Annotated in this window: 108 protein-coding genes and 2 tRNA genes (2 of these 110 running past the window's edge); 42 read left to right on the forward strand and 68 right to left on the reverse strand. The window is 70.5% G+C overall.

The window, feature by feature from the left end; translation table 11 throughout:
* The 3 genes in view from ACIQMR_RS04445 to ACIQMR_RS04455 are tightly spaced (at most 29 nt apart) and all read right to left on the reverse strand, a layout consistent with a single transcriptional unit that may run on beyond the window.
* Positions 1–27, reverse strand: partial view of an ABC transporter substrate-binding protein gene (locus ACIQMR_RS04445; protein WP_401382788.1) — the 5' end (the start) only. Its footprint begins 960 nt before the window's first position; 27 of the gene's 987 nt are visible here — the first part of the coding sequence; the start codon lies at positions 25–27; the stop codon falls past the left edge of the window.
* Positions 28–56: 29 nt separating this feature from the next.
* The gene (locus ACIQMR_RS04450) at positions 57–725 is read right to left on the reverse strand and encodes an ABC transporter permease (RefSeq protein ID WP_401382791.1); all 669 of its coding nucleotides are present in this window, start codon (positions 723–725) and stop codon (positions 57–59) included.
* Positions 725–1417: an ABC transporter permease subunit gene (locus ACIQMR_RS04455; protein WP_340369999.1), complete on the reverse strand. Its 693-nt coding sequence runs from the start codon at positions 1415–1417 to the stop codon at positions 725–727. The genes ACIQMR_RS04450 and ACIQMR_RS04455 overlap by 1 nt, the downstream gene beginning before the upstream one ends.
* A 153-nt stretch (positions 1418–1570) precedes the next feature.
* On the opposite strand from ACIQMR_RS04455, the gene ACIQMR_RS04460 reads away from it, so the two are divergent.
* Positions 1571–2716 carry a betaine/proline/choline family ABC transporter ATP-binding protein gene (locus ACIQMR_RS04460; RefSeq protein WP_358663531.1) on the forward strand — a complete coding sequence of 382 codons (1146 nt, stop codon included), beginning with the start codon at positions 1571–1573 and terminating at the stop codon, positions 2714–2716.
* A 9-nt stretch (positions 2717–2725) separates the two neighbouring features.
* On the opposite strand, the gene ACIQMR_RS04465 is transcribed toward ACIQMR_RS04460, so the two are convergent.
* Complete coding sequence (locus ACIQMR_RS04465; protein WP_401382795.1) at positions 2726–3838, reverse strand: alpha/beta hydrolase; 1113 nt, start codon at positions 3836–3838, stop codon at positions 2726–2728.
* A gap of 146 nt (positions 3839–3984) precedes the next feature.
* Between ACIQMR_RS04465 and ACIQMR_RS04470 the strand changes: the two genes are divergently transcribed.
* The 6 genes from ACIQMR_RS04470 (at position 3985) to ACIQMR_RS04495 (ending at position 8861) form a co-directional block, all read left to right on the forward strand.
* On the forward strand, positions 3985–5820 hold the full coding sequence (locus ACIQMR_RS04470; protein WP_401382798.1) for a phosphatidylglycerol lysyltransferase domain-containing protein: 1836 nt from the start codon (positions 3985–3987) through the stop codon (positions 5818–5820).
* 112 nt (positions 5821–5932) lie between these two features.
* Positions 5933–6739, forward strand: coding sequence for a dihydropteroate synthase (gene folP, locus ACIQMR_RS04475; protein ID WP_401384049.1), 807 nt, complete (start codon positions 5933–5935; stop codon positions 6737–6739).
* The gene (locus ACIQMR_RS04480; RefSeq protein WP_266381169.1) at positions 6736–7197 is read left to right on the forward strand and encodes a nuclear transport factor 2 family protein; all 462 of its coding nucleotides are present in this window, start codon (positions 6736–6738) and stop codon (positions 7195–7197) included. The genes folP and ACIQMR_RS04480 overlap by 4 nt, the downstream gene beginning before the upstream one ends.
* Before the next feature lie 194 nt (positions 7198–7391).
* Positions 7392–7751, forward strand: a complete 360-nt coding sequence (gene folB / locus ACIQMR_RS04485) for a dihydroneopterin aldolase (protein WP_266381168.1) — start codon at positions 7392–7394, stop codon at positions 7749–7751.
* Complete coding sequence (folK, locus tag ACIQMR_RS04490; protein ID WP_401382801.1) at positions 7748–8335, forward strand: 2-amino-4-hydroxy-6-hydroxymethyldihydropteridine diphosphokinase; 588 nt, start codon at positions 7748–7750, stop codon at positions 8333–8335. Before folB ends, folK begins: the two co-directional genes overlap by 4 nt.
* Positions 8336–8375: 40 nt before the next feature.
* Positions 8376–8861 carry a DUF3180 domain-containing protein gene (locus ACIQMR_RS04495; RefSeq protein ID WP_401384051.1) on the forward strand — a complete coding sequence of 162 codons (486 nt, stop codon included), beginning with the start codon at positions 8376–8378 and terminating at the stop codon, positions 8859–8861.
* A gap of 136 nt (positions 8862–8997) precedes the next feature.
* On the opposite strand, the gene folE is transcribed toward ACIQMR_RS04495, so the two are convergent.
* The 6 genes from folE to dacB form a co-directional block, all read right to left on the reverse strand.
* The gene (gene folE / locus ACIQMR_RS04500; protein ID WP_401382803.1) at positions 8998–9603 is read right to left on the reverse strand and encodes a GTP cyclohydrolase I FolE; all 606 of its coding nucleotides are present in this window, start codon (positions 9601–9603) and stop codon (positions 8998–9000) included.
* 117 nt (positions 9604–9720) lie between these two features.
* Positions 9721–11757, reverse strand: coding sequence for an ATP-dependent zinc metalloprotease FtsH (gene ftsH / locus ACIQMR_RS04505; RefSeq protein ID WP_401382805.1), 2037 nt, complete (start codon positions 11755–11757; stop codon positions 9721–9723).
* A 184-nt stretch (positions 11758–11941) separates the two neighbouring features.
* Positions 11942–12481: a hypoxanthine phosphoribosyltransferase gene (gene hpt, locus ACIQMR_RS04510; RefSeq protein ID WP_093660903.1), complete on the reverse strand. Its 540-nt coding sequence runs from the start codon at positions 12479–12481 to the stop codon at positions 11942–11944.
* Positions 12482–12544: 63 nt separating this feature from the next.
* Positions 12545–13669 (reverse strand): tRNA lysidine(34) synthetase TilS, encoded by a 1125-nt coding sequence (gene tilS, locus ACIQMR_RS04515; protein WP_401382807.1) that lies wholly within the window; start codon positions 13667–13669, stop codon positions 12545–12547.
* 186 nt (positions 13670–13855) lie between these two features.
* On the reverse strand, positions 13856–14983 hold the full coding sequence (locus ACIQMR_RS04520) for a zinc-dependent metalloprotease (RefSeq protein WP_401382810.1): 1128 nt from the start codon (positions 14981–14983) through the stop codon (positions 13856–13858).
* A gap of 152 nt (positions 14984–15135) precedes the next feature.
* On the reverse strand, positions 15136–16569 hold the full coding sequence (gene dacB / locus ACIQMR_RS04525; RefSeq protein WP_401382812.1) for a D-alanyl-D-alanine carboxypeptidase/D-alanyl-D-alanine-endopeptidase: 1434 nt from the start codon (positions 16567–16569) through the stop codon (positions 15136–15138).
* A gap of 112 nt (positions 16570–16681) precedes the next feature.
* Here dacB and ACIQMR_RS04530 point away from each other — a divergent pair, with 112 nt between their 5' ends.
* Both ACIQMR_RS04530 and ACIQMR_RS04535 read left to right on the forward strand, forming a co-directional pair.
* On the forward strand, positions 16682–17176 hold the full coding sequence (locus ACIQMR_RS04530; protein WP_108151010.1) for an inorganic diphosphatase: 495 nt from the start codon (positions 16682–16684) through the stop codon (positions 17174–17176).
* Positions 17177–17282: 106 nt separating this feature from the next.
* Positions 17283–18932 (forward strand): threonine/serine exporter family protein, encoded by a 1650-nt coding sequence (locus tag ACIQMR_RS04535; protein ID WP_401382816.1) that lies wholly within the window; start codon positions 17283–17285, stop codon positions 18930–18932.
* 49 nt (positions 18933–18981) lie between these two features.
* Here the strand turns inward: ACIQMR_RS04535 and ACIQMR_RS04540 are convergent, their stop codons facing one another.
* Positions 18982–19674, reverse strand: coding sequence for a DedA family protein (locus tag ACIQMR_RS04540; protein WP_401382818.1), 693 nt, complete (start codon positions 19672–19674; stop codon positions 18982–18984).
* A 131-nt stretch (positions 19675–19805) separates the two neighbouring features.
* Here ACIQMR_RS04540 and ACIQMR_RS04545 point away from each other — a divergent pair, with 131 nt between their 5' ends.
* Genes ACIQMR_RS04545 through ACIQMR_RS04555 form a run of 3 tightly spaced genes read left to right on the forward strand, consistent with a single transcriptional unit; the run spans position 19806 to position 22985 of the window.
* Entirely contained in the window at positions 19806–20171 is a 366-nt protein-coding gene (locus tag ACIQMR_RS04545) for a YbjQ family protein (RefSeq protein ID WP_401382820.1), read from the forward strand.
* Between the two features lie 52 nt (positions 20172–20223).
* Positions 20224–21522: an ion channel protein gene (locus ACIQMR_RS04550; protein WP_401382823.1), complete on the forward strand. Its 1299-nt coding sequence runs from the start codon at positions 20224–20226 to the stop codon at positions 21520–21522.
* A 23-nt stretch (positions 21523–21545) separates the two neighbouring features.
* A complete protein-coding gene (locus tag ACIQMR_RS04555; protein ID WP_401382826.1) occupies positions 21546–22985 on the forward strand; it encodes a glutamate decarboxylase in 1440 nt (479 codons plus the stop codon).
* Between the two features lie 52 nt (positions 22986–23037).
* Here the strand turns inward: ACIQMR_RS04555 and ACIQMR_RS04560 are convergent, their stop codons facing one another.
* The 7 genes from ACIQMR_RS04560 to ACIQMR_RS04590 all read right to left on the reverse strand — a co-directional run bounded on the left by ACIQMR_RS04560 (position 23038) and on the right by ACIQMR_RS04590 (position 28821).
* Positions 23038–23781, reverse strand: coding sequence for an ABC transporter permease (locus tag ACIQMR_RS04560; RefSeq protein WP_401384053.1), 744 nt, complete (start codon positions 23779–23781; stop codon positions 23038–23040).
* Positions 23782–23810: 29 nt separating this feature from the next.
* Entirely contained in the window at positions 23811–24740 is a 930-nt protein-coding gene (locus ACIQMR_RS04565; protein WP_401382827.1) for an ATP-binding cassette domain-containing protein, read from the reverse strand.
* A 104-nt stretch (positions 24741–24844) separates the two neighbouring features.
* Complete coding sequence (locus ACIQMR_RS04570; RefSeq protein WP_401382831.1) at positions 24845–25486, reverse strand: PadR family transcriptional regulator; 642 nt, start codon at positions 25484–25486, stop codon at positions 24845–24847.
* A gap of 67 nt (positions 25487–25553) precedes the next feature.
* Positions 25554–25775, reverse strand: a complete 222-nt coding sequence (locus tag ACIQMR_RS04575; protein ID WP_401382833.1) for a hypothetical protein — start codon at positions 25773–25775, stop codon at positions 25554–25556.
* 3 nt (positions 25776–25778) lie between these two features.
* Positions 25779–26318, reverse strand: coding sequence for a DinB family protein (locus tag ACIQMR_RS04580; RefSeq protein WP_401382835.1), 540 nt, complete (start codon positions 26316–26318; stop codon positions 25779–25781).
* 129 nt (positions 26319–26447) lie between these two features.
* Entirely contained in the window at positions 26448–27908 is a 1461-nt protein-coding gene (locus ACIQMR_RS04585; RefSeq protein WP_401382838.1) for an aldehyde dehydrogenase family protein, read from the reverse strand.
* 79 nt (positions 27909–27987) lie between these two features.
* On the reverse strand, positions 27988–28821 hold the full coding sequence (locus ACIQMR_RS04590; protein WP_401384055.1) for a helix-turn-helix domain-containing protein: 834 nt from the start codon (positions 28819–28821) through the stop codon (positions 27988–27990).
* 373 nt (positions 28822–29194) lie between these two features.
* Here ACIQMR_RS04590 and ACIQMR_RS04595 point away from each other — a divergent pair, with 373 nt between their 5' ends.
* Positions 29195–29680 carry an ATP-binding protein gene (locus ACIQMR_RS04595; RefSeq protein WP_266381150.1) on the forward strand — a complete coding sequence of 162 codons (486 nt, stop codon included), beginning with the start codon at positions 29195–29197 and terminating at the stop codon, positions 29678–29680.
* 94 nt (positions 29681–29774) lie between these two features.
* On the opposite strand, the gene ACIQMR_RS04600 is transcribed toward ACIQMR_RS04595, so the two are convergent.
* The 8 genes from ACIQMR_RS04600 to rpmG all read right to left on the reverse strand — a co-directional run bounded on the left by ACIQMR_RS04600 (position 29775) and on the right by rpmG (position 33239).
* Positions 29775–30008 carry a DUF397 domain-containing protein gene (locus ACIQMR_RS04600; protein WP_266381149.1) on the reverse strand — a complete coding sequence of 78 codons (234 nt, stop codon included), beginning with the start codon at positions 30006–30008 and terminating at the stop codon, positions 29775–29777.
* A gap of 109 nt (positions 30009–30117) precedes the next feature.
* Positions 30118–30612 (reverse strand): SRPBCC domain-containing protein, encoded by a 495-nt coding sequence (locus ACIQMR_RS04605; protein WP_401382841.1) that lies wholly within the window; start codon positions 30610–30612, stop codon positions 30118–30120.
* Entirely contained in the window at positions 30609–30959 is a 351-nt protein-coding gene (locus tag ACIQMR_RS04610; RefSeq protein ID WP_401382844.1) for an ArsR/SmtB family transcription factor, read from the reverse strand. Before ACIQMR_RS04610 ends, ACIQMR_RS04605 begins: the two co-directional genes overlap by 4 nt.
* 4 nt (positions 30960–30963) lie before the next feature.
* Positions 30964–31347, reverse strand: coding sequence for a VOC family protein (locus ACIQMR_RS04615; protein ID WP_401382846.1), 384 nt, complete (start codon positions 31345–31347; stop codon positions 30964–30966).
* Between the two features lie 76 nt (positions 31348–31423).
* Complete coding sequence (gene rpsR / locus ACIQMR_RS04620; RefSeq protein WP_401382848.1) at positions 31424–31666, reverse strand: 30S ribosomal protein S18; 243 nt, start codon at positions 31664–31666, stop codon at positions 31424–31426.
* A gap of 1 nt (position 31667) precedes the next feature.
* Complete coding sequence (locus ACIQMR_RS04625; RefSeq protein WP_401382850.1) at positions 31668–32807, reverse strand: CobW family GTP-binding protein; 1140 nt, start codon at positions 32805–32807, stop codon at positions 31668–31670.
* Positions 32807–33061, reverse strand: a complete 255-nt coding sequence (locus tag ACIQMR_RS04630; RefSeq protein ID WP_401382852.1) for a type B 50S ribosomal protein L31 — start codon at positions 33059–33061, stop codon at positions 32807–32809. Before ACIQMR_RS04630 ends, ACIQMR_RS04625 begins: the two co-directional genes overlap by 1 nt.
* Before the next feature lie 13 nt (positions 33062–33074).
* Positions 33075–33239, reverse strand: a complete 165-nt coding sequence (gene rpmG / locus ACIQMR_RS04635) for a 50S ribosomal protein L33 (protein WP_401382855.1) — start codon at positions 33237–33239, stop codon at positions 33075–33077.
* A 53-nt stretch (positions 33240–33292) separates the two neighbouring features.
* Here rpmG and rpmB point away from each other — a divergent pair, with 53 nt between their 5' ends.
* Both rpmB and rpsN read left to right on the forward strand, forming a co-directional pair.
* On the forward strand, positions 33293–33529 hold the full coding sequence (gene rpmB, locus ACIQMR_RS04640) for a 50S ribosomal protein L28 (RefSeq protein WP_401384057.1): 237 nt from the start codon (positions 33293–33295) through the stop codon (positions 33527–33529).
* A complete protein-coding gene (rpsN, locus tag ACIQMR_RS04645; RefSeq protein WP_401382857.1) occupies positions 33529–33834 on the forward strand; it encodes a 30S ribosomal protein S14 in 306 nt (101 codons plus the stop codon). The genes rpmB and rpsN overlap by 1 nt, the downstream gene beginning before the upstream one ends.
* Before the next feature lie 80 nt (positions 33835–33914).
* On the opposite strand, the gene ACIQMR_RS04650 is transcribed toward rpsN, so the two are convergent.
* Positions 33915–35060, reverse strand: a complete 1146-nt coding sequence (locus ACIQMR_RS04650) for a DUF2786 domain-containing protein (protein WP_401382859.1) — start codon at positions 35058–35060, stop codon at positions 33915–33917.
* Positions 35061–35281: 221 nt separating this feature from the next.
* On the opposite strand from ACIQMR_RS04650, the gene ACIQMR_RS04655 reads away from it, so the two are divergent.
* Both ACIQMR_RS04655 and ACIQMR_RS04660 read left to right on the forward strand, forming a co-directional pair.
* The gene (locus ACIQMR_RS04655) at positions 35282–35839 is read left to right on the forward strand and encodes a sugar O-acetyltransferase (protein ID WP_401382861.1); all 558 of its coding nucleotides are present in this window, start codon (positions 35282–35284) and stop codon (positions 35837–35839) included.
* Positions 35840–36014: 175 nt separating this feature from the next.
* Positions 36015–37709: a bifunctional 3'-5' exonuclease/DNA polymerase gene (locus ACIQMR_RS04660; RefSeq protein WP_401382863.1), complete on the forward strand. Its 1695-nt coding sequence runs from the start codon at positions 36015–36017 to the stop codon at positions 37707–37709.
* Positions 37710–37717: 8 nt separating this feature from the next.
* Here ACIQMR_RS04660 and ACIQMR_RS04665 read toward each other — a convergent pair whose 3' ends face one another.
* The 6 genes from ACIQMR_RS04665 to ACIQMR_RS04690 form a co-directional block, all read right to left on the reverse strand.
* Entirely contained in the window at positions 37718–38977 is a 1260-nt protein-coding gene (locus tag ACIQMR_RS04665) for a hypothetical protein (protein ID WP_401382866.1), read from the reverse strand.
* 60 nt (positions 38978–39037) lie between these two features.
* Positions 39038–39565: a SigE family RNA polymerase sigma factor gene (locus ACIQMR_RS04670; RefSeq protein WP_401382867.1), complete on the reverse strand. Its 528-nt coding sequence runs from the start codon at positions 39563–39565 to the stop codon at positions 39038–39040.
* Positions 39566–39620: 55 nt separating this feature from the next.
* Entirely contained in the window at positions 39621–42710 is a 3090-nt protein-coding gene (locus tag ACIQMR_RS04675; RefSeq protein WP_401382870.1) for a BTAD domain-containing putative transcriptional regulator, read from the reverse strand.
* 415 nt (positions 42711–43125) lie between these two features.
* Entirely contained in the window at positions 43126–43503 is a 378-nt protein-coding gene (locus tag ACIQMR_RS04680; protein WP_401382873.1) for a nuclear transport factor 2 family protein, read from the reverse strand.
* 89 nt (positions 43504–43592) lie between these two features.
* The gene (locus ACIQMR_RS04685) at positions 43593–43802 is read right to left on the reverse strand and encodes a hypothetical protein (protein WP_401382876.1); all 210 of its coding nucleotides are present in this window, start codon (positions 43800–43802) and stop codon (positions 43593–43595) included.
* A 114-nt stretch (positions 43803–43916) separates the two neighbouring features.
* Positions 43917–44930: a hypothetical protein gene (locus tag ACIQMR_RS04690; protein ID WP_401382877.1), complete on the reverse strand. Its 1014-nt coding sequence runs from the start codon at positions 44928–44930 to the stop codon at positions 43917–43919.
* Positions 44931–45342: 412 nt separating this feature from the next.
* On the opposite strand from ACIQMR_RS04690, the gene ACIQMR_RS04695 reads away from it, so the two are divergent.
* Together ACIQMR_RS04695 and ACIQMR_RS04700 are read left to right on the forward strand one after the other, a co-directional pair.
* Entirely contained in the window at positions 45343–45597 is a 255-nt protein-coding gene (locus ACIQMR_RS04695; protein WP_401382879.1) for a type II toxin-antitoxin system VapB family antitoxin, read from the forward strand.
* A complete protein-coding gene (locus ACIQMR_RS04700; protein ID WP_401382882.1) occupies positions 45597–46016 on the forward strand; it encodes a PIN domain nuclease in 420 nt (139 codons plus the stop codon). The genes ACIQMR_RS04695 and ACIQMR_RS04700 overlap by 1 nt, the downstream gene beginning before the upstream one ends.
* A 474-nt stretch (positions 46017–46490) precedes the next feature.
* Here ACIQMR_RS04700 and ACIQMR_RS04705 read toward each other — a convergent pair whose 3' ends face one another.
* Both ACIQMR_RS04705 and ACIQMR_RS04710 read right to left on the reverse strand, forming a co-directional pair.
* On the reverse strand, positions 46491–46802 hold the full coding sequence (locus tag ACIQMR_RS04705; RefSeq protein ID WP_401382884.1) for a GreA/GreB family elongation factor: 312 nt from the start codon (positions 46800–46802) through the stop codon (positions 46491–46493).
* A gap of 352 nt (positions 46803–47154) precedes the next feature.
* Complete coding sequence (locus tag ACIQMR_RS04710) at positions 47155–47490, reverse strand: LuxR C-terminal-related transcriptional regulator (RefSeq protein ID WP_401382886.1); 336 nt, start codon at positions 47488–47490, stop codon at positions 47155–47157.
* 431 nt (positions 47491–47921) lie between these two features.
* Between ACIQMR_RS04710 and ACIQMR_RS04715 the strand changes: the two genes are divergently transcribed.
* The gene (locus ACIQMR_RS04715) at positions 47922–48449 is read left to right on the forward strand and encodes a hypothetical protein (protein ID WP_401382888.1); all 528 of its coding nucleotides are present in this window, start codon (positions 47922–47924) and stop codon (positions 48447–48449) included.
* A 277-nt stretch (positions 48450–48726) separates the two neighbouring features.
* Here ACIQMR_RS04715 and ACIQMR_RS04720 read toward each other — a convergent pair.
* The 11 genes from ACIQMR_RS04720 to ACIQMR_RS04770 form a co-directional block, all read right to left on the reverse strand.
* A tRNA-Thr gene (locus ACIQMR_RS04720) sits at positions 48727–48800 on the reverse strand.
* 154 nt (positions 48801–48954) lie between these two features.
* A complete protein-coding gene (locus ACIQMR_RS04725; protein WP_401382890.1) occupies positions 48955–50523 on the reverse strand; it encodes an alpha/beta hydrolase in 1569 nt (522 codons plus the stop codon).
* Positions 50524–50597: 74 nt separating this feature from the next.
* Entirely contained in the window at positions 50598–51803 is a 1206-nt protein-coding gene (locus ACIQMR_RS04730) for a DNA polymerase III subunit delta' (RefSeq protein ID WP_401382893.1), read from the reverse strand.
* A 147-nt stretch (positions 51804–51950) separates the two neighbouring features.
* Positions 51951–55082 carry a dTMP kinase gene (gene tmk / locus ACIQMR_RS04735; protein ID WP_401382896.1) on the reverse strand — a complete coding sequence of 1044 codons (3132 nt, stop codon included), beginning with the start codon at positions 55080–55082 and terminating at the stop codon, positions 51951–51953.
* Positions 55083–55205: 123 nt separating this feature from the next.
* Positions 55206–58067: a type I DNA topoisomerase gene (gene topA, locus ACIQMR_RS04740; protein WP_401382899.1), complete on the reverse strand. Its 2862-nt coding sequence runs from the start codon at positions 58065–58067 to the stop codon at positions 55206–55208.
* Positions 58068–58303: 236 nt separating this feature from the next.
* On the reverse strand, positions 58304–58501 hold the full coding sequence (locus tag ACIQMR_RS04745) for a hypothetical protein (RefSeq protein WP_401382901.1): 198 nt from the start codon (positions 58499–58501) through the stop codon (positions 58304–58306).
* 169 nt (positions 58502–58670) lie between these two features.
* Positions 58671–60191, reverse strand: coding sequence for a methyltransferase (locus ACIQMR_RS04750; RefSeq protein ID WP_401382903.1), 1521 nt, complete (start codon positions 60189–60191; stop codon positions 58671–58673).
* 99 nt (positions 60192–60290) lie between these two features.
* Entirely contained in the window at positions 60291–60959 is a 669-nt protein-coding gene (locus ACIQMR_RS04755) for a small secreted protein (RefSeq protein WP_401382905.1), read from the reverse strand.
* 220 nt (positions 60960–61179) lie between these two features.
* The gene (locus tag ACIQMR_RS04760) at positions 61180–63576 is read right to left on the reverse strand and encodes a sodium-translocating pyrophosphatase (protein WP_401382907.1); all 2397 of its coding nucleotides are present in this window, start codon (positions 63574–63576) and stop codon (positions 61180–61182) included.
* 272 nt (positions 63577–63848) lie between these two features.
* Positions 63849–64307 carry an ATP-binding protein gene (locus ACIQMR_RS04765; protein WP_401382910.1) on the reverse strand — a complete coding sequence of 153 codons (459 nt, stop codon included), beginning with the start codon at positions 64305–64307 and terminating at the stop codon, positions 63849–63851.
* Between the two features lie 136 nt (positions 64308–64443).
* The gene (locus ACIQMR_RS04770; RefSeq protein WP_003967428.1) at positions 64444–64797 is read right to left on the reverse strand and encodes an STAS domain-containing protein; all 354 of its coding nucleotides are present in this window, start codon (positions 64795–64797) and stop codon (positions 64444–64446) included.
* Between the two features lie 78 nt (positions 64798–64875).
* On the opposite strand from ACIQMR_RS04770, the gene ACIQMR_RS04775 reads away from it, so the two are divergent.
* Positions 64876–67383, forward strand: a complete 2508-nt coding sequence (locus ACIQMR_RS04775) for a DEAD/DEAH box helicase (RefSeq protein WP_401382912.1) — start codon at positions 64876–64878, stop codon at positions 67381–67383.
* On the opposite strand, the gene ACIQMR_RS04780 is transcribed toward ACIQMR_RS04775, so the two are convergent.
* From ACIQMR_RS04780 to ssd, 7 genes are all read right to left on the reverse strand, one after another.
* Positions 67295–67762 (reverse strand): Rv3654c family TadE-like protein, encoded by a 468-nt coding sequence (locus tag ACIQMR_RS04780; RefSeq protein WP_401382914.1) that lies wholly within the window; start codon positions 67760–67762, stop codon positions 67295–67297. The two genes, ACIQMR_RS04775 and ACIQMR_RS04780, sit on opposite strands and share 89 nt — an antisense overlap.
* A complete protein-coding gene (locus ACIQMR_RS04785; protein ID WP_401382916.1) occupies positions 67759–68091 on the reverse strand; it encodes a TadE family type IV pilus minor pilin in 333 nt (110 codons plus the stop codon). The genes ACIQMR_RS04780 and ACIQMR_RS04785 overlap by 4 nt, the downstream gene beginning before the upstream one ends.
* A gap of 28 nt (positions 68092–68119) precedes the next feature.
* Positions 68120–68323, reverse strand: a complete 204-nt coding sequence (locus ACIQMR_RS04790; RefSeq protein ID WP_401384060.1) for a DUF4244 domain-containing protein — start codon at positions 68321–68323, stop codon at positions 68120–68122.
* Positions 68324–68448: 125 nt separating this feature from the next.
* Positions 68449–69240, reverse strand: coding sequence for a type II secretion system F family protein (locus ACIQMR_RS04795; protein ID WP_401382918.1), 792 nt, complete (start codon positions 69238–69240; stop codon positions 68449–68451).
* Positions 69237–70076 carry a type II secretion system F family protein gene (locus ACIQMR_RS04800; RefSeq protein ID WP_401382919.1) on the reverse strand — a complete coding sequence of 280 codons (840 nt, stop codon included), beginning with the start codon at positions 70074–70076 and terminating at the stop codon, positions 69237–69239. The genes ACIQMR_RS04795 and ACIQMR_RS04800 overlap by 4 nt, the downstream gene beginning before the upstream one ends.
* Positions 70077–70081: 5 nt before the next feature.
* Positions 70082–71230 (reverse strand): TadA family conjugal transfer-associated ATPase, encoded by a 1149-nt coding sequence (locus tag ACIQMR_RS04805; protein WP_401382921.1) that lies wholly within the window; start codon positions 71228–71230, stop codon positions 70082–70084.
* Positions 71227–72324, reverse strand: coding sequence for a septum site-determining protein Ssd (gene ssd, locus ACIQMR_RS04810; protein WP_401382924.1), 1098 nt, complete (start codon positions 72322–72324; stop codon positions 71227–71229). Before ssd ends, ACIQMR_RS04805 begins: the two co-directional genes overlap by 4 nt.
* 599 nt (positions 72325–72923) lie before the next feature.
* Here ssd and ACIQMR_RS04815 point away from each other — a divergent pair.
* A complete protein-coding gene (locus tag ACIQMR_RS04815; protein ID WP_401382926.1) occupies positions 72924–73766 on the forward strand; it encodes an HAD family hydrolase in 843 nt (280 codons plus the stop codon).
* A gap of 332 nt (positions 73767–74098) precedes the next feature.
* Here ACIQMR_RS04815 and ACIQMR_RS04820 read toward each other — a convergent pair whose 3' ends face one another.
* Complete coding sequence (locus ACIQMR_RS04820; protein ID WP_401382928.1) at positions 74099–74923, reverse strand: oxidoreductase; 825 nt, start codon at positions 74921–74923, stop codon at positions 74099–74101.
* A gap of 108 nt (positions 74924–75031) precedes the next feature.
* Here ACIQMR_RS04820 and ACIQMR_RS04825 point away from each other — a divergent pair, with 108 nt between their 5' ends.
* Positions 75032–76027, forward strand: coding sequence for an ATP-binding protein (locus ACIQMR_RS04825; RefSeq protein ID WP_401382929.1), 996 nt, complete (start codon positions 75032–75034; stop codon positions 76025–76027).
* Here ACIQMR_RS04825 and ACIQMR_RS04830 read toward each other — a convergent pair.
* The gene (locus ACIQMR_RS04830) at positions 76005–77480 is read right to left on the reverse strand and encodes a hypothetical protein (protein WP_401382932.1); all 1476 of its coding nucleotides are present in this window, start codon (positions 77478–77480) and stop codon (positions 76005–76007) included. The two genes, ACIQMR_RS04825 and ACIQMR_RS04830, sit on opposite strands and share 23 nt — an antisense overlap.
* A gap of 325 nt (positions 77481–77805) precedes the next feature.
* Between ACIQMR_RS04830 and ACIQMR_RS04835 the strand changes: the two genes are divergently transcribed.
* The 7 genes from ACIQMR_RS04835 to ACIQMR_RS04865 all read left to right on the forward strand — a co-directional run bounded on the left by ACIQMR_RS04835 (position 77806) and on the right by ACIQMR_RS04865 (position 87191).
* Positions 77806–80163: a bifunctional SulP family inorganic anion transporter/carbonic anhydrase gene (locus ACIQMR_RS04835; protein WP_401384062.1), complete on the forward strand. Its 2358-nt coding sequence runs from the start codon at positions 77806–77808 to the stop codon at positions 80161–80163.
* Positions 80164–80482: 319 nt separating this feature from the next.
* Positions 80483–82438 (forward strand): acetate--CoA ligase, encoded by a 1956-nt coding sequence (gene acs, locus ACIQMR_RS04840; protein ID WP_401382933.1) that lies wholly within the window; start codon positions 80483–80485, stop codon positions 82436–82438.
* Positions 82439–82727: 289 nt separating this feature from the next.
* Complete coding sequence (gene nhaA, locus ACIQMR_RS04845; RefSeq protein WP_401382936.1) at positions 82728–84143, forward strand: Na+/H+ antiporter NhaA; 1416 nt, start codon at positions 82728–82730, stop codon at positions 84141–84143.
* Positions 84144–84206: 63 nt separating this feature from the next.
* Positions 84207–85280 (forward strand): aldo/keto reductase, encoded by a 1074-nt coding sequence (locus tag ACIQMR_RS04850; protein WP_401382939.1) that lies wholly within the window; start codon positions 84207–84209, stop codon positions 85278–85280.
* Between the two features lie 130 nt (positions 85281–85410).
* Positions 85411–85914 carry a phage holin family protein gene (locus tag ACIQMR_RS04855; RefSeq protein ID WP_401382940.1) on the forward strand — a complete coding sequence of 168 codons (504 nt, stop codon included), beginning with the start codon at positions 85411–85413 and terminating at the stop codon, positions 85912–85914.
* Entirely contained in the window at positions 85911–86870 is a 960-nt protein-coding gene (locus tag ACIQMR_RS04860; protein ID WP_401382943.1) for an alpha/beta fold hydrolase, read from the forward strand. The genes ACIQMR_RS04855 and ACIQMR_RS04860 overlap by 4 nt, the downstream gene beginning before the upstream one ends.
* 141 nt (positions 86871–87011) lie before the next feature.
* Positions 87012–87191, forward strand: a complete 180-nt coding sequence (locus ACIQMR_RS04865) for a hypothetical protein (protein WP_401382946.1) — start codon at positions 87012–87014, stop codon at positions 87189–87191.
* A 54-nt stretch (positions 87192–87245) separates the two neighbouring features.
* On the opposite strand, the gene ACIQMR_RS04870 is transcribed toward ACIQMR_RS04865, so the two are convergent.
* The 3 genes from ACIQMR_RS04870 to nth all read right to left on the reverse strand — a co-directional run bounded on the left by ACIQMR_RS04870 (position 87246) and on the right by nth (position 90489).
* Complete coding sequence (locus ACIQMR_RS04870) at positions 87246–88445, reverse strand: MarP family serine protease (RefSeq protein ID WP_401382948.1); 1200 nt, start codon at positions 88443–88445, stop codon at positions 87246–87248.
* Positions 88446–88560: 115 nt separating this feature from the next.
* The gene (locus tag ACIQMR_RS04875) at positions 88561–89268 is read right to left on the reverse strand and encodes an NUDIX hydrolase (RefSeq protein WP_401382950.1); all 708 of its coding nucleotides are present in this window, start codon (positions 89266–89268) and stop codon (positions 88561–88563) included.
* 144 nt (positions 89269–89412) lie between these two features.
* On the reverse strand, positions 89413–90489 hold the full coding sequence (nth, locus tag ACIQMR_RS04880; protein WP_401382952.1) for an endonuclease III: 1077 nt from the start codon (positions 90487–90489) through the stop codon (positions 89413–89415).
* A gap of 193 nt (positions 90490–90682) precedes the next feature.
* On the opposite strand from nth, the gene ACIQMR_RS04885 reads away from it, so the two are divergent.
* Complete coding sequence (locus tag ACIQMR_RS04885; RefSeq protein WP_018845857.1) at positions 90683–91357, forward strand: Crp/Fnr family transcriptional regulator; 675 nt, start codon at positions 90683–90685, stop codon at positions 91355–91357.
* Between the two features lie 146 nt (positions 91358–91503).
* On the opposite strand, the gene ACIQMR_RS04890 is transcribed toward ACIQMR_RS04885, so the two are convergent.
* The 5 genes from ACIQMR_RS04890 to ACIQMR_RS04910 all read right to left on the reverse strand — a co-directional run bounded on the left by ACIQMR_RS04890 (position 91504) and on the right by ACIQMR_RS04910 (position 95224).
* Positions 91504–92388, reverse strand: a complete 885-nt coding sequence (locus tag ACIQMR_RS04890; RefSeq protein ID WP_401382955.1) for a prohibitin family protein — start codon at positions 92386–92388, stop codon at positions 91504–91506.
* A gap of 166 nt (positions 92389–92554) precedes the next feature.
* Positions 92555–93385, reverse strand: a complete 831-nt coding sequence (locus ACIQMR_RS04895; protein WP_401382957.1) for an MBL fold metallo-hydrolase — start codon at positions 93383–93385, stop codon at positions 92555–92557.
* On the reverse strand, positions 93382–94299 hold the full coding sequence (locus ACIQMR_RS04900) for an NUDIX hydrolase (protein ID WP_401382959.1): 918 nt from the start codon (positions 94297–94299) through the stop codon (positions 93382–93384). Before ACIQMR_RS04900 ends, ACIQMR_RS04895 begins: the two co-directional genes overlap by 4 nt.
* 299 nt (positions 94300–94598) lie before the next feature.
* Positions 94599–95069 (reverse strand): RidA family protein, encoded by a 471-nt coding sequence (locus ACIQMR_RS04905; RefSeq protein WP_401382961.1) that lies wholly within the window; start codon positions 95067–95069, stop codon positions 94599–94601.
* Complete coding sequence (locus ACIQMR_RS04910) at positions 95066–95224, reverse strand: DUF4177 domain-containing protein (protein WP_017947820.1); 159 nt, start codon at positions 95222–95224, stop codon at positions 95066–95068. Before ACIQMR_RS04910 ends, ACIQMR_RS04905 begins: the two co-directional genes overlap by 4 nt.
* A 212-nt stretch (positions 95225–95436) precedes the next feature.
* On the opposite strand from ACIQMR_RS04910, the gene ACIQMR_RS04915 reads away from it, so the two are divergent.
* On the forward strand, positions 95437–96402 hold the full coding sequence (locus ACIQMR_RS04915; protein WP_401382963.1) for an ArsA family ATPase: 966 nt from the start codon (positions 95437–95439) through the stop codon (positions 96400–96402).
* Entirely contained in the window at positions 96399–97682 is a 1284-nt protein-coding gene (locus ACIQMR_RS04920; RefSeq protein WP_401382966.1) for an ArsA family ATPase, read from the forward strand. The genes ACIQMR_RS04915 and ACIQMR_RS04920 overlap by 4 nt, the downstream gene beginning before the upstream one ends.
* A gap of 289 nt (positions 97683–97971) precedes the next feature.
* On the opposite strand, the gene ACIQMR_RS04925 is transcribed toward ACIQMR_RS04920, so the two are convergent.
* Positions 97972–98316: a WhiB family transcriptional regulator gene (locus tag ACIQMR_RS04925; protein ID WP_266381103.1), complete on the reverse strand. Its 345-nt coding sequence runs from the start codon at positions 98314–98316 to the stop codon at positions 97972–97974.
* 493 nt (positions 98317–98809) lie between these two features.
* On the opposite strand from ACIQMR_RS04925, the gene ACIQMR_RS04930 reads away from it, so the two are divergent.
* Complete coding sequence (locus ACIQMR_RS04930) at positions 98810–101062, forward strand: transglycosylase domain-containing protein (protein WP_401382968.1); 2253 nt, start codon at positions 98810–98812, stop codon at positions 101060–101062.
* Between the two features lie 382 nt (positions 101063–101444).
* On the opposite strand, the gene ACIQMR_RS04935 is transcribed toward ACIQMR_RS04930, so the two are convergent.
* Positions 101445–101909 carry a GatB/YqeY domain-containing protein gene (locus ACIQMR_RS04935; protein ID WP_401382971.1) on the reverse strand — a complete coding sequence of 155 codons (465 nt, stop codon included), beginning with the start codon at positions 101907–101909 and terminating at the stop codon, positions 101445–101447.
* A 181-nt stretch (positions 101910–102090) separates the two neighbouring features.
* Between ACIQMR_RS04935 and mptB the strand changes: the two genes are divergently transcribed.
* From mptB to ACIQMR_RS04955, 4 genes are all read left to right on the forward strand, one after another.
* Positions 102091–103581 (forward strand): polyprenol phosphomannose-dependent alpha 1,6 mannosyltransferase MptB, encoded by a 1491-nt coding sequence (gene mptB, locus ACIQMR_RS04940; protein ID WP_401384064.1) that lies wholly within the window; start codon positions 102091–102093, stop codon positions 103579–103581.
* Positions 103578–104927 (forward strand): glycosyltransferase 87 family protein, encoded by a 1350-nt coding sequence (locus tag ACIQMR_RS04945; RefSeq protein WP_401382973.1) that lies wholly within the window; start codon positions 103578–103580, stop codon positions 104925–104927. Before mptB ends, ACIQMR_RS04945 begins: the two co-directional genes overlap by 4 nt.
* Complete coding sequence (locus ACIQMR_RS04950) at positions 104810–105751, forward strand: metallophosphoesterase (protein WP_401382976.1); 942 nt, start codon at positions 104810–104812, stop codon at positions 105749–105751. Before ACIQMR_RS04945 ends, ACIQMR_RS04950 begins: the two co-directional genes overlap by 118 nt.
* Before the next feature lie 134 nt (positions 105752–105885).
* Positions 105886–105959: transfer RNA gene (locus ACIQMR_RS04955), tRNA-Pro, on the forward strand.
* Positions 105960–105974: 15 nt separating this feature from the next.
* Here the strand turns inward: ACIQMR_RS04955 and ACIQMR_RS04960 are convergent.
* Complete coding sequence (locus tag ACIQMR_RS04960) at positions 105975–106250, reverse strand: hypothetical protein (protein WP_401382978.1); 276 nt, start codon at positions 106248–106250, stop codon at positions 105975–105977.
* A gap of 196 nt (positions 106251–106446) precedes the next feature.
* A complete protein-coding gene (locus ACIQMR_RS04965; protein WP_401382980.1) occupies positions 106447–106857 on the reverse strand; it encodes a VOC family protein in 411 nt (136 codons plus the stop codon).
* Positions 106858–107255: 398 nt separating this feature from the next.
* Here ACIQMR_RS04965 and ACIQMR_RS04970 point away from each other — a divergent pair, with 398 nt between their 5' ends.
* The 4 genes from ACIQMR_RS04970 to ACIQMR_RS04985 all read left to right on the forward strand — a co-directional run bounded on the left by ACIQMR_RS04970 (position 107256) and on the right by ACIQMR_RS04985 (position 110997).
* A complete protein-coding gene (locus ACIQMR_RS04970; protein WP_266381091.1) occupies positions 107256–107639 on the forward strand; it encodes a hypothetical protein in 384 nt (127 codons plus the stop codon).
* A gap of 64 nt (positions 107640–107703) precedes the next feature.
* Positions 107704–108375, forward strand: a complete 672-nt coding sequence (locus ACIQMR_RS04975) for a class F sortase (protein WP_401382982.1) — start codon at positions 107704–107706, stop codon at positions 108373–108375.
* 68 nt (positions 108376–108443) lie between these two features.
* A complete protein-coding gene (locus tag ACIQMR_RS04980; protein ID WP_401382985.1) occupies positions 108444–109001 on the forward strand; it encodes a GNAT family N-acetyltransferase in 558 nt (185 codons plus the stop codon).
* A gap of 154 nt (positions 109002–109155) precedes the next feature.
* Positions 109156–110997, forward strand: coding sequence for a pectate lyase (locus ACIQMR_RS04985; protein ID WP_401382987.1), 1842 nt, complete (start codon positions 109156–109158; stop codon positions 110995–110997).
* Here the strand turns inward: ACIQMR_RS04985 and ACIQMR_RS04990 are convergent.
* On the reverse strand, positions 110979–111114 hold the 3' end of the coding sequence (locus ACIQMR_RS04990) for a class I SAM-dependent methyltransferase (protein WP_401382990.1). It continues 755 nt past the right edge of the window; only the last 136 of its 891 coding nucleotides appear in the window; its start codon lies beyond the right edge, outside the window — the gene reads right to left on this strand; its stop codon occupies positions 110979–110981. The two genes, ACIQMR_RS04985 and ACIQMR_RS04990, sit on opposite strands and share 19 nt — an antisense overlap.

Raw genomic sequence — 111114 nt, forward strand, 5'->3', positions numbered from 1 at the left:
ACCCGCGATGCGCGAGGTCTTGCTCATCTGGTTCACCATCCAAGGGGAGTGAGTCGTCACACGGTTTTCCGGAGGGGACTGAACAAGCGGTCCACCACCACCAGCACGGCCTCCACCAGGAGGGCGAGCACAGCCACGAGCAGGGCGCCCGCGACCACTTGAGGAGTGTTGTACGTGTTGAACCCGGCCGTGATGATGCGGCCGAGGCCGCCCTGCCCGACCATCGCCGCGATCGTCGCCGTGGCGACGACCTGGACCGCGGCCGACCGCAGCCCGGTCATGACCATCGGGTACGCGAGGGGCAGTTCGACCCGGACGAAGAGCTGCCGGCCCGACATGCCCATGCCCCGTGCGGCCTCGACGACCGCCCGGTCCACCTCCCGCATCCCCACGTAGGCGTTCGTCAGCAGCGGCGGCACGGCGAACAGCACCAACGCGATGATCGTCGGGACATATCCCGCGCTGCGCAGCGGCGTCACCATGAACAGAGCGAGAACGGCGAAGACGGGAATGGCCCGGCCCGCGTTCGAGATGTTCACCGCGAGAGCGCCGCCGCGTCCGACGTGTCCCAGGTACAGCGCCGTCGGCAGGGCGATCGCACAGGCCAGGACCAGGGCGACCCCGCTGACGTACAGGTGCTCCTGGAGGCGGTGCCAGGCTCCGCCGTCCCCGGACCAGTTGGCGTCCGTGGTCAGCCAGGTCCAGCTCTCGGCCAGTACGTCCATCAGTGGGCCCCCCGGGTCCCGGCGGCCCGTATTCGGGTCCAGGGCGTCAGCAGCCGCTGCAGCCCGAGCAGCAGCAGATCGGCGGCGACGGCCAGCAGCACACAGAGCACGGACGCGGTCAGCACCTGCGCCTTGAAGAAGCTGGGCAGCGCGTCCTCGATGAGATTGCCGAGCCCGCCGCGGCCGACGATCGAACCGACCGTGGTGAGCGCGACCGTCGAGACCGTCGCGATCCGCAGACCCGCCATCACGGCGGGAAGGGCCAGCGGAAGCTCGACCTCCCACAGCAGTCTTCCCGGCCCGTACCCCATGCCACGGGCCGCCTCGCGGGCTTCCTCGGGTACGGACGCCAGCCCCGCCACCACGTTCCGCACGAGGATCGTCAGTGAATAGAGCACCAGGCCCGTGATCACCAGGGCGGCGGAGAGGCCGAAGAACGGCAGCAACAGCGAGAACATCGCGAGCGAGGGGACCGTGTAGAGCACGGTCGTCAGCCCGAGGACCGGGCCCGTGAAACGCGGGTGGCTGCGCGCGAGCAGCGCCAGCGGGAAGGCCACGACCAGCCCGATCGCGACCGAAGCCGCCGTGATCCAGACATGCTGCACCGTGGCGTCGATCAACTCCTGACTGCGGGAACGGAGATATTCGCCGCAGATCCAGTCATTCGTCACCAGGCAGTTCCGGTCCACCACCGCCCCACCCCCGCCCCTGCGTTCGACCTGTTCGACACGATGCCGACCCGAAACCGACCCTAACCCCCATCACTGACAATCGCCGAGGAGCTTCGCGTTCCAGCAACACTGCCTTCACACAAGGCCCGCCATCACCCGTCACAATGGGGAACCATGATCCGATTCGAGCATGTGAGCAAGCGGTATCCGGACGGCACCACCGCCGTCGACGACCTCTCCTTCGAGGTCGCCGCGGGCGAACTGGTCACGCTCGTCGGACCGTCCGGCTGCGGCAAGACCACCACGATGAAGATGGTCAACCGGCTCATCGAACCGACCGAAGGCCGGATATTCCTGGGCGGAGACGACATATCCGCCATCGACCCCGTCCAGTTGCGCCGCCGCATCGGCTACGTCATCCAGCAGGTCGGCCTCTTCCCGCACAAGACGGTCCTGGAGAACACCGCGACGGTGCCGCATCTGCTCGGCTGGAACCGCGACAAGGGCCGCGCGAGGGCCGCCGAACTCCTCGATCTCGTCGGCCTCGACCCGAGCGTCTACGGCAACCGCTACCCCGAGCAGCTCTCCGGCGGCCAGCGTCAGCGCGTGGGCGTGGCCCGGGCGCTGGCGGCCGATCCGCCGGTCCTGCTGATGGACGAGCCGTTCGGTGCCGTCGACCCCGTCGTGCGCGATCACCTGCAGAGCGAGTTCCTCAAGCTCCAGGACGCCGTCCGCAAGACGGTCCTGTTCGTCACCCACGACATCGAGGAGGCCGTCCGGCTCGGTGACCGCATCGCCGTCTACGGGCAGGGCAGGATCGAGCAGTTCGACGCCCCGGCCGCGGTCCTGGGCGCCCCGGCCACCCCGTACGTGGCGGACTTCGTCGGCGCGGACCGCGGGCTCAAGCGGCTGTCCGTCACCCCCATCGAGGAGGGCGATCTCGAACAGCCGCCCGTCGTGCACCTCGACGACCCGCTGCCCCGCGAGCTCGCCTCGCGCTGGGCCGTCGTCCTGGACTCCGAGGACAGGCTGCACGGCTGGATCTCCGCCGAGCACGCCGGCCGCAGCGGCTCCGTACGCGAGCACGCCCGCCGCATGGAGGCCTGGCTGCCCGTCGGCGCCTCCCTGAAGCAGGCGTTCTCCACGATGCTGCAGCACGACGCGGGCTGGATCGCGGTCATCGACAAGGAGGAGCAGGGACGTTTCCTCGGTGTGCTGACCCCGGCACGGTTGCACGAGGCGCTGCGCCGCTCCATCGACGCGGACGCCCAGGCCGTCCCCCGTACCGCCGTGCGCATCGACAAGGTCCCGTCGCCGTGACCGCCGGCGTCAGGCCGCGCTGAGCCTGCCGCTGATCCACACCAGCGCCGGCGGGATCTCCCGGCGCCAGGTGTTGAAGTTGTGCCCGCCGCTGTCGAGCGTGATGGACGAGACGCGCGCGGGCGCCTTGACCTTCTTGATGAAGTCGCGGGTGCCCTTGAGGTTGCCCTCGCCCTGCTCGGACGTGGTGACCAGGAAGGACGAGGCGCCCTGCGGCCGGTGGTCCAGGCTCCACAGCAGGTTCGCCCGCTGCCGCTCGTGCTTGTTCCCCTGGAAGAGGTCGCCGGTCGTCGGATCCTCGGCGGCCTTGTAGTACGCGGACAGACCCGCCCCGGCCGCGAACCGCTCCGGGTGGTGCACGGCTATCTTCAGCGCGCAGTAGCCGCCGGTCGAGTTCCCCATGAAACCCCAGTTCCGCGGCTTGGTGCCGACGCGGTACGTCTCCGAGACCGCGGCCGGCAGATCCTTCGCGAAGAAGGTCTCGGTCTGCGGGCCGCCCGGGACGTCCACGCACTCGGTGTCCCGGGGCGGCGCGATCGTGGGCCGCAGCATCACCAGGATCATCGGCTGCATCTTCCCGTCCTTCGCCTGCTGGTGTGCCGTTCTCGGGTACTTGAGGCCCTTGAGCAGGTTCTCCGCGGTGCCCGGATAGCCGGTCAGGACGACCGTCGCGGGAAACGTCTTCTTCGCGTAGGCGGGCTGGAAGTACTCGGGCGGCAGATACACGTACGCCGGGCTGTCGATCTTCGCCTTCTCCCCGATGATCACGACCTTCTGGATCTGCCCGCCGACCGCCGGCCGGGCACCACCCGGCACGTCCAGGCGCTGCTTGCCCACCACCTTGACGGTCCTGCTGCTCGCCGAGTGGTCGACGACCACGCCCATCTCCTGCTGTTGGCCGAAGAGGTCGGCCCACGAGCCGTAGAACAGGAAGGAGTTGTTCGCGGCCAGGCCCACCGAGGCGAACAGCGCGAGCTGGGTGGCGAGCAGCAGGCCCACCCTGCCGAGCACGGCGCGCCAGCTGCGGCGGGACAGGCGCGGCCAGAGCCAGATCGTCGCGGCGAAGAGAGCCACGGCGGCCAGAACGGCCAGCGCCAGAACCTTGTTACTGGTGAGACCCATGAGGCGATCGAGCTTCTTCCGTGAGAATTTCCTGAGAGTGAGTGAACCCGCCGCCCGGAAGTGCCGTCCTAGAGAGCGCAAATTGTCCGTGCCGACTGTTCTGCGGCGAAGGACTCCACAATCTCTCTCGAGAGCCACGGGAAGCGATGTCTGTCACGATAGATGGGGATAAGTCGGGCTTGGTTCCGGATCGTCTGCGCCGGATCCTGAGCGGCCCGCGCGCCGAATCCGTTCCTGCTCTGGTCGGCACGGCCTGCACCTTCATCGGCCTGATCGACATCGCCGCAGGAGTCTTCCCGCGCTTCCGGCACAGCCGGATGCACGCCCTCGCCGAAGTGCTCCCGGGCGCCCTCGGCCCGTTCGCCGCCGCGCTCTCCCTCAGCGTCGGCGTCCTGCTGCTGCTCCTCGCACACGGTCTCAAGCGGCACAAGCGGCGCGCCTGGCGGGCCGCCGTCATCCTGCTGCCGGCCGGGGCGGCCGCCCAGTTCGCCTACCGCCACTCCGTCATCGGCGTCCTGCTGTCGCTGACGCTGCTCGCCCTGCTGCTGCGTCACCGCGGCCAGTTCGCGGCGCTGCCCGACCCCCGCAGCCGGTGGAAGGCACTGGCCAACTTCGTGCTGATGGGCGCCGGTTCGATCATTCTGGGCCTGGTCATCGTCAGCGCCCATCCGCGCAGGGTCATCGGCAGCCCCAGCCTCACCGACCGCCTCGAGCACGTCCTCTTCGGCCTCTTCGGCGTCGAGGGCCCGGTCGGCTACGAAGGCCGCGTCGACTGGACCGTCGGCTACTCGCTCGGCGCGCTCGGCCTGCTCACCGCCATCACCACCATCTACCTCGCCTTCCGCCCCGAGCACCCGGCGGCCACCCTCACCGAGGACGACGAGGCACAGCTCCGCGAACTGCTCGCCAGGCACGGCGGCCGCGACTCCCTCGGCCACTTCGCGCTCCGCCGTGACAAGGGCGTCGTCTTCTCCCCCAGCGGCAAGGCGGCCGTCACCTACCGCGTCGTCTCCGGCGTGATGCTCGCCAGCGGCGACCCGATCGGCGACGTGGAAGCCTGGCCCGGCGCCATCGAGCGCTTCATGGACGAGGCCAAGGCCCACTCCTGGACCCCCGCGGTCATGGGCTGCTCCGAGACCGGCGGCGAGGTGTGGACCCGCGAGACCGGCCTGGACGCCCTGGAACTCGGCGACGAGGCGGTGGTGGACGTCGCGGATTTCTCGCTCACCGGGCGCGCGATGCGCAATGTGCGCCAGATGGTGAAGCGCATCGAGCGCAACGGTTACGAGACCCGCGTCCGCCGCGTCCGTGATCTCTCCGACGGAGAGCTGGAGCGGATACGCCGGGCCGCGGAGGACTGGCGCGGCACCGAGACCGAGCGCGGCTTCTCCATGGCCCTCGGCAGGATCGGTGACCCCTCCGACGGCGACAGCGTGATCGCCACCGCCCACAAGGACGAGGGCGAGCCGGGCCCGTACGGCGACCTGAAGGCCGTCCTCCACTTCGTCCCGTGGGGTGCGGACGGCATGTCCCTGGACCTGATGCGCCGCGACCGCTCCGCCGACCCCGGCATGAACGAGCTGCTGATCGTCGCCGCCCTGCAGGCCTCCCCCAAGCTCGGCATCGAGCGGGTCTCGCTGAACTTCGCGATGTTCCGCTCGGCGCTCGCCCGCGGCGAGAAGCTGGGCGCCGGCCCGGTCCTGCGCTCCTGGCGGGGACTGCTGGTGTTCCTCTCCCGCTGGTTCCAGATCGAGTCGCTGTACAAGTTCAACGCCAAGTTCCGGCCACGCTGGGAGCCGCGCTTCGTGGTCTTCCGCAAGACCCGCGACCTGCCCCGCATCGGCTTCGCCGCGATGCAGGCCGAGGGCTTCGTGACCTTGGCACTGCCCCGCCCCTTCCGGCGCCGGCGCACCCGCGCGCCACGCCCCTGCGCCCACATCCACCCGGCGTCGGCCGGCGAGCGCGAGATGCGCGCGGCGTAGCGGAGCGGCAGCGGCGTAGCGGGGCGGCGTACGGGCCTAGGCTGGTCGTATGAGTACGTTGCGTGGACGGGGCACGGCCGAGGGCCTGCCGGAGTGGGACCGCTGTGCGGTGATGGGAGTCGTCAATGTGACGCCCGACTCCTTCTCCGACGGAGGCCGCTGGTTCGACACCACGGCAGCCGTCAAGCACGGCCTCGACCTCGTCGCCGAGGGCGCCGATCTCGTGGACGTCGGTGGCGAGTCCACCAGGCCCGGGGCCACGCGGGTCGACGAGGACGAGGAGCTGCGGCGCGTCGTCCCCGTCGTACGGGGCCTGGCGGCCGAAGGCGTCACCGTCTCCGTCGACACCATGCGCGCCTCGGTCGCCGCCCGGGCGGTAGCGGCCGGGGCGGTGCTGGTCAACGACGTCTCCGGCGGACTCGCCGACCCGGAGATGGTCCCGGCCGTCGCCGCCGCCGAGGTGCCGTTCGTCGTGATGCACTGGCGCGGCTTCAGCGAGGACATGAACAGCCGGGCGGTGTACGGGGACGTCGTCGCCGAGGTCGCAGCGGAGCTGCGCGAGCGGATGGACGCGGTGATCGCGGGCGGTGTCGCCGCCGAGCGGATCATCATCGACCCGGGCCTCGGCTTCGCCAAGCAGGCCGAGCACGACCTCGCGCTGGTCGCCCGTCTCGCCGAGCTGCGCGCGCTGGGCCGCCCGTTGCTGGTCGCCGCCTCCCGCAAACGGTTCCTCGGCCATGTGCTGGCGGACGGCGCCCCGACCCCGCCGCCCGCCCGTGAGCGGGACGCGGCCACCGCCGCCGTCTCCGCCATCGCCGCCCACGAGGGCGCCTGGGCCGTGCGGGTCCACGAGGTACGGGCCACGGCGGACGCCGTGCGGGTCGCGCGGGCGGTCGAGGGCGCGGGAAGGACACAGTGACTTCCCGTACCGACGTCGAAAGCGTCGAGGCAGCCAATACCGCCTTCTACGAAGCGATGGAGCGCGGCGACTTCGAGGGGATCGCGTCGCTGTGGCTGGACGGCGAAGGCGCCGACGACATCTCCTGCGTGCATCCGGGGTGGCCGGTGCTGTCGGGACGCGGCGAGGTGCTGCGCTCGTACGCGCTGATCATGGCCAACACGGAGTACATCCAGTTCTTCCTCACCGATGTACGCGTCAGCGTCGTCGGCGACACCGCGCTCGTCACCTGCACGGAGAACATCCTCAGTGGCGGCCCCGCGGAGGAGGCCGGGGAGCTCGGACCTCTCGTGGGACAACTGGTGGTCGCCACGAATGTGTTCCGGCGCACACCGGAGGGCTGGAGAATCTGGTCACACCACGGCTCACCGGTTCTGGCCGAATCGGACGACGAACAGGACGGCGAATCCCCCTCCTGAGTGGGTAAACGGGCATGTGGGAGGTTCGTATCCACGACTGCGGGGTAGGCGCGGCTACCAGTCGCCGACCGCTCTGTCCATAGCCCCCGTGGGCAGGTGGTGTCAGTGCTCGCAGGTAGATTCGAACCCGTGCACTGCTGCCGCCCGCACGCGGCTGTGTGCGCGCAGGACCTACGACAGCAGGAGTGATTCGCGTGGATCGTGTCGCGCTGCGCGGCCTCAAGGCCCGCGGGCACCATGGCGTCTTCCCCCGGGAGCGCGAGGAGGGGCAGACCTTCATCGTGGACCTGGTGCTCGGCCTGGACACCCGCCCTGCGGCGGCCGACGACGACCTGGCGAAGACCGTGCACTACGGAGTGGTGGCGGAGGAGGTCGTCGACGTCGTCCAGGGCGACCCGGTGGACCTGATCGAGACGCTCGCGGAGCGCATCGCCCAGCAGTGCCTCAAGCACGAGGGCGTCCAGGAGGTCGAGGTCGTCGTGCACAAGCCGGACGCCCCGATCACCGTCCCGTTCGACGATGTGACCATCACGATCACCCGGAGCCGAGCATGAGCGACCCCACAGTGCAGCCCGTGCCCACCGCCGTCGTCGAGCAGGTCGACGCGGCGGACATCACCCTGTCCAACCCGAAGCGGGCCGTGATCGCGCTCGGCGCCAATCTCGGCAACCGCCTGGAGACCATCCAGGGCGCCATCGACGCGCTGGAGGACACGCCCGGCGTGCGCGTCAAGGCGGTCTCTCCCGTGTACGAGACGGAGCCGTGGGGCGTCGAGCCGGGCTCCCAGCCGTCGTACTTCAACGCGGTGGTGCTCGTGAAGACGACCCTGCCGCCCAGCTCCCTGCTGGAGCGCGGTCAGGCCATCGAGGAGGCGTTCGACCGGGTGCGCGAGGAGCGCTGGGGTCCGCGCACGATCGACGTCGACATCGTGGCGTACGCGGAAGTGATCTCCGACGACCCGGTGCTCACGCTCCCGCACCCACGGGCGCATGAGCGGGCCTTCGTCCTCGCCCCGTGGCACGACGTGGAGCCCGAGGCCCAGCTTCCGGGCCGCGGGCCGGTCGCCGAGCTGCTCGACGGCGTCGGCCGGACCGGGGTCGCGCCGCGCGTGGACCTGGAACTCCGCCTGCCCGAATAGTCGTTACGCTTTCCAGGGTCGCCGACACGAAGGGCACATGGTGAAGCAACTACGGCTCGGGGTACTCGCCGGGCTCTTCGTGGTGGCCGGAATCCTGTCATGGGCCGGCACCCGCCTGTGGGACTCGGTCGGTACGCTGCCGAGCGTGCCGCTGGCCGCGCCGATCGTGCTCGCGGCGATCGCCGCGGTCCTCGCCGCGACCGCGCTCTCGCTCCGTGCCCGGCTGCGCGCCCAGCGCGAGCGCCGTCCCGGCGCGAAGGGGGTCGAGCCGCTGATGGCCGCCCGCGCGGTCGTCTTCGGCCAGGCGAGCGCCCTGGTCGCGGCCCTCGTCAGCGGTCTGTACGGCGGCACGGGCGTCTTCCTGCTCGGCTCCCTCGACATCCCGGCCCGCCGCGACCAGGCGATCTACGCCGGCTTCTCGGTGCTGGCCGGCATCGCGGTGATCGCCGCGGCGATCTTCCTGGAGCGCGTCTGCAAGCTCCCCGAGGACGAGGACAACGGCACGGGCCAGGTCCCGGCGAGGTAGCGGGGGCTGCGCCCCGGCCCCCGCGCCTCGGACGTGCGACGGCCGGGGGCCGCGCCCTGGGCCTCTGCCCTGCGCAGCATCCCGCCCCCGCCCCGGAGTTGAGGCGGGGGCACCGTCCAGTGCGTGGTGGTCAGGCTCAGCGCGCCATGATCAGGCTCATCGCCTCATTGCGGGTGGCGACGTCGCGAAGCTGCCCGCGCACCGCGGAGGTGATCGTCTTCGCGCCCGGCTTACGGATGCCGCGCATCGACATGCACATGTGCTCGCACTCGATCACCACGATCACTCCGCGCGGCTCCAGGATGTCCATCAGGGAGTCCGCGACCTGCGTGGTCAGCCGCTCCTGTACCTGAGGGCGGCGGGCGAAGACATCGACGAGGCGCGCCAGCTTGGACAGTCCGGTGATCTTGCCGGTGGTCGAGGGGATGTAGCCGACGTGGGCGACGCCCCGGAAAGGCACCAGGTGGTGCTCACAGGTCGAGAACACCTCGATGTCCTTCACCAGGACCATCTCGTCGTGTCCCAGGTCGAACGTCGTCGTCAGCACGTCCTCCGGCTGCTGCCACAGCCCGGAGAATATTTCCTTGTACGCCCGCGCCACCCGCCCGGGCGTCTCCCGCAGGCCCTCGCGGTCCGGGTCCTCGCCGACCGCGATGAGGAGTTCGCGCACGGCGTTCTCGGCGCGCTTCTCGTCGAACTCGCCGATCCTGCCCTCGCCGTCCAGCGTCACCGGGTCGGTCATGTGTGCCTCGTTCCTGTGCTCCGACATGGCGTGAAAACGCCGCATCTCCCAGGCTAGAACCCGGGAGATGCGGCGTTCATTCCGGACCAGTGGCCCTTGCGGCAGAGTAATGCCTGGTCAGGCCTCTGGGCGCTCTTCCTGAACCGCCTCGGTGGCTGACTTGGTGACATCGGTCACCGTGGGAGCCGCGCCCGCCGTCGCACCGTTGGCCGCGCCGTTCGTCAGGGCGAGCTCCTTCGGGGACAGCACCGGCGGACGGGTGGAGGGGGTACGGCGCGAGGAGCCGGTCCACGCCGGACGGGCCGGGCGCTTCACGATCGGGGCGAAGATCTCGGCGATCTCCTCCTTGCCGAGGGTCTCCTTCTCCAGCAGCGCGAGGACCAGGTTGTCGAGAACGTCGCGGTTCTCGACGAGGATCTCCCAGGCCTCGTTGTGCGCGGTCTCGATGAGCTTCTTGACCTCTTCGTCGACCAGCGCCGCGACCTCTTCCGAGTAGTCGCGCTGATGCGCCATCTCACGGCCCAGGAACGGCTCCGTGTTGTCGCCGCCGAACTTGATCGCGCCGAGCCGCTCGGTCATGCCGTACTGCGTGACCATGGCACGGGCCGTGGCCGTGGCCTTCTCGATGTCGTTCGCCGCGCCCGTGGTGGGGTCGTGGAAGACGAGCTCCTCGGCCGCGCGGCCGCCCAGCATGTAGGCCAGCTGGTCGAGCATCTCGTTGCGCGTGGTGGAGTACTTGTCCTCCTCCGGGAGCACCATCGTGTAGCCGAGGGCCCGGCCTCGGGACAGGATCGTGATCTTGTGGACCGGGTCGGAGTTCGGGGAAGCCGCCGCGACCAGGGCGTGTCCGCCCTCGTGGTACGCGGTGATCTTCTTCTCCTTGTCGGACATGATCCGGGTCCGCTTCTGCGGGCCCGCCACGACGCGGTCGATGGCCTCGTCCAGGAAGTGGTTGTCGATCAGCTTCTTGTCGCTGCGGGCCGTCAGCAGGGCGGCCTCGTTCAGCACGTTCGACAGATCGGCACCCGTGAAGCCGGGGGTGCGGCGGGCGACGGCCGAGAGGTCGACGTCCGGAGCGACCGGCTTGCCCTTCTGGTGGACCTTGAGGATCTCCAGACGGCCCTGCATGTCCGGGCGGTCGACGGCGATCTGCCGGTCGAACCGTCCGGGACGCAGCAGCGCGGGGTCGAGGATGTCCGGCCGGTTCGTGGCGGCGATCAGGATGACGCCGCCCTTCACGTCGAAGCCGTCCATCTCGACGAGGAGCTGGTTCAGCGTCTGCTCGCGCTCGTCGTGGCCACCGCCGAGACCGGCGCCGCGGTGTCGGCCCACCGCGTCGATCTCGTCGACGAAGACGATCGCCGGGGCGTTCGCCTTGGCCTGCTCGAAGAGGTCACGGACCCGGGAGGCACCGACACCGACGAACATCTCGACGAAGTCGGAACCCGAGATCGAGTAGAACGGGACGCCCGCCTCGCCCGCGACGGCACGCGCGAGCAGCGTCTTGCCCGTACCGGGCGGCCCGTACAGCAGCACACCCTTGGGGATCTTGGCGCCGACGGCCTGGAACTTCGCCGGCTCCTGCAGAAACTCCTTGATCTCGTGGAGTTCCTCGACGGCCTCGTCGGATCCGGCCACATCGGAGAAGGTCGTCTTCGGGGTGTCCTTGGTGATGAGCTTGGCCTTGGACTTCCCGAAGTTCATGACCCGGGAGCCGCCGCCCTGCATCTGATTCATCAGGAACAGGAAGACGACCACGATGAGCACGAAGGGCAGCAGCGAGAGGAGCACCGAGAGGAACGGGCTCTGCCGCTCGGGCGAGACCGTGTAGCCCTTCTCGATCTCACCCGCGTCGTACTTCTGCTGCAGGGTCGTGGCGAGCGCGACGCCCTGGTCACCGATGTAGCTCGCCTGGACCTTGTCGCTGCCGTCGACCTTCTGGCCGTCCTTCAGCTCGATCTTGATGATCTGCTCGTCGCCGGTGGTCAGCTTGGCCTGTTCGACCTGGTTCTTGTTGATCGCCTGGACAACCTCGCCGGTGTCCACCGTCTTGTAGCCGCCCGACGAGCCGACGACCTGCATCAGCACGACCACGGCGAGGACGGCCAGCACGATCCACATGACCGGCCCACGGAAGTATCGCTTCACGTCCATCCATACGGAGCGGTGTCGCTCCGTCCCTCCTGCCCGTAGGTAAATGCTGCTATGAGAGTGCTGCTGTGAGACTCAACGGAAAAGACTGTTCTTCGGACGGTACCCCAGCATTGTCACCCGGTACCGCCTTCGCATGCTCCAACGGCGGGAAGGCGGCCGGGGTTCCCGGGGCGCGGCCCGAGCCTCAGCCTCCGTAGACGTGGGGCGCGAGCGTACCCACGAACGGGAGGTTGCGGTACTTCTCGGCGTAGTCGAGGCCGTATCCGACGACGAACTCGTTCGGGATGTCGAATCCGATCCACTTCACGTCGATCGCGACCTTGGCGGCGTCCGGCTTCCGCAGCAGCGTGCAGACCTCCAGCGAGGCCGGCTCACGGGAGCCGAGGTTCGACAGCAGCCACGACAGGGTCAGCCCGGAGTCGATGATGTCCTCGACGATCAGGACGTGCTTGCCCTTGATGTCGGTGTCCAGGTCCTTGAGGATGCGGACCACTCCGGAGGACTGGGTGCCCGCGCCGTAGGACGACACAGCCATCCAGTCCATCGTGACGGGGGTGGACAGCGCACGCGCCAGGTCCGCCATCACCATCACGGCGCCCTTGAGGACTCCGACGATGAGCAGGTCCTTGCCCGCGTACTCTGCGTCGATCTTCGCGGCCAGCTCGGCCAGCTTCGCGTCGATCTCTTCCTTGGTGATGAGGACCGATTTGAGATCGGCGCCCATGTCCTTCTCGTTCACCCGCGTCGCTTTCTGTCTCGGCGTCCCGGCGCTCGGCCCGCTGCCGGCTCAGCCTTGCCGAATGACCAGTCTGCCACCCTGCCGGTGGGCTTCGACCCGGCCGGGCAGGTTCAGGGGCTTCTGGCCGCGCCAGCCGACGATGAGCCGCTCCACCTCCTCGACATGCCGGGCGAAGAGCGAACCCGCAGGTGAACCGGCCGCGACCAGGGCCCGTCGCAGCACCCGGCGGCGGACCGCGGGAGGCAGTGCGTAGAGCTTCGCGCATTCGAGCAGACCGGCGTCGTCCCGGACGGTCGCATCGGCCTGCGCGGCCCAGGCGTCCAGGGCGTCGGCGTCGTCACGGGAGAGCTGGGCGGTGCGGGCCAGGGCCTCGACGACCCCCTTGCCGAGCGCCTTCTCCAGCGCGGGCAGACCCTCGTGGCGCAGCCGCGAGCGGGTGTACGCGGGGTCGGCGTTCATCGGGTCGTCCCAGACGGGCAGATGCTGCACGAGGCAGGCCTTGCGCGCGGTCTGGCGGTCGAGCTGGAGGAAGGGGCGGCGGTAGCGGCCGGTGCCGGAGACGGCGGCCATGCCGGAGAGCGAGCGGATGCCGGAGCCGCGGGCGAGGCCGAGGAGTACGGTCTCGGCCTGGTCGTCGCGGGTGTGGCCGAGCAGGACGGCGACGGCGCCGTGGCGCTCGGCGGCCTCGTCCAGGGCGGCGTAGCGGGCGTCGCGGGCGGCTGCTTCGGGGCCGCCCGTACGGCCGACGGTCACGGCGACGGCCTCGACGGGGTCGAGGTGCAGGGCGGCGAGGCGGTGGGCGACCTCGGCGGCGCGGACGTCGGAGCCGGCCTGCAGACCGTGGTCGACGGTGACGGCACCGGCGCGGACGGACAGCTTCGGGGCCTCGAAGGCGAGAGCGGAGGCGAGGGCCATGGAGTCGGCCCCGCCGGAGCAGGCCACCAGCACGAGGGGCCGCCGGTCGGGAGTCTGCACGGCGCGACGCCCGGTGTTGTGCCCGGCGCGATGCCCGGCGCCGACTCCGGCGCAGTGTCCGGCGCTCTGTCGCACGGCCTCGGACCGCCGGTCGGCGGCGGACATGCCGCCCGGGAGTTCGTTCAGTTCGTTGAGTACGTCGTGGAGTACGCGGCGGACCGCCAGGCGTATCGCCGCGACCGCAGGATGCGGACCCATGTCCGGTGCCCTTCGTGGAGTTGGGGGGTGCCTCGGTGAGGAGTCGGGACGGAGTTCCGGTCACTCAGAGTGTGTCGATGGTGACAGAACCGGCCCGTTCCCCGAGCATTGCACGCCTACCCATTACCTACGGTCCCTCGGATGGGTGATTAGAGGGGCGCCCGTCTGCCGTCGGCCGCACCGCACTCACGGCTCCGCCCGGCGGTGCACCCTCGCGATCCAGTCCGCCGGTTTGGCGATCTCCGCCTTGGTGGGCAGGGTGTTAGGCGAAGTCCAGACCCGGTTGAAACCATCCATACCGACCTCCTCGACGACGGCACGTACGAACCGCTCGCCGTCCCGGTACTGGCGCAGCTTGGCGTCGAGGCCCAGCAGTTTGCGCAACGCCATGTCCAGACGGGAGGCGCCACGGGCGCGTCGTTGCTGGAACTTCTCGCGGATCTCGCCGACGGACGGCACGACCTGGGGGCCGACCCCGTCCATGACGTAGTCCGCGTGGCCTTCCAGTAGGGACATCACGGCGGTGAGCCGGCCGAGGATCTCGCGCTGCTCGGGCGTCTGCACGATCTCGACGAGGGAGCGGCCCTCGTCCTGCTCGCCCTCGGGGCGGCCGCCGGCGAGCGTCTGAGCGGCTTCGCGCAGCCGCTCCAGCACGGTCATGGGGTCGACCTCGGTCTCGGCGAGGAATGACTGGATCTCGCCCTCGAGATGCTCGCGCAGCCAGGGCACGGCGGTGAACTGGGTGCGGTGGGTCTCCTCGTGGAGGCAGACCCAGAGCCGGAAGTCGTGCGGGTCGACCTCCATCTCGCGTTCGACGTGAACGATGTTGGGGGCGACCAGCAGGAGCCTGCCGCCGCTGCCCGGCGCGCCGGGCAGCTCGCGGGTGGGCGGGGCGAAGGTCTCGTACTGACCGAGGACCCGGGAAGCCAGGAACGACAGCAGCATGCCCAGCTCGACGCCGGTCACCTTGCCGCCGACAGCACCCAGGACGGCGCCGCCCGGGCTGCCGGAACGGCGTTCCTGCATCTTGTCGAGCAGGGGCTTCAGCAGCTCGCGGAAGCCCGCGACGTTGGCCTTGACCCAGCCCGCCCGGTCGACGACGAGGACCGGAGTGTCCTCCGGCTCGTGCCCCTCGGGAATCATCCGGGTGAACTCCCGGACGTGCTGCTCGGACGCCTTGGCGTGCCGCCGCAGCTCGGCGACGACGGCCCGCGCCTCGTCCCGGCTGACGTCCGGCCCCGGCCGTACGAGGCGGATCGCGGTCGCGACCGCGAGATTCCAGTCGACCATCTCGGCACCACCGATGCTCGTCATGCGTCAACGGTACGTTGTCGCCCCGCCACACGGTGGGGTGTCGGACCCCAACAGCGCCCTCCGGCCGGGGCCGAGGGCCCCGGTGGCCACCCCGGCGCCGTCACGCACCTCACGCCGCCAGGTGATCCCCATGCCCTCGGCGCCGCCGGACGTCAGCCGACGAGGGCCGCCGCGAGGCGGTCCAGGGCCGGGCGGGCGACGGAGGCGGAGGAGGTGTCACCCGCGAGGAAGGCGAACGCGAGGAGGCGGCCGTCGCGTGAGACGACCGTTCCGGCGAGCGTGTCGATGTGGCTGAGGGTGCCGGTCTTGGCGCGGACGAGGCCGGCGGAGCCGGCCGAGGAGCGGCCGCTGAGGGTGCCGGTGAAGCCCGCGACGGGCAGTCCGGTGAGGACCGGGCGGAGCTCGGGGTGGGCGGGGTCGGCGGCTCGGCTCAGGACGGCGGTGAGGAACGCCGCGGAGACCTTGTCCGCGCGGTTGAGCCCGCTGCCGTCTGCGAACCGGGCGCCGGCGACGGGCAGTTTCAGCCGCTTGAGCCGTTCGGTGACGGCGTCTTGCGCCCCGGCGAAGCTCGCGGGCCGGCCCCCGGCGATCGCGGTCTGCCGGGCCAGTGCCTCGGCGATGTCGTTGTCGCTGTTGGTCAGCATGCGTTCGACGAGCGCGGAGACCGGCGCGGAGTGGGTCGTGGCGAGGGGGAAGGGCTTGGCGGGGGCCTTGGCCGGAGTGGGCCCCGCCTCGGTATTCACGCCGTGCTCGCTCAGCAGCCCGACGAACGCGCGGGCCGCGTCGCCCGCCGGATCGGTGCCGCGGTCGGCGCTGCCCTCCGTCGAGTCGTCGAGGCGCCCTTCGTTGAGCATCAGGGGCGTGACGGGGGCGATGTTGTCGTTGCCGGCGCCGATGGGATGCGCCACCGGACCCTTGTAGAGCGTCGTGTCGTAGGCGAGGCGGACGGTGGTGACGCCCCGGTCGCGCAGGGCGTGCGCGGTGCGCTCGGCCAGGGAGCGCAGCCGGGGCATGTCGAGCGTGGGGTCCCCGCCGCCGACCAGGGTGATCCCGCGGAAGTCGGGTGCGGCGACGACCGTGGTGGGGATGCGGTGGTCGGGGCCTGTCGCGGACAGCACGGCGGCCGCGGTGGCGATCTTGATCGTGGACGCTGGGGTCATGGGCGTGGCCGCGCCACGCCCGTACAGCTGCTTTCCGGTGCCGACGTCCACCACCGAGGCGGTACGGACCGGTCCGAGCGCCGGGTCGTCCAGCAGCGGGGCGAGGGCCTTGGCCACGGAGGCGGGCGACGTGGCGGGCGGGTCGGCGGGCCCGGTGTCGGACCGGGTGACGGGGGCGGGCGCGGCGGCGAGTACGCCGGGGGCGCTCGGCGCGGGCGCGGGCCCGGGCGCTTCCGCCGCGTCCACGCCCCGTCCCGGCGCCGGGTGATGTGTGCCACCTGTACGGGCGAGAGAGGCCGCGCGGTCACGCTCGGCCTTACGCTGACCGGAGTCCCAGGGGCCGGCCGCGGTCACCGCCGCGGCCGCGATGGCCAGGCCGATCACGGCCGAGCCTGCCGTGAACTGCCATGTTCCTCGGTCGGGCACCCTTGACCAGCCCCTTTCGCGATCACCCACCTGCGTAGGGGACACTTAATCACTGCGGATAGCGGATAGCCGCGTCACCTACATATGTGTTGATCATGGAGGAGTGCCACCCGTGGAGTTCGACGTCACCATCGAGATCCCGAAGGGGTCGCGGAACAAGTACGAGGTGGACCACGAGACCGGCCGGATCCGTCTGGACCGTCGCCTCTTCACCTCGACGAGTTACCCGGCCGACTACGGCTTCGTCGAGAACACCCTGGGCGAGGACGGCGACCCGCTGGACGCCCTGGTCATCCTGGACGAGCCCACGTTCCCCGGCTGCCTGATCAAGTGCCGCGCCATCGGCATGTTCCGGATGACGGACGAGGCCGGCGGCGACGACAAGCTGCTGTGCGTCCCGGCCTCCGACCCGCGTGTGGAGCACCTGCGGGACATCCACCACGTGTCGGAGTTCGACCGCCTGGAGATCCAGCACTTCTTCGAGGTCTACAAGGACCTGGAGCCGGGCAAGTCCGTCGAGGGCGCGAACTGGGTGGGCCGTACCGAGGCCGAGGCGGAGATCGAGGCCTCCTACAAGCGTCTTGAGGCGCAGGGCGGCGCGCACTGACGCGCCCTGGGCAGACGTAACGGGCGGTGCACCCCACACGGGGTGCACCGCCCGTCGCATACTGAGCGCACACACGCCGTACACGAACGCGAGGAGACGGTAGAGCGTGGTTGCGGAGCCGGAAGGTCCTGGGGAGGACCGGAAGCCGCAGTCCGACGAGGCGCACAGCGCCTTCACCCCGCCGGAGGGTGTCGACCAGCCCGGACCGCCCGAGGAGGACCATCCGTCCTCCGAGTTCGCCGTTCCCGACGGACTGTCCACCGAGGCGGCGGGCGAACCCGAGGGCTCGGCCTTCGCGCCGCCGTCCACGTACCGCGCGAAGGCGTCCCCGCCGGCGTACACGCCCGCGCACGGCATCCCGGTGATCCAACTGTCCAAGGACGCGCCCTGGCACGACCGGATGCGCACGATGCTGCGGATCCCGGTCAGCGAGCGGCCGGTGCCGGAGCCCGCCCAGCGGCACGACGAGTCGGGGCCCGCGGTGCCGCGCGTGCTCGACCTGACGCTGCGTATCGGCGAGCTGCTGCTCGCGGGCGGCCAGGGCGCCGAGGACGTCGAGGCGGCGATGCTCGCGATCACGAGCTCGTACGGGCTCGACGCCTGCGAGCCCACCGTCACGTTCACCCTGCTGTCGATCACCTACCAGCCGTCACTCGTCGACGATCCGGTGACGGCGAACCGGACGGTACGGCGCCGGGTCACCGACTACACCCGGCTGGCGGCCGTCTACCAGCTGGTCGCCGACATCAGCGCCGAGGACCACGACGTCAGGCTGGACGAGGCCTACCGGCGGCTCGCCGAGATCCGCAGGAACCGGCACCCGTACCCCGGCTGGGTCCTCACGCTCGCCGCGGGCGTCCTTGCCGGCTCGGCGTCCGTGCTGGTCGGCGGTGGCGCGCTGGTGTTCCTGGCGGCGGCGGTCGGCGCGATGCTGGGCGACCGGCTGGCGTGGCTGTGCGCGGGGCGCGGGCTGCCGGAGTTCTACCAGTTCGTGGTGGCGGCGATGCCGCCGGCCGCCATGGGAGTGGCGCTCAGCGCGCTCCACACGGACCTGCGGCCGTCCGCGGTCATCACCGGTGGGCTGTTCGCGCTGATCCCGGGACGGGCTCTGGTGGCGGCGGTGCAGGACGGGCTGACGGGCTTCTACATCACGGCGTCGGCCCGACTGCTGGAGGTCGCCTACTTCTTCGTGGCGATCGTCGTCGGGGTGCTCACGGTGCTGTACATCGGCGTGCAGTTCGAGGCGAACCTCAGTCCGGAGGGGTCGCTGAGCATCGTCGAGCGGCCGGTGGTGCAGATCCTGGCGTCGATGGCGCTGTGTCTGACCTTCGCCGTCCTGCTCCAGCAGGACCGTTCCACGGTGCTGATCGCGGCAGCCAACGGCGGAGTGGCATGGGTGATCTTCGCGTCGATCGCGGTGACGGCGCGTGGCTCGTCGGTGCTGGCGACGGCGGTGGCGGCGGGGCTGGTCGGCCTGTTCGGCCAGCTGCTGGCCCGTGTGCAGCACACCTCGTCACTGCCGTACGTGACGGCGGCCATCGGCCCGCTGCTGCCGGGTAGCGCCACGTACTTCGGCGTGCTGCACATCGCGCAGAACAACATGGACCAGGGCTTCGCCTCGCTGGCGAGGGCCGCGGCGCTGGCCCTGGCCATCGCGATCGGGGTGAACCTCGGTGGTGAGATCGCCCGGATGTTCCTGCGCAGCCCCGCGGCCGCGGGGCGCCGCCGCGCGGCCAAGCGCACACGCGGCTTCTGACCGGGCCCCCGGGGCCCGCGTGGACCCGGGGGCGCGAGAAACTACGGCCTCAGCGCTTGGCGTGGCGGCCGCGCTGGCCGGACGGCGGAACGTCCTCCGAGTCGGCGGCCGCGGCCGCCTTCTTGCCCTTGGAGCGGGCCCGCATGAACTCGATGACGATCGGGAGCACCGAGATGAGGACGATGGCGATGAGGATCGCCTCGATGTTCTTGTGGACGAACTCCACCTTGCCGAGCGCGGCGCCGAGCAGGGTCACACCCGCGCCCCAGAGCACACCGCCGATGATGTTGAACGTGATGAACGAGCGGTAGTTCATCCGGCTCACACCGGCGACGATCGGCGTGAACGTCCGCACGATCGGCACGAAGCGGGCGAGGACCAGGGACTTCGGGCCGTACTTCTCGAAGAAGTCGTGCGCCTTCTCCACGTTCTCCTGCTTGAAGAGCTTGGAGTCGGGGCGCTTGAAGAGGCTGGGGCCGACCTTCCGGCCGAAGAGGTAGCCCACCTGGTCGCCGATGATCGCGGCGAGCACGACGAGTACGCAGACCATCCACAGGGGCTGCTTGATCACACCGGTCGTGACCAGCAGACCTGTCGTGAACAGCAGCGAGTCGCCGGGCAGGAAGAACCCGATCAGCAGACCGGACTCGGCGAACACGATGATGAGTACACCGATCAGCCCGAATGTGGTGATCAGATAGTCCGGGTCCAGCCAGCTCGGTCCGAGCGCAAGGGTGTTCACGAGGTCCGGGCTCCTGTGGTGATAGTCGTCGGCGTGGCGGCTGCCCAAAACTATCAACGCATCGGCGGGGTGGCCGGTTCCACCTGCCCTCTCCGGATGCGGGGTGAACGGATGGCCACAAGGCTGTGGCCATGGGTATCGAGGATTACGGCGGTGGGCAGGGCCCGCACGCCGATGTGCTGGTCGTCACAACGAACGACGTCCCGGGGTTCCGGGTGGAGCAGGTGATCGGTGAGGTCTTCGGGCTGACGGTGCGTTCGCGGCATCTCGGCAGCCAGATCGGCGCCGGCCTGAAGTCGATGATCGGCGGTGAACTGAAGGGTCTGACGAAGACCCTTGTGGAGACCCGCAATCAGGCGATGGAGCGACTGGTCGAGCAGGCACGCTCGCGGGGCGCCAACGCGGTGCTGATGTTCCGCTTCGACGTGTCGGAGGCGGCGGACGTGGGCACGGAGGTGTGCGCGTACGGGACAGCGGTGGTGATCGCGCGAACCTGACGGCGGCCCCACGCCACGTGCCGTGCACACCCTTTGATTACGCGCCATATGCATGATTTGTGCCGTTATCGTGAGGCCCGTGACGACGACCGAGCACGCCCCGGCAACGACCCCGGCGCGCGCTCTGCTGCCGCTCATCGTCCCCGCGCTCGTGGTCGGCGTGGCGTCGAGCCTGCTCCTGCTGGGCGTCACCGCGCTCTCGGACCATCTCAAGAACGTCCTGTGGGAGGTCCTGCCCGACGCGGTCGGCATCGGCCGCTACTCGACCCTCTGGGTGATCGCCGTGCTCACGGTCACCGGCCTCGCGGTGGGGCTCGTGGTGTGGAAGGTGTACGGGCACGCCGGTCCCGATCCGGCCACGATGGGGCTCGTCGACCCGCCGCTGCCCGCGCGGGTGGTGCCGAGCCTGCTGCTGGCGGCCATGCTCGCGCTGGCGGGCGGGGTGAGCCTGGGCCCCGAGAACCCCATCACGGCCTCGAACATCGCGCTGGCGGCCTGGCTGGGCGGCAGGGCGATGCGCGGGACGGACTCGGACCTCTGGGCGGCTCTGGCGGCCGCGGGGACGGTCGGGGCGCTCTTCGGTACGCCGGTGGCGGCCGCACTGATCCTCACCGAGTCCCTCGCCGCGCGACCTGCTCCGGGCGCCCTGTGGAACAAGCTGTTCGCCCCGCTCATCGCGGGCGGCGCCGGCGCGCTCACGACGGTGCTGATCGCCCACCCGACGTTCGATCTGGCGCTGCCGGCGTTCAGCGGGTCACGCTGGGGCGATGTGCCCGCGGCGCTGGTGGTCTCGTCACTGGGCGCGCTGGTGGGGATGGCGGCCGTCTACGCGTTCCCGTACCTCCACGCCGCCTTCAAGCGGCTCGGGCACCCCGTACTGACGCTCACCGTCGGCGGACTCGTGCTGGGGCTGCTCGGGGCGCTCGGCGGGCAGCTGACGCTCTTCAAGGGGCTCTCCGAGGTGAAGACGCTGGCGGCGGACCCCTCGGGCTGGTCGTCCGGGCAGTTCGCGCTGATGACGGTCGTGAAGGTGGCCGCCCTCACGGTCGCGGCCGCGTGCGGATTCCGGGGCGGCCGGATCTTCCCGAGCATCTTCGTGGGGGTCGCCCTCGGCCTCGGAGTGAGTGCGCTCGTACCCGAGGTGCATCCGACGCTCGCGGTGGTGTGCTCGGTGCTCGGGGTGCTCCTGGCCGTGACCCGGCAGGGCTGGCTGAGCCTGTTCACGGCGGCGATCCTCGCCGCCGACCCGCATGTGTTCCCGCTGCTGTGCGTCGCCCTGCTCCCGGCCTGGCTGCTGGTGACCGGACGGCCCCAGATGCAACTCCACGACGACGGCACCCCATTGCGCTGAACGACGCTGAAAGGCAGTCACACATGGCTCTGCACAAGGGCGGCAAACGCCGCGAGGACAGCCAGGAGCTGCGCAGGCTCTCGATCAACCCTTTCTACGGGGCGGCCGACCCGCTCGGCGACATGATGGCGGCACCGCCCAGGCACCGGCTGCCGGAACGGCCGATGCCACCCGCGACGGCGTACCAGCTGGTCCATGACGAGCTGATGCTGGACGGCAACTCACGGCTGAACCTGGCCACGTTCGTCACGACGTGGATGGAACCGCAGGCCGCCGTGCTGATGTCGGAGTGCCGCGACAAGAACATGATCGACAAGGACGAGTACCCGCGGACGGCGGAGCTGGAGCGGCGGTGCGTGGCGATGCTCGCCGACCTCTGGCACGCGCCGGACCCGTCGTCCACGGTGGGCTGTTCGACGACCGGGTCGAGCGAGGCGTGCATGCTCGCCGGGATGGCGCTAAAGCGGCGGTGGTCGAAGCGGGCGGCGGCCCGGGCGGAGGGCTCCCGGTATCCCGGTCCCGGCGCCAGGCCGAATCTCGTCATGGGCATCAACGTGCAGGTCTGCTGGGACAAGTTCTGCAACTTCTGGGAGGTGGAACCGCGGCTGGTCCCGATGGAGGGGGACCGCTTCCACCTCGATCCGCAGGCCGCGGCCGAGCTGTGCGACGAGAACACGATCGGGGTGGTCGCCGTCCTTGGCTCCACCTTCGACGGCTCGTACGAGCCCGTCGCCGAGGTCTGCGCGGCACTGGACGCGCTCCAGGAGCGCACGGGCCTGGACATCCCGGTTCATGTGGACGGGGCCTCCGGGGCGATGGTGGCGCCGTTCGTGGACGAGGGCCTGGTCTGGGACTTCCGGCTGCCTCGGGTCTCCTCCATCAACACCTCGGGCCACAAGTACGGGCTGGTCTACCCGGGTGTGGGCTGGGCGCTGTGGCGCTCGCCCGAGGAACTGCCCGAGGAGCTGGTGTTCCGGGTCAACTATCTCGGCGGCGACATGCCGACGTTCGCACTGAACTTCTCCCGGCCCGGAGCCCAGGTCGTGGCGCAGTACTACTCGTTCCTGCGGCTCGGCCGCGAGGGCTACCGGGCGGTGCAGCAGACGACCCGGGAAGTGGCCCGGAGCCTGGCCGAACAGATCGACGCGCTCGGCGACTTCCAGTTGCTCACCAGGGGTGACCAGCTGCCGGTCTTCGCCGTCACGACGGCCCCCGACATCACGAACTTCGACGTCTTCGACGTCTCGCGGCGGCTGAGGGAGAACGGCTGGCTGGTCCCCGCGTACACCTTCCCGCCCAACCGCCAGGACCTGTCGGTCCTCCGCTTCGTCTGCCGCAACGGGTTCTCGGCGGACCTCGCGGAACTGCTCGTGGAGGACCTGGCGCGGATCATGCCCGACCTGCGGGAGCAGAGCGCCCCGCAGAGCAAGGACAAAGCGGCGGCGACCGGCTTCCACCACTGAGACGGCGCGGGCGGGGACGCGGCACATGCCGTGCCCCCGCCCGGACCGGAACCTAGTGGCTCAGCCGCACGAAGCGGCGCACCGCCAGCGGGAAGAACACCGCGACCAGCAGCAACGGCCAGACGAGGGCCAGAAGCTGGGCGTGCTCGGCCGCCCAGGAGCCGCTGCCGGCCGCGATGCCCGACAGCTCGCGTACCGAGGTCGCCGTCGCCGACAGGGGATTCCACTCGACCGCCGCGCCCAGCCAGCCCGGCATCGAGGCGGGCGTGGCGAACGCGTTGGAGAGGAAACCGGCCGGCCAGACCAGGATCTGCACGGCCTGCACCAGCTGCGGCCTGCCCGCCACCATCGCCAGGTGGATGCCGAGCCACAGCATCGCGAAGCGCAGCAGGAGCAGCAGGCCCAAGGCGCCGAGCAGCGCACCGGATCCGCCGTTCCAGCGCCAGCCGATCGCGTACGCGACACCGGTCATCACGATCAGGCTCAGCGCCGACTGGAGCAGATCCGCGACGCTGCGGCCGACCAGTACGGCCGAGTCCGCCATCGGCAGCGACCGGAACCGGTCGATCACTCCCTTGCCGAGGTCCTGGGTGACGGCCGTCATGGTCGCGTCGAGACCGAAGGCCATCGTCAGCGCCAGCATCCCGGGGACGAGAAAGGCGATGTACGCCCCCTCGACGTCGCGCCCGCCGCCGATGAGATGACCGAACATCAGCAACAGCATCACCGGGAAGGCGAGTCCGACGAGGACCTCCACGGGCTGCCGCGTCCAGTGGGCCAGTTCGCGCCGGGTCATCGTCCAGGAGTCGGTCAGGACATACGTGCTCACGCCGCGGCCTCCTTCGTCAGATGGAGGAAGACCTCGTCGAGGGTAGGCCGCCGCAGCGCGATGTCCTCCGCTTCGATCCCGGCCTCCTCCAGCGCGCGCACGGTCTCGGTCAGCGCCGCCATCCGGTCGTCGACCGGCGCGCTCAGCAGCCTCCGGTCCTGGTCGACGGCGGCCTCACCGGGCAGCAGGGCGGCGACGCGCGCCAGGTCGGCCGCGTCCCGCACGACCACGTCGATCCGGTCACCGCCCAGTTTCGCCTTGAGCTGGTCGGCCGTTCCGTCCGCGACGACCCGCCCCTGGTCGATCACGGAGATGCGGTCGGCCAGTTGGTCCGCCTCCTCCAGGTACTGCGTGGTGAGCAGAACGGTCGTCCCGCCGCCGACCAGTGAGCGCACCGACTCCCACACCTCGGCCCGTCCCCGCGGGTCGAGCCCCGTCGTCGGCTCGTCCAGGAACAGCACCCGGGGCTCGGTGACCAGTGAGGCGGCCAGGTCGAGCCGGCGTCGCATTCCGCCGCTGTACCGCTTGACCGCCTTGCGGCCGGTGTCCGCGAGGCCGAAGCGCTCCAGCAGCTCGTCCGCCCGCGTCCCCGCCCGCCGCGCGCCCAGATGGTGCAGCCGCCCGAACATCTCCAGGTTCTGCCGGCCGCCGAGCTCCTCGTCCACCGCAGCGTGCTGCCCGAGCAGGCCGATGCTCCGCCGTACCTCTGCTGCCCGTGTCCGTACGTCGTACCCCGCCACGCGCACCACGCCCGCGTCCTGACGCAGCAGCGTCGCCATGATCCGTACCGCCGTGGTCTTCCCCGCTCCGTTCGGCCCGAGCACCCCGTGCACCGTGCCGCTGCCGACCACCAGGTCGAGCCCGTCCAGGGCCCGTCTGCCGCCGAACCCCTTGTGCAGGCCCTCGACGACGATCGCGTCCGTCATCCGTCTCCTCCGCGCTCCGGTTCAGCCCGAAACCAAGTAATCAAACTTGACTACCCGAGGAAAGGTAAGCCCTTCGATCCCACTGGTCAAACTTGATCAGGTCATCAGGCCTGATCTCCCGCATGCGGGACACCCGTCGCGTACGGGTTCTCCTGCCCCTCCGCGAGCACCCCCACAAAGGGCTCGCCCTCCCCCGCGAAGGTGTACGCGCCGCCCTCGATCCGTTCGATCAGGCCACGGGTCCAGGCCGCACCGGCATCCGCCGAGTGGACCCACATGTTCATGATCTCGCCGATGTGGCCGAGCGACTCGGGCCCGTCCTCGGGGGTGTAGTACTCGGTGACCGACGCACGCCACTCCTCGATGCCGCGCACCCGCTCCTGGAGCAGCTCCACCGCCTCGTGCCGCTCCAGGTCCACGATGAAGCCGATCCCCGCCGAAAGCACGTCCACCTTCTGGTCGTGCGAGGTCAGCGCCTCGCGCAGGAGCGCGAAGTACTCCTTCGTGCCGCTCTCGGTGATCTCGTACTCCGTGCGCGGCGGACCGCCGGCCGTGGACGGCGCGATCTCATGGGCGTGCAGCAGCCCCTGCTTCGCCATCTGTTTGAGTGCGTGGTAGATCGATCCGGGCTTGGCGTTCGACCATTCGTGCGCGCCCCAGAACTCCAGGTCGTTGCGGACCTGGTAGCCGTGCGCGCGGCCGTGCTGGCGCACCGCGCCTAGGACCAGAAGCCGGATCGCTGACATGCGCGTACCCTCCTATTCAACTTTGACTAGGGTACGCGTCCGATCCTCGGGCGTTCCTGGGCCCCGCTCAGGGAACCCACTTGTACTTGCCCCCGCCGACCCAGCGCACGAACGCGGGATCGTCGAGGTCGAGATGATCCAGCCCCGCCGCGTGCGCGAGCCGGATCACGTCGAGCATGTCGTGCGCGGTCCCGACCGTCTCCCCGTTGATGTCCACCATCCGGAACGGCGGATCGCCCGGGACGACACCGTGGACGACGATCGGGGCCACTCCTGCTTCGTCACTCATGCATCAAGCGTCGCTCGACATGGCCACCAGGTCGAACGCACCCTTGCCGTCCAGCGACTCCCGGACGATGTCCGCGTGACCCGCGTGCCGGCCGGCCTCCTCGACCAGATGCAGCAGCAGCCAGCGCATGGAGACCCGGCCCTCCTTGGGGAACCACGGCGCCTCGGGCAGCGGGAAGGTGTCGTCGAGGCTCGGCACCGAACGGATGAACTCCTCGGTCTCCTTCGCGACCCCGTCCCAGAAGGCCAGGACCTCGGGGACCGTCTCACCGTCGACGAGCCGGAAACTGTCGGCCCAGGTCTCCTCGGTGCGCTGCCGCTCGTTCGGCTTCTGCTGCGCCATCCGCAACCAGTTGAGCTCGGTCTCCGCGACGTGCTTGAGCAGTCCGGAGAGCGACAGCTCGCTGGCGCTGGGGCGGCTCGCCGCCTGCTCCTCGGACAGGCCGAGCACCGAGCGGCGGATCGCTCCGCGCTGCGCTTCGACGAAGTTGAGCAGCGCGCCACGCTCGTCGCCGTGGGCCTCTGCGGGAACGTGAGTGACCATGGGGTCCGCCTTCGGGTAGGGACCGGCGCGGCCGCCGTTGCGGCCGCCCTGACACCACCGACACTACGGACCCTTGCGGTCAGCTTCTGTCCTCAAGCCCTCGGGAGCTCCTCGCTGCCCGGAGGGCGCTCAGAACGGGAAGATCGAGCGGCCGCGCTGGACCGAGATCCACTTCTGGGTGGTGAACACCTCGACCATCGCCTCGCCGTTCAGCCGCCCGAGGCCGGAGGCCTTCTCGCCGCCGAAGGGCACGATGGGCTCGTCGTGCACGGTCGAGTCGTTGATGTGGATCATTCCCGTGTGGATCCGCTGGGCCAGCGCCACACCACGCTCGATGTCCCCGGTGTGCACGGCGCCGCTGAGCCCGTAGGGGGTGTCGTTGGCGATCCGGACCGCCTCCTCCTCACCGTCGAACGGCACGAGGAGCACCACGGGACCGAAGATCTCCTGGGACAGGACGGGCGAGTCGGGCGCGAGACCGGTCAGCACGGACGGGGAGACCACATTGCCCTCGGTCCGGCCGCGGAGCAGGGCCGTCGCGCCTGCCTCGACGGACTGCTCTACCAGGCTCGACACGGCCTCGGCCTGCAGGGAGTTGATGAGGGGACCGATGTGGGTCCCGGGGTCCGCGGGGTCGCCGACCTTGAGGGTCCGGACCTTGGCGACCAGTTTCTCGGTGAACTCCTTCTCCACCTTGCGGTCGACCAGGATGCGGTTGGCCGCCATGCAGACCTGGCCCTGGTGCACGTAACGGCTGAAGACCGCGGCGTCCACGGCGTAGTCGATGTCGGCGTCGTCGAGCACGATGAAGGCGCTGTTGCCGCCCAGTTCGAGGACGGCGTGCTTGAAATTGGCCGCGCACACGGTCGCGACGTGCCGGCCCACCCGGTCGGAGCCGGTGAAGGAGATGACCTTCGGGACGGGGTGCTCTATCAGCGCGTCGCCGATCTCCGCGATGTCGGTGATCACGACGTTCAGCAGGCCGCCGGGCAGACCCGCGTCCTCGAAGACCTTGGCGACCAGGGAGCCACCGCAGATCGGCGTGTTCTGGTGCGGCTTGAGGACGACGGCGTTCCCGAGCGCCAGCGCGGGGGCGACCGACTTGATCGACAGGAGGAAGGGGAAGTTGAACGGGCTGATGACGCCGACGACACCGACGGGGAGCCGGTAGACCCGATTCTCCTTGCCGTCGACGGGCGACGGGAGGATACGGCCCTCGGGGCGCAGCGACAGCTGGACCGCCTCGCGCAGGAACTCCTTGGCGAGGTGCAGCTCGAAGCCCGCCTTCACACGGGTGCCGCCCAGCTCGGCGACGATCGCCTCCGAGATCTCCTCCTCGCGGTCCTCGATGATCCTCAGAGCCCGCTCGAAGACCGCCCGCCGCGCATACGGGTTGGTGGCGGCCCACTCCTTCTGCGCACGCTCAGCCGCCCGATAGGCCTGGTCGACCTCGTGGGCCGTGGCCACGGTGATCGAGGCGAGCTTCTCCTCGTTGTACGGGTTGAAGTCGATGATGTCCCAGGAACCGTTCCCCGGGCGCCACTCACCATCTATGTACTGGAGTGCCAGATCGCTGAAGAAGGAGGACATGAGATCCCTTTACCGGCCGCGGAAGCAGATGCATGTGCAGATACCAGTGAGCCTGATGTCACGTCATCGTACTTGCCGGTCAGGTGAGTTGGAGTAGACCACGGAGAAGGTCCCGGCTCTCGGCCGGCCCGGGGCTGTCCTCCCGGAGGCGCTCCATCACCCTTTCGTACTGCGCGACTTCCTCGCGCTTGTCGAGGTACAGCGCGCTGGTCAGCTGCTCCAGATAGACGATGTCGGAGAGGTCCGACTCCGGGAAGCGGAGCATCGTGAAGGCGCCGGACTCGCCCGCGTGGCCGCCGAAGCTGAACGGCATGACCTGGAGCGTGATGTTCGACTGCTCGGACACCTCGATCAGGTGCCGCAACTGGCCCTGCATGACGGCCCGGTCGCCGTAGGGACGGCGCAGCGCGGCCTCGTCCAGGACGGCGTGGAAGCGGGGGGCGCGCTCGGAGACCAGCGCCTTCTGGCGCTCCAGGCGCAGCGCGACCCGGCGGTCGATCTCGGCGCTCGGCGCCCCGGGCATGCCGCGCGCGACGACGGCGTGGGCGTACGCCTCGGTCTGCAGCAGGCCGTGAACGAACTGGACCTCGTAGATCCGGATGAGCGAGGCGGCGCCCTCCAGGCCGATGTACGTCTGGAACCAGCCGGGCAGCACATCGCCGTAGCTGTGCCACCAGCCCGCGACGTTGGCCTCCTTGGCCAGCCCGAGCAGCGAGCCGCGCTCGGCATCGTCCGTGACGCCGTAGAGGGTGAGGAGGTCCTCGACGTCCCTGGCCTTGAAGCTCACCCGTCCCAACTCCATACGACTGATCTTGGATTCGGAGGCGCGGATCGAGTAGCCCGCGGCCTCACGGGTGATGCCTCGCGACTCACGAAGCCGCCTCAGCTGTGAGCCCAGCAGGATGCGGCGCACCACTGAACCTCCGCCAGGGCCATCGGCCCGGGGGTAGCCCCACGACTCCGCTGCTGTCACGTCTCCAACCCTCCCCATCGCCATCGGTTCTCGGAGCACCCCCGAACCCCGAGCCCCGGATTCTGCCACCAAAACGCTTCAGCCCGTACTCAATCGATTACAGAAAGAGGACGCCTTTGGGAAGGGCGCGCAAGAAGCACGCGGAAGATATGAGTGTGAACCGGCACGGGTTCGGACAGGTCCGGCGCGTGCACGTGCATCTGCCCTTGCATCTGATGTACGCATTCGGAACCATGGACCCCGCGCACCTGCGTACTCGTTCGTGCTCGTTCGTGTTGTAGCGTCACAGCCGCGATTCCCGGGAGTGCCTCGCATGGGAACGAATGGATCGACCATGCTCGAGCCGTTACGGCAGGGCCTTCCGCCGATCGATCCCGCGGCCGTGTCCAGCTCCGCCTCCTGCGCCCTCCCCGCCCGTTACGAAGCCGTACGCGGTGCCCGGAAGTTCACCAGCAGAACGCTGACCCAGTGGGAGCTCGACGAACGCTTCGACGACGTCGCGCTCGTCGTGTCCGAACTCGTCACCAACGCGCTGCGGCACGCCCTGCCCGCGGACACCCCGCGCGGCCAGGAGCCCCCTGTGCGGCTGCACTTGATGCGCTGGACGGGCCGGCTCGTGTGCGCCGTGCGCGACCCCAGCGAGGAGAGCCCCGTCGCGGGCGAGGCGGAGGACTCCGCCGAGTGCGGCCGGGGGCTGTTCCTGGTCGACTCCTTCAGCGACAGCTGGGGCTGGCACCCGCTCGCGGGGCCGCTGACCGGGAAGGTCGTCTGGGCGCTGTTCCTCCTGCCCACGGAGTGAGCCGGGAACCGGGAGAGCCGGGTGCCGAGTGAGCCGAGCGTGCGGCCTGCCCCCTGAGGAGCCGGCCGCACCGTGCTGTCCCGTGGATCGGGCTCTAGACGAGGTGGTCGAACTCCCCGTCCTTCACCCCCAGCAGCAGTGCCTCTATCTCGGCCGGTGTATAGACGAGCGCCGGTCCTTCCGGGAAGCGCGAGTTGCGTACCGCGACGTTCCCGCCGGGTAGTTTCGCGAACTCCACGCACGATCCCTGTGAGTTGCTGTGCCTGCTCTTCTGCCAGACGACTCCGTGAAGCTCTGTGGCCGCCATGCCGTTGTACACGTCGTGCACAGGACGCTCCCCGAGTTACAAAGGTGCAGGTGTCAACTGTCTCGGATCATAGCTCTGTTCATATGAGGATGCATGAGCAGATGCACGTGCACGCGGGGTGGTCCCTCGATTACAGCCCGGGCCCGCTCGCGCCCAGGACCTCCTCCAGTGCCACCATCACGCGGCCACGCCAGCCGCCGCCCATGATCTTCCGTGCCCTCATCTGCGCCGGGTCGTCGGGATCGAAACCCTCGTGTACGAGGAAGAGACGCGTTCCACGCCCTTCCGGCTCCAAGGTCCAGGTGATTGTCCAGTCCGCGGCGTTCTGTCCGGCCGCACGCCCGTTCTCACCTGCGGACTGCCGGTCGACCCAGCGGATGCGGAGCATCCGCTCCCTTTCGAAGGCCAGGACCTCGGCCTCGACCGTGCCGGAGAAGTTCGTACCGGGCCTGGGCAGCGTCTGCATCGTGTAGCGGTGACCCACCTCGAGCCTGAAGGCACCGGGCATCAGCCACTGGGCGATGAGCTCGGGCTCGGTCAGCGCACGCCAGACCTTGGCGGGTGGATGGGCCAGGAACTGATCGACCCTGATGGTGGTGGGGTCGTCGTCACGATCGGAACTCATGCCTCATCGTCGGGCATCCGGTCCAGCAGTTCGCCGAGACCCTTGAGACGGTCGCGCCAGAACCGCTCGTACGGATGGAGCCAGTCGGATACACCGGCGAGCGGAGCGGCTTCGAGGCGGTAGATACGCTGCCTGCCGGAGCGCTCCTCGGACACGAGTCCGGCCTCCCGGAGCACCTTGAGGTGTTCCGAGAGGCTCGGGCGGCGCATGTCGAAGTGGTCGGCGAGGGCCTGGACCGGCTGGGGTCCGTCCTCGCGGAGCAGCCGCAGCACTTCGCGCCGGGTGGTGTTCGCGAGCGCGGCGAAGATGCGGTCCTCGGCCTGTTCGCGGACACCGGTCGCAGTCATCGGGTCAGGCTCCCTCCACCCCGTCGTTCTCCGTCAGCAGCATCAGACCGTTGCCGTCGGGGTCGGTGAAGCCTGCCATCCGCCCCCACGGCACGTCGTTGGGCCCGTCCACCGTGACCCCGGCCGCGGTGAGCTTCGCACAGTCGGCGTCGACATCGGTCGTGACCAACATGATCCCCCGTGTCGATCCGGGCTCGAAACCGCCCATGCCGGGTCCGGAGAGCGTGAAGACGGTCTGCGCACCCTTGGGCGCGACCTGCAGCCACCGGCCGGGGGGCATTTGGCGGTCGGCGGTGACCTCGAAACCGAGGACGTCCGTGTAGAAGGCGAGGGCACGGTCCTGGTCGGATACCGGAAGCGTGACGAAGGAGGCATGGGTGATGGTCATGCCGTCAACAATAGGTAGGCGTTTCCCTACGCGTCAAGCGTAGGAAAACGCCTACCTGTCAGGTGGTGCCGGTCGGTCAGCTCGACGACGACCCGTACGGCAGGAGAGCCATCTCGCGCGCGTTCTTGATCGCACGGGACAGCCGGCGCTGCTGCCGCGCGGTCACCCGGGTGACACGACGGCTGCGGATCTTGCCGCGGTCGGAGACGAACTGCCGCAGCAGGTCCGTGTCCTTGTAGTCGATGTACGTGATGCCCGCCGCGTCGAGCGGGTTCGGGCGGGGCTTCAGGGGCTTGCGCTCGGATCGGCGCGGTGCCATGTCATACCTCCAGCAGGGAGTCGAAGGCCGGCGGCAGGCGCTTCCACGCCTCGCGCCCGCCGGCGTACTCGGCGTCGGTCAGCAGGCAGGAGTCGAGCAGCTCCACCAGCCCCTCGCGGTCGAGCCCGGGCGAGGTGAAGACCAGGTGCTGGCAGCAGTCGCCGTGCTCCGGGTGCCAGTCCAGCGCGGCTGCGGCACGGCGCAGCGGCGGGACCATGTCCCAGGCGGCGTCGGGCAGGGACGCCAGCCACGGCCCCGCACTCTCCACACAGAGCGCACCGCCCGCCGCGTCCCAGGCCAGGAGCGTGTCGGGCCGGTCGGCCAGCCAGAACCGGCCCCGGCTACGGGCCGCCGCGCACGTCAGGTCCTCCAGCGCCGCGTACAGCCGCTCCGGGTGGAACGGCCGTCGACGGTGCCAGACGTGCGTACCGACACCGCACTCGTCGGCCTCCTGCGGCAGCAGCGCGCACGCCGGGTGCTGAGCGGCCGCGGCGGCCTCCACGTCGAAGCCGGCCAGGGCGGCCGCTGCCAGACAGCCATCGTCCACGGCCACCTGACGAGCGGTCGGGTGCAGCTGGGCCAGCAGCGCCCGGTCCTCCTCGTCGGCGTCGTCGCCGTCGACGACGACGAGCACGGGCGCGTACTCCAGCTGCCGCGCCCAGGTGTCGGCGACCGTGCGCCGATCGGTCGCGGCGGCGGCGAGCCCCACATCCGTCAGATCGTCGCCGTTGGCGAGACAGGGCAGCAGCAGGGCCGGGTCGACGGCCGTGATCACGCTCGTGACGCGCAGCCGGTCTCCGTGCGCGGCGACGACCTCGGTCATCGCCTTGGGCTCGACCGAGTCCCACAACTCGACGATCGCGAGCCGGGCGAGCCCTCCGTCGGCGAGCCGCTCCAGCTCCGGCACGAGGTCCACGCGCAGGGCGCAGCAGGCGCAGTCGTTGACGAGCGGCGCGTCGCCGGTGGACCGAACGCCGGCGGCGTCGCGGACGGTACGGACGACGGTGCCCTGGACGGCGGTCGCGAGGTCGTGGTGGAGCGCGACGCTGCCGGGCACCGTGGCCAGCAGCTTCTCGACGACGGCGGTGCGCGCTTCGGAGTGCAGCCCGCCGACGATCGCGACGGGAAGCCTTCGCTCCATCAGCGGGCCCCGCGCTGTCCGTAGCGCCGTTCGAAGCGCTCCACGCGTCCGGCCGTGTCGAGCACACGGGCCGTGCCGGTGTAGAAGGGGTGGCTCTCGGAGGAGATCTCCACGTCGACGACGGGGTAGGTGCGGCCGTCCTCCCACTCGATCGTCCTGTCGCTCGTCATGGTCGAACGGGTCAGGAACGCGAAGTCGGCGGCCCGGTCGCGGAAGACGACGGGGCGGTAGGCGGGGTGGATTCCGGGCTTCATGACGGATCTCCCTTCAGCGCTCTTCGCGGAAGTCGACGTGCCGGCCGGCGACCGGGTCGTACTTGCGCAGCGTCATGCGGTCGGGGTCGTTACGGCGGCTCTTGCGGGTCACGTAGGTGTAGCCGGTCCCCGCGGTGGAGCGGAGCTTGATGATCGGGCGTAGTTCGTTGCGGGCCATACGGGTAGAGTAAATGGAAATGGTTTCCATTTCCAACGAAGGGACGTGTGACTTTGTCCGCACACTGCCAGCTGACCGGGGCGCGACCGGGCTTCGGCAACCGCGTCTCCCACTCGCACCGGCGCACCTCGCGCCGCTTCGACCCGAACATCCAGCGCAAGCGGTACTGGCTGCCCGGTGAGGGCCGGTACGTGCGGCTCACGCTCAGCACGAAGGCGATCAAGACGGTGGACGCCATCGGGATCGAGGCGGCGGTGGCCCGGATCCGCGCGCGGGGAGTGAGGGTCTGATGGCGAAGAAGAGCAAGATCGCGCGCAATGACCGGCGCGCCGCCGTCGTCGAGCGGTACGCGGCGCGGCGGGCGGAACTGAAGGAGATCGTCCGGCGTCCGGGCACGAGCGAGGCGGACCGGCTCGCCGCGCAGCGGGAACTGCGCCGCCAGCCGCGCGACGCGAGCGCGACCCGGGTGCGGAACCGGGACGGGGTGGACGGACGGCCGCGGGGATACGTGCGGAAGTTCGGCCTGTCCAGGGTGCGTCTGCGGGAGCAGGCGCACGCGGGCTTCCTGCCGGGCATGACGAAGTCCTCCTGGTAGCGGGCGCTCCGCCGGGCTCCCGCGCCTCGCCCTCCCTGGGGGCCCGGCGAGGCCACTGGGTGCCAGGCCCCCGGTGGTGGCTAGTCGGGGAGGGCGTCCGGCGGGCGGTGCGAGGGCATGTGGGCCGTGTCGGCCGCCGTCGTGCCGTCGTGCCAGCCGGCCTCGTCCGTGGCGCCTCGGACGCGGGTGCGGACCGTGGCCGGGAAGAGACGGTCCGTGTGGTCCGTGACGGCGACGTCGCGGGCGGCGAGGACGGGGAGGAGGTCCCCGCCGGCCGCCTCCTGCGCCGCGTGGGACGTCGCCCTGGCGAGGCGGTCGCCGATGCGATGGGCGTACGCCAGCAGGAAGGACTGACGGAACGTCTTCGTCCGCTTGCGTCCGCCCGCGCGCTGGGACGCCTCCGCGCGGGTCATCGCCGCGGTCCCCTGCACCAGCAGCGAGGTGTGCAGCAGCTCGACCGCGTCCAGGTCGGCCTCGAAGCCGACCACCGTGGAGAAGCCGAGGTCGCTGTTCCAGACCGCCCGGCAGCGGTTCGCCGAGGCGACCGCGTCGAGCAGGATCGCCTTGGCCGTCTCGTACGGCGCGTCCACACCGATGCGGCAGGCGCCGGGCACGTCCCTGCGGTGGGCGCGGGCGGCCAGCACCGCCTCGTCGATGCTGTGCCTGGCCATCAGTTCCTGCGCCTTCGCGGTGAGCGCCTCCGCCTCCTCCGGGAAGCCGGTGGCCTCCGCCTTGGCGAGGAGTGCACGGATCCGGGTGAGCATGCGCGGCTCACCGTGCCGCGCGGCGGGCTGCCGGTGCACGGGCGTTCCCGGCACCGGGCCGACCGGCTCGATCGCGGGCAGCCGTACGAGCAGCCGGTACAGCTCCAGCACCGCCGTCGCGTACGAGAACCGGTCCGTGGGCCGCTTCCCGCGCCCGCTCGGCAGCTCGGCGAGCTGCGCCTCCCAGCGCGGCGGCAGGTCCGTCCCGTACCGCCGGGTCTCACCGGCGACCAGGTCCGCGACCAGCTCCACAAGGCTCTCGTCGAGGTCGCGGCGGACGATCCGCACGACATCGGCAGGCTGCCAGCCGCGCTCCCAGGCCCGGCGTACGAACTCCTCGCCGCGCCGGACGAGTTCCGCGTCGGCGTCAGGGGCGGCGGCCAGCAGTGAGGCGCCGGTGTCGAGCGCGTCGTCGTCATCGGCGTACAGCGCCCCGCCGAGCGCACGCTCCACCACGTTCACGCCGATCGAGCCTACGCCAGCCCACTCGGCGGCCCCGGAGCCAGGGCCATGCCTGCCGTGGCGCCGGGGCCGCGCCTGCCCCGCAACGCCCCACGGCTCCGCGCGCTGCGCCCGCGCCTCACCGGAGGCCACCGGATGCGCGCCGATCGCGGTGGTCGCGGCGGTCGCGGCGTCGCGGGAATCACGCCGCTGCCCGGCCGGCGGGCCGTACGGTGACGGACATGGGTGAGAACAAGCAGCGCATGCTGGCGGGAGACTGGTACCTCCCCGACGACCCCGAACTCGCCGCCGACAGCGAGCGCCGCTTCGCGCTCTGCGCGGCGTACAACGCGAACGGCGGTGCCGCGTCCGCCGACCGGGCCGGGATCCTGGCCGAACTCCTGGGCTCGGTCGGCGCGGACGTCCGCATCCGGCCACCGTTCCAGTGCGACTTCGGGAGCCACATCCGCGTCGGCCCGGGAACGTTCGTCAACTTCGGGGCCGTCTTCCTCGACATCGCCCCCATCACGATCGGCGCGCACTGCCAGATCGGGCCGAACGTCCAACTGCTCACCGCCTCCCACGAACTGGACGCGCGACGCCGTCGCGAGGGCTGGGAGACGGGGGACCCGATCACGATCGGTGACAACGTGTGGCTCGGCGGGGGCGTCATCGTCTGCCCTGGCGTGACGATCGGGGACGACGCGGTGGTCGGGGCAGGGGCCGTGGTCACCAAGGACGTGCCCGCGGGGGTGCTGGCGGTGGGCAACCCGGCGAGGGTGGTCCGCACGCTGACGTGAGCGCGCGCTCACAGAGCCCCTCACACGCACAGCTCGTTCACCCCCAGGGCCTGATGCGAGTCGACAGTGACGTTCCGTGCGGCGGCACGGGAGGCGTGGAGCGCGCAGGACACGTCACCTCCGGCCGCACACGTCCACGCCGGTGTTGTCAGTGGCGGGTGCCACACTCGCAACCATGAGCGAACGGTGGGCCCTGGCCCCGGTCGAGGGGGGCGGGGCGTTGCTCGTGCCCCTGGGGCCGGAAGGGCTGCCCGCCGGGGAGGTGCGGCGGGAGGAGGATCTCGTCGGCGCGGTGCGGTCGCGGCCCGAGGTCGGCCGGTGGGTGTGGCGGTCCACGGCGGAGATCTATCCGCGGCTGCTCGCGGCAGGGGTGCGCGTCGAGCGGTGTTACGACGTCGAGGACGCGGAGCTGCTGCTGCTCGGGCACGAGGGGCGGCTCGGCGAGCCACGGTCCGCGGCGGCCGCCTGGGCGCGGCTCCGGCAGGCACCGGTGCCGCCCGATCCGCCGCCGCGCGCCGCCGAGCCGGGTTCGCAGTCGTCGCTGTTCGAGCCGGAGCCCGTGTCCGTGCCGTTCGAGGGCCTGCTCGCGGTCTACGCCGACCAGCAGCGAAGACACGAGGTCACCGAGCATCCCGGGCGCATGCGGCTGCTGACCGCGGCCGAGTCGGCGGGGATGCTGGTGGCCGCCGAGATGAACCGGGTGGGGCTGCCCTGGCGGGCCGACGTCCACCGGGAGGTGCTGCACGAGCTGCTCGGCGAGCGGTACGCGGGCGGTGGCGAGCCGCGCCGCCTCGCCGAGCTGGCGGACGAGGTCTCGACGGCGTTCGGGCGGCGGGTGCGCCCGGATCTGCCGGCGGATGTGGTGAAGGCGTTCGCGCAGGCCGGCATCAAGGTGAGGTCGACCCGGCGCTGGGAGCTCGAGGAGATCGACCATCCGGCGGTGCGACCGCTGATCGCGTACAAGAAGCTGTACCGGATCTGGACGGCCCACGGCTGGGGCTGGCTCCAGGACTGGGTGCGTGAGGGCCGCTTCCGGCCGGAGTATCTGCCCGGGGGCACCGTCTCCGGCCGCTGGACCACCAACGGCGGCGGGGCGCTGCAGATCCCGAAGGTGATCCGGCGCGCGGTCGTCGCGGACGACGGCTGGCGGCTCGTCGTCGCCGACGCCGACCAGATGGAGCCGCGCGTCCTCGCCGCCATCTCCCGCGATCCGGGACTCATGGAGGTCGCGGGCCACGACGGCGATCTGTACACCCGGCTGTCGGACCGGGCGTTCTCGGGCGACCGCGATCACGCCAAGATCGCGCTGCTCGGCGCCGTCTACGGCCAGACCAGCGGCGACGGCCTGAAGAACCTCGCCGCGTTGCGCCGCCGTTTCCCCCTCGCCGTGGCGTACGTGGACGACGCGGCCCGCGCCGGCGAGGAGGGCCGCCTCGTGCGCACCTGGCTGGGCCGCACCAGCCCGCCGGCGGCCGGTGGCGGGGACGACGAAGAGGCGGGCATCCCGCAGGAGGCCCCCGGCGAGGGCGCCGGCGAGGAAGGCCGCGGCGAGTTCGCCCCGGGCTACGCCTCGACGGACGCACGGGCCCGCGGCCGGTTCACCCGTAACTTCGTCGTCCAGGGCAGCGCCGCGGACTGGGCGCTGCTGCTGCTCGCCGCGCTCCGCAGGGCCACCGCCGACATGCGCGCGGAGCTGGTCTTCTTCCAGCACGACGAGGTGATCGTGCACTGCCCGGCCGACGAGGCCGACGTAGTGGTGCGGGCGATCCGCTCGGCCGGTGAGCTGGCCGGACGGATCGCGTTCGGTGAGACTCCGGTGCGGTTCCCGTTCACGACGGCGGTGGTGGAGCGGTACTCCGACGCGAAGTGACGCCGGCGCTACTTGAGCGTGGTCCACGCCTTGTCCGTCGCGAGCGCCCGCAACTGCTCCATCGTGAGAGCGGGCTCGTCACGCACCGGTGCGCGGTTGGGGTACTCGGAGTTGTACGCGGTGACGGTGACGCGCATGCCGTTCGGGTGGAGAGTGTCGACCGTCCACTCGACGGCGCCCTTCGCCTTGCCCGCCTTCTGCGAGGTCACCACCTTGGTGCCGTCGGCGAGGACCGAGACGTCGCCGGGCAGTTCCTTCACCCCGCCCTGGATGGTCGCGCGCAGGTGGGTCTTGGCCCTGCCGTCCCAGACGAGGGAGTACCCGCTGTTGCCGAGCCCTCCCCCGCCGCGGGACCGCATGCCCTTGGGCAGCAGCGTGGGAAGCAGGTCCATGACGGCGTTGCTGCCGCCGATGTCCTTCGGTTCGGCGAAGAACTCTCCTGCGAGCCCGCCGAACTGGTTGAACGCCGACTGCACGTACAGGGTCAGATTGGACAGCTGCATCTCGGTCAGCGGAGGCTTCGCCCGGCTGGGCGCCGCGCCCTTGGCCGGGGCATTGGTCTCCGTCACCTCGACGAGATAGCCCTGCTGGTAGACACCGACGGACTTCCACTGCTTCACGCCGTCGGTGCGCTTCGGGTCCTCGTACCCCAGCAGCATCATGTGACCCGTGGGGTCCCACTCGGGCCGCGGGGCATCGGTCTCGTCCCTGCACTTCTCGTACGGGGTGGTCTTCTTGTCCGGGCAGGTGACGAGTGTGCGGTACTTCTTGTCCTTCGCGTCGATCCGGCTGACGGCGATGGACACCATGCCCCCGCCGAAGCCGTCGTCGTACACCAGGGACGCCTTCGCCGGCTCACCGAACGATCCGAAGTTGCTCGTGCCGCGCTGCCCGCTCAGCTTTCCGTCCGGGAGCGAGATCTCCAGGATCTTGAGCATCTGGGAGGCGGAGGCCCTGAAGTGCTTCTTGGGGTCGGGAGCCTGAGGTTCCGGGAAGTCCTCGGGGCGGAGGGTGCGCACGGGCAGCGGCGTGGGCTTCCGCTCGCCCACCGACACCGCTTCGGGGCCGTCGAGGAGCCCGTCGCCGATGCCCGTCAGCGGCACGGCAGCGGCGAGTGCCAGCAGTCCACCCGCAGCCGCACAGACGCGGCGGCGCAGGAGGCGTCGGCGACCGCGGACGAGACCGCCGACGGTCAGCTCGGTGCGGTCGGGCTCGAAGGCGTCACCGGTGCGTCGGAGCGCCTCACTCAGCTCGTCTTCAAAGGGCATGGTGAATCCGCCGTTCGTGGTCGAGGTGCCGGGAGGAGGTCGTGGGGTCGCGAGACCCGTTCAGTGGGCGACGATCAGTTCGGCGAGGCTTCCGCCCAGCTGTGCGCGCAGTTGGGCGAGGGCGCGGCTGCATCGGGTGCGTACGGCGGCCGAGCTGACGTTCATGGCCGAGGCGGTCTCCTCGACGCTGCGGTCCTCCCAGTACCGCAGCACGACGACCGCCCGGTCCTTCGGCGCCAGCTCACCGAGGGCCTGGAGGAGTGCGAGGCGCAGTGCCGCGTCGTCGAGGCCACCGTTGTGCGGTGCGGGGACGTCCGGCAGTTCGCTCAGTGGGCGTTCGGTGGAGGAGCGCCTGCGCTGCTGGGTGAGGAAGGCGCGGACGAGAACGGTCTGGGCGTACGCCGCGGGGTTGTCGATCCGGGAGATCCGGCCCCACAGGCCGTACATCCGCCCGAGCGTCTCCTGCACCAGGTCCTCCGCGAGATGCGTGTCCCCGCTCGTGAGCAAGCACGCGGATCGGTACAGATGTCCCGTGCGGCCGGTCGCGAACTCCATGAACTCGTCCGTCCGGGATCTTCTCGTCCCCACCCTTGCCCCTCTCCTGGCCTTCACCCCATTGACGCGATGGACCTGCGCAAATGTTTCAGGCGGATTCGCCGAGGAGCTCGCGGAGCTCGGAGAGGGCCTTGGCGTCCGTCCCGTCGAGGGAGGCGTACGCGCGGCGCCACTCGTCGAGCGCCTCGTCGGTACGGCCCTCCGCGCTCAGCAGCAGCCCGTGTTCATGACGGGCCAGCCCCTCGGTGAAGTCGTCGCCGCGGGACACGGCGCGCTCCAGGACGAGGGTGCATTCGCGCAGGGCGGCGGCGCCGCGTCCCAGGACCCGCAGGGCGCGGACGAGACCGATCCGGGACTGGGACTGGGACTGCCAGTCGCCCTCGTCGCCGTCGCCGATGATGGCCAGGCACTCCTCGAAGTGGCCCAGCGCCAGGGCCGGCTCGCCGAGGGTGAGGCGGGCGTAACCGATGTTGCAGTGGGCGGTGTGCCGCAGCAGTGAGCTGCCGAGCCGGGCGCCGACGGCGAGGCTTCGCTCGTGGCAGCTGATGGCGAGGCGGGCGTCGGTGTGCTCGTGGAGATTGCCGAGGTGGCTGAGGATGATCCCTTCCCCGTAGTCGTCGCCGAGGCGGTGGGCGCAGGCGAGCGACTCCTCCAGTGCGAGGGCGGCCTCCTCGTACCGTTCGAGACGTTCCAGCAGCATGCCCCGGTTGGCGAGCCCCCGCTGGACCCAGCTGTCCTCGCCGAGTCCGCGCCACAGGCTGATGGCCTCGTCGTTGAGCGCGAGCGAGCGTTCGCTGTGACCGCGCATGAAGTGCACGCCGGCGAGATCGGTGAGCGCGTGCGCCTGGGCCTCGGGGTCGCCGGCCTCCCGCGCGGCGTCCAGGGCAACCTCGTTGAGGAGGCCGAGTTCCTGGAGTCGTCCGCGCCGCTGGAGATACGGGAGCGCGGCGCGAATGAGCCGCAGTGCGGTCCGCGACTTCGGCGCGTACGTCTGGGCCAGCGCGACGAGCCCCGGCAGCTCGCGGTCGCCCCAGGCGAGCGCCTCGGCCTCGCCGGCGAAGGACGGGGCCTCGCCGATCGGCGGCGGCACCCGGTTGCCCGCCAGATGGGCGGGGACCAGGGCCAGCCCCGCCTGCCGGGCGGACTCCCCGTACCAGCGCAGGGCGCGTTCGGCCGTGGCCGTGCGCTCGTCCTCGTCGTCAAGCCGTACGGCGAGCTCGCGCGCGAAGTCCCGTACCAGGTCGTGCGGTACGAAGCGGCCGTACGCGACCTCGTCGAGCAGCGCGACGTCGACGAGCCGTTCCAGGGCGGCCACCGCGCGGCGTTCGTCCGCGGCGGGCTGTGGTGCATCGGGCTGTGGCGCGCCGGACGCCATCAGGCGCGCGACCAGCGCCGCGTCGTACTCCGGAAGGTCGACCACGCCCAGTCTGCGAAGGGCGAGGGCGGCGTCGGGGTCGAGGGCGTCGTGCGCGACGGACAGGGAACGGCGGACGCTCAGGTCGTCGTATTCGAGGTGGTCGAGCCGGCCGGCCTCGGCGGCGAGGAGACCCACCAGGGCGGCGGGGGTCAGGGCGCGACGGGCGGCGAGCCGGGCGGCGGCGATACGCAGCGCGAGGGGCAGCCGGCCGCACAGCTCAGCGAGCCCGTCCATGTCGTCGGCGCTGTCGGGCCCTTGGCCGTCGCGGCCGGACACGGCACGCAGCAGCGCGGCACTGTCCTGGACGCTCAGCGGGGCCAGGGCGAAGCGCGCGGCGCCGTCGAGCGCGGTCAGCGGGGAGCGGCTGGTGACGATGACGGCGCAGCCCGTACCGGCGGGCAGCAGTGGCCGTACCTGCGCGGCCGACGCGGCGTCGTCGAGGACCAGCAGGGTGCGGGTGGGCGCGAGCGTGGAACGCAGCAGCGCGGCGGCCGCGTCCGGGTGTTCCGGGATGGCGCGCGGCGGGATCCCGAGATCCCGCAGGAGTGCGTTGAGCGACTGGCAGGGCGCGACCGGGGTCATGCCCGGGGTGGCGCCGTGCAGATGCAGATGGAGCTGTCCGTCGGGAAACCGGTCGCGGAGGCTGTGCGCGACATGGAGGGCGAGGGCGCTCTTGCCGACACCGGCCATGCCGCTGACGACGGCGACGGCGGGGTGGGCGGGGCCGGTGAGGAGTACGGAGCGCAGGTCGGCGACGACCGCTTCGCGTCCGGTGAAGTGCGCGGGGGCGGGCGGGAGCTGGGCGGGGGCGGTGTGGGGCGCGGGTGCGGTGTGAGGGGCGGAGGCGGGGGCGGGGGCCTCGGGCGGAAGGTCTCCGGGGGGCCGCGGGTCCTGAAGGACTTCCTGGTGCGCCTGCCGGACCGAGGGCCCCGGTTCGATGCCGAGCTCTTCGACGAGCCTGCGGCGCAGCGACTGGTAGGTGGCCAGCGCCTCGGCCTGCCGCCCGGTGCGGTGCAGCACGAGCATCAGCTGCCGGTGGAACACTTCACGCAACGGGAACTGCGCGGTCAGCGCCGCGAGTTCGGGCTCCAGTCCGTCGGGCCGGCCGAGCTGCAGGAACGCGTCGTACCGCCACTCCAGGAGCAGCAGCCACGACTCGCGCAGGCGGCGCACGGGGGCGGGGATGCCGTCCTCGGGGTCGTACAGCCCGTCGAGCGGGTCGCCGCGCCACAGGTCGAGCGCGGCGCGGGAGCTGTCGACGACGGTCTCCCAGTCATCGCGCCCGTCGCTCGATTCGCCCCGTACCGCGTCTGGCTTGCCCTGTACCGCGTCTGGTTCGTTCCGCACGGACGCCGTCGCCGTCGCCGTCCCCGACGCGGGGCCGGAGCGCGGGGCGCGGCCGGCGGCACGGCCGACGGCACGGATGTACGCGGCGCGTGCCGTGCCGAGGTGCACCTCGAAGGACTCGATGTCCAGTTCGCCCGGCTCCACTCGCAGCACATAGCCGGGCGCCACGGACCGGAGCCGGCCCTCCTCGGCCAGCAGCCGCCGCAGCCGCGTCACATGGTTGTGCAGGGAGGCGTGGGCGGAGGCGGGAAGTTCATCGCCCCAGAGTGCATCTTTCAGAGCGTCCACGGGTACGACGCGATTGGCGCGCAGCAGCAGCGTGCCGAGCAGCGCGCGAAGCTTCGCGCTGCCCACCGTGCGGATCTCGCCCGCGGCGTCGTGCACGGTCAGCGGACCGAGCAGGCCGAACCGCATTGCCTTCCTCCTGCGCTGACCGTTGGCCACATGTTAGCGATGTGTTGGTGAAGGCTGTTTGTATCTCCTCGTCGGATCCGGTGAGACGGTGCTCGGCGTGGATGGCCACACTCGGGGGAGTGTCACCGCCACGCCGGATTCGGAGACAGAGAAAGCCCTGGTCACGCGCGAGTGACCGGGGCTTTCGTCTGCCTCTTCCGGCCGCCTTGCCATCGTCCGAAGGCGTCGCGGATCGTGTCTGAACCGTGTCAGCGGCCCGCCGGGTACCGTCCGTAACCCGGGAGAACCAGGACCGCCCGCGATACGTCCCGTCGCGGCGACCCTCACCGCTCCCCACACTCCCCACGAAGAACGAGGGTGTCCGGGCGGACTTCCTCGGGCGTTGGACGCAGGACCCCCGACTCGGGGCTACGGGTCAGACCTTCTGGACGTAAGCGGCGCGCCACTGCGGCGACGGGTCCGAACCCAGCTCGCTCCAGTACTCCCGCCCCTCGACGATCTTCCCTTCGCGGACCGTCCAGAACGACGCCACCCGGTGCACGCCCATCGCCTCGTGCGGCACCTCCACCTCGGACACCACCGTCCCGCCGTCCGCGACGACCCGTAGCACCCGGATCGACCAGCCCTCCGGGTACTCCGCGTTGATGCTCACATAGTTGTCACGGCCTACGATCCGCTCCCCGCTGACCGGCCACTCGACCACCACATCCCCGGCCAGCAACTCACCGACCCCGGCCCAGTCCCTCTCCTGCATGCGGTCCCACAGGCTGCGCACAATCTCCGAAGGCTCCATCCGGACATCCTGACAGCCCGCTCCCCCGCACGGTGGGGAGACGAGGCGCCTCACCAGCCGTCGCGGGCCCGATGCCCCTCGCATGCGAGTCAGGCGGCGTCCCACTGATGCGCGTGCCCACCCCGCCACTCGACCCAGTTCGGATCGTCGAGAAGATCCCAGGCGTCCGGCAGGCCGGCACGCCGCAGAAACTCGATGACGTCCCGGTCATCGTGCGCGAGACCGAGGATCTCTCCACGCACGGTGACCCGCCGACCGCCGGAGGGCGACGGCCGGTGCACAACGATGGGCGGGGCCATACCCCCAGGGTGCTCCGGACCCGAGGTGATCGCAGCCGCACCGCGACAGAGAAAGCCCAGGCGGCGCCTCGCCCGGCACGCCGTCGCTCGGGTTGAGCCTCCGTCCTGCCTTCGTCACCTCAGCAGCACGGTCACGATGAAGGGAAGCGCACCGGTGAGCATGGCCAGGAGCGTGGAGGCGAGCGTCTGGCCGTTCACTGCGGTGTTGGGACTCGCGATGACATAGGACAGCAGGTCGTTCACCCGTGCGTCTGCTTCTGAGATGTCGGCGGCAAGCCGAGGAGCCCGAGGGGGCAGCGCTTCTTCAAGTCGGCGGATCGAGACGGCCCTTGCCTGCTCCACGATCCACGAGAGGCGCCACTGCGAGTAGAAGCAGAACAGTGTGATCGTGATCATGAACACACCCGCCAGAGTCCACTTCATGACGATGAGAAGACCGTTGCCCGGGTCTATTCGGGACGCGTAGGCGACGGGAACGAAGGCGAGACAGAAGCCCACCGCCGCCATCAGCGTGACGAACCGGTACCAGCGAGCCACTCGCTCAAGCCCTATGGTCCGTGACGGCGCGAACCACAGGAGCTTGACGTTCCGCGGGTTGGTCACGATGCGCGCCAACCGAACGGCGCGCAACAGCCAGTAGGTGCTGTTGGCGGCTCCGGCGCCGGTCACCACGACCACCATGTACGAGGCGATGTCCACGAAGAGGCGGGGCGTGGTTCCCAGAGCGCGCTGGACGCCGAACATCACGAGTATGGCCCCGACGGCGCCGAACGCGACGTAGCGCCATTGGCGCTTCGGCGAGATCCCACGGTCGATCCAGGCGTGGACCGCCGTACGGCCGACCGGCGTGAGCATGCGGTCCAGGGAGTCGCACATCGCGTGGAAGGCTCGGCAGCCCACCCATTGGCCGAGGGCCACGATGATGTTGACCCCCGTGTAGTACAGGAGCCACATTCCGTAAGCATGGAACGGCGGCACAGCGCTGGCGAACCAGCCCAGGTGGACAACGGCGGCGACGTACGGCAATCCGAGCGCCAAAGCGAATGGCCAGCAAAGTTTCGCGCGCCACGTCGCCACGGTCCCCGAAGCCCGGACGCCGGCCATGCGCAGGAGCACGACCCGCGCCATGTCCGCCCCGTAGCGCGCATGAAGGTCCCCCCGGTTCGGCATCAATGCCTCCGATACCCGACAACCCCGCCGATTCGGCCCACGATCAAGCGTGGCATTCGGGGGTGCGCCTCGAGGGCATGAGTCGGTAACGAGGCCATAGGGGTCCATTTCGCTGTACGACGAAGGCCGTACGAGGGCCACTTGATCAGCTCCCTCTCGCCGTCCCATCACTTCTGACGAGACCCCTGACAGGTGCGGAACCTGACGCGAGGCACGGCTGTCCGTTTCAGACAAGGAGCGACCGCGCAGCACCTCACCACGAACGTCGCAGCCTCCACCCGCGACGAGATCTCCGAACGAAACGACATCTATGTTGGACAACAAGAGGTATCATTTCACTGACAAGATCAGCAGCGGAGGAAGCATCCACATGGCCAGAACAGTCATCGACCTCGACGAAGACATGGTCACCGAGGCCATGCGCATCTTCGGCACCAAGACCAAGGCCAAAGCCGTCCGCCTCGCCATGGAAGACGCCGTCAAGAGGCACCTTCGTCAAGAGGGCTTCGACGCCATGGAGGCCGGCGAGCTCGACTTCAGCGATATCGTCGAGAACACCGGGCCCCGCAACGCGGACGGCTCCCTCAAGCGCGACGGCGACCGGGACGGAGGCCGGGCTGCCTGATGCAGGACCGCTACCTGATCGACAAGTCCGCCCTCGCCCGCTGGACGAAGCCGAACGTCAAGGAGGTACTCAAGCCTCTGCACGAGCGCTACCTCCTCGCCGTGTGCCAGCCCACCGAGTACGAGATGATCCACTCCGCACGGGACAGCTCGGAGGCGACGCGGATCAGCACCTGGCTCCACGCCTTCGACTACCTCCACGCCGACGACCGCGCCTTCGCCCGCGCCCTGAAAGTCCAGCGCCACGCTCTCAACGCGGGCTTCCACCGCGCCCTGTCCCTCCCAGACCTACTGATCGCCGCCACGGCAGAACTGCACCGGCGGACGGTCCTCCACTACGACGGCGACTTCGACATGATCGCCTCCCTCACCGGCCAACCCACCGAATGGGTCGTCTCGCCCGGCAGCGCCGACCGATGAGAATGCTGGCCTTCCTCACCTCCGATGAGTTGTCTGGTGTCCCTCATCGAATGGTCGTTGGGGAATTCGGCAGCTGGCCTGCGTCAGCGCACTGGTCACCCTGTACAGCCTGGCTCTGCGTGGATCCCTGCGGGTCCTGGGCTGGATCGCCGAAGCAAGCCTCGTCGAACTAGCCCTCGCCATCTTCTTCCTGGCGCCGATCGCAAGCGCCCCCTCCGCCTATTCCGCCTCTGCTCGGGACGACGACCAAGCCCGTCGCCACCGGCCTGACGCTCCGTATCCGCCGTATTAACCTGATGGCGCTGGAGGACTGGGCCGCGAGTGGCGATAGAGCGCGTCCGGCTCACTACGGCTGTGGAGCGCTCCCGGGTCACGCACGCCAGCAAACTGGCCTGGCGGGACGCGGGGCTGTTGGGCACGACCAGCTACGGACCGCCTCGCAGCCGCCGCGCAGCCCCGCTCCGCTGCGGTCTCTCAGTCCTGGATGTACCGGACGATGACGCGCATGCGCGTGCCCCGCTCCGTTTGCCAGCTCGCCTCGTCCCCGACCTCTCGCCACATCAGGTCCTTCCCCAGCGGGGTGTCAGGGCTCAACCGCTCCGCCTCGTCACCCGCGAGCATCGCGATCTCGTACGTCATGATGCCGGGCTCGTCCGGGTCCTCGACTCCGACGAGGCATCCAGGGACGACCACCGCCCCGCCCGTCAAGGAGGAGTCAGGGACCACTTGGTCGAGCAGGGCACGCAGGTGACGGCGCCGCTCCTGCAGGGCCTGGCGCTGCCCCAAGAACCGGGAATACCGGCTCCCTCTTGGTGAACACCCAGGGGCGTAGCACGCACCAGAACGGCCGGCGGGACACTGATCGCGAAAGCGACCGGACTCTCGCCGGCCGCTTTCGGATTCGAGCTCACGTAGGGAGCGAAGTGCTCGACGGGATGAGCGCGCGGGTCTCCCGCGAACGCCGAGAACCCGTCGGCTGCGCGGTCACGCTCTCCGACTCCGTAAAGCCCATCCCGACGGAGTCCAAGTACTCCGACCAGCAGGGAAGATGTACCTCCATCACACCCTATGGGCACTGCCTCAAAGGGAGGGGGCCGGGTGTTGTGCCCGCCCATGGCACGGGCGGGCACAACGCCAGTCAGGCGGCGGCGGGCATCATGAAACCCGGCGGAAGCGCAGCATGGCGGCTATCGCAGCAAGGATCAGCGCACAGCTTCTCGTGGGCGAGCACCGCCAGTATCGCGACCTGAAGTCGCGTCTGCTGGCCCAGCTTCTCCACGATCCGCGCTATGTGCGCCTTCACCGTCCGCTCCGCGATCCCCAGCTGCCGGTTGCCAACTCCCTTACCCAGCAGGAGAAGAACCTCCTTCTCCCGGTCCGTCAGCCTTTTGAGCTTCCACAGACCGCGCACGGGGGCTGCCCCCATGTGCCGGTAGGCACAGCTACTGTCACCTGCGTCGGACCGTTTGGTCATGTCGGCCCCCTCCTGAACACCGCCTTTTCCAGCAGAGCCCCGTGCCCTGGTTCGGCGGTGATCACCACTCAATCTAGCGCCCTGGCCGGATGTGCGTACATCACAGAACGTTCACTGACCTGCCCAAACGGGCCTTGTTTTAAAGGGAGTTGCACTTTCAGACAGTGGCCCGAGGGGCGCGGCCGACGGCAGGTCGGCAAGGTCGGCAAGGTCGGCAAGCCGGTCGACATCACCGACAGCTACAACAAGGAAGTGCCCTTCGCCATCAAGGAGAGCACAACGGCGTCGAGGGGGCTCCCAAGTGGTTGGACGTCCTCGGGAAGGGGGTGCTCTGGGGTAGTTATGAGGCCAGGCGTTGGGTAGTCCGGGTGGCAGAGCAGGTACAGGCGCAGGCCCCAGAAGAACCGCGAGCCCCTGCTAACGTGCCGCCGATGTCCACTGGGGAGGGAGCAGCCATGGCGGTCCTGGGGCGCCGGATCAGATTCACGGCGGTACTGGTGGGCGTGGTGCTCGCGCTGACCGGGTTCTCGTCGAGCGGCGGGAGTTACGCCAAGAGCAGCGGCCACGACCGCGGGGGCGGCGGCTGCTCCAGCTCGAAGTCCGGTACGACGAACACCGACGATGTCAACGACAACTCCGGAACCACCGGTGGGGGTAGCGGGGGCTCGAAGTCCACGCCCACACCCAGCCCGACCGCGCTGCCCGCACACGTCGAGTTGATCAGTTGCGCTGGCCCGGGCCGCCCGAAGGCCACGATCAAGGTCACCTCGCACTCGACCGTCGAGCGCAACGTCCGCACCTCGATCACCTTCGAGTGGGAGGGCTACGGGGTCGAGCACCACATGATTGAGGTCAAGCTCAAGGCGGGCGCCAGTCAGATGATGGACATCGATATGAAGAGGGCGGACAAGGCTGGCGTTGTCGAGCGGTGCGCCCTGGGTCCGATCGAGACACCCTAGTTGCCTTCGGCGGAGAGCCGGTGCGGTTCCATAGGTGGCCTGGCGAACTCTGGCAGGTACACCAGGCCGTCTTCACCCGGGCCGACGGACGCCCCAAGGACGCCATGCGCCGCATGGGAGACGCCTTCCTGCCCGCCCCGGAACAGGCGCCTAGGCTCGCGACTGAGACTAGAACTGAGACTGGGGACCGCCGCGCGGCCCGCTCCCGCCGCCGTCACCGCGTCCGCTGAACGAGAAAACCCCAGGTCGGAATGGATCCGACCTGGGGCTTCAGATGAGCCGCCTTCGGGATTCGAACCCGAGACCTACGCATTACGAGTGCGTTGCTCTGGCCAACTGAGCTAAGGCGGCATGCTGCCGATAGAACCGTTCCGGCAGGAGCAGGCTCGCATCAGCAGCGGCGCTAAGTCTACAGGGTTGTTCGGGGTGCCCCCGACCGGCCCGGTGATCACCCCGACAGGGTGGGTCCGGGCCGGTGGTGGGGGCGAGGGGCTGCCGTCGTCGACTACTTGCAGCGCTTGCCCGACGAGGGCGGCGTGCCCTCCAGGAGGTAGGTGTTGATCGCCGTGTCGATGCAGTCGCTGCCGCGTCCGTAAGCCGTGTGACCGTCGCCGTCGTAGGTGAGCAGGGTCCCCGAGTCGAGCTGGCCGGCGAGGGCCTGGGCCCACTTGTAGGGGGTGGCCGGGTCGCGCGTGGTGCCGACGACCAGGATCGGGGCCGCTCCCTTCGCCTCGATGCGGTGGGGGGCTCCGGTGGCCGGGGTCGGCCAGTAGGCACAGCTCAGGGAGGCCCAGGCGAAGCCCTTGCCGAAGACCGGGGAGGCCTTCTCGAAGTCGGCGGCTGATGCGGTGACCTCGCCGGGGGAGGCGAAGGCGGGCGGCAGGTCGAGGCAGCTGACGGCGGAGTAGGCGGACATCAGATTCGAGTACGAGCCGTCGCTCTCGCGCTCGTAGTAGGTGTCGGACAGTGCGAGCAGTCCGGCGCCGTCGCCGTTCATGGCCTGGGTGAGGCCCTCGCGGAGCTGGGGCCAGGCGGCCTCGTCGTACATCGCGGCGATGACACCCGTCGTGGCCAGCGACTCGGTGAGGTCACGGCTCTCGCCGGTCGGGACCGGGGCGGCGTCGACCTTGGCGAAGAAGTCCTTCATCCGGTTCGCGGCGTCCGCCGGCGACGTGGTGCCCAGCGGGCAGTCGGTGCGCTTCACACAGTCGGTGGCGAAGGACTTGAACGCCGTCTCGAATCCCGCGGTCTGGTCGCGGTTCATCTGGCGCGCGGGCAGGGACGGGTCCATGGCTCCGTCGAGCACGAGCCGGCCGACCCGGTCGGGGAACAGCTCGGCATAGGTCGCGCCGAGGAACGTGCCGTACGACGCCCCGACGTACGACAGCTTCTCGTCGCCCAGCACAGCCCGCAGGATGTCCATGTCCCGGGCCGCCTCGACCGTCGAGACATGGGGCAGGACCTTGGCGGACTGCTTCTTGCAGCCTGTCGCGAAGCCCTTGAAGGCGGTGCTCAGTTTGCTGATCTCGGCCTGGTCGTCGGGGGTCTGGTCGCTCTGTGTGTACGCGTCCATGGCCTTCCCGTTCAGACACTCGACGGGTTCGCTGCGGGCCACTCCGCGCGGGTCGATGGCGACCATGTCGTACCGGGCCCGGACGGGGGCGGGATAGCCGACGCCCGCGTACCCCTGGAGGTAGCCGACGGCAGAGCCGCCCGGCCCTCCGGGATTCACCTGGAGCGAGCCGATCCGCTTGCCTGGCCCGGTGGCCTTCACCCGCGCCACGGCCAGCTTGATCGAGGGCCCGTCCGGCTTCGCGTAGTCCAGCGGTGCCTTGAGGGTGGCGCACTGGAAGCCGGGCGCGCCGCAGCTCCGCCAGCTCAGCTTCTGCGTGTAGTACGGCTTCATCTCGGCCGTCGACACCGGCGAGGGCGCGGCCGCTCCCGGGACCGACGACGAACCCGAGGGTTCGGACGCCTCCGAGGTCGAGCTGCTGCCGCTGCAGCCGGAGACAAGCAGCCCCAGGGCTGTGGCGAACGCGATGGCGGAGGTCCTGAGGAACTGCCTGTTGTCCATCTTGGGAGCCTATCCGCCGTGAGCCGTATCGTGCCCCTTCGCACCCGTATGGGTGATTCGAGCGCAGGGGTGGGTCAGCCGGTACGAAGCGCCATCGTCATCGCCTCCACCGCCAGCAGGGGCGCCACGTTCGCGTCCAGGGCCTCACGGCATGCCAGGACCGCCTCTATCCGGCGCAGGGTCCCCTCCGGGCTGGAGCCGCGGGCCACCCGGTCCAGCGCGTCCCGTACGTCCTCGTTCGCGAGGGCGACCCGGGAGCCGAGCTGCAGCGCCAGCACATCGCGGTAGAACCCGGTCAGGTCGGTGAGCGCGAGGTCGAGACTGTCCCGCTGGGTGCGCGTCCTGCGGCGCTTCTGTCTGTCCTCGAGCTCCTTCATCGCCCCTGCCGTGCCGCGCGGCATCCGGCCACCCGTCGCCGCGCCCAGGGCGGCCTTGAGATCCTCGGTCTCCTTGGTGTCGACCTCCTCCGCGACCTGCTTGGCGTCCTCCGCGGCCGCGTCGATCAGCTCCTGAGCGGCCCGGAGACCGCCGCCGACGTCCTCGACGCGCAGCGGGAGCTTGAGGACGGTGGCACGGCGGGCACGGGCCGCCTCGTCCGTGGCGAGCCGGCGTGCCCGGCCGATGTGCCCCTGGGTCGCGCGGGCGGCCGACGCGGCCGCCTCGGGCTCGATCCCGTCCCGTCTCATCAGCACGTCCGCGACGGAGGCGACGGGCGGGGTGCGGAGCGAGAGATGCCGGCAGCGGGAGCGGATCGTGGGCAGCACGTCCTCCAGGGAGGGCGCGCACAGCAGCCAGACCGTGCGCGGGGCGGGCTCCTCGACGGCCTTCAGCAGGACGTTGCCCGCGCCCTCCGTGAGGCGGTCGGCGTCCTCCAGGACGATGACCTGCCAGCGGCCGACCGCGGGCGACAGCTGGGCGCGCCGCACCAGGTCACGGGTCTCCTTCACACCGATGGAGAGCAGGTCCGTGCGCACGACCTCGACGTCTGCGTGCGTACCGACCAGGCTGGTGTGGCAGCCGTCGCAGAATCCGCAGCCCGGCGCACCGCCCATCGCGCGGTCCGGGCTGGTGCACTGCAGGGCCGCCGCGAACGCCCGTGCCGCGGTGGAGCGTCCGGAGCCGGGTGGGCCGGTGAACAGCCAGGCGTGCGTCATCTTGGACGCGGGCGGCGACTGCTCACCCGCCGATACAGCGGTGACGAGCGTGTCGGCGTCCCGGGCAGCGGCGGCGAGCTGCTCCTGGACGCGGTCCTGCCCGACCAGGTCGTCCCACACGGCCATGCTGCCGCCACCGCCTTCCGACGTCGTACGAGGCTACGAAGGTGTCGCACCGGGTTCCCATTGTGGAGCAGCGGACCGACAGTCCCCGCCGCCTGTGGACAACCCGCCCGCCCCCACGACGTACCGCGCCGTGAGGGCTGGGCCCGGCTAACGCCTCCGGTACCGCTCGTCGTCGTCCTCGTGCGGGCCGAGCAGTTCGTCCGCCAGGGTCGGGAGATCGTCGAGCGGGGTCTCCTCCGCCCAGTCGGACCGGCGGCGCGGACGGCCCTGCTCGTCGACCTGCGGCAGCTCACGCGTGCGCTCGTCCGGGTTCGCGGGCCGCTCGTCCCGGAAGATGCCCTCGGGCACCCGGTCGGCGGGCCGCTCGTCCCGCACGGGCGGGAGGACAGCCGTCTCGTCCGCGGCGGCAGCTCCACGCGACTCGTCCCGCACCGGCGGAAGCACCGCAGTCTCGTCCGCGGCGGCGGCCCCCGGTCCCTCGCCCTGTGCCGGCTCCGAAGCCCGGTCCCGCGCGGTGTCCGTGGTCCCGTCCGGAACCTGCGGCAGGACCGTCGTCTCCTCGTCCTGCTTCGTCATGCCGATGCGCGGCCGCGGCGTTTCCACCGTCTGCGTCACGTCGTTCGATCCCACCACCGGGGTGGGAGCGGTCGTCTCCGCGGCCGACACCGCGGCCGCGGCGGCCGCCGCCGACTCGGCGGCGCGGCGCGCCGCCTCGGCCCGCAACAGGGCCTCCTCGGCCTTGCGCTGCTTCTCGACGCGGCGCTCCTCCGCCTCCGCCCGGAGCCGGGCCTCTTCCTCGGCCTGCCGACGACGGCGTTCCGCTTCCTCCCGGAGGGTCTTCTCCTCCGCCTCGCGCCGGCGGCGTTCCTCCTCGGCCAGCAGCCGCGCCTCCTCGGCCCGCTGCCTGGCCTCCTCAGCCTGCCGCTCGGCCTCCTGGCGGCGCGCTTCCTCCAGCTCGCGGCGCTTGCGCTCCTCCTCCTCGGCCCGCAGCTTGGCGAGCTGTTCCTGGCGCTCGCGCTCCAGGCGCTCCTCCTCGGCCTTGCGCGCGGCCTCCTCCTCGGCCTTGCGGCGGGCCTCCTCCGCGGCGGCCTTCCGCGCCTCCTCCTGGGCCTTCACCTCGGCCTCGGAGAGCGGAAGCACCTGATCGAGCCGGTGCCGTACGACCGTGGTCACGGACTCCGGTTCCTGGCCGGCGTCGACCACCAGATAGCGGCCCGGGTCGGCGGCGGCCAGGGTCAGGAACCCGGCCCGTACCCGCTGGTGGAACTCCGCCGGCTCCGACTCCAGCCGGTCGGGCGCCTCCGTGAAGCGCTCGCGCGCGGTCTCCGGGGACACGTCCAGCAGCACCGTCAGATGCGGAACCAGTCCGTCCGTCGCCCAGCGCGAGATACGGGCGATCTCGGTCGGGGACAGATCGCGGCCCGCGCCCTGGTAGGCCACCGACGAGTCGATGTAGCGGTCGGAGATGACGATCGCACCGCGCTCCAGCGCCGGGCGGACGACGGTGTCGACGTGCTCGGCCCGGTCGGCGGCGTACAGCAGCGCCTCCGCACGGTTCGAGAGCCCACCCGACGAGACGTCGAGCAGGATGGAACGGAGCCGCTTGCCGACGGGGGTGGCACCCGGCTCGCGGGTGACGACGACCTCGTGGCCCTTGGCGCGGATCCACTCCGCGAGCGCGTCCACCTGCGTGGACTTCCCGGCGCCGTCGCCGCCCTCGACGGCGATGAAGAAGCCGGTCGCCGAGGGCGCCTGCGCGGGGTCGGCGCCGCGGCGCACCGCGTCGGCCAGGTCGCGCCGCAGCGGCACGCCGGACCGGTCGTCGGTCTTGGCGAGGACGATCACGGCCACGGGCAGCAGCAGCGCGCCGACCAGCATCAGCGTGAACGCGGCGCCGCCGTGTGCGAAGACGAAGTCGCCGCTGGCGAGGCGGTGCGGGCCGATGGCCGCGGCGAGCAGCGGAGCGCCGACCGCGCCGAGTGCGATGGTGACGCGGACGACGGCCTGCAGATGCTCGGTGATCCGCGGTCGGCGGTACTCCTCGGTCTCCAGGTCGATCAGCGCGTGCCCGGTGTGTGCGGCGACACCGGCCGCTCCGCCCGCGAGGACCGCGAGGAAGAGGACCGTCGCCGTGTCCGGTACGAGCCCGAGCGTCAGCAGCGCGATGCCGGTGACGGCGATGGCGATCGCGAGCAGCCGTCGGCGCGACAGCGCGGGCAGCACACCCTTCGCGGCGCGGATGCCCAGCCCCGTACCACCGGTCAGAGCGAGGACGAGCAGGGCGAAGGCGACCGGGCCGCCGCCCAGGTCACGCGTGTGCAGTACGGCGACGGCCACTGCGGAGGCGATGGCTCCGGCGATCGCGGCGCAGGCCAGGACCAGCAGCGGGACCGCGCCGGTACGCCCCTTGTCGAGGCCGCTGCCCGTGGCAGGACGGCGCAGGCCCTCCAACGGCGAGCGGGGGCGCGGGGTCTGTGCGTCAGGAAGTTCGACGGCGGACAGGACGGACAGCGACGCGGCGAAGAGCCCTGCCGCGACGTACGACCCGAGCGCGGCCTGGTGCAGTGAGAACCACTCGATGCCGGTGCCGAGCAGATTGCCGATCAGCGTGGCGACGAGCAGGGCGGCGGCGCCGGCCGGAACGGCCACGAACGCGGTGCGCAGGGACAGTCGGCGCAGCGCGTCCTGGTGGTCAGGCAGCGGGCGTACGGCCGCGCCCTCGAGCGGGGGCGGGGGCAGCAGCGCGGGCGCCGCGCTCTCCCGGGCGACGGTCCAGAACCGTTCGGCGACGCCGATGACGAAGGCGGTGGCCAGCAGATACGCGACGGCGTCGCCCGGTGTCCAGTCGATCCACAGCGGGGCGATCACGAGCAGGGCGATACGGACGCCGTCGGCCCCGATCATCGTCCACCGGCGGTCGAGGGGGCCGCTGGGCGCCGTGAGCGAGGTGAGCGGGCCCAGGAGCACGGCCCCGAAGAGCAGCGTCGCGAGGAACCGGGCGCCGAAGACGGCGGCGACGGCGAAGGCGGCACCGCGATACCCCCCGCCGAACGCCCCCTCGGCCACTGCCGTCTGAAGTGCCAGCAGCACCAGCACCAGCAGCGCGAGGGCATCACCGATGCCGCCGACGAGTTGTGCACTCCACAGTCTCCGCAGCGCGGGTACACGCAACAGCGACCGTACGGCGCGCTCGCGTGAGTCCACGATCAGTGCGTCTGCGGCACGTGCGTCGGGGTCAGAGGTGGGGCTCTGGGCCGTTGGCTGCTCGGCTCGCGTCATCCGCCCAGCCTATCCGGAGGACATTGCTCCTCGGAGGCCCAGTCCGAACAAATGGGCGGCGGGAGCATGCGGAGGGGCACCCGAGGATGGTCCTCGGGTGCCCCTCACACAGGAAAAGCCCTGCTACTCGTCCGAGGACGACGTCTTCGCCGAAGCCCGCGCCGACGCGGTCTTCTTCGTGGCCGCGGACGTCGTCGCCGTCTTCTTCGCCGCCGACTTCGTGGCGGTCGTCTTCTTCGCGGCGGTCTTCTTGGCGGTCGTCGTCTTCTTCGCCGCCGTCTTCTTGGCCGCCGCCTTCTTCGCGGGGGCCTTCTTGGCGGTCTTCTTCGCCGGGCCCTTGGCACGCTTCTCGGCGAGCAGCTCGTAACCGCGCTCGGGCGTGATGTCGTCCACGCTGTCGCCGGTCCGCAGGGTCGCGTTCGTCTCGCCGTCGGTGACGTACGGACCGAAGCGGCCGTCCTTCACCACGACCGGACGCTCGCTCACGGGGTCCGTGCCGAGCTCCTTCAGCGGCGGCTTGGCCGCGGCCCGGCCACGCTGCTTCGGCTGGGCGTAGATCGCCAGTGCCTCGTCCAGCGTGATGGCGAAGAGCTGCTCCTCGGTCTCCAGCGAGCGCGAGTCGGTGCCCTTCTTCAGGTACGGGCCGTAGCGGCCGTTCTGCGCGGTGATCTCGACGCCCTCGGCGTCCTTGCCGACGACGCGCGGCAGCGACATCAGCCTGAGCGCGTCCTCCAGCGTCACCGTGTCCACGGACATCGACTTGAAGAGGGAGGCGGTCCGCGGCTTCACCGCGTTCTTACCGGTCTTCGGGGTGCCCTCGGGGAGGATCTCGGTGACGTACGGTCCGTAACGGCCGTCCTTGGCGACGATCTCGTGGCCCGTCTGCGGGTCCTTGCCCAGCTCGAAGTCGCCGCTCGGCTTGGCCAGCAGCTCCTCCGCGAGCTCGACGGTCAGCTCGTCCGGTGCGAGGTCGGCGGGGACGTCGGCGCGCTGGTGGCCCTCCGAGTCCTTCTCGCCGCGCTCCACGTACGGGCCGTAGCGGCCGACGCGGAGTACGACGCCGTTGCCGACCGGGAAGGACGAGATCTCGCGGGCGTCGATCGCGCCGAGGTCGGTGACGAGCTCCTTGAGGCCACCGAGGTGGTCGCCGTCGCCGTTCCCGGCCTCGGCCGCACCGCCGCCGCCCGTGCCCTCACCGAAGTAGAAGCGCTTCAGCCACGGCACCGCCTGGGCCTCGCCGCGTGCGATGCGGTCGAGGTCGTCCTCCATCCTGGCGGTGAAGTCGTAGTCGACGAGCCGGCCGAAGTGCTTCTCCAGCAGGTTGACCACGGCGAAGGACAGGAACGACGGGACGAGTGCCGTGCCCTTCTTGAAGACGTAACCACGGTCCAGGATCGTGCCGATGATCGACGCGTACGTCGAAGGGCGGCCGATCTCGCGCTCTTCCAGCTCCTTGACCAGGCTGGCCTCGGTGTAGCGGGCCGGGGGCTTGGTGGCGTGCCCGTCCGCGGTGATCTCCTCGGCCGTGAGCCGGTCGCCCTCGGCGACCTGCGGCAGCCGGCGCTCGCGGTCGTCCAGCTCGGCGTTCGGGTCGTCGGCGCCCTCGACGTACGCCTTCATGAAGCCGTGGAAGGTGATCGTCTTGCCGGAGGCGGAGAACTCGGCGTCCCGGCCGTCGGAGCCGGTGCCGCCGATCCTGACGGTGACGGAGTTCCCGACCGCGTCCTTCATCTGGGAGGCGACGGTCCGCTTCCAGATCAGCTCGTACAGACGGAACTGGTCGCCGGTCAGTCCGGTCTCGGCAGGGGTGCGGAAGCGGTCGCCCGAGGGGCGGATCGCCTCGTGCGCCTCCTGCGCGTTCTTGACCTTTCCGGCGTACGTGCGCGGCTTCTCCGGCAGGTAGTCGCCGCCGTACAGCTGGGTGACCTGCGCCCGGGCCGCAGCGACGGCGGTGTCGGAGAGCGTGGTCGAGTCCGTACGCATATAGGTGATGAAGCCGTTCTCGTACAGCTTCTGCGCGACCTGCATCGTGGCCTTGGCCCCGAAGCCGAGCTTGCGCGAGGCCTCCTGCTGGAGGGTCGTCGTACGGAACGGGGCGTACGGCGAGCGGCGGTACGGCTTCGACTCGACCGACCGGACCGCGAACGCCGCGTTCTCCAGCGCGGCCTTGAGCGCACGCGCGTTGGCCTCGTCGAGGTGGAGCACCTGGGCGGACTTGAGCCGGCCGTCCGAGCCGAAGTCACGGCCCTGGGCGACGCGCTGTCCGTCGACCGTGGTCAGCCGGGCGGTGAAGGCGGCCGGGTCGGACGCGTCACCGGTGCGGCCGGTGGAGAACGTGCCGGTCAGGTCCCAGTACTCGGCGGAGCGGAAGGCGATGCGCTCGCGCTCGCGCTCGACGACGAGACGGGTGGCCACGGACTGGACACGGCCCGCGGACAGCCGGGGCATGACCTTCTTCCACAGGACCGGCGAGACCTCGTAGCCGTAGAGGCGGTCGAGGATGCGGCGGGTCTCCTGGGCGTCGACCATCCGCTTGTTCAGCTCGCGCGGATTGGCGACGGCTTCCTGGATGGCGGACTTGGTGATCTCGTGGAAGACCATCCGCTTGACCGGGACCTTGGGCTTGAGGACCTCGAGGAGGTGCCACGCGATGGCTTCGCCCTCGCGGTCCTCATCAGTGGCGAGGTAGAGCTCGTCGGACTCGGCGAGCTGCTCCTTGAGCTTCCTGACCTGCGCCTTCTTGTCGGCGTTGACGACGTAGATCGGCTGGAAGTCACGCTCGACGTCCACACCGAGGCGCCGGACCTCGCCGGTGTACTTCTCGGGGACCTCGGCGGCACCGTTCGGGAGGTCGCGGATGTGTCCGACGCTCGCCTCGACGACGTAGCCCGGGCCGAGATAGCCCTTGATCGTCTTCGCCTTGGCAGGCGACTCGACGATGACGAGTCGGCGGCCGCCCTGTGCGGTCTCGCTGGTCGGGGACAACTTCGCTCTTCTCTCCGGTCGACGCTCGGTGGGCTCGTACGGCGTACAACGTACGGCGTACGGCCGTACTGCACGTGCTGTCGCTGCGGAGTGTGACGGTACAACCCGCCCCCGTGTCAAACGGCAAAAGCCCGCAACGGCCACTCGAACGGTAACCCGACTCCGGGCATTCCTGCCGCCCGGACTCCCATGGCGGTCGCCAGGATGCAGCAGAAGGTCCCTGGCCGGGAGGGGACTCAGACGCGGCTGAAACACCAGACACCGAGGACGAGGAACACCGCCCCGAAGATCGTGGCGAGGGTCGCGGCCGTGGCGGGATTCACGCCGTGCGCGACCGGTGCACGATGCAGCACCCGTGCTCCGGTCCACAGCAGCAGTGCGACTCCGAACAGCGCGAATGCCGTTCCCGCGAAGATCGCCGGACCGCTCTCCATGCGCGTCTCCCCCTCCTCGGCCTGAACCCGGGATGCCCCCCGGGGCCGAGGCTGACACCTCCTGGCGTCGCCCACGCGAACTTCGCGTGAACGCGACTCGGGTTCACCCGCCCGGCGCCGGACCGGGCGACTTCCGGAGGAACGGCTTCCGGTGCGCCGGGACGTCCGCTCAGTCGCGCTGCGGAACCGGTTCCAGGAAGCCCTCCTGGACCAGGACCCGGATCGCACCCGGCGTACGGTCCCGCAGCATGACCGGGTCCTCGCCGACGAGCTGGGCGATGGCGTCGAGGATCCGCCCGGCGTTCAGCGTGCCGTCGCAGACGCCCGCGAAGCCGGCACCGACCGTGTCCACCTTCGTGGCACGCAGCATGCCCCGGTTCTGGCGCAGCACGACATGCTCGGGGTCCTCCGCGCCGGGAGGCCCGACCTGCTCCTGCACCACCGCGTCGGCGAGCACGAAGTGGTCGGCGAGCAGCGCCGCGTCGTCGTGCGTGCGCAGATAGTCCTGCCGCGCGAAGTGGGCCCGCACGGTCTCGCCGAGAGGCTGCTCGACGGGGTGCGGCCACTCCTCGACGACGATCGACGGCTGCTGCCCCGCCGCGGCCTTCCGCAGCGTGATCCAGCCGAAGCCGACCGCCCTGGTCCGGCGCTCCTCGAACTCGTCCAGCCACGCGTCGTACCGCGCCGCGTACTCCTCGGGAGCGGTGCGGTGGTCACCGCTGTCCCTGAGCCACAGCTCGGCGTACTGCGTCACGTCCTGCACCTCACGCTGCACGATCCAGGCATCGCAGCCGCGCGGCACCCAGGAGCGCACCCGCTCCTGCCAGTCCTCGCCTTCCACGTGCTGCCAGTTGGCGAGGAACTGCGCGAACCCCCCTTCGTTCAACCGCTCCCCGGACTGCTGAACGAGCGAGCGGCACAGATCGTCCCCGCCCATCCCGCCGTCCCGGTACGTGAGTCGCGCGCCGGGTGAGATGACGAACGGGGGGTTCGACACGATCAGGTCGTACGTCTCGGACTCGACCGGCGCGAACAGCGAGCCCTCACGCAGCTCCGCTTCGGGGGCACCGGACAGGGCGAGCGTGAGGCGGGTGAACACCAGCGCCCGCGGGTTGAGGTCGGTGGCCGTGACCCGGGTGGCGTGCCGGGTCGCGTGCAGGGCCTGGATACCGGAGCCGGTACCGAGGTCGAGGGCGGAAGCCACGGGAGTCCGGACGGTGATCCCGGCGAGTGTGGTGGACGCGCCTCCGACGCCGAGCACGACGCCCTCGTCATGGCCGCTCGCGCCGCCGGCTCCACCGACCGCGCAGCCCAGGTCGGAGACGATGAACCAGTCCTGGCCCTCGGGGCCGCCGTACGGACGGATGTCCACCGTGGCCCGGATGCCGTCGCCCGCCTCGACCACCCAGCCGTCGGCGAGCGCCTCGTCCAGCGGCAGCGCGGCCCGGGCGCGCTCGGGCGGCACCGCCCCCCGCAGCAGGAAGAGGCGTACGAGCGTCTCCAGCGGGGAGTCCCCCCGGGTGGCGCGCAGGGCCGGGACGGTCTCGCTGCGGGCGAGAGCCGCGTAGGCAGGCGCACCGAGCAGATCGAGCAGCCCGTCGACGGTGAATTCGGCGGCGAGCAGGGCGTCGCGGAGCCGGGCTGACTGATCAGGGACGGGAAGGCCTGCGGCCAGGCTGGTCGTACTCACCCGCCCATTCTCACCCGGGGGCCACCGCCTCCGCGCCCGCTGCCACGCGCACCGCCGTCCCGGGATGACGGGGAACCCCGGGACGAACGCGGGCCGGGACTACTCGGCCTTCTCCTCGGACGACTTCGACGCGCCGGCGGACTTCGACGGCCCCGCGGCGTTCGACGGCTCGCTCGCCGGCTTCGATGCGCCGGACCCCGCGTCGCCGGGTGCGGTCACGGAGGGCTTGACCCGCTGGCAGCCCTTCTGCTTCCCCATCGCCTTGCCCAGGTCGCCGGCCTGGAGCTTGTCCAGGGCGTCCTGGTCCATCTTCTGGATCTTCTTCAGTCCGTTCGCGACGTCCTGCAGCCCGTCCGCGAACTTCTGCTGGTCCTTCGGGTCGAGCGCGTCGACCTGCTTCTTGAGGGCGAGGTACGCGGTCGCGGTCTCGTTGAGCTCCTTGACCGCGTCCTGCTGCACCGTCTCCTGGCCCTCCCCGGGCGGGGAGCCGGCGGCCTGCACCGCGGCAGCGAGCGCCTTGTTGGCGTCGGCGATGTCCTTGAACGCCTTGGAGTCGGCGGTCTGTATGTCGGCGGGCTTGCCGTCCACGGACGTCGAGATGATCGTCTGCTGGGCGTTGGCGCGCTTCTGGATCTGCGGCTGCGCGGCGTCGCAGACGCTCTTCGCCCAGGCGTCCACCTTGCCGCTGTCACCGTCATCACTGCAGCCCGACAGCGCGAGCACCAGTACCGCGCCGCCGGAGACGGCGGCCGCAAGCTTCTTGTTCACCGGATCGGTCCCTTCCAAGGCTCTCGGCCCCGGAACATACACGCCATCTGGGCGACAATCCTGTGGTAAATGTCGGGATGGATGGCCTTTATGGCCATTTACACCAAGAGAGACAAGGCTCACCGACCTCGCCGGCCGCGGACACGCCAACGGGCGGACACCGCGGTGAACCGCGCCATCCGCCCGTGCTGTGAGCAGGCGTTTCGTACAGGCCGGACGTTTACTGCGAAACGACCGCCGGGTCCGGTGACTTCGACGTCCGGTCAGCGGCGTTGCCTTCGTCACCCACGGCTACGGAACGCCTCTTGGAGACGTACACGGCCCCGACGATGACGAGGATCGCCACGGTCGCGACCGCGGCCCTGATGCCCGCGTTGGCGTCGTCCCCGTAACTGAACTGCACGACCGCGGGCGCGATCAGCAGCGCCACCAGGTTCATCACCTTCAGGAGCGGGTTGATCGCCGGGCCCGCGGTGTCCTTGAACGGATCGCCGACGGTGTCGCCGATGACCGTCGCGGCGTGCGCCTCGCTGCCCTTGCCGCCGTGATGGCCGTCCTCGACGAGCTTCTTGGCGTTGTCCCAGGCACCACCGGAGTTGGCGAGGAACACGGCCATGAGGGTGCCGGTGGCGATCGCACCCGCGAGGTACGACCCCAGAGCGCCGACGCCGAAGGTGAAGCCGACGGCGATCGGGGCCAGCACGGCGAGCAGACCGGGCGTGGCCAGCTCGCGCAGCGCGTCCTTGGTGCAGATGTCGACGACGCGTCCGTACTCCGGCTTCTCGCTGTAGTCCATGATCCCGGGGTGCTCGCGGAACTGCCGCCGCACCTCGTAGACCACCGCGCCGGCCGACCGCGACACCGCGTTGATCGCCAGCCCCGAGAAGAGGAAGACGACCGCGGCGCCGAGGACCAGTCCCACCAGGTTGTTGGGCTGGGAGATGTCCAGACTGAGGTTCATCTCCTCGGCCTTCGCACCCACCTCCGCCACGGAGGTGGCGATCGCGTCGCGGTACGAGCCGAAGAGCGCGGCCGCCGCCAGGACCGCGGTCGCGATGGCGATGCCCTTCGTGATCGCCTTCGTGGTGTTGCCGACGGCGTCCAGGTCGGTGAGGACCTGCGCGCCCGCGCCCTGGACGTCGCCGGACATCTCCGCGATGCCCTGGGCGTTGTCGGAGACCGGCCCGAAGGTGTCCATGGCGACGATGACACCGACCGTGGTGAGCAGTCCCGTGCCGGCGAGCGCCACGGCGAACAGCGCGAGCATGATCGACGTACCGCCGAGCAGGAACGCTCCGTAGACCCCGAGACCGATCAACAGCGCGGTGTAGACGGCGGATTCCAGGCCGATGGAGATGCCGGCGAGCACGACGGTGGCAGGGCCGGTGAGCGAGGACTTGCCGATGTCGCGCACGGGACGCCGGTTCGTCTCGGTGAAATACCCGGTCAGTTGCTGGATCAGGGCGGCCAGCACGATACCGATGGCGACGGCCACGAGCGCGAGGATGCGCGGGTCTCCGGCGTGAGCCTTGATCGCGGGCTCCGTGACACCGCTCAGCTCGGCGTACGACGACGGCAGGTACATGTACACCGCCGCCGCCACCAGGACGAGCGAGATCACCGCGGAGATGAAGAACCCTCGGTTGATGGCGGTCATCCCGCTGCGGTCGGCGCGCCGCGGGGCGACCGCGAAGATACCGATCATCGCGGTGACCACGCCGATCGCCGGGACGATCAACGGGAAGGCCAGACCCAGATCGCCGAAGGCGGCCTTGCCGAGGATGAGGGCGGCGACGAGCGTGACGGCGTACGACTCGAAGAGGTCGGCGGCCATGCCGGCGCAGTCGCCGACGTTGTCACCGACGTTGTCCGCGATGGTGGCGGCGTTGCGCGGGTCGTCCTCGGGGATGCCCTGCTCGACCTTGCCCACGAGGTCGGCACCGACGTCCGCGGCCTTGGTGAAGATGCCGCCGCCGACACGCATGAACATGGCGATGAGTGCCGCGCCGAGACCGAAGCCCTCCAGGACCTTCGGAGCGTCCGCGGCGTAGACGAGGACCACGCAGGAGGCACCGAGCAGGCCGAGGCCCACCGTGAACATGCCGACCACGCCGCCCGTCCGGAAAGCGATCTTCATGGCCTTGTGCGCGACGGCCGTCAGATCCTTTTTCGGCTCTCCTTCCGCAGGAGTCGCCTCACGCGCGGCCGCGGCCACACGCACATTCGCCCGTACGGCAAGACGCATGCCGATGTATCCGGTGGCCGCCGAGAACAGCGCACCCACCAGGAAGAAGACGGAACGCCCGGCACGTTGCGACCAGTTGTCCGCCGGCAACAACATCAACAGGAAGAAAACGATCACTGCGAAGACGCCGAGAGTGCGCAACTGCCTGGCCAGATAGGCATTTGCGCCTTCCTGGACGGCTCCCGCGATCTTCTTCATGGAATCGGTGCCTTCGCCGGCAGCCAGGACCTGGCGTACCAGCAACTGCGCGACGACCAGCGCCGCCAGTGCCACGACCGCGATGACAATGACGATCATCCGGTTGTCATCGGTGAGTACCGCGGCCGCGAGAGTAGTGGGGTGGTCGGTCAGGGTTGTGAAGAGCCCCGCCATTCGTCCTCCTTGACGCTCAGAGCTCAAGATGTGGACGGATTGTAGGTAGCGGAACCTGATCAAAACAGTGCGCGACAAACGGAATTGACCTTCGCCCGCTCCTCAGCAAATGATCGCGGCTCAGGATTGCCCCCGAAAGCGGTAATGGGGCAAAAGCATTGACGCTTGATCAATGATCTAGGGAAATGAAAAAGGCCCTGCTCAGCAGGGCCTCTCCGAGAAGCGGGCGAGCGCGTCACCGTCAGCGTGACACACCGCGGGCGGTCACCCGGTCATGAAGCGATCGTGGCCGGATTCGTCGGCCAGCTCATCCGAATGACACCTCCGTGCTCATCCGACGTCACCTCGACGTCATCGACGAGCCCGCTGATCACCGCGAGGCCCATGGCGTCCCGGCCGTCGGCGTCCGCGTCATCGTGCTCCGCGGCGGACGCCGAACCGGAACCGTGCTCCCCGGCAGCGCCGTCGGAGCCTCCCGGCACGGGCACGTCGTCACCGACCTCGATCGAGAAGGTCTTCTCCTCCTCGGTCAGCACGACCCGAACAGGGGCAGTGATGCCATGGCTGCGATGCAGCCCGACAGCACGGCTGCACGCCTCTCCGACGGCGAGCCTGACCTCGTCCAGCACCGCCTCGTCCACCCCTGCCCTGCGTGCCACGGCGGCGGCCACCAGACGGGCCGTCCTGACATGCTCGGGCTGAGCGCTGAAGCGGAGTTCAACGGTGGCCATGCGTCCCCCTCGGACGTACGTGCGTGCGAGCGTGCTTCTCAGGGGCACCGGGCTTGCGCCCGGGACCCTTGCCTTCCTCCGGAACTCCCCGGAGCCTCCGGACCAGCCGGAGCCCCCGGGGAACCGCCGTGACGACTCAGTCGGTCGCCGCGACGGCCTCGTCCACCGTGGTGTGAATGGGGAACACCTTGGTCAGACCAGTGATCCGGAAGATCTTGAGAATGCGCTCCTGGTTGCACACCAGGCGCAGGGAGCCTTCGTGCGCACGCACACGCTTGAGACCGCCCACGAGCACGCCGAGGCCGGTCGAGTCGAGGAAGTCCACGCCCTCCATGTCGACAACCAGGTGGTAGCTGCCGTCGTTCACCAACTCGACCAACTGCTCGCGCAGCTTGGGCGCGGTATACACATCAATCTCGCCACCGACCTCGACGACCGTGCGGTCGCCGCCAGGGCCGGACACATTGCGAGTCGACAGGGACAGGTCCACGGATCCTCCAGCACCTTGCTATCGAGCGGTCGCCCCTCGGTCTCCCCGGCGGAGCCAGGGGACGGATCGCCAGCCGCGATGGCATTCAATCACTTACCGGCAGCCATGCACGACGCCTTGGGACCATTGTCCGTCACGCCGGTGACACACTCGGTGCCGATGGCCATGAATCACCGATCCGGACGACCCGCCGAGAGCGGGGGAACCCGCCCTGCGCCGGGTACGGTCCTCGACCGGCTCACCGCCGGGGCGGGCCGGGCTGCGCGCATCACTCATACGGAGCACTTGCCCCCCAGGCCGGGCCGCCATGCCGTCTGGCCGCACCGCATCCGCGCGGAAGTGATCAACGCCATTCAGCAGGCCGGTATCGAGCACCCCTGGGCCCACCAGGCCACGGCCGCCGAGCACGCCCTGGACGGCGAATCGGTCGTGATCGCCACCGGCACCGCGTCCGGCAAGTCGCTCGCCTATCTGGCGCCCGTCCTCAGCACGCTGCTCGACGGCTCCGAGGCCGCCAACGGACGCGGCACCACGGCCCTCTACCTCGCCCCGACCAAGGCCCTGGCCGCCGACCAGCGCCGTGCCGTGAAGGAACTCGCGGCGCCGCTGGGGAACCGTGTGCGACCGGCCGTGTACGACGGGGACACCCCCGTCGAGGAACGCGAGTGGGTCCGCCAGTACGCGAACTACGTCCTCACCAATCCGGACATGCTGCACCGCGGCATACTCCCGTCACATCCCCGCTGGGCCTCCTTCCTGCGCTCGCTGCGCTACGTCGTCATCGACGAGTGCCACACCTATCGCGGTGTCTTCGGCTCCCATGTCGCCCAGGTGCTGCGCCGGCTACGCCGCGTGTGCGCCCGCTACGGCGCGGATCCCGTGTTCCTCCTCGCCTCGGCCACCTCCGCCGAACCGGCCGTCGCCGCCGGCCGGCTCACCGGCCTACCCGTCACCGAGGTCTCCGACGACGCCTCGCCCCGCGGCGAGCTCGTCTTCGCCCTCTGGGAGCCCCCGCTCACCGAGCTGCACGGCGAGAAGGGCGCTCCGGTGCGCCGTACCGCCACCGCGGAGACCGCGGACCTCCTCACCGACCTGACCGTCCAGGGCGTCCGTACGGTCGCGTTCGTACGCTCCCGGCGCGGCGCCGAACTGATCTCCGTCATCGCCCAGGAACGTCTGGCCGAGGTCGACCGCAGCCTTGCCCGACGTGTCGCCGCCTACCGGGGCGGCTATCTGCCGGAGGAGCGGCGCGCCCTGGAGCGCGCCCTGCACTCCGGGGAACTGCTCGGCCTCGCCGCCACCACCGCCCTTGAGCTGGGCGTCGACGTGTCCGGCCTGGACGCGGTGGTCATCGCCGGCTACCCCGGCACACGTGCCTCCCTCTGGCAGCAGGCCGGCAGGGCCGGCCGGTCCGGGCAGGGTGCGCTCGCGGTGCTGGTCGCCCGCGACGACCCGCTGGACACGTTCCTCGTCCACCACCCCGAGGCGCTGTTCCAGCAGCCGGTCGAGTCCACCGTTCTCGACCCGGACAACCCCTACGTCCTGGCCCCGCACCTCTGCGCGGCCGCCGCCGAGCTTCCCCTGACGGAGCAGGACCTGGAGCTGTTCGGCCCGGCCGTGGCCGAGCTGCTGCCACAGCTGGAGAGCGCGGGCCTGCTGCGCAGACGCACCGCCGGCTGGTACTGGACGCGCCGTGAGCGGGCCGCCGATCTCACCGACATCCGGGGCGAGGGCGGCCGGCCGGTGCAGATCGTCGAGGCAGCGACCGGCCGGCTGCTCGGCACGGTCGACGAGCCCGCCGCCCACGCCGCCGTCCACGACGGGGCCGTGCATCTCCACCAGGGCCGTACGTACCTGGTGAAGCAGCTGGACCTGGAGGACTCCGTCGCCCTCGTCGAGGAGGCGAACCCGCCGTACTCCACCACCGCCCGCGACACCACCTCCATCTCCGTCCTGGACACCGACACCGAGATCCCCTGGGGCGCCGGGCGCCTCTGCTACGGCTCGGTCGAGGTCACCAACCAGGTCGTCTCCTTCCTCCGCCGGAAGCTGATCACCGGCGAGGTGCTCGGTGAGACCAAGCTCGATCTGCCACCGCGCACCCTGCGCACCCGGGCCGTGTGGTGGACGGTCACCGACGACCAGCTGGAGGCCGCACGGGTGAACCCGGAGCAGCTGGGCGGCGCCCTGCACGCCGCCGAGCACGCCTCCATCGGGATGCTCCCGCTGTTCGCCACCTGCGACCGCTGGGACATCGGCGGGGTCTCCGTCCCGCTGCACCCGGACACCCTGCTGCCCACGGTCTTCGTGTACGACGGCCATCCGGGCGGCGCGGGCTTCGCCGAGCGGGCCTTCCACACCGCCCGTGAGTGGCTGACCGCGACCCGCGAGGCCATCGCCTCCTGCGAGTGCGATGCGGGCTGCCCGTCCTGCATCCAGTCCCCCAAGTGCGGCAACGGCAATGATCCGCTGCACAAACGCGCCGCCGTCCGCCTGCTCAGCGTCCTCCTCCGGGAGGCCCCGGCCCCGGCTGCACCCCCGGCCCCGCCGTCGGGCCGACCGGCGGACCCGGCAGAGAGCGCTTGAGAGGCAGTGGGCCATCCGGGGGTCCCGAAGGGCCCAGGGGCGCCAAAAGCCCCGGAGGGCCCGCGCGGGATCTGACCTCCGGCGTGTACGGGCCGAGGGCGGCCCGGGCCGTCACATCGGCGATCTCGCCGGCTACCGCGCATCGCACCAGATCCGCCCCTTGTGCCCGGGCCACCCCTGCCGCCGCCACGCACGCCTGTGCCGCCCCCTCGAGAGCCCGGTCCGCCGCCGCGAGCGCCGCGAGGTCCGCCGCGGCACCCGCGCGGTGGCGGGCGACGACCGCCTGGCCCATGGCGAGCACCACGGCGAAGACCGCACACATGGCGCACGCAGCCATGGCCGCCCACACCGTCGCCGACCCCCGGTCGTGATGCCTCATGGCGCACCGCTCCCCACCGTGTCCTCCGCGAGGGCGACGGCTTCCGCCGTCAGAGTGAGCGCCAGTGCTCCCGGGCCGGGACTCGCGGCCTCCACCCGGACCCGCCAGAGCTCGCCTTCGCGGTCCAGCGAGACCTCGGCGTCCCGCGGGGCTGCCGACCGGGCCGCGGCGAGCGCGGCTGCCACGGGCTCCGAGCGGGCGGCGGCCCGCGCCCCGGCCCTGGCGGCGTCCACGCACTGGATCTGCGCGGACGCCGCCATCAGGGCCCACACCAGCGCCATCGTGAACACCACCAGCGCCGGCACAGCGACAGCCGCCTCTGCCGTCACGGACCCCCTCTCCGCGTCGCTCGTCGTCTCAGAACTGCGCATCGAGCGCCTTCCCGATCACCGATTCGAGCGCCTTCGAGACCGTTCCGCTCGTCACCACCTTGTAGAGCACCGCGGCGAAGGCGCATGCCGCGATCGTTCCCATCGCGTACTCCGAGGTGGTCATCCCCGCATCGCCGCGGGTGCGCCTGCCGAGCAGCCATGCCCGCGCACCGGCTAGCCCTGCCCTCATCCGGGCCACGACCCTCAGCTCACCGCACTTGATGCCGGCGAACCTCACATCAGCGAACCTCATACTGGTCAAACTCATGTCAACCCCCTGAACCCATCGTGCAATTGGTGTCTTCGCCGGCCGTCTCAGTTGCCGCTCAGCAGCCCGGTGGCGAGGCCGATCACCACCGGAGCCACCCCGATCGCCAGGAAGGCGGGCAGGAAACACAGGCCCACCGGCGCGGTGATCAGGACCTGTGCGCGCTGGGCCCGGGACGCGGCGGCCCTGGCCCTCTCCGCCCGGAGGCCGGCCGCGAGCCGGGACACCGGCTCGGCCGCGGGCGCTCCCGATGAGGCGGCCCGCTCCAGGCAGCGGGCAAGCCCCTTGGCACCTGGTATCTCCCCGAACCGCCCCCACGCGCGCGCCGGTTCGCTCCCCAGTCGCAGCTCGGCAGCGGCCTGCGCGAGTCGCTCGCCGACCGGCCCGCCCATCGACTGGCCCACCGCTTCCGCCGCCTCCCGTGGCCCCGCTCCGGCCGAGACGCAGGCCGCCAGCAGGTCGGCGGCGAGCGGCAGTTGCCGCGAAGCATCGTCGGCGGATCCACCCGCCTCCCGGTCCCGTGCACGGCCTTGCCGCCATCTGCGGAGGCCGTAGGCCCCGGCAAGTCCCAGCAGGCAGCCGGCGATTCCGCCGGCCAGGGCGTAGCCGGTGATCAGCGCACCCATCGGGAGTGCCGATCGCCGCACCCAGGACGGCACCCGCACCGGACGCCGGGACGGTCGCGTACGACGCTTCGCGGGATCCGCGCCGAGCAGTGCGGAGATCCTCCTGCGCACCCGCCGCTCGCGCCGCCGCGCCGCCGCAACGCAGCCCAGCCAGACCGCGGCCGACAGGAGGGCCGTGGCGACCGCCAGCCGGTGGACCGATTCACCGCTCATGACCGCGCCCCCGCCCGCACGATCCGCACCGCCCAGAACAGCCCTGCGGCCTCAAGCAACCCGCCCACGAGCAGGCACCCCAGACCGGCGGGAGTGTGCAGCAACACCCGCAACGGGTCCGCGCCGAGCGCCCATCCCAGCCCGAGGCCGACGACCGGCAGCAGGGCCAGCACCACCACCGTCGACGACGCGCCGGCCAACTGGGCGCGCAGGGACTCCCGTTGGTCCCGCTCGGCTCTCAGGGCCGCCTCCAGCCGGTCGAGTCCGGCGGCCAGGCCGGCCCCGCTGTCCACGGAGACCAGCCAGCAGGCCGCGAGCCCGGCGAGCCCGTCCGCACCCGGCTCACGGCCGGCGCGCCGCAGCTCCGCGGGCACATCACCGCCGAACCGGGCGGCCGCCAGCACCGCGGCCTCCGAGCCGCCCAGCGCCCCCGTGGCCCGGCCCGCGCTCAGCAGTGCCTGCCCTGGCTGGCGGCCGGCCCGCAACTCGCCCGCGATGCCGCCGCACAGCGCGATCACCGCATCGGCCTTCTGCTCCTTGGCTCTCCTCCGCTCCATGGCCGTCAGCCGCCGCCCCACCAGGGGAATCGCCACCACGGCAGCGACAAGGGGAAGCACCGACTCTCCGAGCACGGCCAGCAGCAGTCCCACCGGCAGGCACAGCCATTCCCGCCGCAGCCGGCCAACGACCGGCCGCCATCGCTCTCTGCCCCACCGGGGCCGGGTCTCCACGGCCCCACCGCCCGCCAGCATCAGCCTCGCCCGTCGCACCCCCTCGTCCCCGGCGACCGTCAGACAGGCCGCGGCTCCCGCGCACACCGCCGCATACGTCGCCATGGTGGTCACCACGCACCTCCGATCAGTGACCGCAGCCGCTCCCAGCCCCGCTCCCGTGTGAAGCGCGCCGCGCCCCACCGCAGCGCCGGAACGGTCACCACCAGCCCCGCCTCGTTCCGCTCCAGCACATGGAGCTCGGCGACCCTGCGCCGGCCGTCCCGCTCCCGCACCAGGTGGATCACCAGTGACAGTGCCGCGGCCAACTGGCTGTGCAGCGCGGCCCGGTCGAGGCCCGCCGCCGTACCGAGGGCTTCCAGCCGGGCCGGGACGTCCGCGGCCGTATTGGCGTGGACAGTGCCGCAGCCACCGTCATGGCCCGTGTTCAACGCGGCGAGGAGATCGGTCACTTCGGCACCACGCACCTCCCCGACGACCAGCCGGTCCGGCCGCATGCGCAGGGCCTGGCGCACCAGGTCCCGCAGGGTGACCAGGCCCGCACCCTCCTGGTTGGCAGGTCGGGACTCCAGTCGCACCACATGCGGATGGTAGGGCCGCAACTCCGCCGAGTCCTCGGCCAGCACGATGCGCTCCTGCGCGCCCACGAGTCCCAGCAAGGTGGACAGCAGCGTCGTCTTGCCGGTGCCCGTGCCTCCGCTGATCAGATAGGAGACCCTGGCTTCGATCAGCGCGCGGAACAGCCGCTCGCCACCCGGCGGGACCGTCCCCGCCTCGACCAGCTCGCCCAGCGAGAAGGCCCGGGGCCGCACCACCCGCAGCGACAGACAGGTGGAGCCGACCGCCACCGGAGGCAGCACCGCGTGCATCCGCGTGCCGTCGGGGAGCCTGGCGTCCACCCAGGGCCGGGCGTCGTCCAGCCGTCGCCCCGCCACCGCCGCGAGCCTCTGCGCCAGCCTGCGCACCGCCGCCGCATCGGAGAACGTGACATCGGTGAGCCGGAGCCCGCCGCCCCGGTCGACCCACACCCGGTCGGGCGCCGACACCAGCACATCCGTCACCGCCGGATCGGAGAGCAGTGGCTCCAGGGGCCCTGTGCCGACCAGTTCGCACCGCAGTTCCTCGGCGGCACCGAGCACCTCCGTGTCGCCGAGCAGTCGCCCCTGCGCCCGCAGCGCGGCCGCCACCCTGGCCGGGGTCGGCTCTGCCCCGCTCTCGGCAAGCCGCTGCCGCACCGCTTCGAGCAGCAGCGAGGTCATGGCGCACCTCCGTCCGCGAGCGCGCGCTCCCAGAACGCCGAGCAGAACCTGGCCAGAGGCCCGCGCGGAATCGCACCCGGCGGAACGCCCCCGTCCAGATCAGCGAGGAGCCCTGTCTCCACCGGGAGTTCGCCCGCCAGTGGCAGTTCGAGTGCCTCGGCCACCCACTGCTCGTCGAGCCCGGAGGCATACGGCCCGCGCACCACGACCCGCAGATCGCCGAGGACCATGCCGGCCGTCGTCGCGACGCGCCGGGCGGCAGCCACCGCCCGCAGCTCCCCCGGGACGACCAGCAGCCCGAGATCCAGCTGCGCCAGTGCCTCCGCGACACCCTCGTCGACGCGACGCGCCAGATCTACGACGACCACGCCTCCGCGTCTGCGTGCGGCAGCCAGCACCGATCGCATGGCCTCCGGAGGGATCACCACCGAATCGCCCCGGTCCCAGCTGAGCACCCGCAGCCCGTGCGCCGAGGGCAGCGACTCCTCCAGCGCGCCGCCGGCGACCCGGCCCCTGGACGCCGCGAAGTCGGGCCACCGTCTGCCCTTCGCCTGCTCTCCTCCGAGGAGCACGTCGAGACCGCCGCCCAGCGGATCGCCGTCGACGAGCATTGTGCGCCGCCCCTCGCGGGCCGCCGTCACGGCAAGCGCGCACGCCAGCGTGGAGGCCCCCGCGCCGCCCCGGCCGCCGATGACGCCGACCGTCAGCGCGGGACGGCCGACGCCTTCGGCCACATCGGCGATCCTGTCCACGAGCCAGCCCTCGGCGTCGGGCAGCCGCAGCACACAGTCGGCGCCGATCTCCACCGCCCGCCGCCACACCTGTGGATCGTCCTGGTCGTGTCCGACGAGCAGCACACCGCGTCTGCGGGTGGCTCCTCGGCACCGCGCCGCCGCGTCGTCCCCGACGAGAACCAGCGGTGCGCCCTCCCAGCTCCCCCTCTCCTCGGGCACCGAATGATGGACCTGCGGATCGGCGCCCGCCGCGGCGCAGAGCCTCAGCAGATCGTCGAGCAGAGCCAGGTCCTCCGTGATGATCAGCGGCCCGGCCCGGCGCTCACCGGCCGCCGGTTCCCCGCCGTTCGCACCGGTCATGCGCGACGCCCCGGACGCCCCGTGCGGGCCGGCCGTGATGGATCCCGCCACAATTTCTCCCCCTCTCACCGCGCTGCGCGGTGGCTGCCACGGGGTCGGCACACCGCCCCCGCAGGTGTCCCGCACCGCTCTCACCACACGGCGAGATCGATCCGGGACAGGTGAAATCCTTCGGTCCGTGAACTTTCGCGGACGGAATCACCGTGCACGGCGCCGGAAAATCGTGTGGATCTTGCTCCAGAACTGTGGACAACTCACCGCTTGTGAATATCCCGGTAGCTCATACCGGCGACTTTCGGCATGACTTTCGGAGCGCAGTGCTACAACTACAGAGAGTGACGCGAGCGGGGCGGCGTGAAGCCGGGCCGTCGAGGGCGCCGAGAGGGGAGAACGATCAGATGCGGGGAGCGAAAACGCGTCCGGACATGCGACGACCCCCGCCGGGGGGGAGAGCGGGGGTCGTCCCCACGGCCGACTCGGGGGGGGAGGAGCCGGACCGGGTTAGCACGGTCGCGAACGATCCGTGACTTCCATGGTGTACCCGAGAGCCTTCTCAGGCAAACCCACGCGCCCTAGCTTACGCCGAATGGAGGGCGCCTATGCTCTGCGTCGTGGAAAACCACTCCTTGCCTCGCGCAGCAGCCTTCTTTGACCTGGACAAGACGGTCATTGCGAAGTCGTCGACGCTGACCTTCAGCAAGTCCTTCTACCGTGGCGGACTGATCAACCGCCGCGCCGTACTGCGGACTGCGTACACCCAGTTCATCTTCCTCGCGGGCGGCGCCGACCACGACCAGATGGAGCGGATGCGCAAGTACCTGTCCGCGCTCTGCAAGGGCTGGAACGTCGAGCAGGTCAAGGAGATCGTCGCCGAGACGCTGCACGACCTGATCGACCCGATCATCTACGACGAGGCCGCCTCCCTCATCGAGGAGCACCACGCCGCGGGCCGCGATGTCGTCATCGTCTCGACCTCCGGAGCCGAAGTCGTCGAGCCGATCGGCGAGCTGCTCGGCGCCGACCGCGTGGTCGCCACCCGGATGGTCGTCGGCGACGACGGCTGCTTCACCGGAGAGGTGGAGTACTACGCCTACGGCCCGACGAAGGCCGAGGCCGTCAAGGACCTCGCCGCGTCGGAGGGATACGACCTGGCGCGCTGCTTCGCGTACAGCGACTCCGTCACCGATGTCCCGATGCTGGAATCCGTGGGTCATCCGTACGCGGTCAATCCGGACCGCACGCTGCGCCGCGAAGCGGCCTCACGCGGCTGGCCGGTTCTCGTCTTCGACCGTCCGGTTCGACTCAAGCAGCGCATCCCGGCGTTCACGATGCCGGCGCGTCCCGCACTTCTCGCCGCGGCAGCGGTGGGCGCGGCGGCGGCCACCGCCGGGCTCGTCTGGTACGCCAGCCGGCGCCGCAGCGCCGCCTTTGCCCGTATTTGAGATCAAAAGTAAAAAGTGCGGACAGGGGTTCCGCTTGCCGGAAGGCTGGAGTACAAAGGACTTAACGGCCCGCGAGACCCGGGACATCCGAGAGGATTACCTTCTACGCAACAAAGGCCCCACGGACCGAGCATGAACGCCGAGCACCCACGCGACGTCGACCCGTCGATTACGGGCCAGCCGCACCAGGTGACGGGCAAAGTTCCCGACCTGATGGGCAACATATCGAGGACGCTTGGTAACTGGGCCGACATGCCAGCGGCGGTACCAACCGGTACCGCCGCAACCCTTTTCCGGCCTCGCCGAGATCTCCGGTCTCTTCGAACGGCCTGTCAGGCCGCTCCTCGCTGCAGAGCCTCACACACCGCCGTCGACTCCCGCACGCCGAGTTCGACGGCACGGCCGCAGTGCGCGATCCAGGCGCCCATCCCCTCCGCGGTCCCGGAGAGATAGCCCTCGAAGGCCTCCATGTACGCCGTACGGCCGAGTTCGGCATGACCGACCTCGGCAGGGCAGATCGACTTCGGGTCGAGTCCGCTGCCGACCAGGACGATGCGTTCCGCCGTACGGGCGACCAGGCCGTTGGACGACGAGAACGGGCGCAGGGCGAGCAGTTCGCCGTGCACCACCGCGGCCATCACCAGAGCGGGGGCCGAACTGCCCGCGATGACCAGCCCGGAGAGCCCCTCCAGCCGTCCGGCGACCTCGTCCGCGTCCGGGAGTGGCGCCTCGATCAGCGGCTCGTCGACCTTCTCCCCCGCGAGCCGTGGCCGGCCGACCGTCTCATCGGGCACCGCGCCGCCCTCGGCCACCAGATGGAGCCGGGCCAGCACACGCAGCGGGGACTGACGCCAGATGGACAGCAACTGGCCCGCCTCGGCAGTCAGCCGGAGCGCCGCTCCGACGGTACGGGCCTCCTCCTCGCCACCGAAGTCGCTGCGTCGGCGCACCTCCTCCAGAGCCCAGTCGGCACCCGAGAGCGCCGCGGAGGCGCGGGCTCCGCGCAGCGCCGCCTCCGAGGTCACCTCGTTGCTACGGCGCCGCATGACGCGGTGCCCGTAGACCCGGTCGACGGCCTTGCGCACAGCGTCCACGGCATCCGTGACCCCGGGAAGATCACCCAGCGCGGCCAGGGGGTCAGAGGCGTTCGTACTCATAAGTAGGGAGGCTACGCGCCTCCGCCCCCCGCCTTCGCCCCACGATGGAGTGGTCTTCTTCACGCACAGTGGCCACTGCGGGCGATCAGCCCGCTACCGTTGCTGAACATGAAGATCGCTTTCGTAGGGAAGGGCGGCAGCGGCAAGACGACGCTGTCCTCGCTCTTCATCCGCCACCTCGCCGCCCAGCAGGCCCATGTCGTCGCGGTGGACGCCGACATCAACCAGCATCTGGGGGCGGCACTCGGACTCGACGAGGACGAGGCCGCGGCACTGCCGGCGATGGGCGCACATCTTCCGCTCATCAAGGACTATCTGCGCGGCACCAATCCGCGGATCACGTCCGCCGAGACCATGATCAAGACCACGCCTCCGGGCGAGGGGTCGCGGCTGCTGCGCGTACGCGAGGACAACCCGGTCTACGACACGTGTGCGCGGACCGTACGACTCGACGACGGGCAGATCCGGCTGATGGCGACCGGACCGTTCACCGAGTCGGATCTCGGAGTGGCGTGTTACCACTCCAAGGTCGGGGCGGTGGAGCTGTGCCTCAACCATCTCGTCGACGGCGCGGACGAGTACGTCGTGGTCGACATGACGGCGGGGTCGGACTCGTTCGCCTCCGGCATGTTCACGCGCTTCGACATGACGTTCCTCGTCGCCGAGCCGACCCGCAAGGGCGTCTCCGTCTACCGGCAGTACAAGGAATACGCACGGGACTACGGCGTCACCCTGAAGGTCGTCGGCAACAAGGTGCAGGGCCCGGACGATCTGGACTTCCTGCGCGACCAGGTGGGCGAGGACCTGCTCGTCACCATCGGGCATTCGGACTGGGTGCGGGCCATGGAGAAGGGCCGCCCGCCCCGCTTCGAGTTGCTGGAGGACCCCAACCGAACGGCACTGGCCACGCTGCGGCAGGCGGCGGACGCGTCGTACGCGCGACGCGACTGGCAGCGGTACACGTCCCAGATGGTGCACTTCCATCTGAAGAACGCGGAGAGCTGGGGCAACGCGAAGACGGGTGCCGACCTGGCCGCTCAGGTCGACCCCGCCTTCGTCCTCGGGGAGCGGGCGGCGGAGGTCAGCGCCCCGCAACCGGTCTGATCACAGCAGGTCCGTCCTGTGCCAACCGGTCCGGGACGGTCCCGTTCCCGCTGTCCGTCGGCCACACCAGACGGGGCTCGCCCGCCGCAGTGCGTTCATCCGCGCCCGCGACGCCATCCGCACCCGAGCTGCCGGCCCGGGTCCCGTTGGCAGGCCCGGCGGGCCCGGCGGGCAGCGCGGGCCCGGCCGCCCCGAGCGGCTTGTCGGACCCGGCGGGTCTGCCGGACCCGGCAGGCTTGTCGGACCCGGCGGGCTCTGCACCCATGAAGGCCTTCCAGCCCTTCGCCGGTGCCCTGCCGACCGGCAGAGTGCGAAGCTTCTCCAGGACCTTCGGGTCCTGTGCGTCCAGCCAGTCGACGAGCTGACGGAACGACACGCACCGGACGTCCCGCTGCACGCACACGTACCCGATCGTCTGCTCGACGGCGCGCATGTAGGCGCCGCCGTTCCACGACTCGAAGTGGTTCCCGATGATGAACGGCGCCCGATTGCCCTTGTAGGCACGGGTGAAGCCCTTGATCAGACCGTCACGCATCTGGTTGCCCCACAACGTGTGCATGCTGGGCGCGCCCTTCGCCGTGCCCGACTGGTTGACCATGAAGTTGTAGTCCATGGACAGCGTCTCGAAGGCACGGCCGGGCACGGGGACCATCTGCAGCGACAGGTCCCACAGACCGCGTTTCCTGTCCGGCCAGATCTGCTCGCTGATGCCGCTGGTGTCGTAGCGGAAGCCGAGCTTGCTCGCGACCCGCATGAAGTTCTCGCGCCCCTCGAGGCAGGGGGTGCGGGCGCCGATGAGCTCCCGGTCGTAGTCGAACGGGAGTGACTTCTCGCGCGGCAGACCCGCGTTCGTCCGCCAGTTCTTCACGAAGGACTTGGCCTGGTCGAGCTCGCTCCTCCACTCGTCGGCCGACCAGGTCGTCCCACCGCCCTGCGGGCCGCAGAAGTGGCCGTTGAAGTGCGTGCCGATCTCGTTGCCGTCCAGCCAGGCTCCGCGCAGTTCGCGCACGGTGGCCTTGATTCCCTCGACGGTGTTGAAGCCGATGTCGGAGCGGCCCGCGGAGTGCTTCGGCGGGTCGTACATCTCCGCCTTCTCCTCGGGCAGCAGATACACGCCGCTAAGGAAGTAGGTCATCGTCATGCCGTACTTCTCGCCCACCTTGCGGAAGTGGGAGAAGAGCTTCGACCCGTCCTCGCTCGCGCCGTCCCAGGAGAAGACCACGAACTGCGGCGGCTTCTGACCGGGCTTCAGGCGCTGCGGCTCGGGCAGGCCGGGCTGGGATCCGGTGTACGACGTCGAACCGTCGCCGATGAGGCCGGGGCCGCCGAAGGCGCCGGTCCCCTCCTTCCCGCCGAGCGATCCCGCGCTGGGCCCGCCGGAACATCCGGCAAGACCCGCGACCAGCGCGACGACCACGGCGCCGAGGACGGCCTTTCCTTTGACGGGCAGCATCCGAGCACCCTCTTCCCTCGTAGGGCAGCGACGTGCGACTCATACGCCGATACGACGTCGATCCCGGACAAATTCACATGCCGTCGGGGAGAAAGGAGCGCAACAGGCCGAGCCAGGATGATTAATCGCTGAATCAGGTGAAAGAGTGCCCTATTTGCCCTGAAAATCATGTCTCAGTCTTTACCCTGCATTACGATCCATTTACCGAGAGTTCGGACGGTACCCGTTCGGGCTCCGGCTCTCGACCATCCCGCCGCTGTACGCCGTGACCCACGGCCGCGCCCCCACGATCCGCGACCGCGCCGCCCCGGAGGAGACGGGAACCATGCCCGCCTGCCAGCCCCGTACGACGACGACGCCTGCCGCCACCGACGACCCGCCTCGGCCCCCGCACCGGCCGGACAGAGGCCTCCGCGTCCACCCCGCCGATCTGTCCGCCTCGATCAGCGTCTTCCTCATCGCCCTTCCGCTCTCCCTCGGCATCGCCCTGGCCACCGGCGCGCCACTCCAGGCGGGCCTCGTGGCCGCCGCCGTCGGCGGTGTCGTCGCGGGCCTGCTCGGCGGGTCCCCGCTCCAGGTCAGCGGCCCCGCCGCGGGGCTCACGGTGATCACGGCCGATCTGATCCAGCGCTACGGCTGGCGCGCCACCTGCGCCATCACGGTCGCTGCCGGCCTCGCACAACTCGCTCTGGCCGCGGTACGGGTGGCCCGTTCCGCGCCCGCCGTCAGCCCGGCGATCGTGCACGGCATGCTCGCCGGCATCGGCGTCACGATCGCCCTCGCCCAGCTGCACATCGTCCTCGGCGGCACTCCCCGGAGCTCCGCGGTCGGCAACGTCCGGGCGCTGCCCGCACAGCTGGCCCACGTCCAGCCGGCCGCGCTGTCGGTCAGTGCCGTGACCATCGCCCTGCTGCTCGCCTGGCCACGCATTCCCGGGAACACCGGCCGGGCGCTCAGGAAGGTTCCCTCCGCGCTGGCGTCCGTGGTCGCCGCGACCGTCGTCGCGGTGCTCGCGGGGCTCAGTCTGCCCCGTGTGGACCTTCCGTCCTGGAGCAGCCATGCCCTGCCCGCGCTGCCCGACGGCACGATCCCCGGTATCGCGGCCGCGGTCCTGACCATCACGCTGGTCACCAGCGTGCAGTCACTGCTGTCGGCGGTCGCGGTCGACAAGCTCGCGGCGGCCCGCAAGGACGCACGCCCCACCGTCCACCGCTCGGACCTGGACCGCGAGCTGGCCGGACAGGGCGCCGCCAATGTGGTCTCGGGCGCGCTCGGCGGACTGCCCGTCGCCGGAGTCGCGGTCCGCAGCACGGCCAACGTCAAGGCGGGAGGGATCAGCCGGCACTCGACGATGCTGCACGGACTGTGGGTCGCGGTCGCCGCGCTGCTGCTCCCGCCCGTCCTCGGTCTGATCCCGCTGGCCGCACTGGCCGCGCTGGTGATGGTCGTCGGCGTCCAGATGGTCAACCTCACGCATCTGCGCAGCGTGCGGCAGAACCGGGAAATACTGGTGTACGCCGTGACGACGACGGCGGTCGTGTTCACGGACGTCCTCGCGGGTGTGGCCATCGGGATCGCGGTGGCGGTGGCGGTCGCGCTGCACCGGCTGACGAGGACCCGGATCACCATGGAGGAGCGCGACGGGATCCACCGGGTCCGGGTGCGCGGTCAGCTGACGTTCCTCGCCGTGCCACGGCTGAGCCGGGCGCTGGCGCAGCTGCCCCATGGCGTCGACGCCGTCGTGGAGCTGGACGGGTCGTTCATGGACCACGCCGCGTTCGAGGCGCTGCACGACTGGCAGGCGGCTCACCAAACACAGGGCGGCACGGTCGAGTTCACCGGCCGGTCCGGCGGGCGGATCGCCGAGCCCGCCTCCGAGTCCCACGCCTGCTGCCGCCCCTGGACCCCCTGGCGCAATCACCACTGCGGTGAACACCCGGCGGCGGAGGGCGAGCAGCGGCCGGGCAGGCGCAGGCATCAACTGGCAAGCGGGCTCAGCTCCTTCCAGCGCAACACGGCACCGCTGGTGCGCGGTGAGCTCGCGCGTCTCGCGCGTGAGGGCCAGCGCCCTTCCCAGCTGTTCCTGACCTGCACGGACTCCAGGCTGGTCACGAGCATGATCACCGCGAGCGGCCCCGGTGATCTGTTCACCGTGCGGAACATGGGCAATCTGGTGCCCCTGACCGACGAGGAGACCGTGGACGACTCGGTCGCGGCGGCCATCGAGTACGCCGTGGACGTCCTGCGGGTGGACTCGATCACGGTCTGCGGCCACTCCGACTGCGCCGCGATGGAGGCCCTGCTGAACGCTCCGCCGGACGGCACCGGTGCGACGACCCCGCTGAGGCGCTGGCTACGGCACGGCCGGCCCAGCCTGGAGCGGATGAGGTCACGGCGCCATGCCTGGGCCAGGATCTCCGGCAGGCTGCCCGTCGACGCCGTGGAGCAGCTGGGTCTGACCAATGTGGTCCAGCAGCTGGAGCATCTGCGCGCCCATGAGTCGGTCGCACGGAGGCTCGCCGACGGCACGCTGCAGCTGCACGGGATGTTCTTCCACGTCGGCGAGGCCCAGGCGTATCTGCTGACGAGCGGGGAAGAGCCCGACCGCATCGATGACGTCTTCGACCGGGTGGCTCCCGTCCCGCCGACAGAGGGCACCCCCGCCCGGCCGGCGGCGGCCTGATCCGACCACCGGTCGCCAACCGCCGGCCTCAGCCTGATCCGGCCGTCGGCCGCCGACGGCCAACCGCCGGCCTTCACCCGGCGACCGCCGACTGCTGACCGCCGACTGCCGCGGCCTGAACCGACCGGACGCGGCACACGTGAGTACGAGTGACCCCTTCTCCCCACCGCCCGGGGAGAAGGGGCCATTTGTCCAGGCCCCCGATGGGCCGACAGGTCTAAACCAATTATCTGAAGGCTCTTGTCACCCGGCCCTCTGGCTGATGAGCTATGGCCTGGGACACATAGGCACATAGGACGCCCTGGGAAAGGGAGATGTCGTGAGCAACGAAAGCCTGGCCAACCTCTTGAAGGAAGAGCGGCGGTTCGCGCCGCCGGCCGAGCTGGCCGCGCACGCCAACGTGACGGCGGAGGCGTACGAGCAGGCCGAGGCGGACAGGCTTGGCTTCTGGGCCGAGCAGGCGCGCCGGCTCACCTGGGCCACGGAGCCGACCGAGATCCTCGACTGGTCGAACCCGCCCTTCGCCAAGTGGTTCGCCGACGGCAAGCTCAACGTCGCGTACAACTGCGTGGACCGCCATGTCGAGGCGGGCCTCGGCGACCGGGTCGCCATCCACTTCGAGGGCGAGCCGGGCGACAGCCGGGCCGTCACCTACGCCGAGCTCAAGGACGAGGTCTCCAGGGCGGCCAACGCCCTGACCGAGCTGGGCGTCCGCAAGGGCGACCGGGTCGCGGTCTATCTGCCGATGATCCCCGAGGCGGCCGTCGCGATGCTGGCCTGCGCCCGGATCGGCGCGGCGCACTCGGTGGTCTTCGGCGGCTTCTCGGCCGACGCCGTGGCGTCCCGTATCCAGGACGCCGACGCCAAGCTCGTCATCACGGCGGACGGCGGCTACCGCCGGGGCAAGCCCAGCGCGCTCAAGCCCGCCATCGACGAGGCCGTCGCCAAGTGCCCGCAGGTCGAGCACGTGCTGGTCGTCCGCCGCACCGGGCAGGACACCGCCGTCACCGAGGGCCGGGACGTGTGGTGGCACGACATCGTCTCCCGCCAGTCGGCCGAGCACGCCCCCGAGGCGTTCGAGGCGGAGCACCCGCTCTTCATCCTGTACACGTCCGGTACGACGGGTAAGCCCAAGGGCATCCTGCACACGTCCGGTGGCTACCTCACCCAGGCGGCCTACACCCATCACGCCGTCTTCGACCTGAAGCCCGAGAGCGATGTCTACTGGTGCACCGCCGACATCGGCTGGGTCACCGGCCACTCGTACATCGTGTACGGACCGCTGGCCAACGGCGCGACGCAGGTGATGTACGAGGGCACGCCGGACACCCCGCACCAGGGCCGCTTCTGGGAGATCATCCAGAAGTACGGCGTCTCGATCCTCTACACGGCGCCGACCGCGATTCGTACGTTCATGAAGTGGGGAGACGACATCCCCGCCAAGTTCGACCTGTCGAGCCTGCGCATCCTCGGCTCGGTCGGCGAGCCGATCAATCCCGAGGCCTGGATCTGGTACCGGGAGCACATCGGCGCCGGCAGGACCCCGATCGTGGACACCTGGTGGCAGACCGAGACCGGCGCGATGATGATCTCCCCGCTGCCGGGCGTCACCGAGACCAAGCCGGGCTCGGCCCAGGTCCCCCTGCCCGGAATCTCCGCGACCGTCGTGGACGACGAGGCCCACGAGGTGCCCAACGGCGGCGGTGGCTACCTGGTCCTGACGGAGCCGTGGCCGTCGATGCTCCGCACCATCTGGGGCGACGACCAGCGCTTCATCGACACCTACTGGTCGCGCTTCGAGGGCAAGTACTTCGCCGGCGACGGCGCCAAGCGGGACGACGACGGCGACATCTGGCTCCTGGGCCGCGTCGACGACGTCATGCTCGTCTCCGGCCACAACATCTCGACGACCGAGGTGGAGTCCGCGCTGGTCTCCCACCCGAAGGTCGCCGAGGCGGCGGTCGTCGGCGCCGCGGACGAGACGACCGGCCAGGCCATCGTGGCGTTCGTGATCCTGCGCGGTACGGCGAGCGAGGACGAGGGCCTGGTCGCCGAACTGCGCAACCACGTCGGCGCGACGCTCGGACCGATCGCCAAGCCGAAGCGGATCCTGCCCGTGGCGGAGCTGCCCAAGACCCGCTCGGGCAAGATCATGCGCCGGCTGCTGCGTGACGTCGCGGAGAATCGTCAGCTCGGCGATGTCACGACCCTGACCGACTCCTCGGTCATGGACCTGATCCAGACGAAGCTGCCGTCGGCAACCTCGGAGGACTGAGTCCGCACGGAGGACTGAGTCCGCGCGGCGGACTGACTCCTCGCGGTCGGCCGAGACCTCGCGGTCGACCGATTCCGCACGTCACACGGCATGGGGCACCCGGAGCAAACGCGCCGGGTGCCCCTTTTGCACTTAAGGTGAAGATCACCGGATTCACCCTTGCGCACCAAGGCGAGTTCTTAGGTAACGTAATGACCGCATCAAAGTCGTGACAAGAAAAACCTAGGTGTGCCGGGAAGTCTGGTCGGCGTGTGCTCTGACGTGCCTATCCGACCGGAGGTCCCCGCCCGTGGCCGCGCCCAACCCCACCCCCCGTAAGTTCCTCGGACGCCTTTCCCTGCCCGAGCGGACCTTCGTGGCGGACGCGCTGCGAACTGAGACCGTCGGCGGCATCCTGCTGCTCGTCGCCTCGGTCGCCGCGCTCCTCTGGGCGAACACGCCCCTCGGCCGCAGCTACGAGGCCGTGAGCGACTTCCACATAGGCCCGGCCTCACTCGGCCTCGATCTGTCCCTCCAGCACTGGGCCGCTGACGGGCTGCTCGCGATCTTCTTCTTCGTCGCCGGTATCGAGCTCAAACGCGAGCTGGTGGCCGGGGAACTGCGCGACCCGAAGGCCGCGGCACTGCCCGTCATCGCGGCCATCTGCGGCATGGCCGCGCCCGCGCTCGTGTACGCGCTGGTCAACGCGATCGGCGGCGGCTCCATGGCCGGCTGGGCAGTACCCACGGCCACCGACATCGCCTTCGCGCTCGCCGTCCTCGCGGTCATCGGCACATCGCTGCCGTCAGCGCTCCGCGCGTTCCTGCTGACCCTCGCCGTCGTCGACGACCTCTTCGCGATCCTGATCATCGCCGTCTTCTTCACCAGCGATCTGAACTTCGCCGCGCTCGGCGGGGCGGTCGTCGGCCTCGGCGTGTTCTGGCTGCTGCTGCGCAAGGGCATCCGCGGCTGGTACGTGTACGTCCCGCTCGCCCTCATCATCTGGGGCCTGATGTACAACAGCGGCGTCCACGCCACCATCGCCGGTGTCGCGATGGGCCTGATGCTGCGCTGCACCAGGCACGAGGGTGAGGCCCACTCCCCCGGTGAGCACATCGAGCATCTGGTCCGGCCCGTCTCCGCCGGTCTCGCCGTCCCGCTGTTCGCCCTGTTCTCGGCCGGGGTAAGCGTCTCGGGCAGCGCGCTGCACGCCGTCTTCAGCCGGCCCGAGACCCTCGGCGTCATGCTCGGTCTGGTGGTCGGCAAGACGCTGGGCATCTTCGGCGGCACCTGGCTCGCCGCCCGCTTCACCAGAGCCGAGCTCAACGACGAACTGGCCTGGCCGGACGTCTTCGCCGTGGCCTCGCTCGCCGGGATCGGCTTCACCGTCTCCCTCCTCATCGGCGAGCTGGCCTTCGCCGGGGACGCCGCCCTGACGGACGAGGTCAAGGCCGCGGTGCTGCTGGGTTCCTTCACCGCCGCCGTCTTCGCCTGTGTGCTCCTGAAACTGCGGGTACGCAAGTACCAGGCGCTGTACGAGGAGGAGGAGCGCGACGAGGACCAGGACGGCATCCCCGACGTGTACGAACAGGACAATCCGGAGTACCACCTGCGCATGGCCGCGATCTACGAGGAGAAGGCCGCGGAGCACCGGCGCAGGGCGAAACTCGCGGATGCGTCGCGCGGCGACGGCGGCGGCGACGGCGGCGGCGACAGTCGGGCCTGATCTCGCGATCTGAACGCCCCCGGGGCCGCTATATCGCTTATGGGATGGTCTGTAAAGTGCCTGGTGGCAGGCGAGGGCAGGCCCAGCCCGGACCCTCGGCCGAGGAACGTGTGGAGCTTTGCGCAATCACGTGGTGAGAGGACGAGAGCGATGAAGACCGTTCAACTGGGCAGCCGGGGGCTGAGCGTTTCGGCGCAGGGCTTCGGCGCCATGGGCATGAGCGGCGCGTACGGCGCGAGTCACGACGAACGGGAATCCATCGCCACCCTCAACCAGGCGGTGGACCTGGGAATCACTCTCTTCGATACGGCGGAGTCCTACGGGCCCTTCGAGAACGAACGGCTTCTCGCCCGCGCGCTGGGCCATCGCCGGGACGAAATTCAGCTGGCGACCAAATTCGGTCTCGACTTCACCGACGACGGACAGCCGGGCCCGCTGGACGGCAGGCCGGAGCACATTCGCCGTGCCGTCGAACGGTCGCTGCGGCACCTGAACACCGACGTCATCGACCTCTACTACATGCACCGGGTGGATCCGGACACTCCCATCGAGGAGACGATCGGGGGCATGGCGGAGCTCGTGACAGCGGGGAAGGTCCGCTACATCGGCCTGTCGGAGGTCTCCGCGGCAACGATCCGGCGTGCCCACAAGGTGCATCCGCTGACCGCGGTGCAGTCGGAGTTGTCCCTGTTCAGCCGTGATCTGTTGGACGACGGAACAAAGGAGACCCTGGATGAACTGGGCATTGGGCTGGTGGCCTACTCGCCGATAGGACGCGGGTTCCTTTCGGGCTCCATCCGCAGCGTGGACGACATGGACGTCGATGACTCGCGTCGAGGACTTCCCCGGTTCTCACAGGAGAACATCACGGCCAACCTGAAGCTGGTCCAGCACGTGCGCGGCATCGCCGAGCAGCGGGGAGCGACGCCTGCCCAGGTCGCGCTGGCTTGGGTGACCGCGCAGGGCGCGGTTCCCATCCTGGGGACCAGACGACGTAGCTTCCTCCTGGAGAACGCTGCCGCCGCCGAGATCGTGCTGACCGCGGATGAGCTGTCGGCCCTGGATGCGGTGGTCAGGCCCGACACGGTCAGCGGCGCGCGGTACACGCCGCAGCAGCTCGCCTCCACCAACCGCTGAATGTGTACACCGGTGCCCGCCGCCGAAGCGCCTCAGGACAGGCAGCGCGACAAGGCCGCAGGCAACGCAGAATGCTCGACAGTCCGGCATGATCTGACGACAGACCGAAGCAGAGATGAGGGAGTCAGCGATGAGCGAGCCCGGCAGCACAGCCACCGCCGTCGAAGCCGTGCGTGACGCGGTCGGACCGGTACGGCTGGCCGGTGCCGACAAGAGCGTGGGCCAGCTGGTCGCGTCGGCGACCGCCGAGATGTCCGCCCTGGTGCACGACGAGATCGCGCTGGCCAAGGCCGAGCTCCGGCAGGACGTCAAGCGGGGCGTGACCGGTGGCGTGTCCGGCATGGTCGCGGGGATCCTCGCACTCTTCTCCCTGCCGGTGCTGAGCTTCGCCGCCGCGTACGGGATCCACAATCTCGGCCTGGGTCTCGCCTGGTCGTTCCTGATCGTGGGTGCGGCGTTCCTGCTGCTGGCGGGCCTGGCGGGCCTGCTCGCCATGACCAAGTTCAAGAAGGTGAAGCCGCCGGAGCGGTCCATCGCCTCGGCCAAGCAGACGGCCGCCGTGCTGCAGAACGTGAAGCCACATCCCCGCCAGGCCAAGGACCCGTCCACATCTGTGGCACGCTCGTCTGCATGACGGCCCCTGATACGCCCTCTGTCGGCAACGGAAACAGCATCGGAAGCGGTGGTGGCCCCGTACGCATCGATGGGCCCTGGACCCATCGCGACGTGGCAGCCAATGGTGCGCGCTTCCATATCGCGGAGCTGGGCGACGGGCCGCTGGTGTTGCTGCTCCATGGTTTTCCGCAGTTCTGGTGGACGTGGCGGCATCAGCTGACCGCACTCGCCGACGCCGGGTTCCGCGCCGTCGCGATGGACCTGCGAGGCGTCGGCGGCAGCGACCGCACGCCCCGGGGTTACGACCCCGCGAATCTCGCGCTCGACATCACGGGTGTCGTGCGATCCCTCGGCGAGCCCGACGCGGCTCTCGTCGGTCACGATCTCGGCGGATATCTCGCCTGGACGGCGGCCGTGATGCGGCCCAAGCTGGTGCGCCGGCTCGCGGTCTCCTCGATGCCGCATCCGCGCCGCTGGCGCTCCTCGATGCTCGGCGACTTCGCGCAGAGCCGCGCCGGGTCGTACGTATGGGGCTTCCAGCGGCCGTGGCTGCCGGAGCGTCAGCTGCTCGCGGACGAAGCGGCCTTGGTGGGCCGGCTGATCCGGGACTGGTCCGGTCCCCGCCCGCCCGAGGAGAAGGCCCTGGAGGTCTACCGGCGGGCCATGTCCATTCCGTCGACGGCGCACTGCTCGATCGAGCCGTACCGGTGGATGGTGCGGTCGATCGCCCGTCCCGACGGTGTCCAGTTCAACCGCCGGATGAAGCGGCCGGTCCGGGTGCCGACGCTGCATCTGCACGGTTCGCTGGACCCCGCGATGCGCACGCGCAGCGCGGCGGGCTCGGGCCAGTACGTCGAAGCGCCGTACCGCTGGCGGCTGTTCGACGGGCTCGGCCACTTCCCCCATGAGGAGGATCCGGCCGCCTTCTCCAACGAGCTCATCAACTGGCTGAAGGATCCCGAGCCCGACCGGTGAGTCCGGCCGGGTGCCGGGCGGACGCCCGTACCCGGGGCGCGGGGGAACGGGTGTGCGGCGAACGGGGTTTGCCCGGCGCATAGGCCAATTGGCGGGCCCCGATGCGGTTACCGACCTTGGGGCACGGGCACACGTCGGGGTATGGGCTGGACGCACGACTACAGTGACACAGCACGCAACTCCCGCTCGGTCTCCGGGCCGGTCGCGGACGAAAGGGGCGGCCCTCAGGGGCGGGGCCATGATCCCCGGCTGGGGATTCCCCGTATCCTGCGCCGCCGGGCCCGCTGGGTCTCGGCGCGACTGCGCCATCCTCGCGGCTGACGCCCGTCATCACCGACGCCATCACACCCGTCACCCGTCCGGGCGACGACCGGATCAGAGCGCACAGCCCTGGCTGTCGACCTGCTGGTTGGCCACGCGGCCGCGTGTGATGTCGTCGCGGATCTCGTCGGCCGTCAGCGCGTAGCCGGTATTCCTGTCGTCGAGCGAGCGGGCGAAGATCACGCCGTACACCTCACCGTCGGCGGTGAGCAGCGGACCGCCGGAGTTGCCCTGGCGGACCGTCGCGTACAACGAGTAGACATCGCGGCGCACTTCACCGCTGCGGTAGATGTCCGGCCCGTTGGCGTCTATGCGGCCGCGGACGCGCGCGGAGCGTACGTCGTACGAGCCGTTCTCCGGGAAGCCGGCGACGATCGCGCTGTCGCCGGTACGGGCGTCGGTGTCGGTGAACCGGAGCGGCTGCGCCTTCAGATCGGGCACATCAAGTACGGCGATGTCGCGCCGCCAGTCGTAGAGGACGACCTTGGCGTCGTACCGCCGGCCCTCTCCGCCTATCTGGACGGTCGGCTCGTCGACGCCGCCGACGACGTGCGCGTTGGTCATGACCCGACGCTCGGCGAAGACGAAGCCGGTGCCTTCGAGGACCTTGTTGCAGCTCGGGGCCGTGCCGACGACCTTGACGATCGAGCGCTGGGCGCGGGCCGCGACCGGGCTGTTGACCAGCGCCGGGTCGGGGGCCTCGACCTTGGTGATGGGCTCGTTGGCGAAGGGGCTGAAGACCTGCGGGAAGCCGTTCTGCGCGAGGACCGAGGAGAAGTCGGTGAACCATGTGGAGGCCTGCGCCGGCATGACCCGGGAGACGCCGAGGAGGACCTTGGAGGCACGGACCTCCTTGCCGAGCGTCGGCAGGGACGTTCCCGCGAGGGCGGAGCCGATGAGCCAGGCCACCAGGAGCATCGCGAGCACGTTGACGAGAGCGCCACCGGTCGCGTCGAGGGCGCGCGCCGGTGACCAGGTGATGTGGCGGCGGAGCTTGTTGCCGAGGTGAGTGGTGAAGGCCTGGCCGACGGACGCGAAGACGATCACGATCACGACGGCGACGATCGCGGCCGTCGTGGACACCTGCGCCTCGTCCGTCGCCCGGTCCCAGAGGAACGGGAGCAGATAGACGGCGACCAGTCCGCCGCCGAGGAACCCGACCACCGAAAGGATGCCGACGACGAAGCCCTGGCGATAGCCGACGACCGCGAACCACACGGCGGCGACCAGCAGCAGGATGTCCAGCACGTTCACCGTCGTCAGCCTCGCAGATTCGTCGTCCGGCGCTCCGTCCGGCCGGTGGTACGCGGGTCAGCTCCCGGTGAAGCCGTGCCGGACACCGGGGAAACACAGCACGTGGGCAACGCTCTCATGCGCGCCAGTCGAGCGTGACCTGCTTCGCCCGGTCCCATGGTCGTTCCCAGCCCGCGAAATGAAGAATGCGGTCGATCACTCCGGCGGTGAAACCCCAGACCAGAGCCGATTCGACCAGAAATGCCGGACCCAGGTGGCCGCTGGGATGGACGGTCGTCGCACGGTTGGCCGGGTCCGTGAGATCCGCCACGGGGACCGTGAAGACGCGGGCGGTCTCGGCCGGATCGACGGCGAGGACCGGGGTGCGATCGCGCCACCAGCCGAGAACCGGGGTCACGACGAAGCCGCTCACCGGGATGTAGAGCCGCGGGAGCACGCCGAAGACCTGGACGCCGGCCGGGTCCAGGCCGGTCTCCTCCTGGGCCTCGCGGAGGGCGGCGCGCAGCGGGCCGGTGGTGGCGGGGTCGCCGTCCTCCGGGTCGAGAGCGCCGCCGGGGAACGACGGCTGGCCCGCGTGCGAGCGGAGGCTGCTCGCACGCTCCATGAGCAGCAGCTCGGGGCCCCTGGCGCCCTCTCCGAAGAGGATGAGCACAGCGGACTGCCGGCCTCCGCTCTCGGGCGGCAGAAACCGGCTGAGCTGCTCCGGCGCCACGGTCCTGGCGGCCCGGTCGACGGGCGCGAGCCATTCGGGCAGGCCGTCACGGCTCACGGCCACATCACCGCCGGCCACGTCACCGTCGTACGTCTCATGTGTGCGTGTCATGGGCACCCCCGTGGTGTGCAACGTGTGCGGTGACCGGGATCGTTCCGCGACCCGGCCAGGAGGGCGCGACGACCCGCGGGGCGGGGCGGTGTGGCGCGTGGGTCCGGGGCGGGGTGTGCGTACAGGTCACACAGTGCGTACAGGTCACACGGACCCCAGTGGAGGTGCCGGCTTGCCCGGGTAATCCGGCGGCGGGTTCAGGCGCTGGCCGGGGTAGCCGCCCTTCTCGTACTTGAGGAGCTTCCGCGCCTTCTCCGGGTCGGTCTCACCCTCCCCGTACGCAGGGCAGAGGTGGGTGATCGGGCAGGCGCCGCACGCGGGCTTGCGGGAGTGGCAGATACGGCGGCCGTGGAAGATCACCCGGTGGGAGAGCATCGTCCACTCGCTCTTCGGGAAGATCGCGGCGACCTCCGCCTCGATCTTGACCGGGTCGTCCTGGTCCGTCCACTTCCAGCGCCGGGCGAGCCGCATGAAGTGGGTGTCGACGGTGATGCCCGGCACCCCGAACGCGTTGCCCAGCACCACGAACGCCGTCTTGCGACCCACGCCCGGCAGCGTCACGAGGTCCTCCAGCCGGCCAGGGACCTCGCCGCCGAAGCTGTCCCGGAGGGCCGTGGAGAGGCCGATCAGGGACCTCGCCTTGGCCCGGAAGAAGCCGGTGGGCCTGATGACCTCTTCCAGTTCCTCCGGGACGGCCGCGGCCATGTCCTCGGGCGTCGGGTACTTCGCGAAGAGCGCCGGGGTCGTCTGATTGACCCGCAGATCCGTGGTCTGGGCGGAGAGGACCGTCGCGACGAGCAGCTCGAAGGGGTTCCGGAAGTCGAGCTCCGGATGGGCGTACGGGTACACCTCGGCCAGCTCGCGGTTGATCCGGCGGGCGCGCCGGACCATCGCCAGCCGCGACTCCGGCTTGGCGGACGCCTTCGCAGCCGGGCTCTTCCCGGCCGACGTCTTCGAGGCTGACGTCTTCGAGGCCGCGGGCTTGTCCGTCGACGTCTTCGGGGCCGCGGGCTTGTCCGTCGACGTCTTTGGAGCCGACGTCTTCGCGGTCGACCCCTTCGGTGTCTTCGGCGAGGCCTTGACCGCCCTGGAAGCCTTCCTATTTGTCGCTTTTGCTACTTTTGCCGCTGTGGCCGAAACCTGTTCGCCCACAGCGGAATTCTGCTCCCCTGCCACTCTTCCGGCCCCCTCGGCCTGTGCTCTCACCGGCGAATTGGACACCCGGCCAGCCTAAGGGCCACCGCCGACATCCGCCCCGGCCATGGCCGATCACCACTCGAATCGGCCCCTGCCGCACAGCAGGACGGGCCGGTGCGTCAAACTTGTGTTGGACCCTTGTGATCGATCGCACTGTTTTCCCGTGCGGCATCATGGGGACCACCGTCCCCTGAGCAGGTCGACAAGGAGAGAACTCGTGGACGACGTTCTGCGGCGCGCCCCGCTCTTCGCGGCGCTCGATGACGAGCAGGCCGCGGAGCTCCGCGCCTCGATGAGTGAAGCGACGCTCGCCCGCGGCGATGCGCTCTTCCACGAGGGCGACCCCGGCGACCGCCTCTACGTGGTCACGGAAGGCAAGGTCAAGCTCCACCGCACCTCCCCCGACGGCCGGGAGAACATGCTGGCGGTGCTCGGCCCCGGCGAGCTGATCGGCGAGCTGTCGCTCTTCGACCCGGGCCCGCGTACGGCCACCGCCACCGCCCTCACCGAGGTCAAGCTCCTCGGCCTGGGCCACGGCGACCTGCAGCCCTGGCTGAACGTGCGCCCGGAGGTGGCCACCGCCCTGCTGCGCGCCGTCGCCCGCCGGCTGCGCAAGACCAACGACCAGATGTCCGACCTGGTCTTCTCGGACGTCCCGGGCCGTGTCGCCCGCGCGCTCCTCGACCTGTCGCGCCGCTTCGGTGTGCAGTCGGAGGAGGGCATCCACGTGGTCCACGACCTGACCCAGGAGGAGCTGGCCCAGCTCGTCGGCGCCTCCCGCGAGACCGTCAACAAGGCGCTCGCCGACTTCGCGCAGCGTGGCTGGCTCCGGCTCGAGGCCCGTGCCGTCATCCTGCTCGACGTGGAGCGCCTCGCGAAGCGTTCGCGCTAGCCGTCCGTGTCACGCGTGACACGGACGGCCGTACGGCCGCCCAGGAGCGCAACGCACGCACACGCCGCATACGAAGGGGCCGCCCGGCAGTTCGCCGGGCAGCCCCTTCGCGTACGTACGGACGATCAGCCGCTACGTACGGACGATCAGCGCTTGCTGCCGTCCACGATCAGCGGGTTTCCGCTGCCGCCGCCGCACGGCACGGCGTACACCGGGTTCTTCGCCGCCGCTTCCTTGTAGGCGTCGATGCACTGGTTCAGCAGGACCTTGTCCGTCAGCGAGTTGCTGAGGATCTTGTTCGCGCGGGCGATGCCCTCCGCCTCGATACGGCGCCGCTCGGCCTCGGCCGTCGCCGTACGGGCCGCCTCGGTCGCCCGCTCCGTCGCCTGCTGCTGCTGGATCTTGCGGTCGATCTGGTCCTGCAGCCGGTCGGACGGCTTCACGTTGCGCAGGTTGACCGTGGTCACGTCGATCCCGCGCGGAGCCAGCCGCTCCTTGATGAGCCGGCCGATCTCGGTGTTGATCTTCTCGCGGTCCGAGGCGTAGCCCTGCTCGCTGGTGTAGCGGGCGAAGACGTTGCGGACGATCTCCCGGCTGTCCGGGTAGACCAGCCGCTGCTGAATGGCGTCCTCACTGCCTGCGAGCTTGTAGAGCTCCACCGCCTTCGACGGGGTCACCGCCCACTTGACCGTGAGCTCGGCGTACATGACGCCGCCCTGGACGGAGCGCACCTCGACGACGTCCTTGTCGGAGAGGTTGAGGTCGACCGGACGGGTCGAGAACGTCGTCACGTTGGTGAAGGGCGACTTGACGTGCATGCCCGAGGTCATGGGCGTGCCGACCTTGCCGAAAGCGACCGGTACGCCGACCTCGTACGCACTGACGACGTAGACCATGCTGGCGATGCCTGCGAACAGGCCGGCTGTCAGCGCCGCGCCGGCGCCGATCTTGAGACCCCGGTTCTCGCCGCCACGGGCGACGAAGAACATCACCACCGCGGCGATGACAAGCAGGATGGACAGGACGAACACGGCTTCCCCCCGAGTGCGAAAAAACGCTGAAAGTAAGCGGAGCGTAAAGCACTACGCGGGAACCAGACAGGGCGGGTCCGGGTCCCCGCGGGCGGGACCTCACCGTCGGGTCCCCGGGGGCGGGACCTCACCGTCGGGTCCCCGGGGGGGCAGCCGGCGGAGCGTCCTAGATCAGGCCGTGCTCGCGCAGATACTCCAGTTGCGCCCGCACCGAGAGCTCGGCCGCGGGCCACAGCGACCGGTCCACGTCCGCGTACACGTGCGCCACCACGTCGGCCGCCGTGCGGTGGCCGTTCTCGACGGCCGTCTCGACCTGGGCGAGGCGGTTCGCGCGGTGGGCCAGATAGAACTCGACCGCGCCCTGCGCGTCCTCCAGCACCGGGCCGTGCCCGGGAAGCACCATGTGCACCCCGTCGTCGACGGTCAGCGAGCGCAGCCGGCGCAGTGAGTCGAGATAGTCGCCGAGGCGGCCGTCCGGATGCGCGACGACGGTCGTGCCACGCCCGAGGATCGTGTCGCCCGTGAGCACGGCCCGGTCGGCGGGCAGATGGAAACAGAGCGAGTCGCCGGTGTGGCCGGGCGTGGGGACGACCCGCAGCTCGAGGCCGCCGGTTCGGATCACCTGGCCCGCCGCGAGCCCCTCGTCGCCGAGACGCAGGGCCGGGTCGAGAGCGCGCACCTTCGTGCCGGTCAGCTCGGCGAAGCGGCCCGCCCCCTCGGCGTGGTCAGGGTGCCCATGAGTGAGCAGGGTCAGGGCGATCCGCTTCCCTGCCTGCTCGGCGGTCGCGACGACGTTCTGGAGGTGTATGTCGTCGAGCGGGCCCGGATCGATGACGACGGCGAGGTCGGAGTCCGGCTCGGAGACGATCCAGGTGTTGGTGCCGTCCAGGGTCATCGCGGACGCATTGGGCGCGAGGACGTTGGTCGCGCGCGCGGTCGCGGGCCCGGACACCACCGCGTCGCGCGGCTGGCCCGGGAGCACCGATGCGTTCGTCATCGCGTGTCTCCCGTCGAGGTCGATCCCGCCGGTCCTGCCGGCCCTGCCGGTCCTGCCGGCCCCGTCGGGATGTGCTTGGTGAACTCGTCGTGGCCCGGCCAGCTGAGGACGAGTTCCCCTTCCTCCAAGCGTGCCTGAGCCAGGATCGGTGCGAGGTCCTGCCCGGCGGCCGCCGCGAGGGCGTCCGTGGCGGCCGCGTACCGCCCCAGCACCCGCAGCGTGGCGATCGTCGGCGGCATCATCAGCAGTTCGCCCTTGTCGTACCCGGCGGCGGCGTCCGCGGGCCTGATCCAGACCGTACGGTCGGCCTCGGTGGAGGCGTTCCTCGTCCGCTGGCCCTGGGGCAGCGCGGCGACGAAGAACCAGGTGTCGAAGCGGCGGGGTTCGAACTCCGGAGTGATCCAGCGCGCCCACGCGCCCAGCAGGTCCGAACGCAGCACCAGCCCTCTGCGGTCCAGGAACTCGGCGAACGACAGTTTCCGGTCGACGAGCGCCGCCCGGTCCGCCTCCCAGTCGTCGCCCGTGGTGTCGTCGACGACGGAGTCCGCGGTCTCGCCGGCGAGCAGGACGCCCGCCTCCTCGTACGTCTCGCGGACGGCCGCGCACACGATGGCCTGCGCGGACGGCTCGTCCGCCACCCCGAGCCGCTCCGCCCACTCCGCGAGGGGAGGGCCGGCCCACCGGATCGGCCTCGAGTCCCGCTCGTCCACTCCGCCGCCGGGATAGACGTACGCGCCTCCGGCGAAGGCCATGGAGGCGCGGCGGCGCAGCATATGGACGTGTACACCCTCGGAGGTGTCCTTGAGCAGCATCACGGTCGCCGCCCGCCGGGGGGTGACGGCGGTGATCTCGCCCTCGGCGAGCGCCCGGATCCGGTCGGGCCATTCCGGTGGGTACCACTGACCATTGGACATGGGCGGATGCTATGCGTTCACGCGAGGATGTTCGAGAGGCGGCCGCCACCGCCCGTTTCTCCTCGGCCGCCTTCAACCGGCTCCCGCAGCAGCGTCGCGGCGGCCTTCCCCGGGTCCACGGCCACGGCCCCGCCCCACCGGGATTCCGGCGAGGACGGGGCCGTGGCAGCGCTCGTAGCGCGACAGGACGACTCGGTCCTGGACGCGAACGGACGCGAACGGGTAGGCAGGACCGGACTGCAGACCGGACGACAGGACCGGACGGCTTGAACGGACTGCGGACCGGCCGGCGGGACGACTCAGTCCTGGACGAGCTCCACCTGGATCTCGACCTCGACGGGGGCGTCCAGCGGAAGCACCGCGACACCCACCGCGCTGCGCGCGTGCACACCCTTGTCGCCGAGCACCGCGCCGAGCAGCTCGCTCGCGCCGTTGACGACGCCCGGCTGTCCGGTGAAGTCGGCGGCGGAAGCCACGAAGCCGACCACCTTCACGACGCGGGCGATACGGTCCAGGTCACCGGCGACCGACTTCACGGCGGCCAGAGCGTTCAGCGCACAGGTGGCGGCCAGTTCCTTGGCCTCCTCCGGGGTGACCTCGGCGCCCACCTTGCCGGTCACCGGAAGCTTGCCCTCGACCATCGGGAGCTGGCCCGAGGTGTAGACGTACGGGCCGGACTGCACGGCCGGCTGATAGGCCGCCAGCGGCGGTACGACGCCGGGGAGCGTCAGCCCGAGCTCCGCGAGCTTGGCCTCCACGACACCGCTCATGACTTCTCCCGCTTCAGGTAGGCCACGAGCTGCTCGGGGTTGTTCGGCCCGGGGACGACCTGGACGAGCTCCCAGCCGTCCTCGCCCCAGGTGTCCAGGATCTGCTTGGTCGCGTGCACGAGAAGGGGCACGGTCGCGTATTCCCACTTGGTCATGGAGCCGACTGTAGCCGCACCGGCGGACAGCCCCGTGACACAGCTCGTGCCACTGCCCGCGGCAGGGCCCGTGCGACCGACCGTGCCGAGCCCGCGAGGCGCCCACGGACACCGTGGGACGTGCTCACCCGGAACTCCCGCGGGACGCACTGACCCGCCCAAGCCGACCCGGGGTCGCTTAGCCCGCGGGCCGACTGGTTAGGCTCGAAGACGTGAGCAGGCTTCAGGTCGTCAGCGGCAAGGGCGGTACCGGTAAGACGACGGTCGCCGCGGCCCTCGCGCTCGCCCTCGCGACCGAGGGCAAGCGCACCCTTCTCGTCGAGGTCGAGGGCAGGCAGGGCATCGCGCAGCTCTTCGAGACGGAGGCGCTGCCCTACGAGGAACGCAAGATCGCCGTCGCTCCGGGCGGCGGTGAGGTCTTCGCGCTGGCCATCGACGCCGAGCGCGCCCTGCTCGACTACCTCCAGATGTTCTACAAGCTGGGCTCGGCGGGCCGGGCGCTCAAGAAGCTCGGCGCGATCGACTTCGCGACGACCATCGCCCCGGGCGTCCGGGACGTCCTGTTGACCGGCAAGGCCTGTGAAGCCGTGCGCCGTCGGGACAGGAGCGGGCAGTACGCCTATGACTACGTCGTCATGGACGCCCCGCCGACCGGCCGCATCACCCGCTTCCTGAACGTGAACGACGAGGTGGCGGGTCTGGCCAAGATCGGCCCGATACACAATCAGGCCCAGGCCGTGATGCGCGTGCTCAAATCCGCCGAGACCGCGGTGCACCTGGTGACGCTGCTGGAGGAGATGCCGGTCCAGGAGACCGCGGACGGCGTCGCCGAGCTCCGCGCCGCGGACCTCCCGACCGGCCAGGTGATCGTCAACATGGTGCGGCCGCACATCCTCGACGAGGAGGCGGTACGGACCGCGGCGACCACGAGCCGCCGCCGGGACATCGCCAAGTCGCTGACCGCGGCGGGCGTCAGCGGCTCGGCCAAGCTGGTCGGGCCCCTGCTGGAGCAGGCCGCCGAGCATGCGCAGCGGGTCGAGCTGGAGCGCGAGCAGCGCGCCGCGCTGGAGGAGCTGCGGTTGCCGACGTACGAACTCCCCCTGCTGAGCGAGGGGGTCGATCTGGCCGGGCTGTACCAGCTGGCGACCGAACTGCGAAAGCTCGGGGTGAACGGATGACGTCGGCCATGACGCACGGCATCGCACTGCAGGACACGCCGCTGCTGGAGATCGATCCGCTGCTCGACGACCCGGGCATCCGCATCGTCGTGTGCTGCGGATCCGGCGGCGTCGGCAAGACGACGACGGCGGCGGCCCTGGGGGTACGGGCGGCCGAGCGCGGCCGCAAGGCGGTCGTCCTCACCATCGACCCGGCGCGCAGACTGGCCCAGTCGATGGGGATCGACCTGCTCGACAACACCCCGCGCCGGGTGCCCGGCATAGAGGGCGACGGGGAACTGCACGCCATGATGCTCGACATGAAGCGCACCTTCGACGAGATCGTCGAGGCGCACGCGGACCCCTCTCGGGCCCGCGCGATCCTGGAGAACCCCTTCTACCAGTCCCTGTCGGCCGGTTTCGCCGGCACGCAGGAGTACATGGCGATGGAGAAGCTGGGCCAGCTCCGGGCGCGTGACGAGTGGGACCTGATCGTGGTCGACACTCCCCCGTCGCGGTCGGCACTGGACTTCCTGGACGCTCCGAAGCGGCTCGGCTCGTTCCTCGACGGCAAGTTCATCCGGCTGCTGATGGCCCCGGCGAAGATGGGCGGCCGGGCCGGGATGAAGTTCCTGAATGTCGGTATGTCGATGATGACCGGCACGCTCGGGAAGCTGCTGGGCGGTCAGCTGCTGCGTGACGTCCAGACCTTCGTGGCGGCGATGGACACGATGTTCGGGGGGTTCCGCACCCGCGCGGATGCCACCTACCGGCTGCTTCAGGCACCCGGCACGGCCTTTCTCGTGGTCGCCGCACCCGAGCGGGACGCGCTGCGCGAGGCGGCGTACTTCGTGGAGCGGCTGGCGGCGGAGGAGATGCCGCTGGCCGGGCTGGTGCTCAACCGGGTCCATGGCAGCGGCGCCGCCCGGCTGTCGGCCGAGCGGGCGCTCGCGGCCGCGGAAAATCTTGACGAGGGCGGCATTGTGGATCAGGAGGCCGGGAAGGCTGCTGTTCGTGACTCCACGGGCTCCTCTTCCACCTCTCCCGCCGTGGAGTCGGCCCCCGGGCAACCCTCAGCTCCCCCTACCTCACAACTGACCGCGGGTCTGCTGCGTCTGCATGCCGAGCGGATGCAGGTCCTCGCTCGAGAGCAGCGCACGCGCGACCGATTCACCGCGCTTCACCCGGAGGTGGCGGTGGCCGAAGTGGCCGCCCTGCCGGGCGATGTGCACGATCTGGCGGGTCTTCGGGCCATCGGCGACCGGCTCGCGACCGGTGGCGGTTCGGCCGGAGCTGCGTAACGGGTCGCGACAGCAGGCGCCTACGCCTCCGCGTACCTGACCCGACGTGACCCGACCCGCATTCGTCCACGTACGTCACCGCACGCGTCGCCGACGTCACCGCGCACGTCTCGGCATGCGTCGCGGACGTCTCGGCGGATGTCATGGCGCGCGTCGCGGACGCGGAGCCCGCGGTCACAGAGCGGCCGGAGCCACTGTGAGCAGACCCCAGCCGCGCGACGGGACGTGATACGCGGTGATACGTGTCGTGACCAGGCGAGACGAGGCGAGTAGGGACGTACCGCAGGAGCTACCCCACGGCCGCGTACGTCTCGTACGTCTCGTCGTCCTCGAGGCCCACGGGCAGGATGCCCGCGCTCCGCTCGTACTCGGTACGCGCGGTTTCAAGCAGTCGGCGCCAGGAGGTGACGGTGGGACGCCTGCGCAGCAAAGCGCGCCGCTCCCGTTCGGTCATGCCACCCCACACGCCGAACTCGACACGGTTGTCGAGCGCGTCGGCCAGGCACTCGGTCCGCACCGGGCATCCGGTGCACACCGCCTTGGCCCTGTTCTGCGCCGCTCCTTGTACGAACAGTTCATCCGGATCGGTAGTGCGGCAGGCTGCCTGCGCACTCCAGTCGGTTACCCAGCCCATGCCGGCGCCGTCCTCTCCCGAATCGAGGCTCCCCCACGGCGGCAGCGGCATATTCACCGCTGCCAGTTGAGGACGTTACGGAAGGTGGGCACAGCGCAACACCCCCTTCGGGCCCAATCTTGAATGGCCCGAACGGACTATGCGTAAGCGGCAGATCACCCGGAGGAGTGAGCTGAGGGCATACGTGACAAATCCGGCATTCCCAAGCAGTTGGGTTCGGGCAACGGGAGAGGACGTCGCCTCGGGATGTCCCGGAGATGTTGTGGGGTGTTGGTACGCAACCGCACTGCTGTGACAGTTGGGAGCAGCTTAGGCCAAGGCCTGTACGCGTGTCCGGCGAATGGGAACGTCGGCACCTCACGTTGTCACGCCGGTGCGGTCCGGCCGGGGCTCGGCGGTCGCACAGGGCCCGGATGTCACGGTCTGGTACTCGAACGCCCTGAGGAGCCCCGCTCCTGCTGAACGTCGCCGGCTACGGATTAGGCTGCCCTCTATGTCGAAGAAGCGCTCGGGCGGTGGTCTGACCGGGACCCAGCAGGCCGCCAAGTTCCTCGGTGTCAGTGTGCTCGCCGGAGCGGTGCTGGCGGGCATCGCCCTGCCCGCCGCCGGCGCGCTGGGACTTGCGGCCAAGGGCACGGTCGAGGGGTTCGACGAGATCCCCGCCAATCTCAAGACTCCGCCGCTGAGCCAGCGCACCACGATCCTGGACTCCACGGGCGGACAGATCGCCACGGTCTACTCCCGTGACCGTACGGTCGTCGCCCTCAAGGACGTCTCGCCGTACATGCAGAAGGCGATCGTCGCGATCGAGGACGCGCGCTTCTACGAGCACGGGGCGATCGACCTCAAGGGCGTGCTGCGCGCGGTGAACCGCAACGCGCAGGAGGGCGGTGTCGCCCAAGGCGCGTCGACCCTCACCCAGCAGTACGTCAAGAACGTCTTCGTCGAGGAGGCCGGCGACGACCCGGACAAGGTCGCCCAGGCCACCCAGCAGACCCTCGGCCGCAAGGTCCGCGAGCTCAAGTACGCGATCCAGGTCGAGGAGGAACTGGGGAAGAAGAAGATCCTCGAGAACTACCTCAACATCACCTTCTTCGGCCAGCAGGCCTACGGCATCGAGGCGGCGTCCAAGCGCTACTTCTCCAAGTCGGCGAAGAACCTGAAGCTGGAGGAGGCGGCCCTGCTGGCCGGCATCGTCCAGTCGCCGAGCCGCTACGACCCCGTCAACGACGGCGAGGAGGCCATCAAGCGGCGCAACACCGTGCTGCAGCGGATGGCCGACATCGGTGACGTCTCCCAGGCCGAGGCGGACGAGGCCAAGGAAATCCCGATCACGCTGAAGGTCAGCAAGCCGCAGAACGGCTGCATCACGGCCGTCAACGGCGCGGGCTTCTTCTGCGACTACGTCCGCGAGGTCTTCCTCTCCGACCCGGTCTTCGGCAAGACCAGGGAGGAGCGGGCGAAGATCTGGAACCAGGGCGGTCTGACGATCCGCACGACCCTGAACCCGCAGGCGCAGCGGTCGGCACAGGACTCCCTGAAGGACCACGTCAACCAGGACGACAAGGTCGCGGCCGCCATCACGATGGTCGAGCCCGGCACCGGCAAGGTCCTCGCGATGGGCCAGTCCAAGCCGTACGGCTTCGGCGAGAACGAGACGCAGATCAACTACTCGGTCAACGCGAAGATGGGCGGCTCGAACTACGGCTTCCCGGTCGGCTCGACCTTCAAGCCGTTCGTGGCCGCGGCCGCGCTCGAGCAGGGCAGGCCGCCGACGCAGATGTACCCGGCGCCCTACAAGATGCCGTACCCGGACTCGATCCCGACGTGCGGCGACAAGCCGTGGCGGAACCAGGGCTTCACCCTCGAGAACGAGAACGAGAAGGAAGTCGGACCCTACGCCCTCCGCGAGGCGATGGAGATGTCCGTCAACACCTACTTCGTCCAGATGATAGGAGACATCGGTCTCTGCCCGGTCGTGGAGATGACCGACCGGCTGGGCGTGGTGCAGGGAAACGGGGAGAAGCTGCCGGTGTCGCCTTCGCCGCTGACCCTCGGTTCGACGGGTATCGCGCCGCTGACGATGGCCAACGCGTACGCGACGTTCGCGAACCGCGGCACGCACTGCACTCCGACCGCTATCGAGTCCATCAAGACGGCGGCCGGCGAGAGCCTGAAGGTGCCGCAGTCCGAGTGCGGCAAGGTGATGTCCGAGCGGACCGCGGACACCATCAACACGCTGCTGCGCGGCGTGGTCGACTCCGGTACGGGCCAGGAGGCCGGTCTGAAGGACGGCCGTGACAACGCGGGCAAGACGGGTACGACGGACGAGCGGCGCAACGCCTGGTTCGTCGGCTACACCCCGAACATGTCCGGCGCCGTCTGGGTCGGCAGCGCCAGCCAGAAGGTGAAGATGGTGAACATCACCATCGGCGGGCGCTACCACGACAAGGTCTTCGGTGGCCAGGTTCCCGGTCCGATCTGGAAGGACGCGATGGCGGGAGCGCTGGAGGGCGAGGAAGCCCCGGGCTTCAACAGCGTCCACATCCCCGACACGTCGAAGGACAAGGACGGGGACGAGGGCGAGGACGAGGACCGCCCGGACGACGGCCGTGGCAACGACAACAAGCCCGGCAGGCCCGGCGGCACCGAGCCGTGGCCCGGCATCTCCCTCCCCGCGGACCTGATCGGCGGCAACGCCGCCCGCGGCCAGGACGGCGGCAGTGGGAACGGCGGGCGCGGGTGACGCGGGCGGAGCGCTTGCGGCTGCGGTGACCGCAGGTCTGGTGATCGCGGGCCTCGTGATCGCGGGCCTCGTGACCGCAGGCCTCATGACCGCAGGCCTCATGACCGCAGGCCTCATGACCGCAGGCCTCGTGACCGCAGGCCTCGTGATCGCGGAACGAGCGATCACGGACGCGGCGGCCGCGGGAGCGGCGGCAGCGACCGCGGGAGCAGCGCCTGTGCGCCGAGTGCCCGCGGGCAGAGCATGACGAAGGGTCCTGGTGCGGTAGGCACCAGGACCCTTCGTGGTGTCGTCACACCGAGCGCGCGAGCGACCGTCGCGGTCGAGCGAGCGTCTGTCGCGGTCGAGCGAGGGCCGCGGCGGTCGTGCGACGGCTGCGGCGTCAGCCGGCCAGGAGCTTCTTGACCGCCGCGGCGACTCGGCCGCCCTCGGCACGGCCCGACACCTTCGGGTTCACGATCTTCATCACCGCGCCCATCGCCCGGGGGCCCTCGGCGCCGGTGGCCTTCGCCTCCTCGACGGCCTGGGCCACGATGCCGTTGAGCTCGTCGTCCGTCAGCTGCTTCGGCAGGTAGGCGTCGAGGAGCTCGCCCTCCGCCTTCTCCCGGTCCGCCTGCTCGGCGCGACCGCCCTGGGCGAACGCCTCGGCCGCCTCACGGCGCTTCTTCGCCTCCTTGGCGATCACCTTCTGGACCTCGTCGTCGGAGAGTTCACGCGCCTCCTTGCCCGCGACCTCCTCCTTGGTGATCGCGGAGAGGGTCAGCCGGAGCGTCGAGGAGCGCAGCTCGTCGCGCGCCCTGATCGCCTCGGTGAGGTCTTCCTGCAGCTTGGACTTGAGCGTGGTCATGCGTCGATTGTCGCAGGCGTACGGCCGGATCCGCCCGCGCATTTCCCCGGCCTCGCCTGCCCCCCGCCTCACCTGCCCCGCCCTCCCCTCGTAAGGCGCCGGACATGTCGTGGCCGTTCCCGAGTGGTGCTGGTGTCGGCTTCTGGCCACCGGTCGTTGACAGGCTGCCCGCGTGCCGGTCATCCGTGTCCCCGTCAACACGCGCCGCTGCCAGTTGCTCGGGCTGACCGGCTCGGCGGCGCTCGCGGCGGGCGGTGTCGCCGTCGGGGCCGTACCCGTACGGGAGGCGCTGGCGCCGCAGTCGGGGGCGGCCGCGCTCGGCCTGGCCGCCGTCTACTTCGGGCTGGTCCTGCTGATCGCCGCGTGGGCGCTGCTCGGCCGGACGATACGCGGGCCCGAAGCACCGTCCCCTCGCACCCTGCTGCTCACGCTCGCGCTGTGGGCGGCTCCGCTGCTCATAGCGCCGCCGTTGTTCAGCCGGGACGTGTACAGCTATCTCGCACAGGGAGCGATGGTCGAGGCCCAGATCGACGTGTACGCGCACGGCCCGTCCCGGCTCGGCGGCCCGCTGACCGCCGAGGTCGCACCGATCTGGCAGCACACGCCGACGCCGTACGGTCCGGTCTTCCTCGGTTGCGCCGCCGCGATAGCCGAGTTCGCCCGCAGCGAGCTGTCCGCCGGAATCCTCGCCATGCGGGCGGTCGCCCTCCTCGGTGTGGCACTGATGGTGCTGTGCCTGCCGGTGCTCGCCCGGCACTGCGGCGCCGACCCGCGAACCGCGCTCTGGCTCGGCGCGCTCAACCCGCTCGTGCTGCTGCACCTGGTGGGCGGCGCGCACAACGACGCGGTCATGCTGGGCCTGCTCGGCGCGGGTCTGGTCGCGGCCCTCGGGAGGTGGCCGGTCCTCGGCGCCGTACTCGTCACCCTTGCCGCGCTGGTGAAAGCGCCGGCCGCACTGGGACTCCTCGCCGTGGCGCTGCTCTGGGCCCGGCGGCTGGACGGCGGCTTCCCCCGGCTGCGGGCCGCCCTCGCCACCCTCGGCACTGCCGCCGCCGCCACCGCCGCGGCGACCGCCCTGGCAGGAACCGGGTACGGCTGGATCGCCGCCCTCGACACGCCCGTGTCACCGCAGAACTGGTCGCTGACCTCGTCGCTCGGCCGGATGACGGGGGCCGTGCTGCGGGGCCTGGGCAGCGGGCTCGACGAATTCGCCGTACCGGCCTGGCACTTGCTCGGACTCGCGGCCACCGCGCTCGCCGTCCTCGCGTTCTGGAAGCGCCACCATCTGCGCCGACCGGTCTACGCGCTCGGGCTCAGCCTGACCGCCGTCGCCATACTGGGTCCGGCGATCCGTCCGTGGTACGTCTTGTGGGGTCTGTTCCTGATCGCCGCAGCGGCACCCAGCGGCTCGGTGCGGCTGAGACGGGCCTCGGCGGTGCTGAGCGGAGCTCTGGCTCTGGCGGTGATGCCGAGCGGGTTCGCGCCCGACGATAATCAGCTGTTGATCGCAGTTGGCGGAAGCACACTGGGGGTAGTGGCGCTGTGGTGCGCATACAAGCTGACAGTTCGGGCGTCTCGGGCGGCAGACAAGGCTCCTCCTCCGCCGCGCGACAGCTCGACGGGGGACGGACGGGACCCACGGGACACGCACCCGCTGGGGAGCACAGCATGAGGATCCCGTCGACCACGCGCGGGCGGGTCGTCGTCGCGCTCGCCATGTCGGCGGTGGTCGTGTTCTTCCTGACGACCGTGCCGTTCCACCGGAACTGGTTCGATCTCCACGTCTACTACGGAGCGGTCGACCACTGGATCGACGGCCGCCCGATCTACGACTACCTCAAGCCCGGCACCCACTACGGCTTCACCTACCCGCCGTTCGCGGCGCTGTGCATGCTGCCGATGACCCTGGTCGGCTGGCACAGCGCCCTGGCGATAAGCCAGCTGATGAACGTGGCGGCCGCCGCCGTCATCCTCTATGTCTGTCTCGACGCGACCATCCGCCGCGAAAGCCGGCACAGATGGTTCGCGTACGCCGTGGCGGCGTGCATGCTCGCCCTGCTCGAGCCGGTCCGCGACACCGTGAGCTTCGGCCAGGTCAATCTGCTCCTGCTGGCGCTGGTGCTCGCCGACTGCTGGCTGCTGACGGCCGGACGGGAGCGGTTCCCCGCCCTCGGCCGGCTGGCCGGCCTCGGCATCGGTCTCGCCGCCGCGATCAAGCTCACTCCGGCGATCTTCGTCTGCTATCTGCTGGTCACCCGGCGCTGGCGCGCCGCCGGGGTCGCGACCGCGGTCGCGAGCGGCGCCACCCTGCTCGCCGCGTGGGCGGCACCGACCGCGTCGCGCACGTACTGGACCGACGCGATGTGGAACACCGACCGCGTCGGTTCACTCGCCTACATCTCCAACCAGTCCTGGCAGGGCATGCTGGCCCGGCTCACCGAACCCGTCGCCGAGCCCAGCCGCGCGATCTGGGCCATCGGCGTAATGCTCCTCATGTGGCTGTGGGCCCGGCGGGCGCGACAGGCCGTCGCCGCCGGGAACGAACTCGCCGGCTTCGCCCTGACCGGCGCCGCCGCCTGCCTGGTGAGCCCCGTCACCTGGGTGCACCACCTGGTCTGGCTGATCCCGGCCCTCGCCGTACTCGCCGACAGCGGACTGCGCGCCGCTCCCGGCGACCACAGGCGCAGGCGGCTCCTGACCTGGGCCCTGGCGAGCTACGCCATCCTGTGCAGCAGCATGGTCTGGCTGTGGCGCTGGAACGACGGCGGCGCGCCCGGCTTCCTGGGCGGCAACGCGTATGTGTGGATAGCGCTCCTCCTGCTGCTCCTGCTGCCACTCGGGCGCGCATCGAGCGAGGGCGGGCCGTACGAGGATTCCGGCCCGTCTGCGACGATGGGCGCATGCGCGCACGCTACGGCCTCCCCCTCAAAATCAGTGCCGGTATCACGGCAGTCGGAGCAGTCGGCATCGCCTACGCAGCCGGGTTCGAAGCCCGCTCGTTCCGGCTCCGGCGGGTGACCGTACCCGTCCTGCCGAGAGGGATGCGCCCCCTGCGCGTACTGCAGGTCTCCGACATCCACATGGTGTGCGGGCAGCGCAAGAAGCGCGCCTGGCTGCAGTCGCTTGCGGGCCTGCGCCCCGACTTCGTCGTCAACACCGGCGACAACCTGTCGGACCCGAAGGGCGTGCCCGAGGTCCTCGACGCCCTCGGGCCGCTGATGGAGTTCCCCGGCGTCTACGTCTTCGGCTCGAACGACTACTACGGTCCGAAGCTGCGCAACCCGGCCCGCTACCTGATCGAGAGGACCCAGGGCCGGCACGGCCTCAACGGCAACGCCCCGGCGGTCGGCGTCGTGCACAACCCCTGGGAGGACATCCAGGACGCCTTCGACGCCGCCGGCTGGGTCGGACTCAACAACGCGCGCGGCCACCTCAAGCTCGACGGCGGCCCGGAGCTCGCGTTCACCGGCCTGGACGACCCCCACATCAAGCGCGACCGCTACGAGATGGTCGCCGGCGGCCCGGACCGGGACGCCGACTTCTCCATCGCCGTCGTCCACGCCCCCTACCTGCGCTCCCTGGACGCCTTCACCACCGAGGGCTATCCCCTGATCCTGGCGGGCCACACCCACGGCGGCCAGCTGCGCATCCCCTTCTACGGCGCCCTGGTCACCAACTGCGACATCGACACCGACCGCGCGAGGGGCCTCTCCACCCACGAGGCCGACGGCCTCGTCTCCTACCTCCACGTCTCCGCAGGCTGCGGCACCAACCGCTACACCCCGGTCCGCTTCGCCTGCCCCCCGGAGGCAACCCTGCTGACCCTGACCCCCCGCGACTGACCGACCACCGGATCCCTCGGCCCTCACCGGCCCGGCCCACGCTCCGGCCCTGGTGAGGACGCCGAAAAACCGGATTTCGTCTCCGGGCGCGGGTGGGCTAAAGTAAACGACGTCGCCGCGAGAGCGAGTGACATCGGGGTGTAGCGCAGCTTGGCAGCGCGCTTCGTTCGGGACGAAGAGGTCGTGGGTTCAAATCCCGCCACCCCGACAGTGAAACACCAGGTCAGGCCCGGTGCTGAGAGATCAGCACCGGGCCTGACCTGTTCTTCAGAGGCTCTCTGGAGAGATCCTGGAGAAGATCTTTTCTCCCACATCCCCTGAGCGCGATCATCACCGTCTGCCGCATCCCGGACGTGATGTGGTCATAGCGGGACTGCACGCAACCGTCCTCGTCACCCATGCGTTCGTCCATGAGCTTCGGTGGTGTCCACACCTCTCTCATGAGGGTCTTGTGCGTATGGCGCAGCCCATGCGGTGTCAGCCCCGGAGCGATCGGCACCCAGCACGCCTCAGCCCGCTTGGAGGCTCCCCGCCCACGTGCCGGATTCCACAGCCACGGCTCAGCGACCACGGGCACAGGGTGCTCATCCTGACTGCCGCGCCCGGGGTACCGCCCCGTGGCGGCCGCTTCAACCGAGCCGGTCGGCAGCTGCGTTGGCGAGCGGGCCGCTCGCCGGGCGGCCGTGCGGCGGCGGTCAGCGGATCGGTTGTCCGATGCCCAGGAGGTTGCCCTCGCTGTCGTGGAACCAGGCGCCGTATTCGCCCGTGGCGAGTTTGGTCGGGTAGTTCCCCTGGATTTCGGCGATGCCGTCGACCGTTCTCATGGCAGGGAGGTCGACGTCCTCGAAGACCACGCCCCGCCGTTCGAGCTCGTCGACGACGGCACGGAGGTCGTCGACCTCGAAGGCCATCTGGGTGAAGGTGCCCGGGGACGCCCCCGCGGATTCGAAGAGAGCGAAGTCCGCGTCCCCGCAGCGGTACAGCAGCCCGCCGGGGCGCTCGTCGATGGGTTCGAGGTCGAGCTTCTCGGCGTAGAAGCGTCGGGCTCTGTGCAGGTCCTGGGCCGGGAGTCTGGTGGCCACGCCGGCGCCGTCGAGGATGCCCATGGTGCCTCCCTGGTTCTGTGGCGCAGGCATGTGTCGTCGCGGGTCCGTGTACGCCGTTCGCGGCGGACACGCGTGTCGCCACCCGTTCGCTACGCCCTTTCGATATTCCGTCCATGAGCCTATTGCGACCCCTGCGACCTGTGGGAATGGCACGACGGGAGTACGACGCGCATTCGCCCGGTCATTTCGCAGCGGTAGTTTGATCACAAGAACTGATTGCCTTTCCTCCTGAGCGCGGCGTCCTCGTCGGGGCAACGAGTCCTGACCCGCGCCCGTCGGAGGGTGGTGAAATGCGTACTGCACGTCTTCTCGCCGGTAGTGCCTTGGCCATGGTTGCCCTTGGCATCTCGGCTCCCGCAGCAGTGGCCGAAGGGTCCGAAGTCAGCGTCAGTCCCGAGGTGGGTTACCCGGGTTCGACCATCACCGTCAGTACGTCGATCTGTGCGTCGGACGCGACGTACGCCAAGGGCCAGTCCGAGGCCGGCGGCCAGATCAATCTGGTCGAGAGCGGCCGCGAGGGCGAGTTGGAGGGCAACTTCACCGTTCCGGCCAACGCCAAGGAGGGGACCTACGCCATTACGGTCAAGTGCCCTCCCGGGGTCCGTGTCGACACCGAGTTCGAGGTCGCCCGTCGCCCCAGTGGAGCGGTGAGCGGCGGGTTCGGCGGAGCCGACGGGCTGAACAGCACGGAGGTGGCCATCGGTGCCGCGCTGATCCTCACCGCGACGGCAGGCGGTCTGCTGACGATGCGGCGCCGTCACGGCAGCGAACCGGCCGCCTGAGCGCCGGCGGCTCCGGCCGTCGCCAACCGCCCCTCCGTACATCGAGACCGAAGCCCGGACCGCTATGGGACGCACGCAGACTCCGCCCTCCAGGTCGACCTGGGCTCTCGGCATCATGCTGTTCGTCGGCATCGGTCTGGTGATCCATGGGCTGAGCGGCGAGACGGCTCCCCAGCCGTCCGCCGCCCAGGCCTATGCCTCACCCGCGGCTGCCGGCGAACCGGGGCCGAAACGGCCCGCCCCCGTCGCCAAGGCGCCCAAGGGCCCGCCCGGGTCCCGCCCGCGCTCCGTTCCGGTCAGGCTGCGCATCCCCGCCATCCGGGTCGACGCGCCCATGATGAATCTCGCGCTGAACAAGAACGGCGCGCTGGAGGTCCCGCCCGCCGACAAGGCCGGGTTCGCCGGCTGGTACTCCAAGGGACCCGCGCCGGGCGAGAGCGGCGCGGCCATCGTGGCCGGGCACGTCGACACCCCCACCGGACGTGCCGTCTTCTTCCGGCTCGGCGCCCTGACCAAGGGGAGCGCCATCGAGATCACGCGCCTGGACGGGCGTACGGCCTTCTTCACCGTCGACGCCGTCGAGGTCTACGCCAAGCGCACGTTCCCGAACCAGAAGGTGTACGGAAACGCCGCCGTCCCCCAGCTGCGGATCATCACGTGCGGCGGCGGCTACCGCAAGAAGGCCGGCTACCTCGGCAACGTCGTCGTCTACGCGACGCTGAAGCGTACGTCGTGACACCCCTCGCTTCCCTCCGCATAGAGTCCTCGGGGAACAGTGGAGGGGCAGCCGTGATCGTCATCCCGATGACCACCGCTCACGCGGCGCAGGTCCTCGACATCTACCGGCTCGGCATCGACGAAGGCGACGCCACCTTCGAGACCCGGGCGCCGGCCTGGTCCGCCTTCGACTCGGCCAGGCTGACGGACCATCGGTTCGTCGCGCTGCGAGCCGAGGGCTCCTGCGCCGGAGCGGGGGCCGAACCTGGAGCCGAGGCCGGGGCCGGAGCGAGGGCCGAAACCGGAGCCGGAGCCCGTGCCGGGAAGGTGCTCGGCTGGGTCGCCGTCTCGAAGGTCTCCGACCGCTGTGCCTACGTCGGCGTCGTCGAGCATTCGGTGTACGTCCACCCGGCCGCCCGCGGACAGGGCGTCGCCCGCGCCCTGCTCGACAGGCTCGTCGTCTCCACCGAGGCCGCGGGCATCTGGACCATCCAGTCGGGCATCTTCCCCGAGAACACAGCGAGCCTGGCCCTCCATCAAAGCGCCGGGTTCCGCGTCATCGGTACGCGCGAACGCATCGGCCGCCATCACGGCGTCTGGCGCGACGTCGTCCTCGTCGAGCGGCGCAGCCCGAACATCGTGTAGCCCCTTCGCGTCGACCACCAGGTCGTTCATGGACATGAACAAGCTTCATGGGTACGAACTATTGAGCATGCCGAAGCCGCAGTGATAGGCGTAGGGGAGGACGCCACTCCCCCGCCACCGCACCCGCGGTCAGTCATGCCTGGAGGCGCACCCGATGACGCAGCCCAAGACGTCCATGACCCCCGTGACCCCCATGACACGCAGGAACTTCGGTCGGCTCGCCGCCGCTCCCGTACTCCTCGGCGCAGTGTCGGGGCTGCCGGCCGGTGCGGGGCAGGCCGCCGAAGCGCCCGCCACACGTACGCGTACCGCCGCCGGCAATCGGAGCGTCCGGCGCGCGATGAGACGTGCCGCCGTCTTCATGGATGAACATGTCTCGTATCGCGGCGGATACGTGTGGAGCTATCTGCCCGATCTGTCCACCACCTGGGGCGAGATGGAGGCCAGGCGCACCATGTGCTGGGTCCAGCCGCCCGGGACGCCCACCGTCGGGCACAGCCTGCTCGACGCGTACCACGCGACCGGCGACGAGGCGTTCTACCGCGCGGCGGAGCGCACCGGGCTCGCGCTGGTCCGGGCGCAACTGCCCATCGGCGGCTGGAACTACATCCACGACTTCGCCGGCGAGTCGTCGCTGCGCGAGTGGTACGCCACGATCGGTGCCAACGGCTGGCGGCTGGAGGAGTTCCAGCACTACTACGGCAACGCCACCTTCGACGACGCCGGCTCCTCCACGGCGGCGCAGCTGATCCTGCGGCTGTACGTGGAGCGCAGGCACCCCGTGTTCAAGGCCTCCCTGAACCGCGTCATCGACTTCATGCTCAGGGCACAGCTGCGGGGCGGCCCGGCGGACGGCGGCTGGCCGCAGCGCTTCCCCGCCTTCTCGGGCTCGGTCGGTGAGACGCCCTGGCCCGACGACCGGCCGTCCTGGCTGCCCGCCGATGTCGGGCACGGCATGGAGGACGGCGACTACACCCGGCACGTCACCTTCAACGACGACGTACTGGGCGAGAACATCAAGTTCCTGCTCATGTGCGCCTCGGCGCTGGGGCGGCGGGACCTGAACCGTCCCGTACTGCGTGCCATGGCCTGTCTGCACCGGCTGCAGCAGCCCGGACCGCAGGCGGGCTGGGGTCTGCAGCATCTGGCCCACGCCGTGAACGGCCGCCCCGCCGGCGCCCCGGCCGGAGCACGCTCCTACGAACCACGGGCGCTGACCACCCACACCACCCAGACCAACATCCGCCAGCTCTTCCACTACTTCCGGCTGACCGGCGACCACACCTTTCTGCGCCGGGTGCCGGAGGCCATCGCCTGGCTGGAGAGCTGCCGGCTCAGCGGCGAGCAGAAGCAGGAGAACCCGCTGCTGCGGAACAGCACCCATCCCACCTTCGTGGAACTGGGCAGCAATCGCGCGCGCTTCGTCCACCGCTTCGGGTCGAACATCCGCAACGGCGCCTACTACTACGACCACGACCACCGGAACACGCTCAGCCACTACTCCGGCGGCCGCTCGGTCGACATCGCCGGTCTGAGGTCGACGTACGACGAGCTGATGGCCATGAGCCGCGCCGAGGTCGCGGAGCTGAGCGCCAGGTCCCCGCTCGCGCCCGGGCGGCCGTACGCTCTCCCTCGCTACTTCGGCATCCGCGATCTGGAACCGACCGACCTGTTCCGGGAGGCGCCGCTGCCCCTGCCCGAGGTGACGGACGCGCAGGCGGACGCGCTCGTGGCCGGTCTCGGCGCCAGGGACCACTGGCTCGGCCCCATCGGCACCACGACCAACCCGTACCGGGGTCCCGCTCCCGCGACCCAGTACGACGGCACGGCCTTCATGAGCAAGCACGTGGGCGACAGCTACGACACGTCGCCCTACAACCCCAGCGATCCTCCGGCGGAGCCGCCGTACGAGCCGCGCGAGAGCGCCGAGGGGATCACGACCTCCACCTACACCGGCAACATGGCGAAGCTCATCGCCTACGTCGCCACGTCGTGAAGCGCCGCGGTGTGGCCCGGCGTGCCGTGAACGGGCGGGCCGTGTACGGGTTTCGTGGCCTTGAGTGAGTACATCAGCGGGATGCGGGGACGGTCCGCCGGGAAGCGGAAGCAGCCG

Origin of the sequence: Streptomyces sp. NPDC091376, from assembly GCF_044757085.1 — a bacterium.
Classification (GTDB): Bacteria; Actinomycetota; Actinomycetes; order Streptomycetales; family Streptomycetaceae; genus Streptomyces; species Streptomyces pratisoli.

What these genes read in the sequence shown, in the direction of transcription:
- ACIQMR_RS04450 (WP_401382791.1), bottom strand. Translation starts at nt 725, where the DNA reads ATGGACGTACTGGCCGAGAGCTGGACCTGGCTGACCACGGACGCCAAC.
- ACIQMR_RS04460 (WP_358663531.1), top strand. Translation starts at nt 1,571, where the DNA reads ATGATCCGATTCGAGCATGTGAGCAAGCGGTATCCGGACGGCACCACC.
- ACIQMR_RS04465 (WP_401382795.1), bottom strand. Translation starts at nt 3,838, where the DNA reads ATGGGTCTCACCAGTAACAAGGTTCTGGCGCTGGCCGTTCTGGCCGCC.
- ACIQMR_RS04470 (WP_401382798.1), top strand. Translation starts at nt 3,985, where the DNA reads ATGTCTGTCACGATAGATGGGGATAAGTCGGGCTTGGTTCCGGATCGT.
- folP (WP_401384049.1), top strand. Translation starts at nt 5,933, where the DNA reads ATGGGAGTCGTCAATGTGACGCCCGACTCCTTCTCCGACGGAGGCCGC.
- folK (WP_401382801.1), top strand. Translation starts at nt 7,748, where the DNA reads ATGAGCGACCCCACAGTGCAGCCCGTGCCCACCGCCGTCGTCGAGCAG.
- folE (WP_401382803.1), bottom strand. Translation starts at nt 9,603, where the DNA reads ATGACCGACCCGGTGACGCTGGACGGCGAGGGCAGGATCGGCGAGTTC.
- ftsH (WP_401382805.1), bottom strand. Translation starts at nt 11,757, where the DNA reads ATGGACGTGAAGCGATACTTCCGTGGGCCGGTCATGTGGATCGTGCTG.
- hpt (WP_093660903.1), bottom strand. Translation starts at nt 12,481, where the DNA reads ATGGGCGCCGATCTCAAATCGGTCCTCATCACCAAGGAAGAGATCGAC.
- tilS (WP_401382807.1), bottom strand. Translation starts at nt 13,669, where the DNA reads ATGGGTCCGCATCCTGCGGTCGCGGCGATACGCCTGGCGGTCCGCCGC.
- ACIQMR_RS04520 (WP_401382810.1), bottom strand. Translation starts at nt 14,983, where the DNA reads ATGACGAGCATCGGTGGTGCCGAGATGGTCGACTGGAATCTCGCGGTC.
- ACIQMR_RS04545 (WP_401382820.1), top strand. Translation starts at nt 19,806, where the DNA reads ATGGGTATCGAGGATTACGGCGGTGGGCAGGGCCCGCACGCCGATGTG.
- ACIQMR_RS04550 (WP_401382823.1), top strand. Translation starts at nt 20,224, where the DNA reads ATGATTTGTGCCGTTATCGTGAGGCCCGTGACGACGACCGAGCACGCC.
- ACIQMR_RS04555 (WP_401382826.1), top strand. Translation starts at nt 21,546, where the DNA reads ATGGCTCTGCACAAGGGCGGCAAACGCCGCGAGGACAGCCAGGAGCTG.
- ACIQMR_RS04560 (WP_401384053.1), bottom strand. Translation starts at nt 23,781, where the DNA reads ATGACCCGGCGCGAACTGGCCCACTGGACGCGGCAGCCCGTGGAGGTC.
- ACIQMR_RS04565 (WP_401382827.1), bottom strand. Translation starts at nt 24,740, where the DNA reads ATGACGGACGCGATCGTCGTCGAGGGCCTGCACAAGGGGTTCGGCGGC.
- ACIQMR_RS04570 (WP_401382831.1), bottom strand. Translation starts at nt 25,486, where the DNA reads ATGTCAGCGATCCGGCTTCTGGTCCTAGGCGCGGTGCGCCAGCACGGC.
- ACIQMR_RS04575 (WP_401382833.1), bottom strand. Translation starts at nt 25,775, where the DNA reads ATGAGTGACGAAGCAGGAGTGGCCCCGATCGTCGTCCACGGTGTCGTC.
- ACIQMR_RS04580 (WP_401382835.1), bottom strand. Translation starts at nt 26,318, where the DNA reads ATGGTCACTCACGTTCCCGCAGAGGCCCACGGCGACGAGCGTGGCGCG.
- ACIQMR_RS04585 (WP_401382838.1), bottom strand. Translation starts at nt 27,908, where the DNA reads ATGTCCTCCTTCTTCAGCGATCTGGCACTCCAGTACATAGATGGTGAG.
- ACIQMR_RS04595 (WP_266381150.1), top strand. Translation starts at nt 29,195, where the DNA reads ATGGGAACGAATGGATCGACCATGCTCGAGCCGTTACGGCAGGGCCTT.
- ACIQMR_RS04605 (WP_401382841.1), bottom strand. Translation starts at nt 30,612, where the DNA reads ATGAGTTCCGATCGTGACGACGACCCCACCACCATCAGGGTCGATCAG.
- ACIQMR_RS04610 (WP_401382844.1), bottom strand. Translation starts at nt 30,959, where the DNA reads ATGACTGCGACCGGTGTCCGCGAACAGGCCGAGGACCGCATCTTCGCC.
- ACIQMR_RS04615 (WP_401382846.1), bottom strand. Translation starts at nt 31,347, where the DNA reads ATGACCATCACCCATGCCTCCTTCGTCACGCTTCCGGTATCCGACCAG.
- rpsR (WP_401382848.1), bottom strand. Translation starts at nt 31,666, where the DNA reads ATGGCACCGCGCCGATCCGAGCGCAAGCCCCTGAAGCCCCGCCCGAAC.
- ACIQMR_RS04625 (WP_401382850.1), bottom strand. Translation starts at nt 32,807, where the DNA reads ATGGAGCGAAGGCTTCCCGTCGCGATCGTCGGCGGGCTGCACTCCGAA.
- ACIQMR_RS04630 (WP_401382852.1), bottom strand. Translation starts at nt 33,061, where the DNA reads ATGAAGCCCGGAATCCACCCCGCCTACCGCCCCGTCGTCTTCCGCGAC.
- rpmG (WP_401382855.1), bottom strand. Translation starts at nt 33,239, where the DNA reads ATGGCCCGCAACGAACTACGCCCGATCATCAAGCTCCGCTCCACCGCG.
- rpsN (WP_401382857.1), top strand. Translation starts at nt 33,529, where the DNA reads ATGGCGAAGAAGAGCAAGATCGCGCGCAATGACCGGCGCGCCGCCGTC.
- ACIQMR_RS04655 (WP_401382861.1), top strand. Translation starts at nt 35,282, where the DNA reads ATGGGTGAGAACAAGCAGCGCATGCTGGCGGGAGACTGGTACCTCCCC.
- ACIQMR_RS04660 (WP_401382863.1), top strand. Translation starts at nt 36,015, where the DNA reads ATGAGCGAACGGTGGGCCCTGGCCCCGGTCGAGGGGGGCGGGGCGTTG.
- ACIQMR_RS04665 (WP_401382866.1), bottom strand. Translation starts at nt 38,977, where the DNA reads ATGCCCTTTGAAGACGAGCTGAGTGAGGCGCTCCGACGCACCGGTGAC.
- ACIQMR_RS04675 (WP_401382870.1), bottom strand. Translation starts at nt 42,710, where the DNA reads ATGCGGTTCGGCCTGCTCGGTCCGCTGACCGTGCACGACGCCGCGGGC.
- ACIQMR_RS04680 (WP_401382873.1), bottom strand. Translation starts at nt 43,503, where the DNA reads ATGGAGCCTTCGGAGATTGTGCGCAGCCTGTGGGACCGCATGCAGGAG.
- ACIQMR_RS04685 (WP_401382876.1), bottom strand. Translation starts at nt 43,802, where the DNA reads ATGGCCCCGCCCATCGTTGTGCACCGGCCGTCGCCCTCCGGCGGTCGG.
- ACIQMR_RS04690 (WP_401382877.1), bottom strand. Translation starts at nt 44,930, where the DNA reads ATGGCGCGGGTCGTGCTCCTGCGCATGGCCGGCGTCCGGGCTTCGGGG.
- ACIQMR_RS04695 (WP_401382879.1), top strand. Translation starts at nt 45,343, where the DNA reads ATGGCCAGAACAGTCATCGACCTCGACGAAGACATGGTCACCGAGGCC.
- ACIQMR_RS04700 (WP_401382882.1), top strand. Translation starts at nt 45,597, where the DNA reads ATGCAGGACCGCTACCTGATCGACAAGTCCGCCCTCGCCCGCTGGACG.
- ACIQMR_RS04710 (WP_401382886.1), bottom strand. Translation starts at nt 47,490, where the DNA reads ATGACCAAACGGTCCGACGCAGGTGACAGTAGCTGTGCCTACCGGCAC.
- ACIQMR_RS04715 (WP_401382888.1), top strand. Translation starts at nt 47,922, where the DNA reads ATGTCCACTGGGGAGGGAGCAGCCATGGCGGTCCTGGGGCGCCGGATC.
- ACIQMR_RS04725 (WP_401382890.1), bottom strand. Translation starts at nt 50,523, where the DNA reads ATGGACAACAGGCAGTTCCTCAGGACCTCCGCCATCGCGTTCGCCACA.
- ACIQMR_RS04730 (WP_401382893.1), bottom strand. Translation starts at nt 51,803, where the DNA reads ATGGCCGTGTGGGACGACCTGGTCGGGCAGGACCGCGTCCAGGAGCAG.
- tmk (WP_401382896.1), bottom strand. Translation starts at nt 55,082, where the DNA reads ATGACGCGAGCCGAGCAGCCAACGGCCCAGAGCCCCACCTCTGACCCC.
- ACIQMR_RS04745 (WP_401382901.1), bottom strand. Translation starts at nt 58,501, where the DNA reads ATGGAGAGCGGTCCGGCGATCTTCGCGGGAACGGCATTCGCGCTGTTC.
- ACIQMR_RS04760 (WP_401382907.1), bottom strand. Translation starts at nt 63,576, where the DNA reads ATGGCGGGGCTCTTCACAACCCTGACCGACCACCCCACTACTCTCGCG.
- ACIQMR_RS04765 (WP_401382910.1), bottom strand. Translation starts at nt 64,307, where the DNA reads ATGGCCACCGTTGAACTCCGCTTCAGCGCTCAGCCCGAGCATGTCAGG.
- ACIQMR_RS04775 (WP_401382912.1), top strand. Translation starts at nt 64,876, where the DNA reads ATGGCATTCAATCACTTACCGGCAGCCATGCACGACGCCTTGGGACCA.
- ACIQMR_RS04780 (WP_401382914.1), bottom strand. Translation starts at nt 67,762, where the DNA reads ATGAGGCATCACGACCGGGGGTCGGCGACGGTGTGGGCGGCCATGGCT.
- ACIQMR_RS04790 (WP_401384060.1), bottom strand. Translation starts at nt 68,323, where the DNA reads ATGAGGGCAGGGCTAGCCGGTGCGCGGGCATGGCTGCTCGGCAGGCGC.
- ACIQMR_RS04795 (WP_401382918.1), bottom strand. Translation starts at nt 69,240, where the DNA reads ATGAGCGGTGAATCGGTCCACCGGCTGGCGGTCGCCACGGCCCTCCTG.
- ACIQMR_RS04800 (WP_401382919.1), bottom strand. Translation starts at nt 70,076, where the DNA reads ATGGCGACGTATGCGGCGGTGTGCGCGGGAGCCGCGGCCTGTCTGACG.
- ACIQMR_RS04805 (WP_401382921.1), bottom strand. Translation starts at nt 71,230, where the DNA reads ATGACCTCGCTGCTGCTCGAAGCGGTGCGGCAGCGGCTTGCCGAGAGC.
- ssd (WP_401382924.1), bottom strand. Translation starts at nt 72,324, where the DNA reads ATGACCGGTGCGAACGGCGGGGAACCGGCGGCCGGTGAGCGCCGGGCC.
- ACIQMR_RS04815 (WP_401382926.1), top strand. Translation starts at nt 72,924, where the DNA reads ATGCTCTGCGTCGTGGAAAACCACTCCTTGCCTCGCGCAGCAGCCTTC.
- ACIQMR_RS04820 (WP_401382928.1), bottom strand. Translation starts at nt 74,923, where the DNA reads ATGAGTACGAACGCCTCTGACCCCCTGGCCGCGCTGGGTGATCTTCCC.
- ACIQMR_RS04825 (WP_401382929.1), top strand. Translation starts at nt 75,032, where the DNA reads ATGAAGATCGCTTTCGTAGGGAAGGGCGGCAGCGGCAAGACGACGCTG.
- ACIQMR_RS04830 (WP_401382932.1), bottom strand. Translation starts at nt 77,480, where the DNA reads ATGCTGCCCGTCAAAGGAAAGGCCGTCCTCGGCGCCGTGGTCGTCGCG.
- ACIQMR_RS04835 (WP_401384062.1), top strand. Translation starts at nt 77,806, where the DNA reads ATGCCCGCCTGCCAGCCCCGTACGACGACGACGCCTGCCGCCACCGAC.
- ACIQMR_RS04855 (WP_401382940.1), top strand. Translation starts at nt 85,411, where the DNA reads ATGAGCGAGCCCGGCAGCACAGCCACCGCCGTCGAAGCCGTGCGTGAC.
- ACIQMR_RS04860 (WP_401382943.1), top strand. Translation starts at nt 85,911, where the DNA reads ATGACGGCCCCTGATACGCCCTCTGTCGGCAACGGAAACAGCATCGGA.
- ACIQMR_RS04865 (WP_401382946.1), top strand. Translation starts at nt 87,012, where the DNA reads ATGGGCTGGACGCACGACTACAGTGACACAGCACGCAACTCCCGCTCG.
- ACIQMR_RS04875 (WP_401382950.1), bottom strand. Translation starts at nt 89,268, where the DNA reads ATGACACGCACACATGAGACGTACGACGGTGACGTGGCCGGCGGTGAT.
- ACIQMR_RS04895 (WP_401382957.1), bottom strand. Translation starts at nt 93,385, where the DNA reads ATGACGAACGCATCGGTGCTCCCGGGCCAGCCGCGCGACGCGGTGGTG.
- ACIQMR_RS04900 (WP_401382959.1), bottom strand. Translation starts at nt 94,299, where the DNA reads ATGTCCAATGGTCAGTGGTACCCACCGGAATGGCCCGACCGGATCCGG.
- ACIQMR_RS04905 (WP_401382961.1), bottom strand. Translation starts at nt 95,069, where the DNA reads ATGAGCGGTGTCGTGGAGGCCAAGCTCGCGGAGCTCGGGCTGACGCTC.
- ACIQMR_RS04910 (WP_017947820.1), bottom strand. Translation starts at nt 95,224, where the DNA reads ATGACCAAGTGGGAATACGCGACCGTGCCCCTTCTCGTGCACGCGACC.
- ACIQMR_RS04920 (WP_401382966.1), top strand. Translation starts at nt 96,399, where the DNA reads ATGACGTCGGCCATGACGCACGGCATCGCACTGCAGGACACGCCGCTG.
- ACIQMR_RS04925 (WP_266381103.1), bottom strand. Translation starts at nt 98,316, where the DNA reads ATGGGCTGGGTAACCGACTGGAGTGCGCAGGCAGCCTGCCGCACTACC.
- ACIQMR_RS04930 (WP_401382968.1), top strand. Translation starts at nt 98,810, where the DNA reads ATGTCGAAGAAGCGCTCGGGCGGTGGTCTGACCGGGACCCAGCAGGCC.
- ACIQMR_RS04935 (WP_401382971.1), bottom strand. Translation starts at nt 101,909, where the DNA reads ATGACCACGCTCAAGTCCAAGCTGCAGGAAGACCTCACCGAGGCGATC.
- ACIQMR_RS04945 (WP_401382973.1), top strand. Translation starts at nt 103,578, where the DNA reads ATGAGGATCCCGTCGACCACGCGCGGGCGGGTCGTCGTCGCGCTCGCC.
- ACIQMR_RS04950 (WP_401382976.1), top strand. Translation starts at nt 104,810, where the DNA reads ATGCGCGCACGCTACGGCCTCCCCCTCAAAATCAGTGCCGGTATCACG.
- ACIQMR_RS04965 (WP_401382980.1), bottom strand. Translation starts at nt 106,857, where the DNA reads ATGGGCATCCTCGACGGCGCCGGCGTGGCCACCAGACTCCCGGCCCAG.
- ACIQMR_RS04975 (WP_401382982.1), top strand. Translation starts at nt 107,704, where the DNA reads ATGGGACGCACGCAGACTCCGCCCTCCAGGTCGACCTGGGCTCTCGGC.
- ACIQMR_RS04980 (WP_401382985.1), top strand. Translation starts at nt 108,444, where the DNA reads ATGACCACCGCTCACGCGGCGCAGGTCCTCGACATCTACCGGCTCGGC.
- ACIQMR_RS04985 (WP_401382987.1), top strand. Translation starts at nt 109,156, where the DNA reads ATGACGCAGCCCAAGACGTCCATGACCCCCGTGACCCCCATGACACGC.